Origin of the sequence: Kitasatospora cheerisanensis KCTC 2395 (assembly GCF_000696185.1) — a bacterium.
In the GTDB taxonomy this organism is placed as follows: domain Bacteria; phylum Actinomycetota; class Actinomycetes; order Streptomycetales; family Streptomycetaceae; genus Kitasatospora; species Kitasatospora cheerisanensis.
Map to the genome: position 1 here is coordinate 2,499,926 of NZ_KK853997.1, position 114,554 is coordinate 2,614,479.

Genomic DNA, 114,554 nt, shown 5'->3' on the forward strand with positions numbered 1-114,554 from the left:
CAAGGCGCTTCGCCAGACCAAGCAGGCAGGCCTGTACGACGTGCGGCGACACATCAAGGCCCTCGTCGACGCCCAGGTCCTCAGCGACTTCAACGACCTGCTCGCGACCTACCGCGACACCCTCACGTCGGAGGACGACGAATGAGCATCACCGCACCTGGAACCTCTCTCGTCCCGCGACAGTCAGGTCCGGGTGACAGCACCCTCGGCGTCGGCCCGGGCTTCAGGCTGGCCCGCCTGGAGGTGCTGAACTGGGGTACGTTCCACCGCAGCATCTGGGCCTTCGACGTCGACGGCCGCAACGCGCTGCTGACCGGCGGTGTGGGGTCGGGTAAGTCCACGCTGGTCGACGCGATGACCACCCTGCTTCTCCCCGCCAACAAGATCGCTTACAACAAGGCCGCCGGTGCTGAGTCGAAGGAGCGGAACCTGCGCTCCTACGTACTCGGCCACTACAAGAGCGAGCGCGTCGAGGCGACGAACAGCACCCGTCCGGTCGCTCTCCGCAGTGCCTCCTCGCACAGCGTGATCCTGGGCGTGTTCACCAACTACACCCTCGGTGTCCACGTCACACTCGCCCAGGTGTTCTGGGTGCCCGACGTCAACACCGGCCAGCCGGACCGCTTCTACGTCACCGCCGACACCCCGATGTCCATCGGCGCGGACTTCATCGACTTCGGCACCGACATCAACGACCTGCGCCAGCGGCTGCGACGCGGCGGCGCCACGATCCACAACACCTACCCGCCGTACGGAAAGACCCTGCGGCGCGGCCTCGGCATTCCCAGCGATCAGGCGCTGGATCTGTTCCACCAGACGGTGTCGATGAAGGCCGTGGGGAGTCTCGACGAGTTCGTCCGCGAGCGGATGCTCGAGCCGTTCGACGCGCAGGCCGAGGTCGACAAGATCGTCGCGCACTTCAACGCGCTGACGGCCAGCCATGACGAGGTCGTCCGGGCGAAGTCGATGATCGAGGCTCTCGGGCCGATCGTGGAAGCGTGCGACACCTGCGACGGAATCCAGCGCGAGATCGAGACGCTGCAGCGGCGCCGTGAAGCCCTACCAGTCTTCTTCGCCCAGCACCGCCACCACGTCCTAAGCCGGCGCGGCAGGGAGCTGGGGGCACGGTTCCGGGAGCTCACCGAACTCCAGGAGGGCCGCGAGACGCGGCTGGAGCAGCTCCGCGAGACCGCTGACATCCTGCGGCGCCGTATCGACGGTGCCGGCGGGGAGAAACTGGTGCGTTTGGACGCCAGGATCGAGGATCTCCGCCGCGAGCGTGACCGGCGCCGCGAGCGGGCGGCCGGGTACACGGGCTGGCTCGGCAAGGCCGGCCTGGATCCCGTCAGCGACGCGGTGTCCTTCTATGAGCGTTCCGGTCAGATCTCCGAGGTCCGCGCGCAGGTCACGCAGCAGGAACAACGTGCTCGCGACGAACTCGACGCCCTCGCCGTGGACCGCCATAACAACACCAAGGAATCCGACGAACTTCGCCGGGAGATCACCAGCCTGCAGAGCCAGCGCTCCAGCATTCCCTCCCGTCTTCTGGAGCTGCGGCAGAACCTCGCGACCGCTGTGGATGTTTCCGTCGACGAACTGCCGTTCGCAGGAGAGCTCATCCAGGTTCGCGACGATGAAGCCGTGTGGGCAGGCGCCGCCGAACGCGTCCTGCGCAGCTTTGCGTTGTCCCTCCTCGTACCCGAAGCCCAGTACGAGCAGGCGTCGGCGTGGGTGAACGGCCGGCATCTTGGATTGCGCCTGGTGTACTTCAAGGTGCCCGCCCGCGCCGAGGCCGCCGAGCTGCCGCCGGACCGGGATCTACTTCTGGGCAAGCTCGAACTCAAGGACGACAGTTGGGCACGCGACTGGCTCGCAGCGCAGCTTCGGACCCGCGCCGACTACGTGTGCGCTACCGACCTTGACGCCTTCACTCGCTCCACCCGCCCGGCGGTGACCCGGCAAGGCCTGGTCAAGAGCGGGGGCGGCCGACATGAAAAGAACGACACGTCCCGTGTCGACGACCGGAGCTCCTGGGTGCTCGGCTGGTCCAACCAGGCCAAGCTGGATGCGCTTCTCGTAAAGGCGGCGCAGCTGACGAAGGAGAGCGCGTCCATCACGACGCGCACCCGGGCGCTCAAGCAGCAGCAGACGGACCGGGCCGGAATTGGCGAGGCTCTGACACTTCTCGCAAGCGTCGGCTCGTACAGCGAGCTCGACTGGCAGGAATCCTCCGGCGAGATTGAGAAGACCGATCTGCAGAAGAAGGCTCTTGCGGCCGAGGCTGGCCTGGACAAGCTCACCGCTGATCTGGACGCGACCGACGCCGAGATCAAGCGCAGCCGCGCAGCCGCTGACAACGGCCGGGAGGAGCTCGGCGGTGTCCGGCACGACAGCGAGAAGGTGGAGTTCCAGCTCGCGGAGACTTCGGCGTTCCTGGAGCAGTCCGAGCTTGCCGCGGTGGCGGAGCACGAGCAGGCGCTGACGGCCTTCCTGCCGGCTTCCGCCCTGGGCGTGCACCACCTAGACCTGCTGCAGTCGGCCGAGACCCAGGCGTTCGCGAAGCTCAGCCGCGGGGTCGAGAGCCAGGGCAGGGCCCTCCAGAGTGCCACTGGCCAGGCCACCGTGAAGATGGCCGCGTTCCGCACCGACTTCCCGCAGTACGCAAAGGACCTGGACCACACCCTTGGCTCCGGGAAGGGTTACCGCGCGCTCCACGGTCAGCTGGTCAGCGATGACCTGCCCCGGTTCGAGGAGCAGTTCCGGCAGTACCTGCGCACCAACGTCATCCGCGACATCGCCTCCTTCCAGGCCCGCCTGCGCGCCCAGGAGCAGGAGATCGGCGAGCGCATCGGTGTCATCAACGGCTCGCTGGCGGCCATCGACTACAACCCAGGCCGGTACGTTCGCCTCAACGCCATCCCCACCGCCAACGTCGAGATCCGTGACTTCCGGCGCGAACTGCTCGAATGCACCAGCGACGCTCTGGCCACCGAAACCGACGGTGCCTACACCGAGGAGAAGTTCCTGCAGGTGAAGCGTCTCCTCGACCGGTTCAAGGGCCGCTCCGGGCAGAGCGACAAGGACGCCGAGTGGACCGCCCGTGTCACCGACGTCCGCCGCTGGTTCACCTTCTCCGCCAGCGAGTACAGCCGCGCCGACGACACCGAGTACGAGGTCTACTCAGACTCCGGGGGCAAGTCCGGCGGTCAGAAGGAGAAGCTCGCCTACACCATCCTGGCCGCCTCACTCGCTTACCAGTTCCGGATCGACCCCGAGGCCAAGAAAGCCAAGACGTTCCGCTTCGTCGTCATCGACGAAGCCTTTGGGCGCGGCGACGACGAGGCCGCCCACTTCGGCCTGGACCTCTTCCACCGCCTCGGGCTCCAGCTCCTCGTGGTCACTCCGCTGCAGAAACTGCACGTCATCGAACCCCACGTCAGTAGCGTCGGGTACGTCTACAAGCCCGACAAGGTCCACTCCCACATGGCCACTCTCACCATCCAAGAGTTCCGCGAGCGCCAGGCAGCAGCTCGTCAGCCGCTCCCTCACACCGAGGGCCGGTCGTGACCCCATCCCAGTGGACCCGCCCCGATCAGGTCGTCGCGGCGCTGCGCCGCAAGTGGACCGCCGGCCAGTTCCTGACCGCGGCCGCGCAGCGCCTCCCCTTCGAGCCCATCAGCATCCCACTCAAGGGCCCAGCCGCGGCGGACGTCACACGGCACTACGGCCAGGCACTGGCGTGGTCAGAGTCCTGGGCAGCCGGCCGGCATCCCCACCTGCGGATCCAGACCAAGACCGTCGGAGGCCGTAACAACACCCCCGCGAACACCATCCCCGACCGCGCCTGGGTCGACACCCGCGAAGACCTCTGGGCGGTCCTCGACGTTAACGCACAGGTCGACCTCTTCCACGCCCTCCACAGCGGCACTCTCCAGCAGGACCCGGACCTCGCCCAGTGGATGACCACTAACCCCATGAAGGCGCTCCAGGCCCACGCCCAATGGCAGCAGCTCGTCGACACCGTGAGCTGGATCGGGAACCATGCCACTGGCCCGATCTACCTCCGGCAGGTCGACGTCCCCGGCGTCGACACCAAGTTCATCGAGACCAACAAGGGCATCCTCGGTGAACTCCTCGACCACACCCTGCCAGCCGACCGCATCCACACCGGCGTCGCGAGAGGCGACTTCGCCGCACGCTACGGCTTCCTCACCAAGCCGCCATACGTACGGCTGCGCTACCTCGGCAACCAGCCAGGCCCGTTCAGCGAAATCACCGTCCGCGCCAGCGAGCTCACCGCACCGCCCTCAGGCGTTCACACCGTCTTCGTCCTCGAAAACGAAGTCACCTACCTGTCACTGCCCGATGTCCCCGGCGCGATCGCCATCCTCGGCTCCGGCTACGCCGCCGTCCTCCTGCGGTACCTGCCGTGGCTCGCCAACGTCGACCTCCGGTACTGGGGAGACATCGACACCCACGGCTTCGCCATCCTGAGCCAGGTCCGGCGCCACTTCCCTCACACCCGTTCGTTCCTCATGGACCGCAGTACCCTGCTGGACCACAAGGCGCACTGGGGCGAAGAGAAAACTCAGACGCCCGAGCAACCGGCTCACCTCACCCTCGACGAGGCTGAGGTGGAGCGGGATCTACGCCTGGGCACCTACAAACCGCACCTACGCCTGGAGCAGGAACGCATCCCCATTCGGACAGTGTTGCGGGCTCTCGCTGGGTCGTGAACGTGATCCACTCTCGGCCTGGTGGACCCGCCTTGATGAGACCGACACGGCAGGCCACCGGGCCACAATTGGCTCCACCCGGACCGGCCTGCCCTCAATGTGAACTAGCTGTCCGAGACATTGCCGTTCCGCTGGCTGGTTGGGCTAGCCCTAACTATCGGGTAGCCATAGGTGAGCGCCCACATCGGCGAGACGGGCGCGGCGAGCCTCATAGTCGGGCATGGCTCGCTCGACGACAGACCAAAAAGCGGCCGAATGGTCATGGTGCTGGAGATGTGCAAGCTCATGAACGAGCACGTAGTCAACCAAGGCAATCGGCAATTGCATCGTTGCCCAGTGGATATTCACGACGCCACGAGGAGAACAGGATCCCCATCGGTAGCCGAGCCTACGGACCGTAAGCTCGGCTACCGGTACGCGGAGGCGCTGTGCCCACGGGGCAGCGCGTTCAGGCAACCAGGCTTGCCCATGGCTGCGATACCAGTCGATCAAATCGTCGGCAGCAAAGCTCCGCCGGTCACGCCGAACCTGAAACCGGCCATGCACCAACTGCACTGGCGCCGGCGCGGCTTCGACAAACCTGAGTCGGTAGCTCCGACCGAGGTACGTGAAACCCTCCCCAGTGGCGAATCTCTTCGCTGGCCGGTTGGCAACCGCGGCGGCCCGGTCCTCGAGCTTGGAGTAGATCCAACGACGGCGGCCCTTGACCAGCTCCGTCAGTTGGTCAGCGGCAAGGCCGGCTGGGACCGCCGCAGTGACGCGCGCGTCACGCTCGACGGTCAGTCGCACGCCCCGCCTCTCGGCGGAGACAACGACATTGATGTCAAGGCCGCCGATGTTCATCGGCCCTGACTCGAGCGGGGGTGTGTCACCCCTGCGGGCGGCAGCCCTACCGAGTGCGCTGGAGTTCATGTCGACGGTGGCTCACGATCTCGAACAATTTGTCCGCAAGGTGCGCGGCGTGATGAGACTCGCCAACCTCAGCAGTGACAAGGACACCGACAATGGCCTTCTGGAAATCGCTCCGCGCGACCTGGTTGTTCCAGAAGTTCTTCTTGCGGGTCCGGTCAAACGCGAGGCTCTCGATCTCCGTGACAACGCTGACGAAGTGGTCTCGGGTTGTATCCGGCACGATGCCATCAGTCAGGACCTCTTCCACAATGGCACCATACAGGGCCTGCTCCAGCTTGCTGAGCTTACCGAGAGTGGCGTCCTCACTGTTTGATCCATACTCGTGCACCTGGATGACCTCGTCCACGAGCGCCTGGAAGAGCAGAACTTGCTGCTCCCACTGTTCCGCATACTCCGCCAAGATCTGCTCCAGGCGTTCACGGAGCTTCCCGTACTCGGCGGGATCTTGGTTGAAGTAAACGTCGAGGTGATGGCGGATCGCGTGCTGCATCTCCGACGCCTGTGCCTTCGCCCCTGGCAGGGCCTGGACCTTCGGGGCGAAATCCTGTGCCGTGATCTCTGCCGGCGGTATCACCTGGGAGACGCCCAGCGCGATGACATGCCGGTCGATCAACTCGCGGACCTTCTCGCCGTACAGTGAGGGATCGAACTCCGCCATCTCCCGGTAGCGGGCCCTGGTCCACTTCGCTACCAGCGCGAAGAGTCGCACGTCCGCAAGGAACGGCTTGGCCTCGCTACGCGGCATCACCGTCTCCACTGCCATAAGGAACTTCCGGAGAGCGACCTCGAACTTGTCGCGCAGATCCTCATCAGCCAGGAGTTCCACGCATGCTTCGATCGAGAGCGGGTCGTCTGCGGGAGAGACTCCCCGGTCTGTGAAGAGCATCATGAGCCGGTTACGGCGCGGCTCCAACTTCGCGATCTCGACTGCGAAGTCGATGGGCTTACCCTCAGCGTCGTCGGCGCTGTACGCCTCCATCGCAGCCTGCAGATGCTTGGAGACCCCGGCATAGTCGACCACGAACCCACAGGCCTTGCGGTCGGCCACCCTGTTCACACGTGCCACCGCTTGGAGGAGCTCTGCCTCCTTGATCCGTCGGTCGAGGTACATCGCCTGCTCGATCGGAGCGTCGAATCCGGTCAGCAGCATCGTGCGCACGATAAGGAACGCGATCGGCTTGTCACTCTCAGAGGGACTCTCAGGGAAGGCCTTGCGGAATCGATCGATCGCAGCTTCCTGGCCTGCGCCATCCGTCCAAGTGGCGAGGTCCTCAGTGTCATTCTGACCCTCAGAGATCACAGGCACGAAGTCAATCGTCTTCAGCAGGTCCAGCTTGCGACGTGCCGCTACCTGCACGGCCTGGCGGCCCTTGAGCTCCTCCGGCGCCTTCTCAAGGAGTGCTTCCGAAAGCTTCTCCGCCTCAGCCACCAACTCCGCGCGAGCCGCGAGCAGGGCATCGCGATACCTGACTGCCACCCTCCGCGTGTGCGCAACCACTTGCGCCTTGAACCCGTTGGGCATCACTCCGGAGACATAGTGAGCCAGCATGTCTCGCGCCTTCTTGCGTACCAGGCTGTCTGCGGCCAGCACATCGCTGGTGGTCGCGTAGCGCTCCTGCAGCTGGTCGTACTCTTCGTCTGTGAGCTCCGGAAAGTACTGGGCGATCGCGTCTTCAAGATCTTCGGCCTCAGCGATAGCACCCTTGGCGATCCGGCCTTCGTAAACGATGGGGACGATCGCCCCGTCCTCCTCGGCTTCCTTCAGCCGGTACTTGTCGATGAACTGCCCGAAGATGTTGGTCGTGCGGTTCTTCTCCCGCATGATGATCGGCGTGCCAGTGAAACCGATCCGCGCCGCGTTCGGAAGTGACTCCATCAAGTTCTGGTGCAGCGCCGATCCCTGCGACCGGTGGGCCTCGTCCACCAGGATCAAGATCGACTCATCATCGTTGAGCAAGTCCCATCCAGGCGATCGATCATGCGCGAGAGTGTCCCCAGAAGCCTTCGCCTTGGCAGCGTCCACCTGCTTCTGGATCATCACGAAGACCATCCCAGGGCCCTTGCGGGAGAGCACCCCTGGTACGCCCTTGGAACGCTTGATCACATCGGGCTTCTCATCCGCCAGCTTCGCAGTCTCTGAGAGCTGCTTCTGCAGCTGCGTTCGATCAGTGATCAACACGACCTTGAAGTGACCAAGCCCAGGAGTGGACCGCATCTTACGCACCAGGAACACCATGGTCAGCGACTTCCCAGATCCCTGGGTGTGCCAGATGATCCCACCGCGCCTATCGCTATCGCCATCCTCGGCGAGAGTCTTGCCGCTGAGAAGACGCTCGACCGACTTGCACACGGCCCGGTACTGCTGGTAGCGGGGAGCGATCTTGACACGCCGGCTGCCACCGTTGTCCACGTCGACTTCCATGAACACCATGAAGTTCCGCGTGATGTCAAGCAATCGGTGGGGGTGCAGTACCCCGGCTGCGAGGACCTCCTGCTCCCTCAGCGCTGCCTCGCTCTTGCCCAGCATTGACGCAAGCTCTGACTTTGTGACCGGATAGGGGTCGCGCCAGACGGCATAGTGGCCAGGGCCAGAGGTGAACGTGCCCAGCAAAGCCTGATTCCCGCATGTCGCCACGGTGAGCTGCGCAGTGTGAAACAGTTTCTCATTGCCCTCGGGCATCACGGCGCCACGCTGATTAGAGTAGCGCCGCAACTGTTCGATCGCCTGGGCGGTCGACCCGCCATGGAACGTTGGCTTCTTGCACTCAATAACGACCAGCGGGATGCCGTTGACAAACAACACTATGTCCGGAACAACCGATTTCTTCCGGTTAGTGCCAGGCACGTAAAGCCGGAACTGTGAAATCGCAAGGAAGTCATTACGATTGGGGTCAGTGAAGTCAATAAACCTAACTCGTTGACCGCGGCCTCCTTCCCACCCCTCAATGCCGTCGACAACGGTTCCGTCCAACAGCACTTGAGTCGTCTCACTGTTCGCTTCAAGCAGTGAGGTCGCCCCAAGTCGGGTTAACGCGCCAATTGCCTGTCCGATGCGCTCATCGTCCAGCCACTCGTTGCCCGCAGGGTCAAGGTTCAGCTTTCTCAGCTGCTTGCGCAGGATACCAAGGAGCAGGGGCTCAGAGAACGAGGAACGAAGGGACGCATTCGGGTCCGTCGGCTCCATAGGCCCCGCCGGCCCTCCGCGCTGGTGCCGCCATCCCATCCCTTCAAGCTGCCCGATCAGCGGCGACTCGACCAGCACGAACTCGTATCCCGACTCCGACATAATTCCCCCTACTGGCAGGTCCCACCAGGCACGCGGACTCGCCCCACGAAAAGATCATCCATCAGGCCCTGCTTTATCCTACCGAGCTCCGCCAGGTGACGCTTCTCAACGTCAATCGAATCCTGCCATCCAATTAGCGATCGCTCCATCGCAATCTGCTCTTCTAGCGGCGGAGCGGAAAGCGGCAAGCTCCGCAATGTCTCAGATCGAATGGAGGACATAATTCCCCCTTGGACATCCTGACCGAGATGGTCCAGGACCCACGGCGCATAGTTGATCTGCATACACGCCAGCAGCGGCCGATAGCGCGCCGGATCGAGGCTAATCGTCCACGTGTGCTTCGACGACAGCGCTTGACCAATCCACTCTGGAACCACGCAGCAGCGCCCAACCGTTCCCATGATTGTGATCATTAGGTCATTGGGGCGAACCTGATAGCGCCGGAGCTCACGAAACTTTTCAGCCGTTACGAACCTTGTGAAATCGCCAACAAACCGTTCGACCTGAACGTTGTCAATCCCCAAGAGTGGAGTTCCAGACTCCACCAGATCCTCTTTGAGTAGGGAGCTGCCAAACGGACCGCTGCGCATAGCCGGGTCCACATCGGCCAAGAGTTCGTTGATGCGCCGCACAGGCCAGCGTTCAGGGGAAAGAAGTTCAAGCATTGTGCTGATGCGCAGCTGCTCAAGTTTGGCAACTAGTTTGCGAGTCCCGGCGATTTGCCGGTCGATCGAGTCGATGATGTCCGCAATCCGCTGCTGCTCGAAGATCGACGGAACGCCAATTCGATAGTCCGCCACAAGCTTCGTTTCAAGTCGACCGGTCCCATGGCTGGCCTCATCGACCAGCTTCAAGATGTCCGGCTCGGCTGCTTTCACAGCCCATCCGAGGTAGCGCGGATCAATCCCTTCATGTGGAATCAGCGCTTTGCAGTCTTGACCGAATGCGACAGTCCTGCCTGTAACTCCGACTCGAAGTTCTGACTTGAGACTCATTCCACGTACAACGAAAATGGTCGTTCCCGGCGGTACTAGTCGAGTACCGCTGCGAGCGCCAAGCTCGGTCAACCGCCGGGCTGAATCCTCGATATTGAAGTCCTTTAGGCTCGCTGCACTGATCCATGGGATACTTCCATCCCAGTAAGCTGGATCATCTGTTGAGGGGGTCCCTCCGGACATCCACTCGGCAACGTCGCCAAGCCGTCTTGTGGGCCATTCTTGCTCACGCATAGCCGAGCTCCTCAAGGTACTCAGAAAGCTGCGCTGCGGCAGCGGCTCGCTGAGCCTCAAGATCTGCCAAAGTTACCGCATACTTGTCGCCCCAAGTTCTGTAGGCGTCGATGAGAGATCGGCGGCCGGCAAGCAAGAACCGAGTCAAGCGAGTGTGCAGGTCCTCACTGAGGAACTGGAGAACATAATTACGGGTCTCGACATCAGAAAGCATGTCAGCGGCACACTTCAGCTCAGCAACAAAGGTCGCGCGAAGTTCCTTTACGTTTGCCTTGGCTTGTTTGAGTTCGGCTTTAAGTCGACGCAGCTCCGCCGGACTCAGCACCTCCTCGGCATCGTCGCTCTCTTCCTCACCGTCGTCCGCTGACTTCTTGGCAGTCGCAGCCTTGATGCGTACGTCCAGCTCTGCGGCTCGCAGCTCTGAGCTCTCCAGAGCCTCGACATAGGAGGGGATTAGGACAGGCACCAGGCGGTGATCTCGGGCACGCCGCTGATCGCTGCGAAGCCGGGTGAGGGTCTTTGCGTCAGCATCTTCAGGCTCATCGAAGGCCGACTCAATGTTAGCCACCCACCGGTCGACCACGGCACGGAACCCATTAGCAGACAGACTCTTCAAGTCATGCTGTGAGTCGTACCACCATGCAGCCACAGCACCAGCGAGTTGATGCCGATCTAGGACGCCGAGAGGTTCGAGCGCTGAGACAAAGGAATCCAAGAGCTCCTCTCGGGTATTCGTGAGCTTCTTGGTGAGCGGGAGTTCGACGAGTCGGTATTCGTGCTTTGCCCACCATGTTTCGTAGGCATCAGCAACCTCACGCTCGCGCTCGGCCACCAATTCTGGGATACGGGCAGCAGCAGCCTCGTAACCGTCAGCCGGGAACGCGTAGTAGTCACTACCCATCTCGACAAAGAGCGTCGATGGATCGAGACCGTATGCCGCGAACTGTTCGATCTTCGCAGCAACCTCCGACATCGGCACACCGCCATGCAGGTGCGCACGCACATCCTGCGGCTCGGAAGGCGGAGTATTGTCGACGTAGCGACGAATGTTGAGGTTGAAGTCATTCTTCTCCAGCTCTGCCAGTGACACCACTCGGGCGAATCCCGGGATATCACGACGCTCCTGGAAAGCAGCAACAATCTTCTCTGCGTGCTGCGGGTCAAGGTAGTTCTGCGCTCGACCGGGAGTGAACTCCCTGTCAGCATTGATGAATAGGACCCCGTTACGCTGACCCTCTGGAACCCCATTCGATCCGCGTACAACTAGGATGCATGCCGGGATGCCAGTTCCGTAGAAGAGGTTAGGGGGCAGGCCGATCACAGCATCAAGGCGGTTCTCCTCGATGAAGCCTCGGCGGATCTTCTTCTCCTCGCCGCCACGAAATAGCACTCCATGTGGCATAACCGAGGCGCCAATTCCGTCAGGTTCCAGGACGGCAAGAACGTGCTGGATGAACATCAGGTCGGCCTTTTTTCCTGACTCCGGACACCAGCCGTACTTCATCCGCTCCTGGTGCACCATCCCCTTACGCGCGTAGTTCAGCGAGAATGGCGGGTTGGTCAGCACCCGGTCAAACCGGATGAGTTCACCGTCCTGCTCATGTGCGGGAGCAGAGAGAGTGTCATCGTTACGCAGATCAGCGTCGGCGATCCCATGAAGGATCATGTTCATCTTCGCCATCGCCCAGACTCCGCCGTTGTACTCCTGCCCGGCGAGATCAAGCGTGGCGGCGTCATGTCCATGATCTTCGACGTACTCCTTGGCAAGGATCAGCATGCCGCCCGATCCACAGCAAGGGTCATAAACCGACATCTCTTCGTCCGGTTTGACCAGGCGTACCATCATGCGCACCACAGCCCGGGGGGTGTAGAACTCGCCGCCCTTCTTGCCGGCCGAGTCTGCAAACTCTCCGATCAAGTACTCGTATGCGTGCCCAAGCAGGTCCGGGAACTCGAAGTCTTCATTTCGCAGTCGGTAACGGCCGAAGTGGTCGACAAGCTGCTGGAGCTTGACGTTACTCAACGATGCTTGGCCGACCTTGCGGCTGAAGTCGATGTGCTCCAGGACGTCGTCCAGTGCCGGACTGTTCGCTTCCGAGAGCGCACCCATCGCCACGTTCAGGGTCTCGGCAACCTTCACATCCGAGTTGCGAGACCTGTCGACGATCGTGCGCCAGCGCGCTTCCTCAGGCACGTAGAACTGACCGCGCGCATAGTGGTGAGGCATCTCTGCGTTCTTCTCGGCGGCCTCCGGCGGCTTGCCCGCCTTCAGCTGGTCAGCGATGACCCGTTCACGCAGCTCGTCGAACTGATCCGAGGCACGCTTCAGGAACAGCATGCCAAAGATGTACTCCTTGAACTCGGAGGCATCCATCTTTCCTCGAAGGATGTCCGCCGCCGCGTACAGGTGCCGTTCCAACTGGGGCAGGGTCAGCCTTGCCACCCACGCCTCGCTTCCATCGTTCGTCGCAGTGATCTCACGGTCACAAGTCTGGCAGCCACGCTAGACGAGGGCACCGACATCCACGAAATGGTGCTTCATGACGCCCGCAACTGCGGCAAGCGCAACTGCGTGGGCCACGCCTCATCCAGGAGCCTGTGCCGACCCGGCGATCACCTAGCTTCGGAGAGGAGGCCAGAGTCACGGCCGTCCATCCACCACCTCAGCGGTTTCCACCGCACTGGCCCGACGTCGGTGAGGCCCCTCGGTCCCCTCGGACGACCAACGCATCAGCCACCGGGCCTCGGCGGAGGCCGTCAGCCCCTTCAGGCCACCTGCTCAAGCGGCCTCCATCGGGTACGCATCCCAGGGACTTTTCAGGGACTTTCAGCTCTGTCTGAGGGACTTTCGAGGGACGTTTTGCCGCCTACCACGGCAAGCCCCTGAAAGATCGGAAAGGGCCTCCGACACAGGTCAGAGGCCCTTCCGGGGGCAAAGCCCCTGGTACGGCGGATGGAGCCGGCCTGTACGCCGGGTTCTGTCACCCGGGTCGCTTGCGCGGCCCGGGGAGACGGCCATCCATCTAGGGCTGCCGTTGCCGACAGCCTCGTGCGGTCCACCCGCGAACTCGGGCGAGCAGCCCTCGAACATTCGCGCACGACACCCGAGGGTGTCGATCTTGACCTTGCTCCGAGTGGGGTTTACCTAGCCGGCCGAGTCACCTCGGTCGCTGGTGGTCTCTTACACCACCGTTTCACCCTTACCCTCCGCCGAAGCGGTGGGCGGTCTGCTTTCTGTGGCACTGTCCCGCGGGTCACCCCGGGTGGGCGTTACCCACCACCCTGCTCTGTGGAGCCCGGACGTTCCTCGGCGGGCCCCGAAGGGACCCGACGCGACCGCCCGGCCGGCTCGTCCGCCGTACTGGTCATGGTAGCCGCTCCGCGGACGCTCCCCGTACGCCGCCCTGCGCGTGGTCGAAACGGGCCGCCACCCGGGCCGCCGTACCGGCCGCCCACGGGGTGGTGGTGACCAGGCCGAGCAGGAACACGGTCAGGCCCAGGCCGGTGACGATCCACCAGCCGGCGTGCGTGGCGGGCGCGAAGCCGCCGGCCCGGGCGACCGCGCCGGTGACCACCGTGCCGATCACGGCGACGCCCAGCGACTGGCCGACCTGCCGGCTGGTGGAGGCGACCGCGGCGGCCACCCCGGCCTGGGCGAGCGGCATGCCGGAGACCGCCGAGTTGGTGATCGGCGCGTTCACCAGGCCGAAGCCCAGACCGAACAGCGCGTACGCGGGCAGCAGCAGGAGGGCCGGGGAGTCCGCCGTCAGCCGGGTCAGCAGCACCCCGCTGGCGGCGATCGCCGCACCGGCGGCCAGCAGCGGCAGGCGCGGGCCGCGGCTGCCGACGATCCGGCCGGACAGCGGCGCGGCCAGCAGCGTCAGCCCGGCCATCGGGAGCGTCCACAGGCCGGCCGCCACCGGGCTGTAGTGGCGCACGTTCTGCAGGTACAGGGTGTTCAGGAACAGGAAGCCGCCGAGCGCGGCGAACGCGCACACCGCCGTCACGGTGGCGCCGGTGAACGGGGCGCTGCGGAAGAACCGTGGATCGACCAGCGGCTCCGCCACCCGCCGCTCCCAGAACGGGAACGCCAGCAGTGCGGCCAGCGCGACCGCGGCCAGCGCCAGGATCAGCGGCGAGGTCCAGCCGTGGCCGGGGCCCTCGATGATCGCCGCGGTGCCGCAGCCCAGCAGCAGCACCATCAGCACCTGGCCGACCGGGTCGAGCCGGCGGGCCCGGGGCGCCCGCGACTCGGGGACGTGACGGACCGTCAGCAGGCAGGCCGCCAGCCCGACCGGGATGTTGATCAGGAAGATCGACGGCCAGCCCGCGGCGTCCACCAGGAAGCCGCCGATCAGCGGCCCGAGCGCCATGCTGATGCCGACCACGCCGCCCCACACGCCGATCGCCTGCGCCCGTTCCTTCCGGTCGGTGAAGGTGTTGGTGATGATCGACATCGCCACCGGGTTGAGCATCGACCCGCCGACCGCCTGCACCGCGCGGAACGCGATCAGCCAGCCCAGGCCCGGGGCCAGGCTGCACAGCAGCGAGCCGAGCACGAACAGCAGCAGCCCGGTCTGGAACACCCGCTTGCGGCCGATCCGGTCGGCGATCGAGCCGGACAGCATCAGCAGCGAGGCCAGCACCAGCGTGTAGGCGTCGATCACCCACTGCAGGCCGGAGGCGGGCGCGCCCAGGTCGTGCTGGATCGCGGGCAGCGCGATGTTCACCACGGTGTTGTCCAGGCCGACGATGAACAGGCTCAGGCAGCAGATGGCCAGGACGATCAGCCGGTGGCGGCGGTCGGGCACGGCGATCGATCGGCTCATCCTCCGATCATCGCACCGGCTCCCGCCCTCCCCCGAGGGCCCGCCCGCCCCCACGGCACCTCACGCGTCCGGCACCAGCGCGAACCGGACCGTCCGCGTCACCGGGTCCGCGAGGGTCAGCCGGACGGTGACCCGGCGGCCCAGCGGCAGCCGGTCCGCCGCGTCGCACTTCGCCACCACCGCGGGCTCGCGCAGCTGCACCGTGCCGACGGTGGGCCGGCGCTCGTCCACGTCGACCACCACCGCCGGGAACTCCTCGCCCTCCCGGCCGCGCAGCAGCTCGGTCTCCACCAGGTCGACGCAGGCGCGCTCCACCTCGTGCGCCCGGCGGTCGCCGCTCTCCATCAGGCCGGGCACCAGCGGCAGCGTGTCCCGCACCCAGGCCGGGACGTCGGCGCCGCCGGCCACCGCCAGGCAGATCTCCAGCGCGTACCGGTCGCCGAGCCGGCGCAGCGGCGCCGTGCAGTGGGTGTAGGGGGCGGCCAGCGCGGCGTGGCCCGGGTCGGCCGGCGGGGCGGTGCCGCGGGCGGTGTCGAAGGCGTGGTAGCCCGCGCCGCGCAGCAGGCCGGTGCACTCGTTCAGGAACGCGGCGTCGGCGGTCCGGGCCGGGTCGAGGGAGCGGATCAGCTGCGGGTAGGGCAGGCCGTCCGGCCAGGGCACGCCGAGTGCGGCGGCGACCCGGCGCAGCCGCGCGTAGGCCGGCTCCGGGCGGCGGGCAGGGTGCGCAGCAGGCCGATCCCGGCGTCCAGCATCAGTTCGGCGGCGGCCATGCCGGTCAGCAGCGAGATCTGCGCGTTCCAGCCGTCGGCGGGCCGGGGGGCGCGGTAGGCGAGCCGGTAGCCGCCGTTGGCCGCCACCACCTCCTGCTCGGGGATCGGCAGGCTGACGCCGCCGCGGGCCTGCTCCTGCGCCTCGCGGAGCCGGCCGATCTCGGCGAGCAGGGTGAGCTGCCCGTCCGCGGCGCCGGCGTCGATCCGGTCCTGGACGGTCGCGTAGTCCAGCCGGCGGCGCGAGCGCACCCGGGCCCGGCGCAGGTCGGCCAGCACCAGCCCGCCGTCGGCGTCCAGGTCGAGCTGCCAGAGCAGGGCGGGCCGCAGCTCGCCGGGCAGCAGGCTGGCCGCGCCCTCGGACAGCCGGGCGGGGTGCAGCGGCACGTTGCCGTCCGGGAAGTACAGCGTCTGGACGCGGCGGCCCGCCTCGGTGTCGATCGCGCCGCCCGGGGAGACGTACGCGGCGACGTCGGCGATCGCGTAGTGCACCCGGTAGCCGCCGGGGCGGCGGGAGAGGTGCATGGCCTGGTCGAGGTCGCGGGAGTCCGGCGGGTCGAGCGTGAACAGGTCGAGGTCGGTCGCGTCGGACTCCGGCAGCCGGGGCAGCGAGGCGGCCCGGTCGGCCTCCGCGAGCACCTCCGGCGGCCAGTCGGTGCGGATCTCCAAGCGGCTTCTGAGGTCGGCGAGTTCGGTGTTGATCCTGGCGGTCTGGGCGGCCCGGACGCTGAGGTGTCGGCGCGGCATGGACGCAGCGTAAGACGCAGTAGCGTGGTTGGCGCGTCGGACCGGCCGGTGAAGCCGGTTGTGGCGCACGGGGATTGACGTGGGAAGGGGCGCGCCGTGACCGAGCGGGCGGACATCCGGCAGGGCGCGGCGCCGCGGTGCCGGTGCTGCGGGGACGGGCGGCCGCGGGCGCGGACGCCGCCCCGGACGAGGTCGGGCGCGGGGTGCGGGTCACGGCGGCGGCCGTGGCCGGGACGCTGGCCGCAGTGGGCGCGCTGCACCTGGTGTGGGCCCGTTCTCCCTGGCCGTGCCGGGACCGCGAGCGCTTCGCCGAGCTGGTGGTCGGCGTCGGCCCGGAGCAACTGCCGTCCGCGGGGGCCTGCCTGGGGGTGGCCGGGCTGCTCGGCGCCGCCGCCGGCCTGGTCGGGTCGCGCGGCGGGGTGCTGCCCCCGGTCGGCCCGCGCCGGCTCCGCACCGCCGGCGCCGCAGCCGTGGCCGGCGTCCTGCTGGCCCGCGGCCTGGCCGGTCCGGTGGCCTTCGCCCGGCGCTCCCCCGCCTTCGTCCGCCTGGACCGCCGCCTGTACGCCCCCCTCTGCCTGGCCCTGGGCACGGGCGCGGCGGCGGTCGCCGCGAAGGGGCGGTAGCGGGCCGGATTCCGGTTGCGCCCGCGCAGGTCGTTAGGGTTGACGGGGTCTGCTGTGGGTCGTCGAGAGGTGTCGTCGTGCTGGTTCTGCTGCCGCCGTCGGAGGGGAAGGCCGCGCCGGAGGCCGGGGTTCCGGTGGAGGTGGCGGGGCTGTCGCTGGCGGGGCTGACCGGGGCGCGGGAGAAGGCGCTGCGGGCGCTGGTGGAGCTGTGCTCGGGGGACGAGGAGCGGGCCGCCGAGGTGCTGGGGCTGAGCAAGGGCCTGCGCGGGGAGGTGGCCAAGAACGCGGGGCTGCTGACGGCGGGGGCACGGCCGGCCGGCGAGGTGTACACCGGGGTGCTGTTCGACAGCCTGGGCCTGGCGAAGCTGGACGCCGCGGCGTACGCCCGTGCCGAGCGGTCGCTGCTGGTGTTCTCCGGCCTGTGGGGCGCGGTGCGGATCGGCGACCGGATCCCGCCGTACCGCTGCGCGATGGGCGTGAAGCTGCCGCCGCTGGGCGCGCTCGGCCCGTACTGGCGGGCGGAGATGGACGGGGTGCTCCCGGAGGTGGCGGACAGCCTGGTGCTGGACCTGCGCAGCTCGGCGTACGCGGCGGCGTGGAAGCCGGCCGGGGAGCTCGCGGGCCGGACGGTGACGGTGCGGGTGCTGCAGGAGCGCGAGGTGGACGGGGTGCTGAAGCGTTCCGTGGTCAGCCACTTCAACAAGGCGACCAAGGGCCGCCTGGTGCGCGACCTGCTGGTCGGCGGCCTGGAGCCGGCCGGCCCGGGCGAGCTGGTGGACGCGCTCCGGCAGCTGGGCTACCGGGTGGAGGTCTCCGCGCGGGGCGCGGCCCGCAAGCCGTGGCAGCTGGACGTCGTGGTGACGGACGTGCACTGACGGTCCGTCACCACGACGGCGGGCTCAGCGCAGGTGCGCGGTGTCGTTCAGCAGGCGCAGCGACGCGTTGCCGTCGCCGTAGTACTGGACGGCGCACAGCGAGGCCGCGGACAGTTCCATCCGGTGCACGGCGTCCGGCGGGGCGCCGAGGGCGAGTCGCACCAGCGTCTTGATCGGGCTGACGTGCGAGACCACCAGGACGGTCTTGCCGGGGTAGCGGGCGAGGATCTTGTCGCGGGCCTGCCCGGACCGGTGGGCGAGGGTGGTGAGCGACTCGGCGCTGCCGGTGGGCTTGGCCTTGGCGGAGCCCAGGAAGGCGTTCAGGTCGTCGGGGTGACGCTCCATCACCTCGGCGAAGGTGAGGCCCTCCCAGGCGCCGAAGTCCAGCTCCCGCAGGCCCTCCTCGATCCGCACCTCCAGGCCGAGCCGGCGGGCGACGGCCTCCGCGGTCTGCCGGCAGCGCAGCATCGGCGAGGAGACCACGGCCTGCACGGTGCCGCGCGCGGCGAGCGCCTCGGCGGCCCGCTCGGCCTGCCAGACGCCCTTCTCGGACAGGCCCGGGTCGCTGCCGGTGCTGCCGGAGAACCGTTTGTGCGGGGTGAGCGGGGTCTCGCCGTGCCGCAGCATCACCAGCGTGGTGGGGGTGCCGAGGTCGGCGGGCCCGGCCCAGCCGGCCCGGGGGCGGGGGCGGCGGGCAGCGGCTCGTCCACCGCGGGGCGGCGGCCGGGGCGGCGGCGCGGGGCCTGGGCTCCCACTGGCGGCCCTGCTTGCCGGCGTCCATCGCCTCGTTGGCGAGCCGGTCCGCCTCCTTGTTCTTCTCCCGCGGGATCCACTTGTACTCGACGCTGCCGCGCGGGGCGATGCCGCGGGCCTCGGCGGCGAGCGGCTGCATGTCCGGGTGCTTGATCTTCCAGCGCCCGGACATCTGCTCGACGACCAGCTTGGAGTCCATCTCGACCAGGATCCGGGCGTCCGGGTCCAGGTCGCGGGCCGCCCGGAGTCCGGCGATCAGGCCCTTGTACTCGGCGACGTTGTTGGTGGCGCGGCCGATGTACTCGGCGGCCTCGGCCAGGATCTCGCCGGTGCGGGCGTCGAGGACGACCGCACCGTAGCCGGCCGGCCCCGGGTTGCCCCGGGAGCCGCCGTCGGCCTGGACGATGAACTGGGCTCCGGCCACCGGGTCAGACGCCCGACTCGCCGGTGCGGACCAGGATCCGGCCGCAGTTCTCGCAGCGCAGCACCTTGTCCGCGGGCTCGGCCTTGATCGCGTTGAACTCGGTGATCGAGAACTCGGTGCGGCAGCCCTCGCAGCGGCGCTGGTACAGGCGGGCCGCGCCGACGCCGCCCTGCTGCTCGCGCAGGCGCAGGTAGGCCTTCATCAGGTCGGCGGGGATCACGTTGGCGACGGCCTCGCGGTCGCGGCGGACCTTCTCCGCCTCGGCGTCGATCTCGGCGAACTTGGCGTCGCGGCGGCCCTCGGCCTCGGCGACCACCACGGCGGAGTGCTCCAGGCGGGCGGTCAGCTCGGTGACCCGGGTCTGCGCGGACTCCAGGCGCTCCATCACCTCCAGGACGACGTCCTCCAGGTCGCCCTGGCGCTTGGCCAGCGAGGCGTTCTCGTGCTGGAGGTTCTCCAGGTCCTTCGGCGAGGTGACCGCGCCGGAGTCCATCCGCTGCTGGTTGCGGGCGGCCCGGCTGCGGACCTGCTCGACGTCCGCCTCGGCCTTGGCCTGCTCGCGGGTGGTGTCGCCGAGCTGGGCCTGGGCGGCGACCACCAGGTCCTTGAGGGCGGTGTGGTCGGCGGTGGCCTTGTCGATCTCGGCGTGCTCGGGCAGGCTGCGGCGCCGGTGGGCCAGCTGGTCGAGGCGGGAGTCGATGGCCTGCAGGTCGAGCAGGCGGATCTGGTCGGCGGGCGCGGCGTTCACGCGGGATGGCTCCTGTGTTGGTTCGACGGGGTGTCAGGGGGTGTACGGCATCGGCGCGTGCGCCGTCCACGGGTCGGTGACCCGGGTGGAGACGCGGGTCTCCAGCTGCCGATCGCGGTCGGCCGTGCGGCTGGTGAGCTCGCGGGCGGCGAGGGTGAGCCAGGGCCACTCGGTGGCCCAGTGCGCCGCGTCGACCAGGGCGACCGGCGCCGCCTCGGTGGCCTCGGACGCGGGGTGGTGGCGCAGGTCCGCGGTGAGGTAGGCGTCCACGCCGGCCCTGCGGGCCTCGGCGAGGAAGGAGTCGCCGGAGCCGCCGCAGACCGCGACCCGGCGCACCGGCCGCTCCGGGTCTCCGGCGGCGCGCACGCCCGCGGCGGTGGCGGGCAGTCCGGCGGCGACCCGGGCGGCGAACGCGCTCAGCGTCATCGGCTCCGGGAGTTCGCCGATCCGGCCGCTGCCGCGGCGGCCCGCCGGGTCGGTCGGGTCGGCCACCAGCGGGCCGGTGACCTTCAGTCCGACGGCCTCGGCGAGGGCGTCGGAGACGCCCGGGTCGGCGTGGTCGGCGTTGGTGTGCGCGACGTGCAGCGCGATGTCGTGCTTGATCAGGGTGTGCACCACCCGGCCCTTGAAGCCGGTCGCGGCGACCGTGGTGGTGCCGCGCAGGTAGAGCGGGTGGTGGGTGACCAGCAGGTCGGCGCCCCACTCGACGGCCTCGTCCACGACGGCCTGCACGGGGTCGACGGCGAACAGCACCCGGCCCACCTCGGCCTCGGGGTCGCCGCAGACCAGGCCCACCGCGTCCCAGGACTCCGCCCACTGCGGGGGGTAGATCTCTTCGAGCACGGCGATGACGTCGGACAGTTTCGGCACCTGTCGAGACTACCGCGTGCCACGGCCCCGCCCGGCCGGGCCCGTCCCGGGCGGTCCGGCGCCCGTCCCGCGGGCGGCCCGCACAGGTGCGCGTCAACCCGTTGCGGTGCGGCGGGTCGGCGCGCCGGCGGACGTCCGCGCGGCCCGGCGGTGCGGGGAGGGCCGGTGGGGGCCGGGAACGCCCTGCCCACACACCCCCGGGCGAACGCATTAGAAAACGAAACTCGATCACCCTTAAGAGTGAAGTGACCCGGTCGGTGTTGAGTCACCCCCTCCCCGAAAGTAACTTCAGTCCTGCGAACGAGAGTTGCCTCGGCCAGGGGGGTCGAAAGGGCGACCGACCGGAATTCCCGCGGAATTCCGGCGGCGCGGGCGAGCCTCTCGTGACTTCCGCAGACCGGAGCCGGTCGAGTCCACCGTGAAGGGGTGTGAAGCAGATGGGGGCGGACACACCGCTGCACAGGACCGGGGGGCCGGTGCCGGTCGACGACGTGCCGACCGCGGACGGCACGTTGGTGGAGGTGGCGCGGGCGGCCGTGGCCGGCAGCAGGGCCCGGGGAGGCGACGGCGACTGGACGGTCGCGGTCGAGGGCTTCTGGTGCACGGTCCGGCCGCCCGGCCGCGAACTGCCCGAGCAGGGCTGGAAGCTGCACGTCGCCGCAGCCTCCACGGTGGCCTGCGAGGTGCTGGCCGCGGTCGCCGCGGTGCTCGCCGCGGATCCGTGCGCGTTCAAGTTCGCCGCCGACCGGGAACGCCTGCACGAAATCAATTCCCGCAACAGCGAACGGGGTTCGGCCGGGAAATTCATCACCGTCTATCCGGACGGCGACGAACAATTCCTCCGGCTCGCCGAGGAACTCCACCGCGCCACCGCCGGAATGCCCGGGCCGGCGATTCTCTCCGACCGCCCGTACCGTCCCGGCAGCCTGGTGCACTACCGGTACGGCGCGTTCGCCGGCCGCGCGCTGCTGGGGCACGACGGCGCGTACCGCTCGATGCTGCGCGGCCCGGACGGCGAACTGGTCGAGGACGTCCGCGCGGCCACCTACCGCCGCCCGCCGTGGGCGGTCGACCCCGTCGAGGGGACGGGATCGGCCGCCGGCACCGGGCAGGTACCGGCGCAGCCCGGGCCGGAGGCCCGGCGGCCGGCCGGGGTGCTGCTGGACGGCCGCTGGGCGCTCACCGCCGCACTGCGGCACAGCGCCAAGGGCGGCGTGTTCCTGGGCACCGAGCCGGCCACCGGCGCCGAGGTGGTGGTCAAGCAGGCCCGGGCGCACATCGAGGTCGACCGGGCCGGCACCGACGCCCGCGACGCGCTCCGGCACGAGGCCGAGCTGCTCGGCCGACTGGCCGACAGCGGCTTGACACCGCGGGTGCACGCCCTGGTCGAGCAGCAGGACTCGCTCTTCCTGGTGCAGGAGCGCGTCCCCGGGCAGTCGCTGGGCAGTTGGGTGGCCGCCCGGCTGCGCCGGGACGGCACCCCGGACGTGCCGTGGGCCGAGGCCGGCCCGATGGCGCTGGCGCTGCTCGACCTGGTGGCGGGCGTCCACCGGCGCGGCCTGGTGCTGCGCGACCTCTCCCCCGGCAACGTGCTGGTCGGCCCGGACGGCGCCGTGCGCCTGGTCGACCTCGAACTCGCCGTCCCCGCCGGGACGGTGGCCGGGAACGCCGGCACCCCCGGGTACCGCGCCCCCGAGCACTCCGGCCCGCACCGCACCGGCGTCGCCGACCCCGGCGCCGACCTGTACGCGCTCGGCGGCCTGCTCTTCCTGCTCGCCACCGGCCACGACCCGCTGCTCCCGGACGACCTGCCGTCGGCCCGCCCGGTCGCCGACCGCCTCGGCCGCTGGCTGTCGCTGGCCGCCCGCGACGGCCTGACCGCCCGCCGGCTGGCCGCGCCGGTGCTCGGACTGCGCGCCGAGCGGGCCGGGCACCGGTGGAGCCTGGACCGCGTCCGGGCGGAGCTCACCGGCACCCCCGGGCCGGCCCCGCAGCCCGCCGGCCCGCCGCCGCTGGACCGGCTGCTGCACGACGGACTGCTCCACCTCGCGGCCACCGCCGCCCCGGAGCGGCGCGACCGGCTGTGGCCGACCGTCCCGGCCGGGCAGCTCACCGACCCGTGCAACGTGCAGCACGGCGCGGCCGGCGTGCTGGCCCTGCTCGCCCGGGCGAGCCTCGCCCCGCTGCCCGAGGCCGCCCGCAGCCGGGCCCGGGCCACCGCCGCGACGGCCGCCGACTGGATCGAACGGCGCTGCGCCGCCGAGCCCGTGGTGCTGCCCGGCCTGCACTTCGGCCGCTCCGGCACCGCCTGGGCGCTGTTCGACGCGGCCGAGGCGCTCGACGACCCCGGCCTCGCCGAACGGGCCGCCGGGCTGGCCGCGAAGGTCCCGCTCGGCTGGCCCAACCCGGACGTCTGCCACGGCGCCGCCGGCGCCGGCCTCCTCCAGTTGCGTGCCCACCGCGCCACCGGGGCGCGCCTGTTCCTCGACCGCGCCGCGCACTGCGCCCGCACCCTGCTGGCCGCCGCCCGCACCGAGCCGTACGGGACGGTGTGGCCGGTGCCCGCGGACTTCGACTCGGCGCTCGCCGGGGCGGTGCACCTCGGCCACGCGCACGGCGTGGCCGGAGTGGGCGCCTTCCTGCTGGCCTGCGCCGACCGCATGACCGACACCGGCGACGCCGAACTCTTCGGCCCGGCGCGGGAGTTGCTGGCCGGTGCGGAGCGCGCCGCGCAGACCCTGGCCGCGACCGCGCGGTGGGACGGCGAGGCGGCGTGGTGGCCGCAGAGCCACGGCGACCCGGCGCACGTCCGGCTGGCGCACTGGTGCAGCGGCTCGTCCGGCGTCGGCGCCTTCCTGGTGCGGTTCTGGCAGGCCACCGGCGACGAGAAGGCCCGCCGGCTGGCGCGGGCCGCCGGGCAGGCCGTGCTGAACGGCCGCTGGCACAGCGGGGTCTCCGCCTGCCACGGGCTGGCCGGCAACGGCGAGTACCTGCTCGACCTGGCCCGGGCCACCGGCGAGAGCCGCTTCGAGGACGGCGCGCACGAACTCGCCGCGCTGATCGCCGCCCGCGCCGCCCTGCGGGACGGGCTGCTGGTCCTCCCCGACGAGACCGGCACCGCCGGCACTCCCGCGTACGGCACCGGCACCGCCGGGCCGCTCGCCTTCCTGCTCCGCCTGCGGCACGGCGGCCCCCGGCTCTGGTCCGACCCCGAGCCGTACCGCGCCACGCCGCCCTCCCGGAGCGGCCCTCAACTGCCTTCCTCTGCCAGCCCGTTGCCCGCCCGACCCGCAGGAGGCCCCCGATGAGCACGGCGACCGTGCGTACCTCGCCGCAGGCGTTGCGGCGGCTGAGTTTCACCTTCTCCGGGGACGGCTCGCACGCCGCCTGCCTGGCCGCGGGGGCCGACGGCGGCTGGTACGTGGAGAGTTGGCGGCTGCCCGAGCACGGCGCGGCGGAGCCGGTGGCGCTGCCGCTTCCGGACGGGCGGGCGGAGAGCCTGCGTTCGCAACTGGTGGCACTGCCGGACGGGCGGGTGCTGGTGTGCCGGCACGACGGCGACCGGCACGCGGTGGTGCTGCTGACCGCCGGGGAGCCCGGCCGGCCCGCGGCCGAACTCCCGTTGACGGCGGTGCGGTTGCCGGGCCTGCGGATGCTGCCGATGCCCGGCCCGGCGGGCGCGGCGGACGCCCCGGTGGCGGTGTTGCTGGGCACCGACACCCGCCCGGTGACCACGGTGCGGCTGCTGGCGGCGGACGGCTCCGAGCCGCGCGAGGTGGCCGAACTGCCGGGGCTGTACGGCGGCGGGGTCTGGCTGGAGCGGACCGGGCGGCTGCTGGCGCTGGACCGGGTGGCCGGCGGGACGGTGAAGACCGTCGTGCTGGACCTCCGACTCGGCACCACCACCCCGCTGTTGGAGCTCGGCGAGGCCAGCAACGACCGGCTGGTGCTGTTCGACCCGGCGACCGGCTTCGGGATGCTGCGCAGCGACGCGCCGGGCGCCGACCGGCTGGGCTGGGCGCTGATCGGCGGCAGCGAGCCGGTGCGCTTCCCGGACTGCCTGCACCAGCCGGGCCGGCTGCTGCGGCCGATCGCGCTGGCCCCGCAGGAGCCGGGCGCGGAGCCGCGGGTGGTGCTCCAGGTGGACCACGGCGCGGCGTCCTCGCTGGTGCTGTGGCACCCGGGCAGCGGGCGGCTCGACCCGCTGCCGGTGCCGCCGGGCCGGCTGGGCGCGATCGGGCACTGGTCGCCCGCGGGCCTGCGGATGCCGTACTCGGCGCCGGACCGTCCGGCCGCGCTCGCCACCGTGGACATCGACGCGCTGCTGACGGCACGTCCGGCTCCGGCGGCCGCCCCCGTGCCGCTCCCGCTGTCGCTGGCTCCGCTCAACGGCCTTCCGCCGCAGCAGGGTTCGGCACCGGCCGGCTGGCGGCTGGACGGTTCGACCCCGCCCGGGGACGGCGGCCGGTGGCGGCCCGCGCAGTGCCTGGAGCTGGCCGGGCCGACCGGTCCGGTCGAGGCGGTGGTGTACGGCGGCGAGCAGTGGCTGTCCGCCCCGCACCTGGTGCTGGCGCTGCACGGCGGCCCGGCGGACGCCTGGCGGCTGGAGTTCGACCCGGCGCTGCAGCGGATGGCCTCGGAGGGCCTGGCGGTGCTGGCCCCGAACCAGCGCGGTTCGACGGGCTACGGCACGGAGTTCGCGATGGCGATCCGCGGCGCGTGGGGCGGGCCCGACCTGGATGACGTCCTGGCGCTGCTGACGGGTGTGGCCGGGCAGCGGGCCGCCCTGGGGCTGGAGCCGCCGGCCCTGTTCGGCGTCAGCTACGGCGCGTTCCTGGCGCTGCTGGCGGCGGCGCACGCCCCGGTCGGGGCGGTGTCGCGGTGCGCGGTGGTGGCGCCGTTCCTGTCCGGCGGCCGGCTGCTGGCGGAGGCCTCGGCCCCGGTGCGGGCGCTGACCGGCCGGCTCGGCGGCGACCGTCCGATCGAGGACGACCGCGGCCCGCGGGACGTCCTGCAGCTCGCCGACCGGCTGCGCACCCCGCTGCTGATCCTGCACGGGGACCGCGACGAGGTGGTGCCGGTCGGTCAGTCCCGGTCGCTGCGGCACGAGTTGCTGCGGCTGGGCCGCAGCGAGGGGACGGACTTCCGCTACGTGGAGGCCGCGGGGGCGGGCCACGAGGTGCTCGCCGAGGAGGGCGCGGCGGTGCTGCACGAGCTGCTCGCGGGCTTCCTGCGCACCGGCAGACCGGCCTGACGGCAGCTGCCCCACCGGCCGGCGGCCCGACTCCGCCCCCGGCCGCTGCGTGACGCGCGCCCGCGCCGACGGGCCGTCATGCCGGATCGACACGCCTTCACAAGACTTCCCGCCGCGCGCGGGAGCCCGCCGGCCTGCCCGGCTGCGGCCCGGAGCGCGCGCGGCGGGGCCCGACCTGCGACGGGAAAACGCTTTCCGTCGCAGCCGTCGGACACGTCCGTGCCCGACGGAAACCGATAGGGGAGGAAACACCATGGAGAACATGACCGCGTTCGAGACCGACCTCGCGGCCCTGCAGGAGCTGCCGGAGCTGGAGTCGGTCGAGCTGGGCGGCCACGGCAGCGGGTGCCAGTTCACCTGTCTGCTGCTGACCTGCCTGATCTTCACCCTCAGCTGACGCCGGGGCACTCGCCCGGGCCGTGGCCGCTCCCGTTCGCGGGGGCGGGCACGGCCCGCGCCCCGGCCTCGGCCCGTCCGGATCTCTTCCCTTCATCTGCCTGGAGTTGTCTCGTGCGAGGCTGGTCGGTCGCGCTGACGGTGTCGGTACCACTGGAAGCCGCGGCGACACTGGCCCTGCCCGGGGCATCGGGGGCGGTCCTGGACGCGGTACTGGCGGGGCGTCCGTCAGGGTGGGCGATCGCCGGACTGGCGGCCCTGCTGGTGCTCGGTGCGGCCGCGGCGGCACTGGCTTCGGCGGCCGGTCCGGCCTGCTCGGCGGCGGACACGGTCGACCTGCGGGTCGGCCTGCTGCGCCGGGTGCTGTGGCTGCGGCCGTTCCCTTCGGCGGCGGAGCGGCCGGCCGGCGAGCGGCCCGGGGCGGGCGATCTGACGGCCCGTCTGGTCGGCGCGGCGGCGGACGCGGGCGCGGCGCGAGCGGCCCGGCTGGGGGCGGCGACCGCGCTGGTGACCTCGGCGGGCGCGGTGCTGGGCCTGGGGCTGCTGTCGCCGTGGCTGGCGGCGGCGTTCTTCGCCGGGGTGCTGCCCGGGGTGGTGCTGGTGCGCCTGTTCATGCGCACCGCGGAGGACGTCTTCGAGCGCTACCAGGCGGCGCAGGGCCGGCTCGCCGACCGGCTGTCGGACGCGCTGGCCGGCATCCGGACGGTGCACGCGGCGGGCGCGCAACGGCAGGAGGCGGCCCGGGTCCTGGCCGTGCTGCCCGAACTCGGCGACGCCGGACGGTCGTTGTGGCAGGCGCAGCGCCGGACGGTCGGCCGGGCGACGCTGCTGATCGCGGCCGTGGAGCTGACGGTGCTGGGCACGGCGGGCCAGCTGGTGGCGGCCGGGGAGCTGCCCGCCGGGGCGTTCGCCGCGGCGGCGGGGTGGGCGGCGCTGGGGCTCGGCTTCTTCGAGCAGGTGGAGGCCCTGGTCGGGGTGGCCCACGCACGGGCCGGGCTGTCCCGGGTCCGGCAGTTGGAGCTGTGGCCGACCGCGACTGCGGGCGGCCGTGAACTTCCGGACGGGCCGGGTGAGTTGGCCTTCCGTTCGGTACTGGTACGGGACGCCGAGGGGGCGGTGGTGTTCGGCCCGCTGGACCTGACCGTCCCGGCCGGCGCAACCCTCGCCGTGGTGGGACGGTCCGGCGCGGGCAAGTCCCTGCTGGCCGCGCTGGCGGGCGGGCTCCGGCTGCCGGACAGCGGAGCGGTCCTGGTCGACGGCGTGCCCGTGGCCGCACTCTCGGTCGCGGAGCGGAGACGGGCGGTCGGCTACGCGTTCGAACGGCCGTGGCTGGTCGGCCCGACGCTGGACGAGGCGCTGGAGGGCGCCGGGCCCGCCGCGATGTCCGCCGCGCGGGCCGACGGCTTCCTGGCCCGGCTCCCCCTGGCGGGACGCACTCCAGTGAGCGAACTCCGGTTGTCTGGGGGCGAGTTGCAGCGCCTCGGCCTGGCCCGACTGCTGGCCGCCGACTCCCGGGTGGTGATCACCGACGACGCGACCTCCCACCTCGACCTGGCCACCGAACACCAGGTCACCCAGGCCCTGGACACCGCCACCCGGGGCCGCACCCGCGTCGTCGTCACCCACCGTGCCGCCGTCGCCGCCCGCGCCGACCTCGTCGCCTGGCTCGACGCCGGCCGCCTCCGCGCCACCGGCCCCCACACCACCCTCCTCGCCGACCCGGCCTACCGCGCCGTCCTGACCGGCACGACGGCGGGGCAGGACGCGAGGAGCTGAGGCCGCCCGGGGTGGGGCCAATCACGGCCCCCGGAGGGTCAGTTGGCGCGGCGGGCTGCCCGTACCCCAGAGAATGGGCGCTGCCGTCGAGTCGGCCGCCGCGGGCCGCTGACGGAGCGTCGGTGACGGTGCGCCGGTGGGCGGCTGTCGGCAGGAGCACCGGACACACCGCGTGCCGGCACCGCTCCGCCGTCCTCACGGCACGCGCCATGGACAAGCAGCATCGACTATCGGAGGGGAGCGTTGCCGTGGGGCGGCATCGGAGGGCGGTGGCCGGGCAGGCCGTGCGGGGGCTGGTGGAGGTGGCACCGCGGGCGGCGCTGTGGCGGCTGGCGGGGTGGTCCGCGGTGGAGGCGGTGCCGGCGTTGTGTTCGGGGCTGCTGGTGGCAGCGGCGGCGGACCGCGGGTTTCTGGCGGGGCGGCCGTGGGTCGGGTTCGGGTGGCTGGCGGGGCTGGGGGCGGTGACGGCGCTGCGGGCGGTCGCGGCGCGGGCGGTGTTCCCGCATCTCGCGGAGGTGGTCGAGCCGCTGCGGGACGCGCTGGTGGCGCGGGTGGTGCGGGGTGCGCTCGCCCGGCCGGATCCGGACGGTCCGGCGGAGATCGCCCGGATCACCGAACAGGTCGAGTCTGCCCGGCAGTTGACGGCGACGCTGCTGCGCAGTGCGCGGGGTGTCGGGGTGGGCCTGCTGGCCGCGCTGGTCGGGTTGGGGCTGCTCGCGCCGGTGGTCCTGCCGCTGGTGCTGCTGCCGCTGCTGGTCTCGGGGGTGCTGTTCGCGCGCCTGCTGGGGCCGCTGGTGGCGCGCCGCCGGGCGGTGGTGCTGGCGGACGAGCGGATCGCCGCGGAGGCGGGCCGGGCGTTCGCGGGACTGCGGGACGTGGCGGCGTGCGGGCGCAGCAGCGGGTGGCGGAGCGGCTGGAGGCGCTGGTCACGGCCCAGGGCGAGGCGTTGCGGGCGGTGGGCCGGGCGGCGGCGGCCCGTTCGTCGACGGTGGCGGTGGGCGGGCGGCTGCCGCTGCTGGTGGTGGTGTGCGCGGCGCCGTGGCTGGTCGCCGACGGGTGGCTGTCGGCCGGTGAGGTGCTGGGCGTGGCGACCTACCTGTTGCAGCAACTGGAGCCGGCGGTGCGGACCTTGGCGGGCATGCTGGGCAGTTGGCTGCTCGATCTGGCCGTGGTGCTGGAGCGCCTCTCGTCCTCCACTCCACCGCACCCTCTCGCGGCGCCGGACACGTCGGTCCCACTCCCGTTGGCGGACGGCTCGTTGACCGTCCGTTCGCTGCGGTACGCGCACGCGCCGGGCGCCGATCCCGTCCTGGACGGGCTGGAGTTCACGGTGCCTCCGGGCGGGCGGCTGGCGGTGGTGGGGCCGAGCGGGACGGGGAAGTCGACGCTGGCGGCGCTGCTGGCCGGGATGCTGGCGCCGGACCGCGGTCACGTGCTGGTGGGCGGCGTGGAGTTGGCGAGGGTTCCGGGCGCCGGGCGGGCGTCCCGGCTGGCGCTGGTGCCGCAGGAGGCGTACGTGTTCGCCGGGTCGGTCCGGGAGAACCTGCGCTGGCCGTCCGGCGAGCAGTCGGACCGGGAACTCGCCGACGCGGCGGAGAAGTTGGGAGCCGCCGGGCTGCTGGCCCGGCTGGGCGGGCCGGACGGCCGGATCGCCTCGCCGGCCGCGCTGTCCGCCGGTGAGCGTCAACTGCTGGCGCTGGTACGGACGTTCGTCTCGCCCGCGCCGGTCGTCGTGCTGGACGAGGCGACCTGCCATCTGGACGCGGCGGCGGAGCGGCGTGCGGAGGAGGCGTTCGCGGAGCGGCCGGGGACGCTGGTGGTGGTGGCGCACCGGCTCGGGTCCGCGGTGCGGGCCGATCGGGTGCTGCTGCTGGACGGCGGCCGGGGCGTTCTCGCGGGGCACGGCGATCTGCAGGTGATCTCGCCGCTGTACCGGGAACTGGTCGGCCACTGGCGGGCGTCGATCGGGGTGGGCGGGCCGGCCGCCATGTCGGGGCCGGGGAGCGGGCGGCGTGAGAGCGGCGGGCGTGTGGCGGGCCGGGTTTCCGGGGCGCGACGCGCAGCGGTTTGAGTAGGCTCCGATCCGATCCGGCCGTTATCGTGGCCCCTTCGCGGGCCGTCCACGAGGACGGCCGGCTTCCTGCTGTCCGGGTCCCGGGCACACCGGTACGCCGAGGCGTACCCGGCGCACCTTTCCGCAGAGACCATCCATTCGCACGGAGAAGACTGACCTGATGTCCGAGTCCATCGACGACACCACCGAGCACGACCACCGCGCGCCCGGCGCCGACGAGACCGCCGACGGCGTGGCTCACGGCCGGCACCGGGGCACCACCGCCAGCGACGACAGCGCGGACGCGGACCCGCACGGCCGCCACCGCCGCTGACGTCCTGGTCGCCGCGGGCCGGACGGCCCGCCGCCCGACCACCTCGCACCGCCGACGCCCCGGGCCCGTCACCGTCCTGACGGGCCCGGGGGCGTCGGCCGTCGAGCCGCCGGGCAGCGGCCGGTGAGTGGCCGTCAGTCGAGGGTGAGCACGGTGCGCAGCGCCTCGCCGCTGCGCATCTGCCGGATCGCCTCGTTGACCTCGGCCAGCGGCAGCCGGTGGGTGATCATGCCGGCCAGGTCGAGCCGGCCGGCCCGCCACAGGTCGACGGCCCGGCCGGCGGTGCGGCGGACGTCGCCGCCGCCGTACATGGACGGCAGCAGGCGCTTCTCGTTGAAGAACAGTTCACCGAGGCTGAACGCCACCTTGTCGTCGGCCGCTCCGGCGCCGATCACCACCACCGCGCCGCCGCGCCGGGCGGCGTCGTAGCCGGCCCGGACGGTGGCGGAGCGGCCGACGGCCTCGAAGACGTAGTCGAAGCCGCCGCCGGGGACGCCGCGGGCCGCGGACTTGAGGTCCTCGGGGGCGATCGCCTCGGTCGCGCCGAAGCCGAGGGCGCGTTCGCGCCGGGACTCGACCGGGTCGACGACGGTGATCCGGGCCGCGCCGCAGATCCTGGCGCCCTGGACGGCGGCGATGCCGACGCCGCCCGCGCCGATCACGGCGACCGCCGAACCCGGCTCCACCCGGGCGGTGTTGACGGCGGCTCCGAGTCCGGTGGTGACGCCGCAGCCGATCAGCGCGGCCAGCTCGTAGGGCAGGTCGGCGGGCACCGGCAGCAGGGCGTCGGCGGCGACGACCAGCTCCTCGGCGAAGGTGCCGGTGCTGTAGAAGCCGTACGCGTCGGTGTCGCCGCCGACCCGGAAGGTCGGGGTGGACAGCCTGCGGAGCGAGGACACGCACAGGTGGGTCCGGCCGTGCAGGCAGGCGTGGCAGCTGCCGCAGGGCGGCATCCAGCAGAGCACCACCCGGTCGCCGGGGGCGAGGCCGGTGACGCCCTCGCCGACCTCGACCACCTCGCCGGCGCCCTCGTGGCCGGGCACGAACGGGGCGGGCTGCGGGAGCACGCCGGCCATCGCGGACAGGTCGGAGTGGCAGAGGCTGGCGGCGTGCAGCCGGACCCGGACCCTGCCCGGTCCGAAGCCGATCGCTTCGACGTCGTCGCGGACGTCCAGGGTGTCCTGTCCGGTCTTCTGCAGGATCGCTGCGCGCACGGGCTGCTCCCGGGGTGAGGGTCCACCGCCGGCGGGCGGCGGGCCCGGCTGCGGTGGGGCGGTTGGGGGCTACGGAGGGCGGGGCCGCGGCGGTGGAACACGTTCTACTCCGGGGCCGCCCTCTGGTATAGCGCATCGGTGCGGCCGGGCGGCAGCCCGCACCCACTCGTCCCGGCCCGCGCCCACTCGTCCCGGCTCGCGCGGACCGTCGGCACGCACCGACCGGAAACCGCTTTCCCGCTGTCCTCCGGCATGGCATGATCCGCCGCCATGTCCACCACCGAAGCCCCGGGCGACAGAGCCCCCGACGCCGACGGCCCTGCCGCCGCGGGCGCCTCTCCCACCGAGCGCTGCCCCGAGTGCCGCTCCGCACTCGTCGTGAACGAACGCTTCCCCACCTGGTGCCCGAACTGCGAGTGGAACCTGATTCCGCCCGGGCCCGCCGCCGACCCCCTCACTCCGCGTCAGCAGCGCCGCGCGGACCGGGCCGAACGCCGCGACGAGGCCGTCCGGCGCGACCTCCGGAACCGCAGCGAGCAGGTGTTCACGCTGGTGTCCGAGGGCGGCTCGGACCTCCGGGACCGCGCGACGACGGCCGCGTACGCGCTGGCCGGCGTGGTCCACCTGGTGTCGCTGACGGTGCTGCTGCTCGGTCTCGGTCTGGTCACCGGGCTGCTGCTGCCGGGCTGGCCGGGCCGGATCCTCGGGGTGATCGCGCTGGCCGTCGCCTTCCAACTGCGCCCCCGCCTGGGCCGCCCGGCCCGTGACGGCCTGCTGCCCCGGGCCGCCGCGCCGACCCTGTACGAGCTGGTCGACCGGGTCTGCGAGGCGGCGGGCGCGCCGAAGGTCGACACGATCGTGGTCGACGGGGACTGGAACGCCTCCTTCGCCGTGCTCGGCCTGCGCCGCCGCCGGCAGCTGACCATCGGCCTGCCGCTGTGGACGGTGCTGTCCCCGCAGCAGCGGGTCGCGGTGCTCGCGCACGAGATCGGACACTGCGTCAACGGCGACAACCGGCGCGGACTGTGGACCGGTTCGGCGCTCAACGCCCTGGTCGCGTGGTACCGGCTGACCCTGCCCGACTGGACCCGGAGCCGGAGCGGCTCGCTCGGGCTGATCGTGATGATCGCCGACGCGCTGGCCAACCGGGTCCTGTGGGTGCTGAACCGGACGGTGCGTGCGCTGGTGCTGCTGATGAACCGGCTGTGGCTGCGCTCCGGGCAGGCCGCCGAGTACCGGGCCGACCTGCTGGCGGTCCGGCTGACCTCGGTCGCCGACACCCGCGGCACGCTGACCGCGCTGCTGCACCGGCCGACCTTCGAGACGGTGCTGCACCGTCAGCGCGCCGTCCCCCGGCGGCGGCCGCGGCCGGCGGGCCCGCCGCGCCCGACCTGTGGCAGGCGCTGGCCGAGGCCGTCCGCACCGTCCCGCCGCTGGAGACCGAACGCCGGCTGCGGGCGGCCGCCCGGGAGGACAGCGCCGTGGACAGCTCGCACCCGCCGACCCACCTGCGGCTGCGGATGCTCACCGCCACCCCGGCCGAGCAGCACCGGCACCCGGTGGTGCTGGACGCCGGCCGGAGCGCGCTGATCGAGGCCGAACTGGCCGGCCGCCGCGAACGGATTGCCGTCGACCTGCGCTGACCCGGCCCGTCCCGGTCGGCCACCCGCCCCACCACGGGCGGCCACCTCACGGCAGCAGGCGGGCGGAGCGGCCGGCGACCGGTCCGCGAAGGGCGTTCCTACCATCCAGTAGGGTCCTGGTCAGTCCCCCAGCCCGGCAGGAGCGCCCGATGACCGACCTCACCCCCGCCGCCCCGGCCACGCCCGACCCGCAGGTGCTCGACGCGTTCCGGGCCGCCACCGGCTTCATGCCGGAGGACGAGGGCCTGGCGCTGTACGCGGCGGCCCTGGAGGCGGCGGGGCGCACCGGCCTGCCGCTGCTGGAGATCGGCACCTACTGCGGGCGTTCGGCGATCCTGCTGGCCGACGCCGCCCGCCGGGCCGGCACGGTCGCGCTGACCGTCGACCACCACCGCGGCTCCGAGGAGCAGCAGCCGGGCTGGGAGTACCACGACCCGACGCTGGTCGACCCGGAGGTCGGCCTGATGGACACCCTGCCGCGGTTCCGCCGCACCCTGCACGCGGCCGGCCTGGAGCCGCACGTGGTGGCGCTGGTCGGCCGCTCGCCGCAGATCGCGGCGGTGTGGCAGGGCCGGCTGTCGCTGGTGTTCATCGACGGCGGGCACACCGACGAGCACGCCACCGGCGACTACCTGGGCTGGGCCCCGCACCTGGCCGAGGACGGCCTGCTGGTGGTGCACGACGTGTTCCCCGACCCGGCGGACGGCGGCCAGGCCCCGTACCGGGTGTACCTGCGGGCACTGGACGAGGGCTTCGAGGAGGTCTCGGTGACGGGCTCGCTGCGGGTGCTGCGCCGCGCCGCTTCCTGACCTTCCGTCACCCTCCGGGCCGGGCCGCGGTCGGCGAACTTTCCGGCCGCGACCGGGAACGATCACCGCCGCTGCGGCGTCGTCCCCACCGCGACGCGTTGCGGGACCGCCGTGACCCGCCCCGCCGACGGCCGGTACGGTGTCGGGGCGGCAGACGGCGAACGACCCGTGCGGGCGCGGTCGGTGCGACGGACAGGCATCCACGGGTCAGCAGGCGGGGGCGAGGGGCAACGCATGACGGAACAGGGCAGGGCCGCACGGGCGGTGTGGGATCCGACCGCGAACAACGGCGCGGGCGGGTGGGTCCGCAAGCCGGCGGCGGCCGACCCGGCTGCCGCGGGTCCGCCCACCACGGCGATCCCGCTGCCGAAGTTCGACGACGGCCCGGTCGCGCCCGCCGCCCCGGTCCCACCGGTCTCTCCCGTCTCGCCCGTCCCGCCGGTCACCCCCGTTCCGCCGGTCTCCCCGCTCTCTCCGATCCCCCGGCCTCCCCGGTCCCGCCGGTCCCGCCGCAGGCCGAGGCGCCGCAGCCGCAGCAGCCCGCAGCCCCGCAGCCCTCGTACGGCGGGCAGCAGACCTTCGGCGGGCAGCAGTCCCCGCAGCCGCAGGGCCAGACGTTCGGCGGCCAGCAGGGCTTCGCCGCGCCGCCTGGCTTCCCCGAGCAGCCGGCCCAGGGTCCGCAGCCCACCTTCGGCGGCCAGCCCCCGCAGAGCGGTCCGCCCCCGCAGCCCGGCCAGCCCTCGTTCGGCGGCCAGCAGGCCTTCGGCGGCCAGCCTCAGTTCGACCAACAGCCGTACGGGCAGCAGCAGTTCGGCGGCCCGCAGGGCACCTTCGGCGGGCAGCCGGGCTTCGGCGGCCAGCAGACCTTCGGGGGCCAGCCGCAGTTCGGGAACGGCCCGGGCGGGTACGGCGGCCAGGAGCCCGAGTTCGACTACGAGGAGGACCCGCGGCGGCGGCGCACCCCGGTGCTGATCGGCGCGGCGGTGGCGCTGCTGCTGGTGATCGGCGTCGGCGTGGTGTGGGCGGTGAAGAACAGCGACACCAGCGGCTCGAACCAGGCGCAGGGCGGCAGCACCGCCCCGGCGCCGGTCCCGTCGCAGGGCGGCGGCGCCGGCGGGCAGGGCGCGTCGCCGGCGGCCTCCGCCTCGGGTGCCGCCGATCCGTCGCCGTCCGCCTCGGGCGCGTCCTCGGCCGGGCCGGACGCCGCCTCGCAGGCGAAGGCGCTGGACGCGCTGCTGACGAAGGGTGAGAACGCGAAGGCGCCGATCGGCAACGCGGTGGCGAAGGTCCGCAGCTGCCCGCCGAAGGCGGAGATCGACAACGCCGCGAAGGTGTTCGACACCGGCGCCCAGCAGCGCGACCAACTGCTCGCCGATCTGGCCCAGTTGAAGACCGACAGCCTGCCCGGCGGGGCGGATGCGGTGGCGGAGCTGAAGGACGCCTGGCAGCAGTCCGGGGACATCGACCGGGCGTACGCGGCCTGGGCGCGCACCGTCTCCGCGCAGGGCTGTGCGAACAACACCGTTCCCAGCACCGCCGACCTGGGCCGCGCCAATGACCTCAACCCGCAGGCCACCCAGTCCAAGAAGGACTTCGTGGCGAAGTGGAAACCGATCGCCGACACGTACGGACTGACGGTGCGTACCTGGGACAGGATCTGAGGAACTCGTGACCGGCCGCACCACCCCGCCCCCCGTCGAGCCTGACCCGTACCCCGGCCCGGAGCAGCGCGCCGCGCTGTGGCGGCCGGCCGCGAAAGTGGCGGGGGTGGTGCTGCCGGTCTGCCTGATCGGCTGGCTGGGCTGGCAGGCCGTCGCGAACAGTTCGCGGGACGTGGCCCCGCACGCCGCCGTCGCCCCGCAGTACGCGGAGGGCGACCGGCTGGACGCGGACGAGGCGTCGGGCTCCCCGGCTCCGGCGGGCAGTCCGGAGGCCGGCGCCGCGGCCCCGTCGCCGGCCGCGCCGTCGCCGAGCGCGGCGGGGCGGCCGCTGTCCGGGCGGACGGTGCTGCTCGACCCGGGCCACAACGCGGGCAACGCGAAGCACACCGCCGACATCAACCGGAAGGTGGACATCGGCAACGGCCGCAAGGAGTGCGACACCACCGGCACGTCCACCAACGCGGGCTACCCGGAGGCCGAGTTCACCCTCGACGTGGTGCACCGGGCCCGGCAGATCCTCCAGGACCGGGGCGCGACCGTGGTGCTCACCCAGGACGGTGACCGCGCCTGGGGTCCGTGCATCGACGAGCGGGCCCGGATCGGCAACGAGGCCAAGGCGGACGCGGCGGTCTCCGTCCACGCGGACGGCGCGTCGGCCTCCGGCAGCGGCTTCCACGTGATCATGCCCGGCAGGGTGGTGACCGGCCCGGCCGACACCGCCGCGATCGTGGACCCGTCGCACCGGCTGGGCGTGCTGCTGCGCGACGCGTTCAAGGCCGGCACCGGCGAGCCGACCTCGACGTACATCGGCCAGCAGGGCCTGGACACCCGGACCGACCTGGGCGGGCTCAACCTGTCGAAGGTCCCGAAGGTGTTCATCGAGTGCGGCAACATGCGCAACGCCGGCGACGCCGGACGGATGTCCGACCCGGCGTGGCGCCAGCGCGCCGCGCAGGCCGTCGCCGACGCCCTGACCAGCTATCTCACGGGGTGAGCCGCTGCACCGACCCGCCATCTGACCGCTCGTCCCGTCCCCGTGCCGGACGCCCGCCGACCCGTCCGGTTCGTACCGGATCCGGAGGGCGCTGTGCACACGGCGTCGCCTTGGCCCTAGGCTTTTGCCCCGTCGTACCGCTCCGGTACCACGGGGGCTCGGTCACCGCCCGCCGACCACGACTACACCAATGAGGGGAACGTCAGTGAATCTGCGCGCTCTCACCAGGGGAGACGCCGCCGTCGCCGGTGCGGCAGTACTGCTCCTGATTTCGTCCTTCCTTCCTTTCCGGGCGTACGACTGCTCCGGCAAGTACTGCCCCGCCAGCACGTCCCGCAACGGCTGGTCCTCGGACCTGTTCCCGGTGCTGCCCTCGGTCGTCCTGACCGGCCTGATCGGCGCGGCGCTGATCCTGCTGTTCCGGCTCCAGAAGGAGAACTGGGGCGGCAAGCAGGTCGCCGGTCTGCGGCTGGACCAGTGGGGCACGGCGCTGGCCGTGGTCTCGTTCTGGGGCTGCCTGTGGACCCTGATCGGCTGCCCGGACGGTCTCAGCAACGGCGCGGGCGCCTGGCTGTCACTGGTCGCCACGCTGGCCCTGGCGGGTGCGGTGATCGCCGCTCCGCTGGTCCCGGCGCTGGCCGGCCCGCTGCTCTCCGGCGCCCCGTCGGCGCCGACCACCCCGCAGCCGTTCCCGCCCTACGCCGGTCAGCCCGGCACCCCCGGCCAGCCCGGTCAGGTCGGCCAGCCCGGTCAGCCCGGCGCGTACGGCTACCCGGGTGCGCAGCAGCAGCCGTTCCCCGGCCAGTCGCAGCCGCAGCCGCAGGCCGAGCAGCCCGCTCCGGCGCAGCAGTTCGGCGGCCAGCCGGCCGGCGGCTACGGCTACCCGGCGCCCGCGCAGGCGGCCGCTCCGGCTCCGCAGCCGATGGCGCAGCAGCCCACCGCGGTCCAGCCGGCCGTGCAGGACCACGTTCCGCCGCAGGCCGCCGCCGCCCCGTTCGCCCCGTTCTGGTTCGCCGTCCCGGCGGTCCGTCCGCTGGCCAACAAGGACAACCCGGCGGCCCCGCCGGTCGGCGAGCTGGTCCCCGGCACCTGGTACCTGGCGGTGGACCAGCGCGGTGCGGCCCTGGTCGCCCAGCTGCCCGACGGCACCCACGGCGTGCTGACCGACACGGCGGGCATCCAGCGCGGCTGACGCCCCGTCGGGGGCGCGCGCGCCCGCGCGGGCGGCCCCGCTCACCACGAAAGGTCCGCCCGAGGAGGGAACTCCCCTCCTCGGGCGGACCTTTCGGCGTCCCTGACGGTTCAGCAGCAGTCGTCGACGACCAGTCCGGCCGGCAGCTCCTCGCCGCCGAACACGCTGACCGTCGCGTGGTCGCCGCCGAGCGCGGCGACGGCGAGCAGCAGCGCGCCGGCGGTCCAGGTGGTGCGTTCCTCGGGCCAGATCGCGTCGTCCTCGAAGACGTAGCCGGTCCAGTAGGAGCCGTCCTGGTGGCGCAGGTGCTGGATCCAGCGGAGGATCTCGACGGCCCGGTCGGACTGGCCGGCGGCCCACAGCGCGAGGGCGAGTTCGGCGCTCTCGCCGCCGGTGACCCAGGGGCGGTCGCTGACGCAGCGGACGCCGAGGCCGGGGACGACGAAGCGGTCCCAGTCGGCGGCGAGCCGGGCGGTCGCGTCCTCGCCGCGCAGCGCGGTGCCGAGGACGGGGTAGTACCAGTCCATGGAGTAGCGGCCCTTGTCGAGGAACCGCTCGGGGTGGTGGGCGATGGCGTGCTGGAGCCGGCCGGCGGCCAGTTCCCAGTCGGGCTGGGGCCGGTCGAGGTGGTCGGCGACGGCGAGTCCGCAGCGCAGGGCGTGCAGGATCGAGCAGGAGCCGGTGAGCAGGGCGTCCTGGGCGGTGTCGCCGTTCTCGTCCTGCCGCCAGGCGATCGCCCCGCCGGGGAGGCTGAGCCGGACGGTGTGGTCGAGGGCGCGGCTGACGGTGGGCCAGATCCGTTCCAGGAAGCCGTCGTCGCCGGTGGAGAGGTGGTGGTGCCAGGCGCCGACGGCGAGGTACGCGCAGAAGTTGGTCTCGCGGGCGCGGTCGGTGGCGGTGCCGTCGGCGATGCCGTCCTGGCCGTAGGCGTAGGCGGCGTACCAGGACCCGTCGGGGTTCTGCCGGTCGGCGAGCCACTGGTAGGCGGCCTCGGCGGCGGCGTGCTCGCCGGCGGTGTCGAGGGCCATCGCGGCCTCGGTGTGGTCCCAGGGGTCGAGGTGGCCGCCGTGGAACCAGGGGATGGCGCCGTCGGGCTGCTGCTGGGCGAGGATCGAGCGGACCGTGTCGGCGGCCCGGTCGGCGTCGAGGACGCCGTCCAGCAGCAGGGCCGCGGGGACGGCGGCCGTCACTCGCCGGTCCGGGGCTTGCTGGCGTACACCACGAAGGACTTGCCGATCACCGGGTTGAGGGCCTTCTCGGCGGCCTTGGTGAGGGTGGAGACGACGGGGGTGCCGACGATGTCCCAGACCAGCAGCTGGTGGAAGGCGCGCACCGGCAGGGACTTGTCGTTGTTGACGCCGACGGCGCACTTGATCCACCAGTACGGGGAGTGCAGGGCGTGGGCGTGGTGGCTGCCGTAGGGCTGCAGGCCGGCCTCGCGGACCTTCTGGACGAGTTCGTCGCCCTTGTAGATGCGGATGTGGCCGCCCTCGACCTCGTGGTACTCGTCGGACAGCGCCCAGCAGATCTTCTCGGGCAGGTAGCGGGGCACGGTGACGGCGAGCAGGCCGCCGGGCTTGAGGACGCGGACCATCTCGGCGAGCACGCCCTTGTCGTCGGGGATGTGCTCCATCACCTCGGAGATGATGATCTTGTCGAAGGTGTCGTCCTCGAACGGCAGGTTCAGCGCGTCGCCCTCCATGGCGGTGGCGCTGGCCCCGGCGGGCGCCTCGCCGGCCTGCTCCATGGCGGCGAACCACTTGCGGACCTCGGCGATCTCCTCGCCGTTCTGGTCCAGGGCGATCACGTTGGCGCCGCGCCGGTAGCACTCGAACGCGTGCCGGCCGCCGCCGCAGCCCAGGTCGAGCACCCGGTCGCCTGGGGCGAGCGGGAAGCGGGAGAAGTCGACGGTCAGCACTGCGGGGCTCCCATTCACGAAGGGGTGTTGCGAGAGTTGACGGGCCGTCGGTCGGCCGCGGCGTCAGCCGACGTAGCGCCAGCCGGGTCCGGAGCGGGCCGCGGCGCCCGCACCGGTGGCGATGGCGGCCCGGTAGCGGTCGGCGGTGAGTTCGGCGGCCCGGGCCCAGGTGAACCGGTCCAGCACCCGGGCGCGGCCGGCCTCGCCGAGGCGGGTGCGCAGCCCGGGGTCGTCGAGCAGCCGGCCGAGGGCGGCGGCCAGCGCCCCGGCGTCGCCGGGCGGGACGGCCAGGCAGGTCTCGCCGTCGGGCCCGGCGACCTCGGGGATGGCGCCGCCGGTGGTGGCGACCAGCGGGGTGGCGGTGGCCATCGCCTCGGCGGCGGGCAGCGAGAAGCCCTCGTACAGGGACGGGACGCAGGCGGCCTCGGCGGAGCGGTACAGGTCGACGAGTTCGGCGTCGGTCAGGCCGGTGCGGAACTCGATGTGCTGCTCCAGGCCGAAGCGGCGGACCGCCTCGGCGACCGGGCCGTCGTCCTTCTGCGGCTTGCCGACGACCACCAGGTGGGCGTCGCGTTCGGTGCGGACCTTGGCGAGCGCCTCGACCAGGTGCACCAGGCCCTTGAGCGGGACGTCGGCGCTGGAGGTGGCGACGATCCGGCCGGGCACCCGGGCGATGTCCGCGGACGGCGACCAGAGGCGGGTGTCGGCGCCGATCGGGACGACCGAGATGGCGTGCGGGGCGGCGCCGAGGTGTTCGGCGATCTCGGCGCGGGAGCTCTCCGAGACGGTGATGACGTGCTCCAGCCGCCGGGCCACCCGCTGCTGCATCCGGGTGAAGGAGTACCAGCGGCGCTTGCCGAGCCGCTCCAGCCGGGTGGCGGCCGCGTCGATCTCCAACTGCCGGTCCACGGTGACCGGGTGATGGACCGTCGTGACCAGCGGGAACCCGTGCCGGGCCAGGCCGAGCAGGCCGTAGCCGAGGGTCTGGTTGTCGTGCACCACGTCGTAGCGGCCCTTGTGCCGGGCCAGGTACTGGCGGGCGCGCAGCGAGAAGGTCAGCGGCTCGGGGAAGCCGCCGGTGCGCATCACCGCGAACTCCAGCAGGTCCACCGGGCCGCGGAACTCGCCGGCGGCGGGGGTGCGGAACGGGTCGTCGGAGCGGTACAGGTCGAGGCTGGGCAGCTCCACCAGGCGCACCGAGCCGGGTCCTTCGACCTCGTCGAGCACGGGGTAGGGCTGGGCGCCGATCACGTCGACGTGGTGGCCGAGCCGGGCGAGCTCCCGGGACAGGTGGCGCACGTACACGCCCTGGCCGCCGCAGAACGGGTCGCCGCGGTACGACAGCAGGGCGATCCGCAGCGACGGCGGCGGCAACGCGGTCATCCGGGGCCCCTCTTCCCTACTCACCGGGACCGGCGACGGACACGGCCGCCGACCGGTAAAGTAGATCACGTTTCACAGTGGTGCAGGCTCGCCGTCGGGGAAAGTGAACAACGGGAGACCTCGAAGATTACCGGGCCGTAGCTGGCCGTCAGGAGCCCTGGCAGGTGATTCACGCCACGCTGCGCGGCCGCCCGTCCCCGGCGTTTCCGGCCCGCTCCAGCCGCCCGCCCTTGGATCCCCCGCCCCGGGAGTGAACGTGACCGCGAACGCCGCCGACGACGGGGCGCTGACGCCGCGCCAGGCCGAACGCCGCCGGGGCATCCTGCGGGCCGCCACCGCGCTGGCCGCCCGGGGCGGCTTCGAGGCGGTGCAGATGCGCGAGGTCGCGGAGAGCGCGCAGGTCGCCCTGGGCACCCTGTACCGCTACTTCCCGTCCAAGGTGCACCTGCTGGTGGCGGTGATGCGGGAGCAGCTGGAGCGGCTGCACGAGCAGGTGAGGCGGCGTCCGCCGACCGGAGCGGACCCGGCGGCGCGGGTCGCCGAGGCGCTCACCCACGCCTTCCACGCGCTGCAGCGCGAGCCGCGGCTGGCGGAGGCGATGGTGCGGGCGCTGTCGTTCGCGGACCGCTCGGTGGGCAGCGAGGTGGACGAGGTCGCACAGGTCACCTCGGCGATCGTGCTGGAGGCCGCGCGGCTGCCCGATCCGCCGACGGCCGGCCAGCAGGCGGCGCTCCGGGTGGTCGCCCACACCTGGCACGCGACGCTGCTGGCGTGGCTGTCGGGGCGGGCGTCGCTGGCCGAGGTGCGGGCGGACCTGCACACCGCCGCCCGGCTGCTGACGCTCGCCGGTTCCGAGGCCGAACTGCAACCCGTTCCACCACCTGTCCGGGGTGCCGCGCCGGTCGGCGGCTAGAGTCTTGGGGCGCGGACCGGCCCCCACCGGACCGCCGACAACTTCATCCGCCTCCGAGGCCGGGGGAAGCCGGTGCGATTCCGGCACTGACCCGCAACCGTGAGCTGCGCCGTTCCGCGGCGGAGCGCAGTCGGACTGCCCGGCCGGAGACGAGCGGCCCTCCTCCGTCGTGGCTCGAGGGCCTCTCCGCCCGGCCCTGTCGCGCACCCGGCAGGACCGGACGGACGGCCCCACGGGCGGCCCGTGCGCACGGGTCCGCTGCGACCGCTCCCGAAAGGCTTCTCCCCATGCTGACCGCTGCCCGTCTGGGCGCCGCCGCGCTGGCCGGCGCGCTGCTCGCCGGCGTCGCCGCCGCGCCCGCGCTCGCCGACCCGTTGCCCGACGCGTCCGTCTCCGGTTCCCCGTCCGGTTCGGCCTCCGGCTCCGCGTCGGGTTCGCCGTCGACGTCCTCCGGCGTGCCGGCCGGGCTGTACGGCAAGGGCGACCCGCAGTACGACGGCGTGTGGCGGCAGTCGCTGGCGCTGATCGCGCTGCACCAGGAGAAGGTCGAACCGGCCGACGCCGCGGTGAAGTGGCTGCTCGACCAGCAGTGCGAGGACGGCGGCTGGCCGTCGTACCGGGCCGAGGGCGCCGCCTGCGTGGCCGCCGCCGAGGACTCCAACGCCACCGCGATGGCCGTGCAGGCGCTGTCCGCGCTCGGCGGCCACCAGCAGCCGGTCACCCGGGGCGTCGACTGGCTGCGCGCCCAGCAGACCGTGGACGGCACCTGGGCGTACAACCCGGGCACGCCCGGCGACGCCAACTCGACCGCGCTGGTGGTGAACGCGCTGCTGGCCGCCGGCCTGGACCCGGGCGCCACCGCCGCGAACGGCGGGCAGTCCGCCTACCAGGGGCTGGCCTCCTTCCAGCTGGGCTGCTGGAGCGCCGCCGAGCAGCGCGGCGGGTTCGTGTACCAGCCGGTGGCGGGCGGCCCGTCCGCGCCGAACACGCTGGCCTCCGCGCAGGCCCTGCTGGCGTCCGCGGGCGGGCACCTGCCGGTGACCACCGCCGACCGCAAGGCCGCCGCGCCGAAGGCGCTGGCCTGCCCGGCCGGAGTCATGGGCGACGGCCCGGTGGCGCACGCCGACTCCGCCGAGGCGGACGCCGCCTGGCTGACCGGCAGGCTCGCCGCCGGCGGGCAGCGCCTGCTGCTGGACACCCCGGGCGCGGCCGCCACCGCCGACTTCAACTCGACCGCCTGGGCGGTGCTCGGCCTGGTCGCCGCCGGCCACGCCGCGGAGGCCGCCAGCGCCGCCGACTGGCTGGCCGGCAACGGCTACGCCTGGGCCGCGCAGGGCAAGAGCGGCACCGACCCGGCGGCCACCGCCACCCTGGTGCTGACCGCCCGCGCCGCCAAGCTCGACCCGTACAACTTCGGCGGCGCCAACCTGGTGCAACTGCTGGCCGACTCCGGCCCGAAGCCGAAGGCCGGGCCGGTCGGCGGCGACCCGCAGGCCACCCGCGCGCCCGGCTCGGCGATCACCGAACCGGACGAGAACAGCGGCTTCTCGGCGGGCTGGCTGATCGGCGTCGGCCTGCTGGTCGGCATCGGCGCGGGCATCCTGCTGAGCCTGAACCGCCGCCGCCAGAACCAGCCCGCGGCCGCCGCCGCGCCGACCGCCGACGCCGCCTCGGACGAGGGTCCGGAGCAGGACCGGTGACCGGCCCGCTGCGCCGGACTCCCGCCCCCGCGGCGGCCGTTGCCCTGCTGTTCGGGCTGCTGGCGGCGCTGCTCGGCCCGGCCGCCGGGTCGGCGCACGCCGCGGACTACCGGTACTGGTCGTTCTGGAAGGGCGGCGCGGACGGCTGGGCGTACCAGCAGGTCGGGCCGACCGGGAACGTGCCCGCGGACGGCGCGGTGGACGGCTGGCGATTCGTGCTCAGCCCGGACGGCGGCCAGGACGCGCCCGGCCGTCGCAGGCCGCCGACTTCGGCGCGATCTGTGCGGCCACCCCGGCCGCCGGCGGCCGCAAGCGGGTCGCCGTGGTGCTCGACTTCGGCACCGCGAAGGACGCCCCGAACGGTGAACAGCCCGCCGCGGCACGCTCCTTGTGCGCCTCGGTGCCGACCGCCGCGAACTCGGCGGAGGTGCTGGCCGCGGTCGCGACGCCGCTGCGCTACGACTCCGGCGGGCTGCTCTGCGCCATCGCGGGCTACCCGAGGGCGGGCTGCGGCGACGCCGCCGGCGGCGGGTCCGGCTCCTCGTCCGCGGCGGGCGGTTCGGCCGGCCGGGGCGAGGGCGGGCCGGACCTCGGCCTGATCGCCGGCGCCGGCGCGGTGGTCCTGCTGGGCGCCGGCGCGGTCTGGCAGGCCCGTCGCCGCCGCACCCGCTGACCATGTCCGTCGACCGTCTGCGCCGCACCGCCGCCGAGCCCGCGAACTCGGGGGCGGTGCACAGCCGTTCGCTGTCCCGTCAGGTGCACCCCGGCGCCTGGTGGCTGTGGTCGCTGGGCCTCGCGGCGGCGGCCAGCCGGACCGGCAACCCGCTGCTCCTGCTGCTGATCCTGGCGGTGGCGGGCTTCGTGGTGGCCGCCCGGCGCGGCGACGCCCCGTGGGCCCGCTCGTACGCCGCGTTCCTGCGCCTCGGCCTGCTGGTGCTGGCCGCCCGGGTGGTGTTCGCGGTCGTGCTGGGCTCCCCCGTCGGCGGCACCCACGTCCTCTTCACCCTCCCCCAACTCCCGCTGCCCGCCTGGGCGCAGGGCGTCCGGCTGGGCGGCTCGGTGACCCTGGAGGGCGTGCTGTTCGCGCTGTACGAGGGCCTGCGGCTGGCCGTGCTGCTGGCCTGCGTGGGCGCGGCGAACGCGCTGGCCTCCCCGTCGCGGCTGCTCCGCTCGCTGCCGGGCGCGCTGTACGAGGCGGGCGTGGCGGCCGTGGTGGCGATGACCTTCGCCCCGAACCTGGTCGCCGACGTCCGCCGGCTGCGCGCGGCCCGGCGGCTGCGCGGCCGCACCGACCGGGGAGTGCGGGCCGTGCTGTCGGTCGGACTGCCGGTGCTGGAGGGCGCGTTGGAGCGTTCGGTGGCCCTGGCCGCGGCGATGGACACCCGCGGCTTCGGCCGCACCGCCGAGGTGCCGCGCCGACTGGTGCGCACCGGCGGGGCGTTGACCCTCGCCGGGCTGCTCGGCGTGTGCGCCGCCACCTACGGGCTGCTCACCGCCGGCACCCACCCGTGGGCGCTGCCGGTGCTGGCCGCGGGCGCGGCCGCACTGGGCGCGGGACTCGCGCTCGGCAGCCGACGGACCGTCAGAACCCGTTACCGGCCCGACCCGTGGGCGCTCCCGGAGTGGCTGACGGCCCTCTCGGGCGTGCTGGTCGGGGCCGCCCTGATCTGGTACGCGGGCCGCTGGCCGGAGGCCCTGACGCCGCCGGTGGTGCCGCCGGCCGCGCCCCGGCTGCCGCTGCTGCCCGCCCTGGCCGTGCTGATCGGCCTGCTGCCCGCCTTCGCCACCCCCGAGCCGCCCCGGAGCACCCGGTGATCACTTTCGAGCAGGTCGGCGTGCGGTACGCCGACGCCTCCGAACCCGCCCTGCGCGGCGTCGACCTGACCGTCCCCGAGGGCGAACTCTGCCTGCTGGTCGGCCCGTCCGGCGCCGGCAAGTCCACCCTGCTCGGCACCGTCTCCGGGCTGGTGCCGCACTTCACCGGCGGCGTCCTGGAGGGCCGGGTCACCGTCGCCGGCCGTGACACCCGCACCCACCGGCCGCGCGAACTCGCCGACGTGGTCGGCACGGTGGGCCAGGACCCGGCGGGGCACTTCGTCACCGACACGGTCGAGGAGGAACTCGCCTACGGCATGGAGTCGCTGGGCCTGCCGCCCGCCGTGATGCGCCGCCGGGTCGAGGAGACCCTCGACCTGCTCGGCCTGGCCGAGCTGCGCGGCCGCGCGCTGTCCGCGCTCTCCGGCGGCCAGCGCCAGCGGGTCGCGATCGGCTCGGTGCTGACCGTCCACCCGAAGGTGCTGGTGCTCGACGAGCCCACCTCGGCCCTCGACCCCGGCGCCGCCGAGGAGGTCCTGGCCGTCCTGCAACGCCTGGTGCACGACCTCGGCACCACCGTGCTGCTCTCCGAACACCGGCTGGAGCGCGTCGTCCAGTACGCCGACCAGGTCCTGCTGCTGCCCGGCCCCGGCGAGCCCCCCGTCCTCGGCGACCCCGCCGAGCTGATGGCCCGCTCGCCCGTCCGCCCGCCCGTGGTCGACCTCGGACGGCTGGCCGGCTGGGATCCGCTGCCGCTCACCGTCCGCGACGCCCGGCGCCGCGCGGCGGCGCTGCGCGAGCGGCTGCCCGCGCCGCCCGATCCGCCCGCGCCCGCCGCCGCACCGCCCGCCGCCACCGCGATCGCCACCGCCTCCCGGCTGGTGGTCGCGCGCGGCCCCGTCCCGGCCCTGCGCGGCGTCGAACTCGCCCTGTTCCCGGGGGAGATCACCGCACTGATGGGACGCAACGGCGCCGGCAAGTCCACCCTGCTGGGCAGCCTGGTCGGCCTGCACGCCCCCGCTTCCGGCACCGTCCGGGTGAACGGCCTCGTCCCGCACAAGTCCCGTCCCAAGGACCTGATCCGCTCCGTCGGCCTCGTCCCGCAGGACCCGCGCGACCTGCTGTACGCCGAGACCGTCGCCGAGGAGTGCGCCGCCGCCGACCGCGACGCCGACGCCGAACCCGGCACCTGCCGGGGCCTGTTGGCCACCCTGCTGGCCGGCATCGACGACGAACGCCACCCCCGCGACCTCTCCGAGGGCCAGCGCCTCACCCTCGCCCTCGCCGTCGTCCTCGCCGCCCGCCCGCCACTGCTGCTCCTCGACGAACCCACCCGCGGCCTCGACTACGCCGCGAAGGCCCGCCTGGTCGACATCCTGCGCACCCTCGCCGCCGACGGCCACACCGTCCTGCTCGCCACCCACGACGTCGAACTCGCCGCCGAACTCGCCCACCGCACCGCGGTCCTCGCCGAGGGCGAGATCGTCGCCGACGGCCCCACCCCCGACGTCGTCCTCGCCTCCCCCACCTTCGCCCCTCAGACCGCGAAGATCCTCCCCCCGTACCTCACCGTCGCCGACGTCGCCAAGGCCCTCACCCCCCAGGACCAGCCATGACGCCCCGTGAACCCGCGACACCGAAGACCCCCGAACTCGCCCGGCCCGTACCGCCGACCGCCCCGCGCAGCGGAAACCCCGAAGCCGCCCGAGCCCAACTCCGCTCACCCGACGCCGCCATGACCATCCGCCACCTCCCTGTCTTCCTCCTCACCTCCCCCTCCCTCCCGGAGGGTCCCCGATGACCCGGCAGCCGCCCCCGAACTCGCCCGCCCCGTGCCGCTCGGGCGGCGGTCGGTGGTGGCGCTGGGGCTGGTCTCGGCGGTGGGGGTGGCCGCGTTCGGGTGGCCGCTGCTGGCCTCGCGGGACTCGGACCTGGTCGGTCACTCCGCCGATGCGCCGTGGCTGTTCGCCCTGCTGCTGCCGCTGCTGCTCGCGGTGCTGGTCGCGCAGCTCTCCGAAGGCCGGAACGCGGCCGGCGCGCCCGGCCTGGACGCCAAGGCCGTCGCGATGCTCGGGGTCCTCGCGGCCGCGGGCGCGGCGCTGCGTCCGCTGGGTGCGGGCACGGCCGGGCTGGAGCCGATGTTCTTCCTGATGGTGCTGTCCGGGCGGGCCCTCGGCCCGGGCTTCGGTTTCGTCCTCGGCGCGCTGTCGATGTTCGCGTCGGGTCTGCTCACCGGCGGCGTCGGCCCGTGGCTGCCGTTCCAGATGCTCGCGATGGGCTGGGTCTGTCTCGGCGCGGGGCTGCTCCCGGGCGCCGCCCGCCTGCGCGGCCGGGCCGAGTTGCTGCTGCTGGCCGGGTACGGCGTCGTCTCGGCGGTGGGCTACGGCGTGGTGATGAACCTTCAGGGCTGGCCGTACATCGGCGGCCTGAGCACCTCGATCTCGTTCGTCCCGGGCGATCCGCTGCCCGCCAACCTGGCGCGTTTCGCGCTGTACTGCCTGACCACGTCGCTCGGCTGGGACCTCCCCCGCGCCGCGCTCACCGCCGTCCTCTGCCTCACCGTCGGCGGCCCCTTGCTGCGCACCCTGCGCCGGGCCACCCGCCGGGCCGCCTTCCAATGAGAGTGCGGGGCCGGTCCCTTCCGGGCCCGGCCCCGCACGGGGGGTGTCCTACTGCTTCGACGCCGCCTGCTGGACGACCTCGAAGGACCACAGCTCCGACCCGGTCGCGGCGGGCTTGGGCCGCTCGCCGGCGCCCTGGTGGGCGTGCGCGTCCTTCCGCGGGCCTTCCAGCCATGCCAGGTACGACTCCTCGTCGCGCCAGCGGGTGTAGACGAGGTACTGGTCGGTCCCGTCGACGGGGCGCAGCAGCTCGAACCACTCGAAGCCGTCCGAGTTCTCGACCACGCCGGCCCGCGCGGCGAACCGCTGCTCCAGCACCTCCCGCTGCTCGGCGGGAACGGTCAGCACATTGATCTTCACGACGCTCATGGGCCCATCCTCCCCCACCTCACACCCGGGCCCGGGGCGACGTGGCTGGCCGGGCCGGGGCGGGTCAGGCCCGGTGGGGGGCGGTCTGCTTGATGCCGTCGACGATGGTGCGGGCGGTGACGGCGGAGGTGTGGATGACCGTGCCGGGCTTGATCAGGTCCGGTTCGGCCGAGGCGCCGACCTGGACCTGGCGCTCGCCGAGGAAGGCGAAGGTCGTCCGGTCGAAGATCCACTCGCTGCGGACGCCGGACGTCTCGTCGAGCCGGGCGACCGCGATCCCGTGGCGGCCGAGGGCGTCGGCCGCGTCGTTCACCTGGGCCACACCGGGGATCTTGCCGGCGGCCTTGTAGAGCGCGGCCGACAGCGCGGCGGGCGGGTAGCTCTCGGCGAGCAGGTCGCCGATGGTGGTGAACGCCTCCGCGTCCGGTCCGGGGCCGTGGCCCGCGGTGTCCGCGTAGATCTTCTTCAGCAGCGCGTCGGGGTCGGTGGGGAGCCCGGCCAGGTAGTCGTAGGACGGCCCGTTCAGGTACGGCTGCTCCTCGGTGTCCAGCGCGATGCCGTTCTTGTGGTGCTCGTCGACCAGCCAGCCCCGGTGGCCGTCCGCCGACTTCCAGGCCTGACGGGTGGTCAGGCCGGAGCCGACCGCCGAGCGCTTCCCGTTGACGACCCGCAGGTCGGTGCCGGCCACCTTCGACTCGATGTAGACGTACTGGTTCGCGCCGACCGCCGGGACGGCCGCCCCGGCGGCGGCCAGCGAGATCCGGTCGAGCAGTTGGACCACGCCGTGCGTATCGGCGGCGCCGACGGTGGTGGTCAGGGCGGGGCCGGCGGCCGGGTCGGCGGCCTCCTCCGGGGCGCGCGTGGTCAGGCCGACTCCGGCGACGGCGGCGCCCGCCAGGACGCAGGCGGCGACGGGGAACAGGACGACGCGGCGCAGGAACGGGTTGCGCCGCACGGCGGGGACGGGTCGCTCGGCGGCGGAGAGGTCTTCGTGGATCCGGGCCATCAGGCGCTCCTTGTGGAACTGGTGGCGGCCCGCCGGCAGGTCCCGCTCCGGGGTCGGCCGGAGCCCGGCGGGCTCCGGCCGCTCAGCCGGGCGCGGCTGGGAGGGGCTGGCGTTCATCGGCTTCCTTCCGGTACGGGCCGGACCGCTGTCGCGCGGTCCCCATTCATCTGTCGGGCGCGGCGGGCGGGTTCCCGTTTCGCTGCCTCGAGTTCCGCGACTGCGAGTTTTCGCAGTCTGGTTCGGGCGCGGGACAAGCGGGAGCGGACGGTTCCGACGGGAATGCCGAGCGCCTCGGCGGCCTCGGCGTACTCCAGGCCCTCCCACAGGCAGAGGACCAGGACCTCGCGCTCGGGGCGGCGGAGCGAACCCATCGCGGTGACCGTGGCGGCGATCCGGCGCCGGTCGTCCACCTGGCCGGCCACGTCCTCGGCGTGGTCGGGCAGTTCCACCACCGAGGGCCCGGTCGCGGCGAGCGCTGCGGCCGCGGCGCGGTAACGCCGGTTGCCGCGGCAGTGGTTGCGGGCGAGGTTGGTGGCGACGCCCAGCAGCCACGGGCGCAGCGATCCGCCTTCGGCGGTCACCTTGCCGCGCAACCGCCAGGCCTCCATGAACGTCGCCGACATGACGTCCTCGGCGGCCGACCAGTCCGCGGTGAGCCGGAAGGCGTGGTTGTAGACGGTTCGGGCGTACAGGTCGAACAGTTCCCCGAAAACGTTCGGGTCCCCCGCCCGTACCCGGGTTCGCATCTCTATGGTCACCCCAATGAACTGTCCGGCACCGACAGGCGAGTTCCCGTGACGCGCGTCACGCCCGAACTCGCGGCCGTCCGAACAGTACGCAGAATGATCAACCATCACCCCGCCGTTCGCTCCCGCCGGGCGAATATCCGCGAATCAGCGCCCTGCCCCGCCCGATGCCCGGGCATTCTGAGGCCGATCGCCAACAGGAGGGGAAGAGGGACATGACGACCCGTCGACTGCGCTACATCGGGAGCAATTCGGGGAACAACGGATGCCCGACGCTGTACGAGGACGAGGAGACCGGGCAGGTGATCGTGCAGGGCGACCTCGTCACCGACCCTGGCGAGGTGGCTCAACTCCGAAACATCAAGCCCGGCGAGGGGTTCGTGACGGTGCCCCGCGTCCTGCTCGCGGACTTCGCGCCACGTGCCGCCGAGCGCGAGCCGGTGATGATCAGCTGGGACGAGTTCGAGTCCATGTTCGAGACCCTGAAGCACACGGCCTTCCGGCTGGAGACCCGACGTCAGTACCGCTCCGACGAGCAGACCGAGACCTACCGCCGGTTCGTGGCCGGCGAGGACCCCGGCTGGGACATGGACGACGCCTGGTCCCGCAATCGGCGTGAACAGGCAGCGCAGGGCAAGCGGTTCGAACGGGTGCGGATCATGGACAATCCGCCGACTCTCGGGCAGCGCTACCTGCTCGAGAACGCCGAACAGATCGGCACGGTGGGTGAGGACGTCCGCTACCTGTGGCGGGAGGACGCGGACCGGCTGGGCCTTCCCCTGGAGGACGCCTGGGTGTTCGACTCCCGGGTGATCGCTCTGCTGCACTTCGACGCCGACGACCTGCTGACCGGCGTCGAGCTGATCACCGATCCGGTCCGGGTCAACCGCGCCTGCCAGGAGCGGGACGCCGCTTGGCACTTCGCCGTGCCGCACCGTGAGTTCCGGGCTGGGGTACCGTCCGGCGGGTGAGCACCGACTTCCAACAGGCCCGATTCGCCCTCGGTCTGCGGCTGCGCGAGCTGCGGACCGAGGGCGGTCTCACAGGCCGTCAACTGGCGGAGCGCCTCGGATGGACGCAGTCCAAGGTCAGCAAGCTGGAGACCGGCCGCCAGACTGCCGCCCATGACGACCTGCGGGCCTGGGCGGAGGGCGTGGGGCAACCCGAGGCGGCGGCCGAGCTGTCGGCCCGGCTTCGCGCCTTCGAGACACAATCCCGGTCCTGGCGCCGGCAGTTGGCCGCCGGTCACCGGCCGGTCCAGGACCCGACTGACGGTCGAGTACGAGCAGTCGGCCGTCATGCGGGCCTGGGAGTCGTCCTTGGTCGTGGGAATGCTTCAGACCGCCGACTATGCGCGCCATGTGTTCGAGGCTTATGCCGATCTGCACCGATCGCCGCGAGACATCGAGGAAGCCGTCAGCGTTCGCGTTCGACGTCAGGAACTGCTGTACCGAGGCGGCAAGCGCTTTCATGTCGTCCTGTGGGAAGCGGCCTTGCGCGCGAGGCTGTGCCCGCCGACGGTGATGGCCGCCCAACTCGACCGTCTCAGCGGCGTAATTGGCCTGGACACGGTGATCCTCGGGATCGTTCCCTTCGAGGCAGCGCTCAACTTGCCGCCCGCCAACGGATTCTGGCTCTACGACGAGCGCCTGGTCATCGCCGAGGACTGGCACGCCGAAATCTGGCTCGACGACCCCGCCAGCGTGGCGCTCTACCGACGCGTGTGGGAGTCGCTGAACCGAGCTGCCGTCCACGGGCCCGCCGCGCAGCGGGTCATCGCCCGGTGCCGCCAAGCGCTGGACACCTGAACCTGGGACAGGCCGCGAATTCCCGCCGCCACCAGGGGAATTACGGAGAATCAGACGCCCGCCGTCCAATCCCGGCACCTACCGTGAACAACGGACGGAAGCCCGTCCCACCTGGGAGAACAAGGAGGCACCATGCCCACGTTCGACGGCAAGCACGGCGGCGGTACCGGCGACGGTTCCGGTGGCGGTCAGCAGGACGACAGCAACAGCGGCAACAAGCACGGTGGCGGCGGCAGCGACGAGGGCGGCAACTCGTCCGACGGCCAGGGCCCGGCGACGGGGCGCTGAGGTGGTGACGGCGCGTCAGCACGCGGAGGCCGGTCGCGACCGGCTGGCCTCCGCGCTCATCGCCAACGGTTCGCTGCAACCCGATTGGTTCGCGGCGTACCACGCCGTTCCCCGGCACCTGTTCGTGCCGGACACGGTGTGGCCGGGACAGGCGGACGGGGTCCGGCAGGGCAGGGCGGTGAGCCGACTGGAGGACCCTGCGGGGTGGTGGCGGGCGGTGTACGCGGACGTGCCGCTGACCACGCAGTGGGACGACGGGGTGCTACCGGTGCACAACGGCCGGGGCAGCAGCCCGAGTTCGTCCAGTTCGATGCCCACGATGGTGTTCTCGATGCTCGGGGCGCTGGATGTTGCGGACGGCCACCGCGTGCTGGAGATCGGCACCGGCACGGGCTGGAACGCCGCGCTGCTGTCGCACCGTCTCGGGTCGGCGAACGTCACCACTGTCGAGGTGGACCGGAACACGGCCGCCGACGCCCGGCACCGGCTCGCCCGGGCCGGATACGCACCGACCGCCGTGGTCGGCGACGGCGCGGCAGGGCACCCGCCGGGAGCACCCTTCGACCGGGTGATCGCCACCTGCTCGGTGCGACAGCTGCCGCCGGCCTGGATCGAGCAGTGCCGCCCGGGCGCCGTGATCCTCGCGCCCTGGGGGCCGGAGTACGGCGGCGAGGCGATTGCGCGGCTGACGGTCGGTCAGGAGGGCGGCGCCCGCGGCAGGTTCGTCCACTCCTCCGCGTTCATGCGGATGCGCGCCCAGCGCACCACCCGCCCGAACAGCCTCGCCTACCTGTCCGCGCCGTGGCCGGCCGACGGCGTCCGCTCGACCACCGCCCTCTCGCCGGACCGGCTCGGCGACTGGGCGGCCATGTTCGCGATCGGCGTCCGCACACCGGGCGTGTTTCCGCTGACGGAGCGCTACCGGGACGGGTCGTACACGCTGTGGCTGCACGACACGGCCGTCACCTCGTGGGCGACGGCCGACTGGGAGCCGGGGCGGGCGGAGTTCGAGGTGGTGCAGTCCGGCCCGCGCCGGCTGTGGGACGAAGTGGAGTCCGCGTGGCGATGGTGGGACGCGCTGGGCCGCCCGGGGTTCGAGCGCTTCGTGCTGACCGTCTCCCCGGACGGCACGCAGACCGTCGAGCCGGACCGACCGGGCGTCAGGCCTGGCGGCCCGACAGGGCGAGGGCCCAGGTGAGGCAGCCGAAGGCGGCGGTGGCGGCGACGGCCCGGACCAGGTTCCAGCGGACCCAGACGTCCTCGAACGCGGCGCGGACGGCGGCCGGGTCGGTGAGGCCGTCGGGCGCTCCGGCGGCGGCCAGCCGGTCGTTGAGCGGGACGTTCACGGCGCCGGTCACGACGAGCATCACCAGGTAGAGGACGGCGGCGGCGCCGATCCACAGCAGCACGGTGCGGTCGCCGCCGCGCCACTGCAGGACGCCCGCGGCGGCGATCAGCAGCAGCGCACCCAGGAAGCTGATCATGAACCAGCCGTTCAGGATGGCCGTGTTGATGCGCTGCATGGCGTCGACGAACGCCCGGTCGTCGACCTTGGCCAGGCCCGGCATCACCGAGCAGGCGTAGGAGTAGAAGAGTCCGGCGCTCAGGCCTGCGGTGAGGGTCGCGCCGATCAGCGTCAGCGTGCGGAGAACTGCCATGCCGTGGGACCCCGTTCGTTCGGTCATGACGAGCAGTCAACCCGGCGCGGCGGTCAAGATCCATGGCCGGGAAGCTCGTTGGCATGCGCGAGCGTCCACCCGCCCGGCGACGGCCGTCTACGCTGGCGGCCATGGACGCGCTCGCCGCACTGCTGACCGGCCCCCGGGCCCGAGGGGCGTTCCTGCTGCGGTCGGTGTTCGACCCGCCGTGGTCGCTCCGGATCGAGGACCGGGCGCCGCTGACGGTGCTGACCACGGTGCGCGGCGACGGCTGGATCGTCCCGGACGACGGCGCGCCGGTGCCGCTGCGCACCGGCGACCTGGCGATCGTCCGCGGCCCGGAGCCGTACACCGTCGCCGACCGGCCGGAGACCGCGCCGCAGGTGGTGATCCACCCCGGCCAGGTGTCGACCACCGTCGGCGGCGAGCGGCTGTGCGAGACGCTCGACCAGGGCGTCCGCACCTGGGGCACCGCCAGGGACGCGGCGACCGTCCTGCTCAGCGGCAGCTACGCCCTGCACGGCGAGGTCGGCGGGCGGCTGCTGCGCGCCCTGCCGCAGGTCCTGCGGCTGCCCGCCGAGGAGTGGAGCTCCCCGCTGCCGGCCCTGCTGGAGGCCGAGATCGGACGGGACGAACCGGGCCAGGAGGTGGTGCTGGACCGGCTGCTCGACCTGCTGCTGATCTCCGCGCTGCGCTGCTGGTTCTCCCGCGACGCCCGGCACGCCCCCGCCTGGCACCGGGCGCACTCCGACGCGGTGGTGGGCCGCGCGCTGGGCCTGCTGCACGGCGACCCGGCGCGCGCCTGGACTGTGCACGACCTGGCCGCCGAGACCGGCGTCTCCCGGGCCGCGCTGGCCCGCCGCTTCACCGACCTGGTCGGCGAGCCGCCGATGGCGTACCTCACCGAGTGGCGGCTCGCCCAGGCCGCCGACCTGCTGGCCGAACCGGACGCCACCCTCGCGGCGGTGGCCCGCCGGGTCGGCTACGGCAGCGGCTTCGCGCTCAGCGCCGCGTTCAAGCGGGTCCGGGGCCTGAGCCCGCAGCAGTTCCGCGACCGGGCCGCCGCCGCAGCGGGCTGACGGGGCGTGGGACGGACAACCCGCGCCCACGCATCTCCCCGCGAATCGGACAGCGGGCACCCCGCCCCGGGCGTCCCTGTCGTCCCGTGGGATGGTCCTGCATAATCACCCCGTTCGATTTCCGACCCGAGGAGGACCGGCCCATGTCGGCAGACCGCTGCCCCCGCTGCGGCACCGCACGGACCGCCGGCGGCTGCGCGTGCCACGCCGTCTCCCCGGTCGAACAGACCGCGGTCCTGCCGCCGTTGGACGGCCCGCACCTGGTGCGGCCGTACGTCGCCGGCACGCCGGTGGTGGAGGCGGGCGACCCGTCCGTCGACCCCTTCGCCACCCGGGTCGGCCCGGCCCCGGTCCAGCCGATCACGGGCCCGCAGCCCGGGCCGCCGCCGTTCGCCCCGCCGCAGCCGCCCGCCCGGCCGCCGCACGTGCCGCAGGCCGCCAGCCCGTTCGGGCCGCCGCAACCCGCCGCCCCCGCCCAGCCGTTCGCGCCGCAGCCGGACGCGCCGCAGCCGGACGCACCGCAGCCGGACGCCGCCGCCACGCAACTGCTGCCGCCCGTCCCGCCGCAGGGGTCGCCCGCGCCGGGGCGGTTCGCGCCGGACGGCGGCCCGGAGCAGGGCGTCCCGTTCACGCTGGGCCGGGTGGTTCCACCGCCGCAGGCCGAGCAGCCGACCGCGCTGCTCCCCCCGGTCCCGGCCGGGGCTGCCGGAGCGGCCGGGCCGGTCGACGCGGACCTGCCGGACCAGGAGCAGCCCGGCCGCCCCGCCGCCGACCTCGGGATGTTCTCCTTCCACGGCGACGACGAGGCCGCGCCGGTCAGCCGCGCGGAGCGCCGTTCGCAGCGCCGGCAGAGCGCCGACCGCAAGCGGCTGGTGATCGCGGGCGGCGCGGTGGGCGTGACCGCGCTCGGCGCGAGCCTGGCGATGCTGCTGTCCTCCTCGCCGACGAAGGTCGACAAGGCGCTGCCGGCGCCGACCGCCCCGGCGGTGGTGTCGTCCGCCTCGGCCACCCCGAGCGCGCCGCCGAGCGCCGACGCCTCCCCGGACGCGTCCGCGACGACGGCGGGCCCGTCGCCGGTCCGCACCACCGCCCGGCCGACCCAGACCGTCACCACCCACCCGGCGGCCGCCCGACCACCGTCGCGCCGCCCGCGCCGACCTCCGCGCCCCCGACCCAGCCGTCCTCGCCGCCCGCGTTCCGGACGCTGCGGATGAACGACACGGGGCCGGAGGTGACGCAGCTCCAGCGGCTGCTGATGGCCTACAACTGCAACCTGATCGGCCAGCTCGACACCGACCGGACCGGCGACATCCCCAGCCGGCCCGGATTCGGCTACTGGACGCAGAGCGTGCTGAGCAGCTTCCAGCGCGAGAACCGCAAGCGCCTGCCGGGCACCACCCAGGGCGTCTACGACCAGCAGACCCAGGCCCTGCTCCAGGCGGAGGCGCAGAACCCGGACTGCTGACCGGACGGGTGTGCTGACGGCGCGTCAGCCGGTGATCGCCTTGAACAGGCTGAACCCGGCCAGCGCGATCATCGCCAGCGCGGCGACCCGCACGATGACCTTCATCGGCACGTGCCGCAGCAGCTTCTGCCCGCCGACGATGGCGACGCCGCCGACCGCGCAGAGCGCCAGCCAGGAGCCCAGGCCGACGGCCAGCGGGTCGGCGTACTTGGCGGCCAGGTTGGCGGTCATGATCTGGGTCAGGTCGCCGAACTCGGCGACCGCGACGATCACGAAGCTGGTGCCGGCGACCCGCCAGAACGAGCTGTTCCTGGGCTCCTTGCCCTCGGCCTCGTCGTCCTCGTCCTCCTTGTGCCACAGCAGCATGCCCGCGCCGACCAGGAACAGGACGCCGGTGACGCCCTCCACCCAGCGGTGCGGGAGCAGTGCCAGCAGGCTGCCCGCGACGAGCGCGAGCGCGACCTGGACGGCAAACGCGGCGGCGATGCCCGCGAACACGTAGCTCGCCCGGTACTTGGTGCCGAGGACCAGGCTGGCCAGGGCGGTCTTGTCCGGCAGTTCGGAGAGGAAGATGATGCCGAACGTCAGCGCGGCGATGGACAGGCTGTTCATCGGATAAGAGCAGTCTCTCGGTCTCGGGCCGCCGACCCCGGGCACCCGTCGAAGGGGACGCCTCGGCCCGGCAGCACTGGTTCATGGTCACAGCACTGCGGCCGAAGGTCTCGCCGACACCCCGCGAGGTGCCCCGGGCGCCGGGCTCGTCCGCGAGGGACTGGCCAGTATGTCGACGGTCCGGTGGAGGGCTACTCCCCTTCAACAACGGACCGAGCTTACCGGACGCCGACCAGTCCCCGGCCCACCAGTTCCAGCACCGCCGCGACCGCCACCGCCTCCACCGCCAGCAGCGCGACCAGGACGAACAGCTGCACCGCCCGGCCTGCACGGGCGTCGCCCCGCCGAGCAGCATCCCGACGAACGCGCCGGGCAGGGTGACCAGCCCGACCGTGCGGGTCTGGTCCAGCGCCGGGACCAGTGAGGTCGCGGCGGCGGTCCGGCAGATCTCCAGCCGGGCGTCCCGGCCCTCGAAGCCCAGCGCCAGCGCCGCCTCCACCTCGCCGTGCCGCAGCCGCAGTTCGTCCAGCGCCCGCCGTCCGGCCAGCGAGGTCGCGGTGAGCGCCCCGCCGATCAGGATGCCCGCGACCGGGATCACGCTCAGGCCCTTCGGCGGCAGCAGGCCGGTCACCGTCAGCAGGAGCAGCACCGGCAGCACCCCCGCGGCGATCGGCACCGCCGCCCACGCCCACTCCCAGCGGCCGCCCGGGCCCGCCCGGCCCTCGCCGATCCGCCGGCCCGCGGTGCGCACAGCGACGGCGAACATCAGCACCACGAACAGCGCCGACGCCCACAGCGAGCGCACCACCCAGGCGATCACCAGCGCGACGGCCGCCAACTGCACGGCCGCCCGCACCCCGGCCCGCAGCACCGCCCGCCCGTGCCCCAGCCCGCCCCTCCCGGCGACCAGCGCGGCCACCGCGAGCAGCACCGCGCACGCCACCCCGAGCGGCCAGGTGACCGGCAGCAACTGCGAACCCGCGCCTGCGGAAAGCGCTTTCACGGGGCGTCAGATCCAACTGGTGAACCACATCCGGTCGCGCCACTCGGACATCGGGATCACCTCCGCCGTGTACAGCGGGTGAAAATACGCGAAGCAGCCGACGATCGCCAGCACGATCAGCCCCGCCCCGGCCGCGCCCCAGCGCCGCCGGCGCGGCGGGCAGCCCGCCGGGCCGAGCATCGCCCCCAGCATCTGCGTCACCGCCAGACACAGGAACGGCACCAGCAGCACCATGTAGAAGGAGAACGTGGTCCGGTGCTGGTACTGGAACCACGGCAGGTAGATCCCGGCGACCCCGGCCAGGATCGCGCCGGACCGCCAGTCCCGCCGGAAGAACCACCGGTACAGCACGTACGCCAGCGCGAAGCACGCCGTCCACCACAGGAACGGCGTCCCCAGCGCCAGGATCTGGCTCGCGCAGCCGTCCGCGGACGCGCAGCCGCGCTGCCCGTCCGGCACCTGCTCCCAGTACATGGAGACCGGCCGGCCCTGCACCAGCCAGCTCCACGGATTGGACTGGTAGGTGTGCGGGGACGACAGGCCGGTATTGAAGTCGTACATCTGCGCGTGGTAGTGCCACAGGCTGCGCAGCGGCGCCGGCACCCAGCTCATCGACACCTGCGGCAGCGGCACGTCCACCAGCGGCGTCCGCTCCGGCGAGAGCCCGGCCCGGCCGTCCGCCCAGTGCCGGCCGTAACCGCCGTCGGACGCGAACCAGCCGCTCCACGAGAGCACGTACACCACCAGCGCGCTGCCCACCATGGACAGCGCCGCCGGCCACAGGTCGCGCCGCAGCATCGACCGCCACGGCCGCCACGCACCCGCCGCCCGCCGGCCCGCCCGGTCCCACAGCAGGGTCAGCACCGTGAACACCGCCAGCACCTGCAGGCCGTTCCACTTCACCGCGCACGCCGCCCCCAGCAGCACCCCGGCGGCGACCCGCCACGGCCGGCCGCCGAGCCGCAGCTCGTCCCCGGCCCGGCCGCCCTCCGCCCGCGCGGCCCGCAACAGCTCCCGGGTGCGGTCGCGGTCGACCAGCAGGCAGCCGAACGCCGCCAGCACGAAGAACGCCGACACCCCGTCCAGCAGCCCGACCCGGCTCATCACGAACTGCAGCCCGTCCACGCTCAGCAGCAGCGCCGCGACACACCCCAGCAGCGTCGACCGGAACAGCCGCCGACCGATCCTCGCCAGTATCAGCACGCTCAACGCGCCCAGCACCGCGACCACGATCCGCCAGCCGAACGGATGCAGCCCCCAGAACCGCTCCCCCACCGCGATCGCCCACTTCCCCAGCGGCGGGTGCGCGACGAACGCCCCCTCCTGGCTCAGCGGGATCACCTGCGGCACCCCGAGGATCAACTCGTTCGCGTTGTCCGGCCAGACCGCCTCGTAGCCCTGCTGCAGCAGCGACCACGCGTCCTTCGGGTAGTACGTCTCGTCGAACACGAACGCGTTCGGGTACGGCAGGTCCCACAGCCGAAGCACCCCCGCGAACACCGCCACCCCGACCGGCCCCCACCACCTGAACCGGTCCCGCGCTGCGCCCGCGGCAACCGTCTCCCGCCGCTCCTCGACCGCCAGCGCCATATTCGCCCCGTCCGCCCGCAAGTTGACGACATGTCCGCAATGTCGCAAATCCTAGCGGTTCCCTCCACGCCCTCCCGTTCCGGACCCCGCCGCGCCTCCCGGCTACCGTTTGACCCTCAACCTGGTCGAGGGCTCAGGGTCTACCGCGTGGAGAGCACATTGCGCAGCATCGGCGAGATGGCCCGCGCCAGCGGCCTGAGCGTCAGCGCCCTGCGGTTCTACGACGGCGCCGGCGTCTTCGCCCCGGCCGTCGTCGACCCGCACACGGGCTACCGCTGGTACGCGGACGAGCAACTGCCGGACGCCCGCCTGCTGACGCGCCTGCGTCGTGTCGGCGTGCCGCTGGCCGGGATCGTCCGCATCCTGACCGGCACCCCGGCCGAGGGCCGGGCCGAGCTGGACGCGCACCTGCGCCGGCTGGAGGACGGCCTGTCCGATGCCCGCCGTGAACTCTCCGCTGTCCGTGCCCTGCTCGACTCGAGGGAGTTCCCCATGCCGCAGACCCGACTGACCGTTCCCGCCGCCCGCCTCGCGGCCGCCCTGGACGCGGTGCGTTTCGCCGCCCCGGCCGACGCCGCCCTCCCCGCCGTCGCGGGGATCTTCCTGGACGCGGAGGACGGCGTGCTGCACCTGGTCGCCACCGACCGCTACCGCCTGGCGGTCGCCGACTGCCCGGCCGCGCTGGACGGCCCGGCCGTCTCCGCGCTGCTGCCGACGGCCCTCGCGGACGCCGCCCGGGCCCTGCTCGACGACTCCGAGGAGGCCGAACTCGTCCTGGACGGCGGCACGTTCACCGTCCGTGCCGGAGGCCGCGAGCTCTCCGGCGCGCCCGTCGACCACGACTTCCCGGACTACCGCCGCCTGCTGCACCTGGAGCCCACCCACCGGCTGACCCTGACGGCGGACCAGCTGCACGGCATGCTCACCGCCGTCGAGCCGACCGTCGAGACCCGCTCCCAGGACGGCGTCGACTTCCCGGTCAGCGCCCTGACCGCGACCGCCGACGACGCCCTCCCGGGCGCCTCCCCGGCCGACCTGCTGGTCCACGTCAACCGCGACTTCCTGCTGGAGGCCGTCGCCGGCGCCGACCAGCTGGTCCTCGAACTCGGCGGCCCCATCGCCCCGTTGGCCATCCGCTTCCCGGCCCGCGAGGACACCTTCTCGCTCCTCATGCCCACCCGCCGCTGACGCCAGCCCACCGGGCCGCGCGCCGGCCTCACGGCGCAGACCCCCGGCCTCCGGCCGGGGGTCTGCTGCTCGTCGCCGCGCGCGGCCGCGGGACCGCCGCGGGTCTGGCGGTCACCGGGCCGCACCGCGGCACGATGCGCCGGTGACCGGTCAGGCCACCGCCTCCAGTTCGCGCAGCTCGCGCTGCGGGACGTTCAGCACCCGGACGTTGTCCTGCGCGGGCGTCAGGAAGCCGCGCAGCCGGAACGCCATGGCGACGATCAGCAGGGTGCAGGCGGCCATCGAGATCAGGTAGAGCGGCCACGTCCCGGAGCCGACCAGCATGACGCCGACGGCGGGGCCGACCGCGACGGCGATCTGCTTCACCAGCGCGTAGCCGGAGTTGTAGGTGCCGAGCAGCCGCGCGGGCGCGAGGTCCGCGACGATCGGGCTCATGGTGGGCGCGAGCAGGGACTCGCCGACGCCGAACAGGGCGTAGATCGCGACGATGGCGACCGTCGCGGCCAGCTGGTCCTCGCGGATCAGGCCGGCCACCAGGGCCATGCCCCAGGCGGCGAGCCAGACCACGCCGGCGGCGGCCATCGCGGTGGTGCGGCGGCGGCGCTCGGTGAGCCGGACGACGAACATCTGCAGCACCACGATGGTCAGCGCGTTCGCGCCGATGGCCAGGCCGAGGGTGGACTCCGGGGTGCCGACGGTGTGGGTGGCGAACGCGGCGACGCCGGACTCGAACTGGCCGTAGCAGGTGAAGAAGATCAGGCCGGCGAGCAGGCAGAGCCGCAGCATGGCCTTGTCGGCCACCAGCGCCCGCAGCCCGCCGCGGCCGGCGGCCGCCTCGACGCCCGCGCCGACGTCCGCCGGCTCGACCTCGGCGGCGGGGATCCGCGCGGTGCCGGTGACGGCGGCCAGGCCGAGGAAGGTCACCGCCTCGATGGTGAACAGCCGGGTCAGGCTGGCCGGGTCCGAGGTGTCGACGATCAGGCCGCCGACCAGCGCGCCGATGCCCATGCCCAGGTTGACCAGGGTGAACTGGAGCGCGAAGGCCCGGGACCGCTCGGCCTTGCGGGTGCAGCGGACGATCATCGTGGCGAGTGCGGGCTGGCAGGTGGTGAAGCCGGCGCCGAACAGGAAGGAGGAGACCAGCAGCGTCGGGGCGCTCCCGGCCTGGCCGAAGGCGAACGCGCCGACGGCGGCCATCGCCGTACCGGCCAGCAGCACCGGACGCGGGCCGTACTTGTCGATGCCGCGGCCGATGAACGGCAGCACGGCCAGCGCGGCGAGCGCGAACACGGTGAACACCGCGCCGGCCGCCGCGGAGCCGAGACCCCGCACCTCGTTCACGTACACGAACATGTACGGCAGCGTGAAGCCGCTTCCGAATGCGCTGAGCGCGTTGCCGATCTGGACGCGACGCAGTCGGCCGCCCCACTCCTTCACGTGACACCCCTCAAGACACCGAAGCCGGGCCCTCCAGGCCTCGGCTTTACTCCGTAAGATTTCAGACCTAAAGTCTATGCATGGAAACCTTAACGAGTCAAAGGCTTAACGGCTGCACCATGCGTGGAACAATGACCGTATGAGCGCACGCAGAGCGGAGCCCGCCTCCGCCACCGAACTCGGCATCGCCGAGCAGGTGGCCCTCTACCAGCGGGAGTTCCCGACCGTGGACCCGCAGGTGGAGACCATCGTCTCCACCCTCTCCCGGCTCTCCCGCCGGATGAACGTGGCCTACAGCCGCCAGCTGGCCACGCTCGGCATCACCAACGCCGAGTGGGAGGTGCTCAAGGCACTGGTGTTCGCCGGCAGCCCGTACCGGCTCGGCCCGGGCGAGCTCGCCAAGCGGCTCGGCCTGACCCCGGCCGCGATGACCCACCGGATCGACCGGATGGTCACCGAGGGCCTGGTCACCCGGGACCGCGACGAGGCCAACCGAGTCCGGGTGATCATCGAGCTCACCCCGCTCGGCCGCGACAAGTGGCTCGAACTGATGCGGATGGCCGCCGTCTTCGAGGCCGACCTGCTCCAGGACGTCACCGGCGAGGCCCGCCCCGAGCTGGCCGCCACGCTCACCCGGATGCTCCGCCGCATCGAGGAGTCCCAGCCGGACGCCCTGGGCCGCACCGACGACCTGACCTGCTGAGGCCGCACTCCGGCGGCGACGCAGAGACGAGCGAGGGGCGCAGGGAGAGATCTCCCTGCGCCCCTCGCTCTCAAGGGCCGTTACTGATCAGTCGTCAGCAGGCGCCGTTGTCGGTCCACACGCCCCACGCGCCGCTCAGGCTCGGGTCCTCGTTCGTGGTCCACCACTTGTTGGTGTAGTAGTGGCCCTTCCACGAGACCTTGGTGGAGGTGGCGTACACGGTGGCCGCGTTCCAGCTCGGCGCACCGGAGCAGGTGCCGGCCGTGGCGGACTGCGACGGGGAGGCCGAGGCGGAGGCCGACGCGGAGGCGGAAGCCGAGGCCGAGGCGGAGGCCGACGCGGAGGCGGAAGCCGAGGCCGAGGCGGACGGGCTGGCCGACTGCGAGGCGGAGGCCGAGGCCGAGGCGGTGGCCGACTGGGTCGGGGCGGCCGGGCAGTTCGCGGCGGAGCCGTTGGTGGCGGTCACCATCTTGTCGAACAGCGCGGTCTGGGTGCCCAGGTCGTACATCGAGAAGGCGAAGGAGCCGCCGAGGCCGTTGCAGTGCGCGTAGTCGAGCTTGGCCTGGATGGACTGCGCGTTCTCGCCGGACCAGAAGGTGGTGCCGTCGTAGAAGTACGCGGCCTTCGCGGCGTCGTCCCAGTAGGTGTAGGACGGGTTGTCCACGAAGCCGTTGAGCTCCTTGAACATCCGGATGCCGTTGACGTTGCCGGAGTAGCTGCCGCCGGCCGCCGGGCCGGTCGCCTTCTGGAACAGGCCGTGGTTGGCGCCGGCGGTGACGCCGGTCCAGCCGCGGTAGTAGAACGGGATGCCGACGTTGATCTTCTTCGCCGGGAAGCCGCCGGGGATGCCGTACTGCGGGTCACCCACGGTGTACGCCTTGATGGCGTTGTCCAGCGAGTACTTCCCGTTGCCGCCCGGGACGGGGTTCATCGGGTCGTTCGGGTTGGTGTAGATCGGGGCCTGGTGGTTGGTCGGGCCCTGGGCCTCCCAACCGCCGTGCATGTCGTACGTCATGATGTCGAGGAAGGTCAGGTACTGACCGATCTTGTCGGTCTCGACGTACTTGATCTTGTCCTGACCGGCGCCGACCGCGGCCGCGAGGCTGTAGGTCTTGCCGTCCGTCTTGCCCTGGGCGTCCAGCTGGCTGCGGAACTCGGCGAGCAGCGAGGTGAAGTTCTGCTTGTCGTTCGGCGAGGAGTGGTTGCCGGTGTGGCCGTTGCCGCCCGGGTACTCCCAGTCGATGTCGATGCCGTCGAAGATGCCGGCGCCGGTGCCCGCGCCGCCGTAGCCGCCCTGCACGGGCAGGTTGCCCTTGATGTACAGGTCGACGCAGGAGGACACGAACTTCTTGCGGGACGCGTCGGTGGCCGCGGCGTCGGAGAAGTACTTCGAGTAGGTCCAGCCGCCGATCGACAGCAGCACCTTGAGGTTGGGGTTCTTCGCCTTCAGCTTCTTCAGCTGGTTGAAGTTGCCCACGATCGGCTGGTTCCAGGTGTCGCCCACGCCGTCGACCGAGATGTCGGCGCCGAAGCTCTTCTGGTAGTCGGCGAAGGAGTCGCCCGCGCCGTCGCCCGCGTTCGGGTCGTCCTCGTTCTGCGACGCGGCCTTGTTGGCCTCGAAACAGGTGAGGTTGGTCGGGTCGATGTTGCCGAAGTCGTAGATCAGGTAGTCGAGCTTCCCGGCGGCGCCGGTGTCGTTCATGGTCTTCAGGTAGTAGGCGTTGGTGTAGATCGACCACTGGTCGAAGTACGCCACCTTGATGCCGCCGCTGGTGGCGGGCGCGCCGGTCGAGTTGGTGGGCGCCGCGCTGGCGGTGCCGCCGGACAGCGCCAGGGTGCCGCCGAGCAGCAGCGAGGCCGCGGTGCCGGCCGCGAGCGCGGCCCAGCCCTTGGGCCGCCGCGTGGGCGACTGGGGGGAAACGGAACGAAGCATGGCTGCGAGACTCCTGGTTGTGGGGGTCCTGACAAACCCGGGTGCGAACCGTGCGAGGTGGGGCCGCACAGCCAGGGGGCATGACAGGGGAATCGAGCTTTGGCCTGCACAAACGCGAGGTACGGGATAAGCCGAACCGGCGCCGGTGGTCTGAACCACCGGCGCCGGCCCAGGGGCTCCCTGCACCTGCCAAGTAAAATGGACTAGACCAACTCGGGCGTCAAGAGCGGGATCTGACGCTTACGCCACGCTTAAGGTTCGGTGTCCGGTCAGTACCGCAGCGCATTCGCCACCACAGGCGTCACAGGACCGTTCAGTGAACGGTTGCTCCGCGCCGTGGCCTGCGCAGTCGCCCCCACGGCCACCTCCGGCACGCTCACCACGGTGGCGTCCAGCAGGTTCCCCGACGCGTCGTTGAAGTTGACCTGAATCGTGTACTTGCCGGCCTGGGTCCCGTGGTTGGTGACCGTCAGCGGCACCGCCAGCTTCCCGTCCGACTCGGTGGCCACCGCCCCCAGCGCCACGTCGCCCGTCGCGTTCAGCCCGCCCTTGATGCCCGCCAGCGCCGAGGACGCCGCGGCCGCCGCCGAGGCGCCCGCCGAGGCCGCCGCCGAGCCGATCTTGGCGGTGGCCGAGGCCGCGGCCGAGGCCAGCGCCGACTTGGCGCCCTGCAGGGCCGAGGACACCTCCGCGGTCGGCTTGCCGTCCGAGGTGCAGCCCGCCAGCGCCGCCGAAGCCAGCATGACCGCCGCCGTCCACCCCGCGGCAGCCCGGATCCGTCGCTCCATCGGTGAGTCTCCCTCTCTCGTCGCGGCGCTCAGGAGAGCCCGGTGCCGTTCTCGCCGGCCGCCTCGTCCGCGGCCCGCGCCTCCCGCCTGCGGACCACGTCCTGACGGCGCGACACCACCGCGACCGCACCCAGCGCGCTCGCCGCGAACGCCAGCACCCCCATCCAGGGGCGGCCCAGCGCGTGCCCGGACGCGGCGTCCACCGAGTAGCAGCCCGGGCCGGACACCGCCAGCGCCAGGCCGCAGGCGCCCAGCAGCGCCGGGTACTCGTAGCCGCCGCCGTGCGCGAAGAACCCGGCCGGGTAGTGCACGGCGATCGCGCCGGCCATCGTCCCGGCGACCACCGAGCCGGCCACCGGCGTGGCCAGGCCCGCCGCCAGCAGCGCGCCGCCGCCGGCCTCGCCGAGGCCGGCGGCCAGCGCGTTGCGATCGCCCGGCTCGAAGCCCATCTGCTCCATGGCCTGCGCGGTGCCCTCCAGGCCGCCGCCGCCGAACCAGCCGAACAGTTTCTGCGCGCCGTGCGCGAACAGGACACCGCCCACGGCCGTGCGCAGTGCCAACAGACCGAGATCCTTGCGGTGCAGACTGGTCATGGTGTTGCCCCTGGTGTGGAAGAGAAGACGTAGGGCCCATCCCAGCGTGCGCACCTGCCCCGTTCGACCCGGCGAACCCATCCGGGCGATCCGATCCACCCCGCAGGGAGACTCCCGATGCCCACCGCACCGCAGCCGCCCGAGTACGTCCTGCACGGCGACCGGGTCACCGACGAGCCGGCTTCTGGGCCGAACTCGGCCGCGCCGTGCACGCCCCGGACGGCTACTACGGCCGCAACCTGGACGCCCTCGCCGACGTGCTGCGCGGCGGCTTCGCCCCCGAGCCCCGTTCGTGCTGGTCTGGCGGGCCGCGATGGTCTCCGCCCAGGCCCTCACCCGCCGGGTCACCGGCCCCGACGAGGAGGAGCGCTCCTACTTCGACGCGATCCTCGACGTGCTCCGCCAGGGTGGCGTCGTCGTCCGGCTGCGCTGACGGCCCATCATGGGCCCATGTCGGCGATCACCCTGAGCACCGTCTTCGTCACCTTCTTCGCCGTGGTCGGCCCGCCCAAGGTGCTGCTGGCCTTCGCCCAGCTCAGCCAGACCCGCACGCTCGCCGAACTGCGCCGGCTCACCCTGGTCTCCTCGCTGGTCGCGGCGCTGGTCGGGCTGGCGCTGGCGTACACCGCGGACTTCGCGGCGGCGCTGTTCCACATCTCCGACCAGTCGCTGCAGATCTCCGGCGGGGTGATCTTCTTCATCTACGCCGTCGCCCTGGTGCTCGGCGTCCACCTCGGCGGCGGCCGCAGCGAGGGCCACCTCGCCAACCCCCTGGCGGACGGCATCCGCGAACTGCTGCTGCCGTACGTGGCCAGCCCGCTGGCGATCACCGCGCTGCTGGTCGAGTCGCTCACCCGGGACAGCCTCGAATGGCACTCCACGGTCGCCGCCATGTACGTCGCGGTGATCGCCGTCGACTGCGCGTCCGTGCTGCTGCTCGCCCCGCTGCTGCGGGCCAGCCGGCGCACCTCGCTGGAGGTGGTGTCCCGGCTGCTCGGGCTGCTGCTGGCAGCCGTCGGCGTGGAGATGTTCCTGTACGGCCTGGAGAGCCTCGGCGTGCACCTCGCCCCGTCCAAGAACGGCTACTGACCGCCCGTCAGGAGGCCTGGATCGCCCGCCACGGCACCGGGCTGGACAGGATCATCGAGCTGGTGGGCTGGCCGTAGCCGCCCAGCCGGTCGGTCAGCCGCTCGAAGGCCGGCATGTCGGGGACGCCGACCAGCAGCACGCAGCACGCGCCGCCGGTCACCCGGTGCAGCTGGAAGACCTCCGGCCAGTGCGCCACCTCCGGGTCGCGCAGCACGCAGCGCGGGCCGTAGCACTGCACCGTCACCAGGGCCATCACCGCCGCACCGGCCTTCGCCGGGTCCAAGTGCGCGTGGTAGCCGGTGATCACGCCCTCCGACTCCAGCCGGCGCACCCGCTCGGCGACGGCCGGCGGCGACAGGTTCACCCGGCGCGACAGCTCGTTGTACGACAGCCGCGCATCGGCCTGCAGTTCGGCCAGCAGCAGGCGGTCCACCGCGTCCATCGTCGGCTCCTTTGCGTTCGTCAGGCGATCGGCGCGCAGCACCTTTCGAACGGCAGGCCTTTTCCGCCGATCGGGCTACGATGCCCATTCAAGTGCAGGCCGCCGCGCCGCACAATGGTGGCGCCCGCCGCACCCCGGAGCGGGCGGAACCAGGAGGTACCGGCCATGACCGGGCAGACCCACCGGCCCAACCTGCGGTTCGGCGACGAGCAGGCGCCCGACGCGACCACCCCGTACGCCCGGTACGTGCGCCTGTCGGAACTGCACTCGCTCCAGCAGCCCCGCAGCGCGGAGCCCTCGGAGTACGCGTTCATCGTCACCACCCAGGTGATGGAGCTGCTGTTCGACCTGCTGCACCGCGACTGGGCCGCCGCCCGCGCCGCGCTCCGCGAGGACGACCTGCGGACCGCCGGCGACGCGCTGCGCCGCGGGCAGCACACCCAGGACGTGCTGGTCTCGTCCTGGGACCTGCTGGCCGCCATGACGCCCGCCGAGTTCAACTCCTTCCGGCCGGTGCTCGGCGAGGCCTCCGGCTTCCAGTCCTCGGCGTTCCTGCGGCTGGAGTTCCTGCTCGGCAACAAGAGCGAGAACCTGCTGACCATGTACCAGGACTCCCCCGCCGAGTACGACGAGCTGTTCGCCGAGCTGCGCACCCCCAGCCTGTACGACGAGGCGCTGGCCGTGCTGGCCCGGCGCGGCCTGGCGATACCGGCCGCCCCGCCGCCGCCCGCCGCCAGCCCGACGACGCCGTCGAGGCCGCCTGGCGCACCGTCTACACCGACCCGGAGTTCGCCGACCTGGCGCGCCTCGGCGAGGCGCTGCTCGACACCGCCGAGCGGGTCACCCGCTGGCGCCAGCGCCACTACTCCGCCGTCAAGCGCACCATGGGCGGCAAGCCCGGCACCGGCGGCTCCAGCGGCCTGAGCTGGCTGAAGCACTCCGCCGACCAGGACGTCTTCCCCGAGCTGTGGTCCGTCAGGAACGAACTGTGACGACGAACATGACGGCTCCCACCCGCGAGCAGTGCGCGGCCCTCGACGCCGCCGATCCGCTGCACCCGCTGCGCGAGCGCTTCACGCTGCCCGCGGACGTGCTCTACCTGGACGGCAACTCGCTCGGCGCGCTGCCCCGCGACACGCCCGGCCACCTGGCGAAGGTGGTCGCCGACGAGTGGGGCACCGGGCTGATCCGGTCCTGGAACGACGCCGGCTGGTTCCACCAGCCCGGCCGGCTCGGCGACCGCCTCGGCGCGCACCTGCTGGGCGCGGCGAACGGGCAGGTGGTGGTCTGCGACTCGACCTCCGTCAACCTGTTCAAGGTGCTCGGCGCGGCCCTGCGGCTGCGGCCCGGGCGCGGCGCGCTGGTGGCCGAGCGGCACGCCTTCCCCACCGACCTGTACATCGCGGACGGCCTGACCGGGCTGTACCCGGGCACCCGGCCCGTGCTGCTGGACTCGGCGGCGCAGCTGGACGCGGTGCTCGACGGGGACACCGCCGTGGTGCTGCTGTCGCACGTCGACTACCGCACCGGCGAGCTGCTGGACATGGCGGCCGTCACCGAGCGGATCCACCGGGCCGGGGCGCTCGCCGTCTGGGACCTGTGCCACACCGCCGGGGCGCTGCCGATCGAACTCGACGCCGCCGGCGTGGACTTCGCGGTCGGCTGCGGCTACAAGTACCTGAACGGCGGCCCGGGCGCGCCCGCCTTCCTGTACGCGGCCGAGCGCCACCACGCGGCCGGCCGGCAGCCGTTGACCGGCTGGTTCGGCCACGCCCGGCAGTTCGACTTCGAGCCCGGCTACCGCCCCGCCGAGGGCGTCACCCGCTTCCTCACCGGCACGCCGCCGGTGCTCGGCCTGGCCGCGCTGGAGGCCTCGCTCGACGTGTGGGAGCTGGCCGACCCGGCCGCGGTGCGGGCCAAGAGCCTGGAACTCACCGACCTGTTCATGGATCTGACGGCCGATCTGGACGTCGAGGCGGTGACGCCCCGCGACCCCGCCCGGCGCGGCAGCCAGGTCGCGCTGCGGCACCCGGAGGGCTACCGGATCGTGCAGGCGCTGATCGCCCGGGGCGTCATCGGCGACTTCCGGGCGCCCGACCTGATGCGGTTCGGCTTCACCCCGCTCTACCTGTCCCGGACGGACGTGCACGACGCGGCGACGGCGCTGCGCGAGGTGCTGGCCTCCGGGGAGTGGCGCGAGGAGCGCTTCGCCCGGCGCGGCGAGGTCACCTGACGGCCCGTCGGACACGCCGGAGCGGCCGGAGCCCCGTGGGGTTCCGGCCGCTCACGCGTTCTTCAGTTGTCGGTCGTGCGGGTGCGGGGCGGGTCAGTGCCGGCGGCCGCGGCCGCGGCGCGCGAAGGCGAAGACCGCACCGCCCAGGCCCAGCAGCACCGCGGCGGCGCCGGCCACCGGGGCGACCAGGTCACTGCCGGTGTTCGGCAGGTGCCCGCCGGGGTGGGAGGCCTCCCCGCTCGGCGAGGGCTTGTTGTGCTCGTGGGTGTGCGAGGGCGTCGGGTGCTCGCTGTGCTCGTGCGTGTGCGACGGCGTCGGGTGCGGGCTGTGGGTGTGGCTGTGCGACGGCGTCGGGTGCGGGCTGTGCGTGTGCGAGTGCGACGGCGACGGGTGCGGGCTGTGCGTGTGGCTGTGCGACGGCGACGGGCTCGGCGGGCAGTCCGTCTCCGAGGGCGACGGGTGCGGGCTGTGGGTGTGCGAGTGCGACGGCGTCGGAGTGGGCGGGCAGTCGGTCTCCGTCGGCGTCGGACGCGGGCTGTGCGTGTGGCTGTGCGACGGCGTCGGGCTCGGCGGGCAGTCCGTCTCCGACGGGGACGGGTGCGGGCTGTGGGTGTGCGAGTGCGACGGCGTCGGGGTGGGGCTCGGCGTCGGCGTGGGGGACGGCGTCGGCGTGGGGCTCGGCGTCGGGGTCGGACTGGGGCTGGGCGTGGGGCTCGGGCTCTCGGTGGGGCTCGGGCTGGGGCTCTCGGTCGGGCTGGGGCTCGGGCTGGTCGGCGAGGGCGACGGGCTCTCCGCGCAGGTCGGCAGGTCGCCGTTGAACGGGTAGGCGTGGATCTCGGTGCCCGCGGAGCCTTCCTGCACCAGGCTGCCGGCGAGGTACACCCGGCCGTTGGTGCCCGGGGTGGAGATGGTGAGGGTGCCGGCCGGGTTGCCCGCCATGATCGAGCCCTGGAACTGGGCGCCACCGGCGATCGTCGCGTCCGTGGCGTCCGGGAAGTTCCACATCAGCAGCGGCTGCATGTCCGTCAGCTGGTCGCCGGGGAAGCCGGTGCCGGTGTTGGTGCGGATCAGCACCGGGTCCGGGCCGACCATGTTGACGATCACCGTGGCGCCTTCCGGCACGCCGGTGAAGACGATGTCGGCGGCGGCCGTGTCGCTGCCGATGTTCCGGTCGACGTTGAAGACCTGCCGCATGCTCCGGCCGTCGCCGACGAAGGTGTACAGGTTGCCCTCGACGAGCAGTTCGCCGGTGGCGGTCTGCTCGCCCATGCAGGTCGAGTGGCCCTCGATGACCGGGGTGAGGCCCAGGAACGGCTCGATCGCCGCCGGGTCCTGGCGCAGCTCGCCGGGGGGCGCGAATTCGACGGTGCCGGCCTGGTCGGTGCCATAGGCCAGGTTGCCCCAGCGGGTCTCCTGCGAGTCGACGCCGCCGATCGCCACCCGGTTGCCGGGCAGGATGTCGACCGCGCCGCCGACCGTGACGTGGTCGGTGCCGACCGGCGGGGCGACCCGGGAGCCGACGCCGACCACGCCCATGTTGAACAGGCCGCCGCCGTCCTTGTTGACGATCAGGTCGTGGACGGTGACGATCTTGCCCTCCACTTCGGCGGACCGGCCCTGCACGGTGTAGTCGCCGCCGACGAACACGTTGATGGTGCTGTCGGAGCCGGCGAAGTCCCCGTTGTTCAGCGGCGGGAACGGGTCGGGACAGGTGCCGACGCACGGCCCGAGCGGCGGGGCCAGCGGGTCCGCCTGTCCGATCGAGGCCAGAGTGATCACTGGAGCGGCGGTGAGCACTGTCACCGCGGCAAGCCGGGCCATCCGGTTCTTGGTTCGGATGCCGTGTCGCACGGACACCCCTCTCGTTGACGGTGGGTCAGTCCGCGGGCAGCAGACACCGTCAGCAAAGAGGTCACGTGTGCACGAACCGGACGATCGGCCGTTGACACGCCGAAAGCTCATTCGAACGGGCTAGGTTGGCAGCAGAACTGGTATTGGCGCCCGCACGGAGAAGGAGTCCTGTGTCCCACCACCCGCTCGCCCTGCTCGCCACCACGGCCGAGGTCCTGGCCCGGCCGGACGCCGACGAACGCCTGCTCAGCGACGTCGAGCGCGAACGCGCCGACCGGTTCCGCCGCCCCTCCGACCGCGACGACTACCTGGCGGCCCACCTGCTGGTCCGCTACTGTGCGGCCGCGCACCTCGGCATCGACCCCGCCGAGGTCGCGTTCGGCCAGCAGTGCCCCGGCTGCGGCCGGACCGGGCACGGCCGGCCGCTGCTGACCGACCGCCCCGGCACCCACCTGAGCCTCTCCCACACCGGCGGGATCATCGCCGCCGCGGCCGGCCCCGTCCCGGTCGGCGTGGACGTCGAACACCTGGGCGCGCGCGCCAACGACCCGGCCGCGCTCGGCCACGTGCTCACCCCCGCCGAGACCGAGCTGATCCGCAGTCACCCGGACCCGACCCGGGCGTTCCTGCGGCAGTGGGTGCGCAAGGAGGCGATGATCAAGCTCGGCCGGGCCACCCTGGACACCCTGCCGCAGCTCGACCTGTCCGCGCTGCCGCTCGACCCGCCCGTCCGGCACCGGCACGGCGACCTGCACTACCTGGAACTCACCACCCCGGACGCGGTGTTCACCGCCGCGGCCACCCTGCCGCCGGAGCTGGGCGAGCTGTGACCCGGTAGGCCTCCGGGTCCGGCGACGGCGGCGGCACGGCCGTTCCGCCTCACACCCGCCGCAGCACGTCCAGCAGTTCGGCGTGCACGCCGGGCGCGGCGGCGACGAAGGACGGCGCGTCCGGCGTCCACGGCCGGCCCTCGGCGTCGGTGACGACGGCCCCGGCCTCGGCGGCCAGCAGCGCGCCCGGCAGCAGGTTGGCCGGATCGGCGCCGAACTGCCAGAACAGCGCCAGGTGCCCGGACGCGACCTGGGCGGTCTGCAGCGCCGTCGGGCCGAGGTTGCGCACCGCGAGGACGTGCGGCAGGACGGCGCTCAGCGAGGCGCCGGCGGCGTGCAGCGCCCGCGGGTCGCGGCCGACCAGCGGCGGCTGCGAGGTGGCGGCGACCGAGCAGGCCAGGGTGCGCGGCCGCGGCGCGCAGGGGCGGCCGTTCAGCCGGGCGCCGCCGCCGGCCGTCGCCGTGTGGGTGCTCCCGGCGAGCGGCGCGTGCACCACGGCGAGCACGGGCGCGCCGTCGCGCAGCAGGGTCGCGGTGACCGCCCACTGCGGCAGCGCGCTCAGGTACTGCACGGCGCCGTCGGTGGCGTCGCACAGCCACCACTCGCCGTCGCGCGGCACGTCCTGCTCCCATTCGCCGTCCAGCCAGCCGGCCCCCGGGCGGAGCGCGGTGAGCCGTTCGCGGAGCAGGGCGGCGGCGGGCCGGTCGATCGCGTCGAACGCGGCGCGCGCCTGCTGCGGGGTGGCGGCGTCGACGGGCTCGGCGGGCTGACGGTCCCTCAGGTGGTCGCCGACCTCGCGCAGGGCCTGCTCGGTGCCGGCCAGGACGTCCATCACGGTGGTGCTCCTTCGGTGCGGTGAGGCTCCAGGAGTACCGTCGGGGCGACGCTTCGGGACGTCACCGGCAGGGATTTCGACGGGGATCGGACAGCATGGACACGGACACGGCGGATCCCGCCACGGTGCTGGACGCGCTCGACCGGCAGCTGGTGCACGCGCTGCAGGTGGACGGGCGGGCGGAGGTCGGCCGGATCGCGGGGGTGCTGGGGGTGTCGGCGCGCACCGTGACCAGGCGGCTGGGCCGGCTGCAGGGCACCGGCGCCGTCCGGGTGGTGCGGATGCCGGACACCCGGGCGGCGGCGCTCGGCGCGCTGCTGCTGCGGGTGCGGGTGCTGCGCGGCCGGGTCGACGCGATCGCGCTGGCGCTGGCCGCCCGCGAGGACGTCCCGTTCGTGGACGTGATGCTGGGCGGGCAGGAGGTGTCGGCGGTGGTGCTCGGCGGCGCGGCCGGACGCGACCGGCTGCTGTACGGGCAGCTCCCGGCCACCGACGCGGTGGTGGAGTCCACCGCGCACGCCGTGCTGCACCTGTTCGCGGACGCCTCGGCGTGGCGCTGCGGCGCGCTGACGGCCGATCAGGAGGCGCTGCTGGCCCCGCCGCCGCCCGCCGGGCCGCCGCCGGAGCCGGACCCGCTCGACCACCGGCTGCTGGACCTGCTGGCGGTGGACGCCCGCCGCTCGCACGCCGCGCTGGCCGCGGCCGCCGGCACGCCCGAGTCGACGGTCCGGCGGCGGCTGCACCGGCTGGCCGCGGGCGGGCTGCTGCGTACCCACGTGAGCGTGGATCCGCGGCTGCTGGGCGTCGGGGTGGACGCCAACCTGTGGCTGGAGGTGCCGCCCGGGCGGCTCGCCGCGGCGGGCGAGGCGCTGGCCCGGCACCCGCAGGTGCACGGGGTGCTGGCCACCGGCGGGCCGACCAACCTGATGGCCGCCGTGTTCTGCCCGGACCACGCGGCGCTGTACCGCTTCCACACCGAGGTGCTCGGCCCGCTCGGGGTGCGGCGCGCCGAGACGGCGGTCGTGGCGCGCGCCGTCAAGCGGGCCGGGGTGCGGATCCGGCAATTCCCCGGCTGAGTGTCGGCGGGGCGGAGCAGACTGGAGGCATGTGCCGAAGCATCAAGACGCTCCGCCCGCCGATGACGCCCGACGCCACTCCCGAGGACGTGCACGCGGCGGCGCTCCAGTACGTCCGGAAGATCTCCGGTTTCCGGGCGCCCGCCGCCCACAACCGGGAGGCGTTCGACGCGGCGGTGGCCGCCGTCGCGGCCGCCACCGCCGACCTACTGGCCGGGTTGGAGGTGCGCGGCGTCACGCACCGTTCGTCGACCCCGGCCGGATGACCATCAGCACCAGGACGACCGCCCACAGCAGGTTGAACAGGCCCGTGGTCATCGGCAGCATCTTCAGCATGCCGGTGGCCCGGGCCGTCTCCGCCTCCTGGTTCTCGGTCGCGTCCAGCGCGTCCACGGTGGCCTGCTGACCGGGCAGCACGAACAGCAGCAGCACGCCCGCCGCGACCGCCGTCAGCACCATCGAGGCGATCAGCCAGGCGTTGCCCAGCACGTGCATCGCCTGCGCGGTGCCGACGCCGAGCAGCGGCACCGCGATCCCGATCAGCGCGTACACGTTGGTGATCCGGTGCAGCGTCCGCACCGAGGCCTGCGCACCCGCCTGCTCCGGCCCCGCCGCCAGCGCGAGCTTCGCCTTCCGCGGGAACATGCTGACCGTCACCGCGACGGGACCGACGCACAGCACGGCGACCAGCAGATGCAGACTCAGCAGGAACTTGGCCATCGCCGGCGCAACCCTTCCAACCACACGGGGGAATCGAACTCGCCCGCCACGCTAGCAGCGCTTATCCGTCGCCCCGGGCGCCGGTCGGCAGGGACGGGAGGCGGCCCAGGACCGCCTCCGTGTCGACGCCGGCGGGCAGGGTGCCGTAGGCGAGGCCGGCGTCCCCGGCCAGCCGGGTGGCGGTGAACGCCTCGGCCACGGCGGGGTGGCCGTGCCGCAGCAGGACGGACGCCTGGAGGGTCAGCGCGAGCCGCTCGACCAGGCGCCGGGTGCGGTACTCCAGGTGCTCCGGGTCGGCGAGGTCCTTGCGCAGCCCGGCGACGGCGGTGTCGAAGTGCCGGTCGAGCCCGCTCGCCGCGTCGAGCTCGGCGAACACGGCGGCCACCGACTCGGGCTGCCGGGCCATCGCGCGCAGCGCGTCCAGTGCGGCGACGTTGCCCGAGCCCTCCCAGATCGACACCAGCGGGGCCTCCCGGTAGAGCCGCGGCATGCCGGACTCCTCGACGTAGCCGTTGCCGCCCAGGCACTCCAGGGCCTCGGCGGCGTGGCCCGGGCCGCGCTTGCACACCCAGTACTTGGCGACGGCCAGGCCCAGGCGGCGGAACCGGGCCTCCTGCTCGTCGCCCGCGAGGGCCCGGTCGGTGGCCTCCGCGAGCCGCATCGCGATCGCGGTGGCGGCCTCCGACTCGACGACCAGGTCCGCGAGGACGTTGCGCATCAGCGGCTGCTCGACCAGCGCCTTGCCGAACGCCCGCCGGTGGGTGGCGTGGTGGACGGCCCGCAGCGCGCCGTACCGCAGCGCGGAGGCGCCGCCGACGGTGCAGTCCAGCCGGGTCATGTTGACCATCTCGATGATGGTGCGCACGCCGCGGCCCTCCTCGCCGACCAGCCAGCCCACCGCGTCCTCGTACTCGATCTCGGCGGAGGCGTTGGACTTGTTGCCGAGCTTGTCCTTCAACCGCTGCAGCCGCAGCGCGTTGCGGCTGCCGTCGGGCAGCACCCGCGGCAGCACGAAGCAGGACAGGCCGCCCGGGGCCTGAGCCAGCGTCAGGAACAGGTCGGACATCGGGGCCGAGGTGAACCACTTGTGCCCGACCAGCCGGTACGTGCCGTCCCCGACCGGAACGGCACGCGTGGTGTTGGTGCGGACGTCCGAGCCGCCCTGCTTCTCCGTCATCGACATGCCGGCGATCAGCCCGCGCTTGCCGTGCGGCTCGCGCAGCCCGAAGTCGTACTCCCGCGCCGCGAGCAACGGCTCGTAGGCGGCGGCCAGTTCGGGGCTGGTCCGGAGGGCCGGCACGGCGGCGTACGTCATCGAGATCGGGCAGGTGTGGCCCGCCTCGACCTGGCCCCAGACGTAGAACTTCGCGGCCCGGGCGGTGTGCGCGCCCGGCCGGTCGTCCCGCCACGGCGCGGCGTGCAGGCCGTGCTCGACCGCGGTCCGCATCAACTCGTGCCAGTGCGGGTGGAACTCGACCTCGTCGACGCGGTGCCCGTAGCGGTCGTGGGTGCGCAGCACCGGCGGGTTCTCGTTGGCGAGCCGGGCCCACTCGGCCGCCCGCTCCGTGCCGGCCAGCCGCCCCAGGGCGTGCAGTTCGCCGGCCGCCCACCCCGCGCCGGCCCGCTCCAGGGCGCCCAGCAGCGTGGGGTCCTCGGCGACGTCGTGCCCGTACGGGTCGGGAACCTGGTTGGTGACCTCGTGGGTGCTTGCCATCAGTGCCCTCCCAGGGCGCGCAGGGTGAAGGTGACGAGCGCGGGCAGCACCGTCTCCGGCGGCTGCCCGTCGGTCAGCGGCCCGACCAGTGCCTCCCCGACCGCGCCGACGATCGCGGCGGCGGTCAGTTCGGCGTCCTGGGGCGGCACCTGGCCGGAGGCGACGGCCCGGTCGATCCGCCCGGCGATCAGATCCCGGAACGCCCGCCGGAACACCAGCCGCTCGGCCTCGACGACCTGGTCGGCGGGCTCGGCGAGCAGGGCGAACGCCAGCCGCGGCGACTTCATCGCCCGCGCGGCGAAGGTCGCCACCACCGCGGCGACACCGTCCAGCGGGTCCGCCGCCCGCTCGGCCGCCTCCGTCACGGCGCCGATCTCCCGACCGCAGACCGTCCGGAACAGCGTCACGGCGAGATCGGCCTTGCCGTCGAAGTGCTGGTACATGCTGCCGGTGGCGATCCCGGCCCGCTCCGCGACGGCCGCCATCGAACACCCCGCGTACCCGCGCTCGGCGAGCAGCGAGACGGCGGCCCGCACCACGGCCTCCCGCTGGCCGTCGAGCCGGGCCTGGACGGCGGCGGTGCGTCGATAGGCCATACCAAGGATTGAAGCACCGATTCACTGCTTCAGAAAGGGGGGACGCCGAGACGCCCGTCAGGGGCTCGTGGGGGCGCCTCCCGGCCCGCCGATCGCCCCCACTGCCCGGAGCGCGAACGGCAGGAAGCGGTCCGCCGTGGCCCGCGCCGTCGCCGCGTCGACCCGGTCCGGGCGGGGGGTGAGCAGGAAACGGCTCATGAGCGGCCCGACGACCACCGCGCCGAGCAGTTCCGCGTCCGGCACGGCCTCGATCTCGCCGCGCTCGGCGGCACGCCGCACCGCCTCGCCGACGCGCCGGTGGACGGGTTCGAGGAAGGCGGTGGTGAGGGCGTCGGCCAGGGCCGTGTTCCGGGCGGCCTCGCCGACCAGGGCCTGCATCAGGCGGCCGGCCTCGCCGGTGAGCGCGGCGGCCTTGTCGCGGAGCAGGACCCGCAGGTCGCCTTCGAGGGTGCCGGTGTCGGGCTGGGCGTGGACCGCCTCGACGTGGGTCGCGGCGGCGGCGACCACCAGTTCGTCCTTGGAGGACCAGCGCCGGTACAGGGTGGCGGTGGAGACGCCCGCGCGGGCGGCGACCGCGGCGGTGGTCAGCGCGCGGTAGCCGCTCTCGGCGAGGACGGCCAGGGTGGCGTCCAGGATGGCCCGGTCGCGGGCGGCGTCGCGGGGGCGGCCCCGGCGCGGGGTGCTCTGCGGGGTCGCTGGAGGTGCGGTGCGGGTCATGGGGACCAGCCTACGGCGGCGGACCACAACGAAACGAAACCTCTTCGTTTCGTTTATGCTCGGCGGCATGAACGCTCCCACCGGCGTTTCCACGCCCTCCGCGCCCCTGCCCGCGAACACCACCCCGACCGGCCCGGCCGCCGCGACCGACCCCGCCGCCGTCGTCGGCCGCCTGCAGGCGGCCTTCGCCACCGGCCGGACCCGGCCGATCGCCTGGCGCAAGGCCCAACTCCGCGCCCTGCGGAGGATGTTGGTCGATCAGGAGGAGGTGTTCGCCGCCGCCCTGAAGGCCGATCTCGGCAAGAGCCCGACCGAGGCGTACGTCACCGAGGTCGGGTTCACGGTCAAGGAGATCGACCACACCCTGCGCCACCTGGCCCGCTGGCTGCGCCCGCGCCGGGTCGCGGTGCCGCCGGCCCTCGCGCCGGCCCGGGCCCGCACGGTGCGCGAGCCGCTCGGCACGGTGCTGGTGATCAGCCCGTGGAACTACCCGCTGCAACTGGCGCTGACCCCGCTGGTCGGCGCGCTCGCCGCCGGCAACTGCGCGGTGGTGAAGCCCAGCGAGCTCGCCCCGGCGACCTCGGCGGCACTCGCGCACTGGCTGCCGCGGGTCCTGGACCCGCAGGCCGTGGCCGTGGTCGAGGGCGGCGTACCGGAGACCACGGCCCTGCTGGAGCAGCGCTTCGACCACGTCTTCTACACCGGCAACGGCGCCGTCGGCCGGATCGTGATGACCGCCGCGGCCCGTCATCTCACGCCCGTGACACTGGAGTTGGGCGGAAAGAGCCCGGCCGTGGTCGACCCGGGCGCGGACTTGGCGGCGGCCGCCCGCCGGATCGTCTGGGGCAAGTTCATGAACGCGGGCCAGACCTGCGTCGCCCCCGACTACGTCCTGGCGATCGGCGACACCGCGCCCGCGCTGGAAGCCGAACTGACCGCCGCGATCCGGGAGATGTACGGCGAGGACCCCGCCCGCAGCGCGGACTACGGGCGGATCGTCAACGAGCGCCACTTCGACCGGCTGACGGCGCTGCTGGCGGACGGCCGGCTGGTGACCGGCGGCGATCACGACCGGGCCGGGCGCTACCTGGCGCCGACGGTGCTGGCGGACGTCGACCCGGAGGCGCCGGTGATGCGCGAGGAGATCTTCGGCCCGGTGCTGCCGATCGTCCGCGTCCCGGACCTGGACGCCGCGATCGCGTTCGTCACGGCCCGCGACAAGCCGCTGGCGCTGTACGCCTTCACCGCGTCCGCGCGGACCAGGCGGCGGCTGATCGCCGAGACCTCCTCCGGGGCGCTGTCCTTCGGCATCCCGAACGCCCATCTGACCGTCCCCGGGCTGCCGTTCGGCGGCGTCGGCGAGAGCGGGCAGGGCGCCTACCACGGCCGGTACTCGGTGGAGACGTTCAGCCACACCAAGGCGGTGCTGGCGAAGCCGCTGGCGCTGGACACCCTGCGGCTGGCGTACCCGCCGTTCACGCCCGGCAAGTCCCGGCTGCTGCGCCGCTTCCTGTGAGGTGAACGCGCGCAGCCACCCGCGGAGGGGATACGCGGGTGGCTGCGCGCGGGTGGGCTCGGCTACGGGCGGGGCAGCACGCAGCCTGCCCGGGTCAGGTCGAGCACGTTGCCGGCGGCGAAGCAGTTCGGGATGGTGTAGGTCTCCTGCGCGTAGCCGATGTTGGGGTGGATGGTCACCGCGCCGTTCTGGTCGACCTCGCACGGGTTGTTCAACGTACAGGTCTGGCCGTCCTCGTTCATGGTGTTGTTCACCGCGACGACCTGGCCGCTGTTGACGTCGACCACCGGGGAGCCGGAGGTGCCGCCGATGATGTTGCAGCCGGAGGTGTAGCGGACCGAGTCCTTGAAGGTCCAGCCGCCCTCCTTCAACTGGTAGGCGAAGCCGTCCACGTTGCAGGAGTAGATGGTCTTCCAGTACCCGGACGGCACCTTGATCGCGCTGCCGGCCACCGGGTGGGTGGTGGACATGGTCAGCGGGGATATCCCGTAGCGGCTCTTGATGCTCGCGTACGTGGTGCTCAGCCGGTAGAGGGTGACGTCGGTGTCGGTCATCGTCGAGTAGAGGACCCGGTTGGCACGCACCGTGCCGAGGCTGCCGCCGGTCGAGCTGAGCAGGGTGAAGCTGCGGGTCGACGCCTTGTCGGTGATCACCTGGCCGGCGGCCGGCATGCCCGTCTCCAGGCAGTGGCCGTTGGTGAGGATCAGCCCGGGGTCGGTGTCCACCGAGTTGGGCATCCGGATCAGCGAGCCGGAGCAGTTGCTGAGCGCGACCGTCCCGGCCAGGTTCACGGTGACGGCGGACGCGGGGGTGGCGGTGACCAGGGCGGTCCCGGCGAGCAGGACGGTGCCGAGCGCGCCGATGAGCGGCTTCTTCATGAGGGTGCCTCTCGGGATGCGGGGTCCCTGTGGGGGTGCCGTGGGGTTCCCCTAAATTGGCGCGCCCATGACATCCTGTCAAGAGCCGCGACACCCTCGACTTCCGGTCAACGGTCCGTCAACTCGCCTTCCAGTGGCGGCTTCCCAGGTTGATCAGCCGCAACTGGGTGCGCACCGTGTCCGCGATCGCGGCCCGCTCGGCCGGGTCGGCCTCGACCAGCGCCAGCGCGGTGGTGACCATCCGGTCCACGTACAGCTCGGCCAGCATCCGGCGGTCGCCCGCCGACCAGCCGGCCAGCTCCGGGCGCAGCGCCAGCAGCTCGGCCAACTCCTCGGCGAAGTGCCGCAGTTCGGCGCCGACCGCGTCGCGCACCGGCTTCACCCCGCCGTGCCGCTCGCGGGCCAGGAAGCGGATGTAGGCGGCGTGCTCGGCGACGTGCGCGTCGATCACCTCGACCGAGCGGTCGATCAGCTGCTCGGGGTCGCCGCTGCCGGCGAACACCGCGCGGACCATCTCGTGCAGGTTGGCCAGCGACTCCTGGACCAGCACCACGCCCAGTTCGGCCAGGTCGGCGAAGTGCCGGTAGAAGCCGGCCGGGGAGAGGCCGGCGGCCCTGGTCACCTCGCGCACGCCGAGGCCGCTCAGGTTCTGCCGCTCCAGCAGGGCAAGGGCGGCGTCCAGCAGGGCGCGGCGGCTGGCCTGCTTCTGGGCCTGGCGGCTCCTGGGGGCCGGGGCGGGGGTCTCGGTCACGGCGTTCAGTAAACAACTGTTTGCCGAAAATGGCCAGCCCCGCTAGAGTGCTGACCAGCTTTCAGCGAACAGTTGTTAGCCGAAATTCGGAGGTGCCACCGTGCTGCTCTTCGCCCTGCTCGCCCTCGGCCTGCTCGCCGGGGCCGCCGCCCACCTGCCCGGCCCGGTGTTCCTGGTCGCCGCCACCGCCGTCGCCGGCTGGCTGCTGCTGTTCGCGGCCCGCGAGCGGCTCACCCGCACCCACCGCCACTGACCCAGGAGGTCCGCCGTGTCCACCCCGCGCACCACCGCCTCGGAGGCCGACCAGCTCGCGGTCGCCTCCTTCGTCCTCGGCCTGCTCGGCCTGCTGCTGTTCAACCTGGTCCTCGGCCCGCTGGCCGTGGCCCTCGCCGTGCTCGCCCTGCACCGGGGCACCGCCCGCCCGCTCCGGGCCCGCCTCGGCCTGCTGCTCGGCCTCGCCGACCTGGCCGTCCTCGCCGCCGCCGTGGCGGCCGGCCACGGCTCGCTCTTCCACCTGGGCTGACCGACGGCTGTCGGTTTTTCACCATGGCCTGTCGGCTCGGCACCTCGCCCACCGGCCACGGGCCGCCGTACCGTCGAACAGCAGACGGAAAACGGCAAAGGAGACCCTCCACCATGAGCACCATCACCCTGTACGGCGCCACCGGCACCATCGGCTCCCGGGTGCTGGCCGAGGCGCTGCGCCGCGGCCACACCGTCACCGCGGTGGTCCGCCACCCCGCGAAGCTGACGGTCGAACACCCCGCGCTGACCGTCGCGGTCGGCGACGTGCTGGACCCGGCGTCGGTGGCCGAGCACGCCAAGGGCGCGGACGTGGTGGTCAGCGCGGTCGGCGGCGGCGACGGGCCGGGCCACCTGGCGCTGATCGAGCCGTCCTTCGAGTCGCTGGTCGCGGGCCTGCGCACGCTGGGCGCGGACGCGCCGCGGCTGATCACGGTGGGCGGCGCGGGCTCGCTGCGCACCCCCGACGGCAAGCAGGTGTGGGACGCCGAGGGCCTGCCGGAGTTCCTGCTGCAGATCATGCACGCCCACGGCGACGCGCTCGACTACCTGCGCACCGTCACCGACCTGCGGTGGACCAACCTCTCGCCGGCCGGCACCATCGCCCCCGGCGAGCGCACCGGCGCCTACCGCACCGGCCTGGAGGACCTGCTGATCGGCGCGGACGGCGAGAGCCGGATCTCCACCGAGGACTACGCGGTGGCCCTGGTGGACGAGATCGAGCAGCCGAAGCACCTCGGCGAGCGCTTCACCGTCGCGTACTGACGGCACGCCCGCAGCGGCCCGACCCCCGACAGGCAGTCCCCGGCACCGGCTCCGGGGGCTGCCTGTCAGGCTTCCGGCTCTCGGCGCGCGGTGGCCCCCTGCCGTGGAGCCGCTGGCAGGTGCGGCCCGGTCACCACCGCGACCGGCCTCGCGGGTGCCCCGCCCCGGACGGGCGTGGCGACAGCCGGCGGCGCTGCCGGCAGGAGGCCGCCAAAGGCCGGCCGGCTCAGTCGGGGATGATCAGCGCGGGGGTGTCGCGGGTGAGCACCTCGCCGCGGAAGAACGCGGGGCTGCGGCGGACCATCACGGCCATCACGACCAGGCCGAGCGCCAGCAGGCCGGCGCCGACCACGAAGACGCTGCCGATGCCGAACACCGAGCTGCCGCTGCCGTAGGACGGGTCGATCATGTCGATCATCGACTTGCCGAAGATCGCGGCCAGGGTGAGCCCGCCGATCACCGGGAAGACCACCTTGAGCACCGCGTCGCGCAGCGACTTGCGGAAGTCGCCGCGGAAGTACCAGGCGCAGGCGAACGCGGTCAGCGAGTAGTAGAAGCAGATCATCAGCGTCAGCGCGGCGATGGTGTCGGCCAGCACGTGCGAGCTGACCAGCGTCATCACGGTGTAGAACACGCCGGTGCCGACACCGGCCGTGACGATCGCCCGGCCCGGGGTCTTGTAGCGCTCGTTGACCCTGGTGAAGGAGGCGGGCAGCGCCTCGTACACGCTCATCGCCAGCACGGTGCGGCTGACCGGGATGAAGGTGGTCTGCAGGCTGGCGGAGGCGGAGGCCAGCACCGCAACGAACAGCAGCACCCCGAGGACCGGGCCCATCACCGGGCCGGCCAGCACGGCCAGCACGTTGGAGGAGGTCTCCGGGTTGCCGAGGCCGGTGCCGGTGGTGCCGACGCCCGCGTACATCTGCACCGCGACGGCGGTGAACAGGTAGGAGCCGACCAGCACCACCATGGCGAGCATCGCGGCCCGGCCGGGGGTCTTCTCGCTGCCGCCGGTCTCCTCGTTGGCGCTCAGACAGGCGTCCCAGCCCCAGTACATGAACAGCGACAGCGACAGGCCGGCCACGAACGCGGTGAAGGAGCTGGCCGCGAACGGGTTGAGCCAGCTCCAGGAGAAGTGCAGCGACCCGGCGGCGCCGTGGCCGGTGGCCTTGGTGATCGCCATGACGCCGAACAGGCCGAGGACGGCCAGTTGCAGGCCGACCAGGGCGTATTGGACGCCCTTGGTGGCGGTCATGCCGCGGTAGCTGATCATCGTCGCGACCGCGATCAGCCCCAGGCAGGTGACCACGTGCACCAGCTTGTTGTCGTTGAGCGCGGCGACCGAGTCGCTGCGGGTGATCTCGCCGAGCAGCAGGTACAGGTACTCGGTGGCGACGCCCGCGAGGTTGGACAGCACGATGATGGTGGCGATCACCAGGCCCCAGCCGCACATCCAGCCGACCTTCGGGCCGAACGCCTTCACCGTCCAGGTGAAGGAGGTGCCGCTGTCGGGGATCGCCTTGTTCAGCTCCCGGTAGGCGAAGGCCACCAGCATCATCGGCAGGAAGCCGGCCAGGAAGAGCGCGGGCATCTGCAGGCCGACGGCGGCCACGGTGGTACCCAGCGTCGTGGTCAGGCAGTACACCGGGGCGACCGTGGACACGCCGATCACGGCGTTGCCGAGCAGGCCCACCGAGTTGCTGTTGAGGCCCTTGGAGCGGACGCCGCCGGGGGCGTCCGACCCGGCGGCGACGTCGGCGCCGGTCCGCGGGCGATTGTCGAGCTGAACCATGCGGGAACCGTAACTCCCACTGTTTCCGCAGCTTGTCACGGCGAGAGTCCACGGTTTACCTGGGTTTCGGGCACTGCTAGGCTCTGTTTCCGTTGATTACATGATCTTTTCGCGGGTATTGCCTTCGTTTCCGCCCTGGAAACCCGCTCTCGACCCGGGACGAAAACCGCACCTCGCCCCGTTCCGGCCCTTTCGGACATCGGTATGAGAAACGACACATACCCGTCCGAACCGGGAACCGGCCGCCCGGACGGCGCGTCAACGACCGTTCGGACACCTCTGGTTTCCGCCGCCCGCGGGCCCCTATGGTTCCCCCGTCACTCCAGGGAGGGGACCGGCATGACCGGCACGCTGACGTCCGACACCGAAATCCGCACCGTCCGGGCCGGCCGCCCCGGGCCCGGTCCCGTCCGCTGCTCCGTCGGCGACCTGCTGCTCGCCGACCTCCCGGTGTCCGTGGTCCTCTTCCACGACCGCCCGCTCGACGCCGACGCCCTCGCCGACGGCCTCGCCCGCGCCCTCGACCGGCTGCCCGAGTTCGCCGGCCGCCTGCGCACCGGCCCCGACGGCGACCTCCACATCGACACCGACGACTCCGGCGTCCCCTTCACCGTCGCCGACGCCCCCTGGACCCTCACCGAGGCCTTCGACCGGATGGCACTGCCCGCCAACGGCCTGGTCGACCACGTCCGCGCCGCCGACGCCCGCCGCGAGCGCCTGCCGCTGCTCACCGTCCGGCTCAACCGCCTCGCCGACGGCACCGGCGCCCTCGGCATCTCCTGGCACCACGCCGTCGGCGACATGCACACCTTCGCCCTGCTGCTGCGCACCTGGTCCGCCTGCACCGAGGGCGCCGAACCGCCCGCCCTCTCCCCCACCGCCGACCGCGACCGCCAACTCGACGCCCACCTGCCCGCCGAGGACGGCGGCACCCCCTCGCTGCGCCTGCCCTCCCCCGAGGAGGCCGCCGAACTGCGGCGCACCGTCGCCGCCGCCGGCCTCGCCAACCGCACCGTGCAGATCTGGTTCTCCCCCGCCGAGGCCGAACGCCTGCGCACCGCCCTCGCCGCCGAGGCCGGCCGCCGGCTCTCCGTCAACGACGCGTTCTGCGCGCACCTGCTGCACGTGCTGCGCGAACTCGACGGCCGGGCGGACCAGGAACAGACCCTCACCGTGCCGGTCAACCTGCGCCGCATCCTCGGCCTGCCCGACGGCGCGCTCGGCAACCTGCTCGGCGAGATCCGGCTGCCGCTCCGCCCCGGCGCCACCGCCGCCCGGTACGCCGCCGAACTGCGCACCGCCGTCGAGGAGTTCACCGAACGCCACCTCTCCGCCCGGAGCAACCTGCGGTTCCTGCAGAGCATCGGGCCCGACCGGATCACCGACTGCGTGCCCGCCGGCTTCGACCCCGCCCGGCGCACCCTCACCCTCTCCAGCTGGTGCCGCCTCGGCCTGCACGACCTCCCGCTGGCCGGCCACCGCCCGATCGCCTTCAGCCCCGCCGCCACCCTCCAACTCCCGTGGAGCTCCTGGCTGGTCGAGGGACCCGGCGGCGAGGGCCTGCTCTGCACGCTGGTCCTGCCGGCCCGCCTCGCCGCGAAACTGCGCGGCGCGCCGGACCTGCTGCACCGCTACCGGGAGGCGTCCGACCCGCTGCCCGCCGTCGGGCCGCGCAAGCTGCTCTGAGCGTCAGCCCGCGGCCCTCGCCCGGGCGACGGCGTCCGTGTACAGCTCGGTGGTGAGGTCCGCGTCCGCGACGCCGAGGCGGCGCAGCGCGCGGCGGACGGCCGCCAGCGCCGCCGGCAGGTCCGCGGCGTCCCGGGCCGGGGTCTCCACCTCCAGGAACACCCCGGCCAGCTCCGGCACCGCCACCACGGTCGCCAGCAGCGGGCGGCCGTCCTGGGTCAGCTCCCAGTTCCGGCAGCGCTTCTCGAAGGCGAGCGTCTCCACCAGCCCGCTCCCGCGCAGGACCGCCCGGGCCGCCGCCGCGTCGCCCACCGCCGTCTCGGTCTCCGGCTTCGACCCCGACGCCTCGTCCACGGCCGCCCCTTTGTACGTCAGCAGCGCCCGCGTCCCCGCCGCCCCGGTCACCGTCCGCACCCGCACCTCGGCTCCCGCCGCTCCCAACTCCCCACCGGGCCAGTCGAAGTAGACGTCCCGGTACACCTCCTCCCGCCCCGGGCCGCCGGCCCACGCCGCCAGCCGCCCGACCAGCCCGGCCGGGTCCGCCACCCGGGCCTTCAGCTCCGCCTCGATCGTCATACCGTCCCTTCCCTCCGTCCGGCATCCTGCCGGCCCTGTCGGCGCTACCGGTCCTGCCCGCCGAGTACCCGCTCCACCGCGCGCAGCGCCGCGTCCCACGGGTACGGGAGGGCGTCGCCGGTGCCGGGCTCGTTCGGGACGAAGCCGTCCTCGCCGAGCAGGACGTGGACGCCGGCCTCGCGCAGGGTGGCCGCGCTGCGGGCGAACTGCGGGTGGGCGGCGAGCGCCGTGTTGACGCACGGCATGACGAGCACCGGGACGCCCTTGCCGAGCGCCTCGGCCGCGTAGCCGACCACCCAGGAGGTGGTGAGGCCGAGGGCCAGGCTGTTGAAGGAGTTGAAGGTGGCCGGGGCGAACAGCACCGCGTCCGGCGGCGGCAGCACGTCCGGCCGGCCCGGCCACCGGTACGCCGACTTCACCGGGTACCCGGTCAGCTCCTCCAGCTCCGGCAGCTGCGCCTCCAGCCACCCCCGCGCCGCCGGCGTCAGCCCGACCGCCACCTCCCACCCCCGCCCCCGTGCGTCCCGGACCGCCCCCGGCAGCCCGAACACCGCCCCCGCGCCCGACCCGAACAGGTACACCACCGGCCGCCCGGCCCCACCGCTCTCCATCCCGCCATGCAACCGGCCCACCGCCCGTCCCCGCAATCCCGCCGGCCCGGAAACGCCGGAAGCCCCGAACCGATCCCGGCCCGGGGCTCCTGCACTGGTCACGCACTGTGGGCGCAGACGGTTTCGAACCGCCGACATCCGCCTTGTAAGGGCGGCGCTCTACCGCTGAGCTATGCGCCCCCGCCGAGGTGGACCGGCGGGGCCGGTCGCACGACGAGTGGACAGACTACCTGGTCCCGGGTGTGGTTCGCCGCCCCCTGCGGAAGGGGGTGTCCCGGGGGGTGCCGGGCGGGGCGGGTGATCGGCAAGAATGGCGAGTGGCGTGGCTGGACGGAACGGAGCAGGGAGCGCGTGGTGAGGGTGGCCGGCGGCGGTGGCGGGGGTCGGGCGGCTGGTGGGCGGCGGCCGCCGGGACGGCGCGCGCGCGGACGCCAGGGCGGCCCGGGAGGCGGCCCAGGAGTCGTTCTACGAGCTGGACTCGGCGCAGCGGGACGCCCTGCTCGCCGTGGAGACGGTGAAGTCGGCGGGCGAGCCGGCCACCGCCCGCCGGGTGGAGCAGGAGTACGCGGACCTGGTGGCCCGGATCGACCAGGTGACGGTGGCCTACCTGGGCGCGCTGGACGCGGTCGACCTGGAGGCGGCCGAGCTGGACCCGTCGGCGGCGTCCCGCGCGAAGCAGCAGTTGGAGCAGGCGAAGCGCGAGCTGGACGCCAAGCGCACCGAGCTGGGCACCTTCGTGGGGCGGCTGCAGCCGCTGGTGGAGCACGCCGAGGCACAGCTGATCCGGGTGACGCCGGCCGTGGAGCGGGCCAAGCAGGCGCTGCTGGCTGCGCACACCGCGCTGGAGCAGGCCCGCGGCGCGGGGCTGCGGGCGGACGACCTGGCGGCCCGGCTGGCGGAGCTGTCGCCGGAGCTGACCAGGCTGAACCAGGGGGTGTCGCAGCACGGCGTGCCGGCCACCCTCCAGCGTGCGGAGGACGTGGTGCGGCGGGCCGAGGCGGTCCGGGCGGAGGCGGCGGGCCTGCCGGAGCGGGCCGGTGAGATCGACCGCCGGGTGGGCACGCTGCGGACCCGGATCGACGCGCTGGAGAACCGGGCGGGCACGGTGGAGCCCGCGCTGAGCGAGCTGCGGCGGCGGTTCTCGGCGGCCTGCTGGCAGGACCTTCAGCACGTGTCCGCGCAGACCGCGGACGCGGTGCGGACCGCCCGGTCGCGGCTGACGGACGCGGTGCAGGCCCGGGGCGACCAGCGCTGGGCGGACGCCACGGCGGCGATCGGCACGGTGCGGGCGCTGCTGGACACCGCGGAGGGCTCGGTGACGGCGGTCAACGAGCGGTTGCGGCAGTTGAACGAGGTGCAGCACGACCCGCAGCGGGAGATCGAGCGGGCCCGGTTCGCGCTGCGCGACGCGCAGCGGCTGGCGATGGCGGGCCGGCAGGCGCCGGATCCGCGGCACGCCGGTCCGCTGGACGCGGCGGTGGGCCGCCTGGACCGGGCGGTCGCCTCGCTGGAGCAGGCCGGTCGGCACCCCGACTACTGGCAGTTCCTGACCGAGTTGGCGGCGGTGCGGGAGACCGCGGCCGAGGTGGTCACGATGATCCGGGGCCACTGAGCGGACGACGGCCGGAAGCGGGGACGGCGGCCGGCGGCCGGGACGCCGAGGGAGCTGCCGGTTCGCGGCGCGCCCTCGGTACCCTGCTGACCATGCCTCGCTACGACTTCCGCTGCCGCTCCTGCGGCGCCACGTTCGAACTGAGCCGCCCGATGGCCCGGGCCAACGATCCTGCCGTCTGCCCGCAGGGCCACCCCGACACGGTGAAGCTGCTGTCGACCGTCGCCGTCACCGGCGCGGCGGGCGCGGCCGCCCCCGCGCCGAGCGGCGGCGGGGGCGGCTGCTGCGGGGCGGCTGCTGCGGCTGACCGGCCGCGGGGTGACGGCACGTCCGAAGCAACGGTGCACCGGAAAGTGACGGCGCGCCGGAAGTGACGGTGCGTCAGCCGACGGCGGCCGTCACCGCGCCGGCCCGGACCCGGGCGAGCATCTGCCGGACGATCTCCTCGCCGGCCGCGACGCCGATCTCGGTGAGCGCGGTGACGCCGTCGGCGGCCCACCCGGTCTCGGCGAGTTCGCCGTGGCCGGGGCGCCAGCCGTGGTCGGCGGTGAGCAGGAGTTCCGCGTCGAGCAGGGAGTCGCCGGCGGCGAGGACCGTCTGCGCGCCGGTGCGGCGGCGGACCTCGGCGAGCGCGGCGCTCTTGGACAGCGGCGCGGGCACCGCGTAGACCTTGCGGCCCTGGAGGGAGACCGTCCAGCCGCGGTCGGCGCACCAGGCGGTGAGGTCGTCGATCCAGCCGGCGGGGAGCTCGGCGCGTTCGACCACCAGGTAGGCGAACAGGTCGTCGGCGACCCGCCGCTTGTGCGTCCACTCCGGGTCGGCGGCGATGGCGAGGTGTTCGACCACCTCCGGCAGGGGGGCGCTGGCGGCGTCCAGCCGGGTGCGGACCTCGCGCTGCCAGTCGGTGTCGGGCACGCCGTCGACCAGCAGGTGGCCGCCGTTGGAGCAGACCGCGTACGGGGGGAGCCAGCCGGGGGTGGGGCCGGGCAGGTTGATCCGCTCGTACTGGGTGCGGGTGCGGGTGGTGATCGGGACCACCGGGACCTGCTCGGCGAGTTCGGCGAGCAGTTCGGCGGCCTTCTCGGTCATGAAGGAGAGCGCCTTGCCGTCGTGCACCTCCACCGAGAGCAGTCGCGGGGCGAGCCGGTCGGGCACGTCCAGGGCGAGCGCGCGGTTGGAGTAGACGAGGGTGCGGTCGAGGTCGCTGGCGACCAGGAACTGCGGCACGGGCGGGGTCTCCTTCGGTCGGGGGCAGGGTCAGGTGTGGACGGCGGTGCCGTCCGCACCGGTGGCGCCACGGGTGTAGCGCGGGTGGATCAGGCCGACGCAGCTGTAGGGCAGTTCGTCGACCTCTTCGACGGGGACGCCGCGCTGGGCGGCGAGCAGCCGGACGTGGTCGAGGTCGGCGCCGGTGCCGCGGCGGGCGAGGATCCGCCAGGGGACGCGGCGCAGCAGGACCCGGGTGGTCTCGCCGACGCCGGGCTTGACCAGGTTGACGCTGTCGATGCCGTACTCGGCGCTGATGCGTTCGACGGCCGCCCAGCCCTCCCAGGTGGGGGTGCGGTCGGCGGTGGCGAGGCGGGCGCTCTCGGCGGCGACGGCGTCGGCGACGGCGGGGAACGCGGCGGCGACGGTGTCGACGAACTGGGCGGAGACGTCGGCGCCGGCCAGCTGCCGGTAGTACTTGGCGCCGTGGAACTCGCCGGGCCCGGTCAGGTCGGCGCGCAGCACGGTGCGGGAGATCAGGCCGGAGACGGTGGAGTTGAGGCAGGCGGACGGGATCAGGAAGTCGTCGCGGGTGCCGTAGGTGCGCACGCAGCTGCCGGGGTCGGCGAGGACGGCGAGGCCGGGGTCGAAGCCGGTGCCGGCGAGTGCCTGGTCGAGTTCGCGGGTGATGGCGCCCTTGCCCGTCCAGCCGTCGACGAAGACGACGTCGGCGGGGCGGTGGTGGGCGGCGAGGTGCTGCAGGGCGACCCGGTCGATGCCGCGGCCGCGGACGATGGAGACGGTGTAGTGCGGCACGTCGAGGCCGTGGGCGTGGGCCAGCCAGCGGCGGATCAGCACGCCGACGGGCGTGCCGGCCCGGGCCAGCGAGGCGAGCACCAGGTGCGGTCCGCGTTCGCGCAGCAGCGTCTCGGCGACGGCGCCGACGGCGGTGGCGAGGCGGGTCGCGGAGGCGTCCAGCGCGGTGTGGAACAGCTGCTGGTACTCGGCGCTGGGCTGGTACTCGACGGGCAGCGATTCGGCGTAGTGGGCGCCGCCGGACTGCACGGCCTCCTCGCGTTCCTCGGTGGGCGCTTCGAGGTGGACGTCGGAGAGGTCCTTGAGCAGCCAGGTGACGTCCGCGGCCGGGTAGCTGGAGAAGGCCGGCCCGTGCAGCGGGCGGGCGGTGGGCGGGGACGGGCGGTGTGTGGGGTCATGCCGGGCCTTCGGTGGGGTGCGCAGGGGTGATGCTCGGTCAGCGGGTGGTCGGCGGGGCGTCAGGCGGGTGGCGCGGGGCGGTACGACGGGAGAACGGCGAGCACCACGTGGTCGGTGGTGGTGCGCAGGCGGGGCAGCAGGGCGTCGGGGCCGTGGTGCAGGGCGGGGGTGTCGGCGGGGTCGTCGACGACCAGGACGACGGTGTCGAAGCGGCGGGCCGGGTCGCTGCCGGGGGCGACGTTGTAGGCGTAGCGCTCGGTGGAGTCGTCGCCGGCCGGGTCGTCGTGGGCGGTGAAGGCGAGCCGGGTGCGGATCGCGTAGCCGGGGTGGTCGTGGGCGAACACCGGGGAGCGGGTGGTGGTGGAGAACCGCACCTCGGCATCCGGCAGTCGGCGTTGCAGCGCCTCGGCGAGCCGCAGCGGGGCGTACATCAGCTCCTCGCAGCCGAGCACCAGGACGCGGCGGGGTTCGGGGCCGACGGCGGCGGCGAGGGCGGCGCCGAGGGCCGGGAGCGCCTCGTCGAGGCGGCGGCGGTGGGCGGGCGTGAAGCCGTGCCGGCCGCCGTCGGGCAGGCCCTCGGGCCAGGGCAGCCGCAGCCGCGTCAGTTCGCCCTGCGGGCCGGCGGGTCGGGGCTGGTCGGGGGCGGCGTCGATGAGGGCGCGGGCGCGGTCCAGCACGTCCTCCGGGAGGTGGACGCCGCCGCCGGCGGTGGCCACCAGGTCGACGCGGGCGCCGAGTTCGGCCGCGGCCTCGTGCAGGCGGGCGCGGTCGGCGGGGGTGCGCAGGTCGACCAGGGCGACCACCACGTACCGCTCGCGGGGGTGGGCGGCGTGCAGGGCGCGGACGGTGTTGAGGACGGTGGTGCCGGTGGAGAACTCGTCGTCGACCAGCACCAGGGGGCCGTCGCCGGCGAGCAGGGCCGGGTCCTCGGGGAGCAGCAGGTGGCTGGTGGCGTGCGAGTGCTCCTCCTCGAAGCCGCCGAGCGGGGCGAGGCCGGGCACGGGGCGGCGGGTGGAGTGCAGGTAGGGCGCGTCGAGGCCGTCGGCGACGCTGTGGCCGAGGGCGGTGGCGGTCTCCGCGTAGCCGAGGACCACGGCGCGCGCGGTGTCGGCGGGGCCGAGCAGTTCGGCGACCCGGCGGCCGAGTTCGAGGCCGGCGCCGTGCACCACCTCGGGCCGCTGCGGGACGTGCTTGCCCAGCACCTGGGAGACCAGCAGGTGGGCGCGCTTGGGGTTGACGCGCAGCGCGAGGCCGATCAGCGCGGTGAGCTCGGGCCCGCCGCTCAGGCGCAGGCCGAGGCGGTCGGTGACCCACTGGCCGGTCCAGGGCTCGGCCCCGACCGGCCCGGGGGCGGTGGTGTCGGCGGTCATCGGGGCTCCTCTCATCACGACGACGGGCGGCGCGGGTGGTGTGCGTGGTGCGGATGGTGCTGGTGGTGCCTGGTAGGACGCACGGGTGCGCGTCCGGGTTCGAGCGTACGGGGCGGGCCGGGGCCCGCGGATCGGCCGTCCGGCGAGGTCTCCCGCACCGTTCGGCGAGGTTCCGCGCGCCGTTCGGTGCGGGTCGGCCCGCCGCCCGGTGGAGGCGAGGGTCGTCCGATCGGCCGACGGGGGCTGACGCCCCGTCAGGCGACGCAGGCGGAGAGCAGTTCGGCGAAGGACACCTCGGCGCGGGCGACGCCGAACACCTCGGCGCGCAGCAGCACCCGCTCGGCCCAGGCCCGGTGCGGCTTGGCCTCGTTCATCTTGTTGGTGTACGCGGAGCGGCTGACCCCGCCGCCGCCGCGGTGCTGCTGGAGGATGTCGCGGGCGTCGCACAGCTCCTCGTGGGTGACCACGGACAGCGCGTGCACGGCGGCGACGTGGCTGGGGTGGATGCAGGTCTTGCCGAGCAGGCCGTTGGCGCGGTCGAGTTCGATCTCGCGGATCAGCCCGTCCAGGTCGTGCTCGATCAGCCGCTGCCGGACCCGGTCGGCGGGCGGGGTGGCCTCGGCGAACGGGGTGCGGCGCAGCTGCGGCTTGAACATCCGCTCCTGGAGCGGGAAGTACTCCCAGACCGGCCCGGTGACGGTGAACCCGGTGCCGTCGGCGCGGCCCAGCACGTTGACCACGTCGCCGATCACCTGCGCGACCAGCGCCACGTCGTACGCGGTCAGGTCGGGCGAGCGGCGCAGCCCGTACGCGGAGCACAGGTCGGTGACGCCGAGCCGGACGGCGAGGACCCGTGCGCGGTGCTTGTCGAGCAGGCGGGCGATGCCGAAGAGCTGCTCGCGGCGGCTCTCCAGGTGGGCGAGTTCGGGCGATTCCAGCACCGGCATGACGAACAGCCGCTGCCCGCCCGCCTCTTCGGCCTCGGCCAGCGCCTCCAGGAAGGGCTGGCCGCTGTCCTCGGTGAACTTGGGCACCACGAAGCCGCTGAGCAGCCGCAGCGCGGGGCCGAGCCGCCGGGCCAGGTCGGTGATCTGCTCGGCGGCCCGGACCCGGACGAACAGCAGCGGCAGGTCCGGGCCGTCGGCGGAGTCCGCGGCGAGTCCGGCGAGTTGGGCGACCAGGTTGTGCTCGGCGTCGGTGACCTCGTGGTCGGCGATCGCGTCCTCCAGGCACAGCACCATGGAGACGACGCCGCGGGCGGCCTGCTTGCGGATGTCGCCGGCCAGGGTGGGGCGGGTCGCGGGGCTGTAGAGCGTGGCGCCGAGCGCGGTGGCCAGGACGTCCGCCGGGCTGTCCCGGTCGAAGGCGGCGGGCTGCTCGTGAAAGAGCCGGCTGCGGACGTCGTCCGCGAGATGCCCGAAGTGGCGCAAAGTGCTCTCCCGCTGTGGTCTGTCGGGGCCCCGTTCGGGGGCCTGGAACGGCTGACGCCTCGACACATGGACGGTTGGCGCGGCCGGATAGTTCGCCGGTGCGCGGTCGCCGCGGTGGGGTGCGGGGGCAGCGGGCCGCCGGCCGCCCATCGTACGACCGGACGAGGCCGGCAGGGCCGTTCGAAACATCGAATTCTCGCAAGCTTGTCGGCGCCGTCATCCGCTGCCGCCGCCGGCACCCTCCCGCGGCGCCGCGGGCGGCCTCCCGTCCCGCCGCGGGGCTCGCCGATGCCGCGCCCCGCGTTGTCCCGGGCCCCCGGCAGGCGGCAGGATGGTGCGTTATGACGCACGTGATGGCGAAGGGCGCCAATATCCCGCTGACGGCCAACGCCGTCCGTGCCGTCCTGCGTTGGACGGACACCCCGGGCATCCCGGACGTGGACGCCTCGGCCCTGCTGCTGGCCGGCGACGGCAGGGTGCGCGACGACTCGGACTTCGTGTTCTACAACCAGCCCCGGCACCCGTCCGGCCTGGTCCGCCACCTGCCCAAGCAGGCCGCGGACGGCTGGATCTGGGACGCGGTGGAGATCGACCTGGCGAAGCTGTCGGTCGGGGTGGACCGGGTGGTGCTGGCCGGCTCCGCCGAGGGCGGCGCGTTCCCGGCGGTGCCCGGCCTGCGGGTGCTGCTGTTCGACGCCGGCGCGCCCGAAGGGACGCCGGCACTGGCCGAGTTCGCCGTGGACGAGCACGAGCAGGTGACGGCGCTGGTCGCGGCCGAGCTGTACCGGCGCGCGGGCGGCTGGAAGTTCCGCGCCGTCGGCCAGGGGTACGTGGACGGGCTGATCGCGCTGGCCACCGACTTCGGCATCACCGTGGAGGACTCCGCCGGCGACGGCGGCGCCCCGCTGGCCGCCGATCCGCGGCTGCCCGGTCCGGCGCCCGCCGCCGCGCCGGCCGCCGCCCGCCCGCGCCGCTCCCGGCGGACGAGGACGACTGGACGCTCGCCCCGGCCCGGCCCGCCGCGGCCCCCGCGCCCGTCGCCGCCGCGCCCGCGGAGCCGGCCGCCGCGCCGCCCGCGCCGATCGCTCCCCGCCGCCGCCCGCGCTGCCGCCGACCGTGCACCACACCGCGCAGGCGGCCCCGCCGGCCGCCGGGTACGGCTACCCGCCGCCGCAGCCCCAGCCGCAGGGTTACGGCTACCCGCCGCCCCAGCCGGCCCCGGGCGGGTACGGCTACCCGCAGCCGCAGGCCGCGGGCTACGGGTATCCGCAGCAACCCCCGGCCCAGCCGCAGCCGTTGCCGCAGCAGCCGGCGCCGCCGCAGCCCCAGCAGCCGGGCGTGCCGTTCGCGCTGCCGCCGCAGGGCCCGCAGTTCCAGCCGCGCTGAGCCGGGCCGGCCGTCACTGGCCGGCCGGCTCCGAGGGCGTCTTGTAGCCGCGCTCCCACTGCATGCCGAAGCCGTAGAGCCGGTCCAGGTCGGACTGGAAGCCGTGCACGTACCGCACTTCGCGGCGGATGGTCAGCTTGCCCTCGCCGTCGTTCTCGATCAGCACCACGGCGCACGAGCGGGCCGCGGCGGCCCGCTCGTCCAGCTTGATCTCGATCCGCGGGCCGCTCTGCGGGACGATGGTGACCACCGCCTGGGTGCGGTCGAACGCCGGGGTGTCGTCGTAGATGTAGACGAACACCAGCAGCCGCTTGAACTGGTCCTTCTTCTCCAGGTTGATGTGCATCGTCTCGCCGGAGGGCGCGCCTGACACGTCGTCACCGGAGAGCTTGATGTACGGCGGCTTGTTCAGGTCCCCGAACAGCCGGCCCAGCGGCTGCACCACGCCCCGGGTGCCGTCGGCGAGTTCGTACAGGCAGGCCAGGTCGAGGTCGACGCCGACCGGGGCGTCGCCGGCGGTGGCGGGCGCCAGCGGCCGCAGGATCCGCGGGTCGAAGAACCGGCGCAGCGCCCCGGCCGCGGTGGGCCGTTCGGCGCCCCGGGTCGACCAGTGCAGGTTGATGTACAGGTAGCCGGTGGTCGCGGCGGAGCCCGTGATGGCGTGCTGCGGCTGGGACTTGGTCAGCGTGATCTTGAACTGCCCGCCGGTGTCGAAGCTGTTGCTGCGGTCCCCTTTCAGGAACTCCCACACCGAAACCATCGTGTCCTCCCCCAGCACCGGTACTGTTCTCGACCTCTCCATACCCATCCGCGGGCCCCTGAGTCAACGTCAACCCGCCGGTGTGGCCCGCTGGCAGAGGGTTCGTCACTCCCGTACGATGCCTGCCCCCCGGACGCGATATCGTCTCTCCGCACAGGTGTCCCGTGCGTTGTCCCGTGCGTCACGTCACCTCCAACTTCCCCCTGCCCTGCGGAAAGCCGAGGCCCTCCCCGCGATGAACCTCTCCTCCATACAGTTGGTCTGGGCCGTGGTCGGCGGTGCAGCCCTGCTGTTCACCGCCATCCTGGTGGCCTTCCTGCGCTTCAAGAACAACAAGCCCGAAGAGTCCGGCGACTCCTGGGAGCGCAGCGAGGAGCGCCGCCGCCGCAAGGAGGCCGTCTACGGCGGTGCCTCGTACGTCCTGCTGTTCTGCTGCGCCGGTGTCGCCGCCGCGCTGTCGTTCCACGGCCTGGTCGGCTTCGGCCAGCAGAACCTGAACCTGTCCGGCGGCTGGGAGTACCTGGTCCCGTTCGGCCTGGACGGCGCGGCCATGTTCTGCTCGGTGCTCGCCGTCCGCGAGGCCAGCCACGGTGACGCGGCGCTCGGCTCCCGCATGCTGGTGTGGCTGTTCGCCATCGCCTCGGCCTGGTTCAACTGGGTGCACGCGCCGCGCGGCGGTGCGCACGACGGCGCCCCGCAGTTCTTCGCCGGCATGTCGATCTCGGCGGCCGTGCTGTTCGACCGCGCGCTGAAGCAGACCCGCCGCGCCGCGCTGCGCGAGCAGGGCCTGGTGCCGCGCCCGCTGCCGCAGATCCGCGTGGTCCGCTGGCTGCGCGCCCCCCGCGAGACCTACGCCGCCTGGTCGCTGATGCTGCTGGAGAACGTCCGCAGCCTGGACGAGGCCGTCGAGGAGGTCCGCGAGGAGCGCCAGGCGAAGCTGGACGCCAAGGTCCGCGCCCGCAGCGCCGACCGCCGCGAGCGGGCCGAGCTGAAGGCGATCTCCCGGCAGAACGGCGTGCTGGCCCGGGCCCGGCACGCCCGCCAGGTGCCGGCGCTGGCCGCCGCGGGCGACTCCCCGTCGTCCGCTACGGAGCCTGCCCTAGCCGCCGAGGAACCCGCCCTCGACCCGAGCGGCCCGTCCGCCCTGGAGCCCGCCGCCCTGAACGCCGGCCGCCGCCCCCGCGCCGCCGTCGAGTCGACCCCCAGCAGCACGAGCAGCAGCAGCTCGTACTCGTCCAGCATCGACCTGACGATGGACGAGGACACCCTGTCGATGCCGAAGCTGGACTCGCTGGAGCGCAAGCTCCGCGCGATCGAGCAGCAGCTCGGCTGACGCCCGCCACGACGAGAGCCGCCCACCGGGGACTTCCCGGTGGGCGGCTCTCGTCGTGCGGGGCGCGGGAGCCGGCTAGCTCTCGGTCGCCGCACCCTCCAGCGCCTGTTCGCGCTTGTTGCGGACCATCGAGGAGGCCAGCGCGGCGCCGATGAAGGCGACGCCGATCAGGCCGGTGACGATCTCCGGGATGTGGAACTTGATCGAGGCGAGCAGGATCAGCGCCAGCGCGCCGATCGCGTAGTGCGCGCCGTGCTCCAGGTACACGTAGTCGTCCAGGGTGCCCTTGCGGACCAGGAAGACGGTCAGCGACCGGATGTACATCGCGCCGATGCCGAGGCCCAGGGTGATCTGGAAGATGTCCTGCGAGATGGCGAACGCGCCGACCACGCCGTCGAAGGAGAACGACGCGTCCAGGACCTCCAGGTAGAGGAACAGGAAGAACGCCGCCTTGCCGCCGACCTGGACGATCGACTTGCCCTTGCGCTCGGCCTCGTGCTCGGCCTCCTCCTGCTCCTCCAGGCCGGACTCGAACACCCCGGACAGGCCGTTGACGGCGAGGTAGGTGGCGAGGCCGCAGACACCGGCGAGCAGGACCGTTTCGGCGCGGTCACCCGCGAAGAACCGGGACGACAGGGCCAGCACCACCAGCGCGATGACCGAGGAGAGGGCGTCCAGCCGGCCGATCTTCTCCAGCGGCTTCTCCAGCCAGCGCAGCCAGTTGAACTCCTTCTCCTCCAGGATGAAGTCGAGGAAGATCATCAGCAGGAAGATGCCACCGAACGCGGCGATCGCCGGGTTGGCCGCCTCCAGGTACTGCGCGTAGGTGTGGCCGTCGTGGGTCTTGCTGGAGTCCAGCGCCAGCTGGACCACGGTCGACGGGTTGAGGTGCGCCGTCAGCGCCACCACCAGCAGCGGGAAGACCAGCCGCATGCCGAAGACCGCGATCAGCACGCCGACCGTCAGGAAGATCTTCTGCCAGAACGGGTTCATCCGCTTGAGGACGGTGGCGTTGACGACGGCGTTGTCGAAGGACAGGGAGATCTCGAGGATCGAGAGGATCAGGACGACGCCGAATCCTTCGGCCCCCCAGATCAGGCCGGCGGCGATCAGGCCGGCGATCGTGATGGCGAAGGACCATCCGAACGTACGGAGGAACACGGGGTCAGTTACCTTTCTGACTACCGGAATTGACCGATTCCGGGGTGCTTACTGAACGTTGACGCCGAAGTCGAGCGCGATGCCGCGCAGGCCGGAGGCGTAGCCCTGGCCGACGGCGCGGAACTTCCACTCGCCCTGGTAGCGGTACAGCTCGCCGAAGATCATCGCGGTCTCGCCGGACGCGTCCTCGGTGAGGTCGTAGCGCGCGATCTCGCTGCCGTCGGCCACGTTGACCACGCGGATGTAGGCGTTGGAGACCTGCCCGAAGCTCTGCAGCCGGGCGTCGGCGTCGTAGATGGAGACGGCGAAGACGACCTTGTCGATCTGCACCGGCACGAGCTCGAGGTTGACCTCGACCACCTCGTCGTCGCCGTCGCCGTCACCGGTGAGGTTGTCGCCCTGGTGCTCGACCGAGCCCTCGGGGCTGCGCAGGTTGTTGTAGAACACGAAGTACTCGTCGCCGAGGACCCGGCCGGCCGCGCACAGCAGCGCGCTGGCATCGAGGTCGAACGGCGCGCCGGTGGTGGACCGCGCGTCCCAGCCGAGACCGATCCGAACCTGCGTCAGGTCCGGCGCGGCCTTGGTCAGCGAGACGTTTCCGCCCTTGGCGAGGGTGACGGTCATGGTCTTTCCTCCCAGCTCCCGTCTCCGGGGCTCCCGGGGTGTGCAGCGGTGGTCCGCCGTCGGACCGCCCGGGAGGGCCGGTCCGGCGGGGCACGTCCGAAGGACGCACCCCAAGAGATCTACGCCCCCCGGCGGCCGTCCAGTGCTGCACACCCGACTGAACTTCCTGAACTCCGTTTGCTCCGCCCGGTCCGCAGGCCCCGCCGCGCGGGCCCGAATCGCCCGCGCACGCGCCCCCGGCCGGTGGACGGATCGCGGCCGAATCTATCAAGCGCCCCCGTCCCCCCTCCGGCGGCGACCGGCCGGAATCCGCCCGTCGCGCCGCCGGACCGCCGGAGCGCGCGCGAACGCCGCGGGCCGGGCCCGCGGGAAGGCCCGGCCCGGAAAACGCCGAGGGCCGGGCCCGCGAACGGACCCGGCCCGCACCGTGCGTGACGGCGGCTCGGACGTGGCGCGACGTCGGCCGCCGGCGGCCGACGGCTCAGACGTTGACGCCGAAGTCCTGCGCGATGCCGCGCAGGCCGGAGGCGTAGCCCTGGCCGATGGCGCGGAACTTCCACTCGGCGCCGTTGCGGTACAGCTCGCCGAAGACCATCGCGGTCTCGGTGGAGGCGTCCTCGGAGAGGTCGTAGCGGGCGATCTCGGCGCCGCCGGCCTGGTTCAGCACCCGGATGAAGGCGTTGCGGACCTGGCCGAAGCTCTGCTGCCGGTTCTCCGCGTCGTAGATCGACACCGGGAAGACGATCTTGGCCACGTCGGCCGGGACGGAGGCCAGGTCGACCTTGATCTGCTCGTCGTCGCCCTCGCCCTCGCCGGTGAGGTTGTCGCCGGTGTGCTCGACCGAACCGTCGGCGCTCTTCAGGTTGTTGAAGAAGATGAAGTCGGCGTCGGAACGGACCCGGCCCTGCTCGGTGCAGAGCAGCGCGCTCGCGTCCAGGTCGAAGTCCGTGCCGGTGGTGGTGCGTACGTCCCACCCGAGGCCGACGACCACGGCGGTCAGGCCGGGCGCCTCCTTGGTGAGCGAGACATTGCCGCCCTTGCTCAGGCTGACACCCACGTGGTCCTCCAAGAAGTCGGGTTCCCGATCCGTCAACGGCCCGATCGTAGTGCGGGGTTCCCGGCCGGTGGCGGCGACTCGGCCCGGCGCGCAGCGGAAATCCGCTGCGCGCCGGGCCGGGGCCGTCAGAGCGCGCCGAGGGCGGCCAGGTACTCCTGGGTGTCGCGGGCGTCCGGGAGGCCGTTGACGACGCTCCAGCGGACCACGCCGTCCTTGTCGATCACGAAGGTGCCGCGGACCGCGCAGCCCTTGTCCTCGTTGAAGACGCCGTAGGCGCGGGAGACCTCGCCGTGCGGCCAGAAGTCGGACAGCAGCGGGTACTCCAGGCCCTGCTGGTCGCCGAAGACCCGCAGCGAGAACGGCGAGTCGGCGGACACCGCGAGCACCTGGACCGCGTCGTTCTGCAGGCGCGGCAGCTCCTTCTGGATCTCGCAGACCTCGCCGGTGCAGACGCCGGTGAAGGCGAACGGGTAGAAGACCAGGACGACGTTCTTCTCGCCGCGGAAGTCGGACAGCTTCACCGACTCGCCGTGCTGGTTCTTCAGCTCGAAGTCGGGGGCCTGGGCGCCGATCTCGATGGCCATGAGGGGACCTTCCTGCCGGAACGGGTGGTGCGGGCAGGGAAATCCTCCCATCCGTCCGCCCCCGTTCAGCCGTTCGGGTGAGGCCCGGGGCCGTTCGAGGCCACGTTCAGCTCTCAGAGAACAGGGTGGCGGCGGCACGCGCGCGGGCCCCGGCGGAGTGTTCTCCGCCGGGGCCCGCGGGTGCTCGCGGTCCGAAGCTCAGCGCTTGCCGGTCTTCGAGGCCTTCGGGGTGGCCAGGCGGGTGCCCGCCCAGTCCTTGGCGATCGCCACCGAGCTGGTCTGCGACAGACCGGCGGTCTTCGCGGCGTCGGCGATCTCGTGCGCCTCGACGTGCCCGTCACGGCCGGTCTTCGGGGTGAGCAGCCAGATCAGGCCGCCCTCCGCCAGGTACTCCAGGGCGTCGACCAGGGCGTCGGTGAGATCCCCGTCCTCGTCGCGGTGCCACAGCAGGACGCCGTCGGCGACGTCGTCGTAGTCCTCGTCGACGAGTTCGGTGCCAGTGATCTCCTCGACGCCCTCGCGGAGCTCGTCGTCACTGTCTTCGTCGTACCCGAGCTCCTGAATGATCTGGCCCTCTTCGAAGCCCAGACGAAGCGCCGGGTTGGACTTGTCCGCGGGGTCCGCGGTCGCGCTCACGGGAATAACCTCCAGTATTCGGCTCGGCATCCATGCCGAGGCTGTGGCCGTAGTCCACACGGGAGCGGCGGTTCGCGCAAGTACCCGACCCCCGATCCCACCCAAAGGTTGACGTGTCGAGGGCCGACACGCCGCACCGGGCGTGGCCAATCGCACCGAAATGTCCGTTTCGGCATCGGACGAGGACGCTCCGCCGGCCGCCCGCGGACGGGCCGCACGCCTGCCCGAGATGCGAACGGCATTCGGGCCTGCCCTGCATGCGGGCGTAAAGTCTCCTGTTGGCCCTCATCCCGGCCGGCCGCCATTGTCCGGCCGGGGTCCCAGGTCGGACCACCTCCTGACCGTACCGCCCAACCGGCGGAACGGTTACCGATCGGTAGAGATGACGGATCTCCGAACGCGGTAGCACGATGGAGGCGGCGCGACAACTCAGTTTCGACCGACAGTGAAGGAACAGCGTGGCTTCCGGATCCGATCGCAACCCGATCATCATTGGCGGCCTCCCGAGCCAGGTCCCGGACTTCGATCCCGAGGAGACCGCGGAATGGCTGGAGTCGCTTGACGCTGCCATCGACGAGCGCGGGCGCGAGCGTGCCCGCTACCTGATGCTGCGGCTGATCGAGCGCGCCCGTGAAAAGCGTGTCGCCGTGCCCGAGATGCGCAGCACGGACTACGTCAACACCATCGCCACCAAGGACGAGCCGTTCTTCCCCGGCAACGAGGAGATCGAGCGCAAGATCCTCAACGCGACGCGGTGGAACGCGGCCGTCATGGTCTCCCGCGCGCAGCGGCCGGGCATCGGCGTCGGCGGCCACATCGCCACCTTCGCCTCCTCGGCCTCGCTGTACGACGTGGGCTTCAACTACTTCTTCCGCGGCAAGGACGCCGACGGCGAGTCCGGCGACCAGGTCTTCTTCCAGGGCCACGCCTCGCCGGGCATCTACGCCCGCGCCTTCCTGCTGGACCGACTGACCGAGCAGCAGCTCGACGCGTTCCGGCAGGAGAAGTCCAAGGCGCCGTTCGGCCTGTCCAGCTACCCGCACCCGCGGCTGATGCCGGACTTCTGGGAGTTCCCGACCGTCTCGATGGGCCTCGGCCCGCTCGGCGCGATCTACCAGGCCCGGATGAACCGCTACCTGGAGCACCGCGGCATCAAGGACACCTCCGACTCGCACGTGTACGCCTTCCTCGGCGACGGCGAGATGGACGAGCCCGAGTCGCTCGGCCAGCTGTCCCTGGCCGCCCGCGAGGGCCTGGACAACCTGACCTTCGTGGTCAACTGCAACCTGCAGCGCCTCGACGGCCCGGTCCGCGGCAACGGCAAGATCATCCAGGAGCTGGAGTCGCAGTTCCGCGGCGCCGGCTGGAACGTCATCAAGCTGATCTGGGACCGCACCTGGGACCCGCTGCTGGCCCAGGACCGCGACGGCGTCCTGGTCAACAAGCTGAACACCACCCCGGACGGCCAGTTCCAGACCTACGCCACCGAGACCGGCTCGTACATCCGCGAGCACTTCTTCGGCGGCGACCTGCGCCTGCGCGCCATGGTCGAGAACATGACCGACCAGCAGATCCAGCACCTGGGCCGCGGCGGCCACGACCACCGCAAGGTCTACGCCGCGTTCAAGGCCGCCCGCGAGCACCAGGGCCAGCCGACCGTCATCCTGGCGCAGACCGTCAAGGGCTGGACGCTGGGCCCCAACTTCGAGGGCCGCAACGCCACCCACCAGATGAAGAAGCTGACGGTCGAGGACCTGAAGCGCTTCCGCGACCGGCTGCACCTGCCGATCACCGACAAGCAGCTCGACGAGGGCTACCCGCCCTACTACCACCCGGGCCGCAACTCGGAAGAGATCCAGTACATGCACGACCGCCGCGAGGAGCTCGGCGGCTACGTGCCCACCCGCAAGGTCCGCCCGCGCAAGCTCGAACTCCCGGGCGACGACGCGTACAAGGCGGTCAAGAAGGGTTCCGGCAACCAGACCATCGCCACCACCATGGCGTTCGTCCGGGTGCTCAAGGACCTGATGCGGGACAAGGGCATCGGCAACCGCTTCGTGCCGATCGCGCCGGACGAGTACCGCACCTTCGGCATGGACTCGCTGTTCCCGTCCGCCAAGATCTACAACCCGCTCGGCCAGACCTACGAGTCGGTCGACCGCGAGCTGCTGCTGGCGTACAAGGAGTCCCCGAGCGGCCAGATGCTGCACGACGGCATCTCCGAGGCCGGCTGCACCGCCTCGCTGATCGCCGCGGGCTCGTCCTACGCGACGCACGGCGAGCCGCTGATCCCGGTGTACGTCTTCTACTCGATGTTCGGGTTCCAGCGCACCGGCGACCAGTTCTGGCAGATGTCCGACCAGCTGGCCCGCGGCTTCGTCATCGGCGCCACCGCCGGCCGCACCACCCTCACCGGTGAGGGCCTGCAGCACGCCGACGGCCACTCCCAGCTGCTGGCCTCCACCAACCCCGGTGTGGTCGCCTACGACCCGGCCTACGGGTACGAGATCGCCCACATCGTCCAGGACGGCCTGCGCCGCATGTACGGCTCCTCCGCCGAGCACCCGCACGGCGAGGACGTCTTCTACTACATGACCGTCTACAACGAGCCCATCAAGATGCCGGCCGAGCCGGAGGGCGTCGACGTCGACGGCATCCTCAAGGGCATCTACAAGCTCAGGGACGGCGACGCCGGCCAGATCCCCGCGCAGCTCCTCGCCTCCGGCGTGGCGGTGCCGTGGGCCCTGGAGGCGCAGCGCATCCTCGCCGAGGAGTGGAACGTCAAGGCGGACGTCTGGTCGGCCACCTCCTGGAACGAGCTGCGCCGCGACGCCGTCGAGGCGGAGGAGTTCAACCTCCTCCACCCGGAGGAGCCGCAGCGCGTCCCGTACGTGACCACCAAGCTCTCCGGGGCCGAGGGTCCGTTCGTGGCCGTCTCCGACTGGATGCGCGCCGTCCCGGACCAGATCGCCCGCTGGATCCCCGGCCAGTACCAGTCCCTGGGCGCCGACGGCTTCGGCTTCGCCGACACCCGCGGCGCGGCCCGGCGCTTCTTCCACATCGACGCCCAGTCGATCGTCCTGGCCACCCTCACCGAACTGGCCAAGCAGGGCAAGATCGACCGCTCGCTGCTGAAGTCCGCGATCGACCGCTACCAGCTGCTCGACGTGGCGGCGGCCGACCCGGGCGCGGCCGGCGGCGACGCCTGACGCTCCGACACAGAGATCCGCCCGAGGACGGGAGTCCCGTTCTCGGGCGGATCTCTGCGTTCTGCGCTTCCGCTCCGCGCAGGTCCCCGCGCCCCTGCGGGGCGCGGGGTGACCGCGCGTCAGATGTGCACGGCCGGACCGGCCTCGTTCGCTCCGCGCTTGGTGAGCAGGCCGAGGCCCGCCGCGACCAGGGCGACGACGGAGGCGACGGTGAAGGCCACGCCCATGCCGCTGACGAAGGAGGAGTGGACGGCGTCGGCGACCGCGGTGGTGAGCTGTTCCGGGGTGCCCTGCGGCATCGGCGGGGCCATGCCCAGCTGCGCGGCCTGCTTGAGCTGTTCGCCCTGCTCGCCGGCCGGGAAGGGGACGCCGGTCGCGGCCCACTTCCCGGGCAGCACGCTGGTGACCTTGGAGGCCATCACCGCGCCGAGGACGGCGGTGCCGAGGCTGCCGCCGACCTGCATCGCGGCCTGCTGGAGGCCGCCGGCGACGCCGGACAGCTCCAGCGGGGCGTTGCCGACGATCACCTCGGTGGCGCCGACCATGACGGGGCTGAGGCCGAGGCCCATCAGCAGGAACCAGAGCGACATGACGCCGTTGCCGCTGTGGATGTCCAGGGTGGACATGCCGAGCATCGCGCCGGTGGTCAGCACCATGCCGCCGACGATCGGTATGCGCGGGCCGACCTTGCCGATCAGGAAGCCGGCCAGCGGGGCGCCGACGATCATCATGCCGGTCATCGGGAGCAGGTGGACGCCGGCGTCGACCGGCGCCATGCCGTGCACGTTCTGCAGGTAGAAGGTGACGAAGAAGATGCCGCCGAAGAACGCGAACGCCATCAGCACCATCAGCAGGGTGCCGGCCGACAGCGGGACGGAGCGGAACAGCGCGAGCGGGATGAGCGGTTCCTTGGCGTAGTTCTGCCAGACCGCGAAGACCACCAGGGCGAGCACCGCGCCGCCGAGGAAGAGCAGCGTGGCCGGGTCGCCCCAGCCCCAGGTGGGCGCCTTGATGATGCCCCAGACCAGCATGAACATCGCTCCGGAGAGCAGCACGATGCCGGGGATGTCGAAGGACTTGGCGGCCTTCTCGGCGCGCACGTCCTTGAGGATCAGCAGGCCCAGCACCAGCGCGACGACGCCGACCGGGATGTTGATGAAGAACACCGACTCCCAGTTGACGTGCTCGACCAGCAGGCCGCCGACGATCGGGCCGGCCGCGGTGGAGGCGCCGATGACGCCGCCCCAGATGCCGATCGCCATGTTCAGCTTGTCGGCCGGGAAGGCCCCGCGCAGCAGGCCGAGCGCGGCGGGCTGGAGCAGCGCGCCGAACAGGCCCTGGAGCACCCGGAAGAAGATCACCTGCTGGACCGAGCCGGCGAAGCCGATCGCGGCGGAGGTGGCGGCGAAGCCGACCGCGCCGACCAGGAAGGTGGATTTGTGGCCGAACCGGTCGCCGATCTTGCCGGCGGTGACCAGGAAGACCGCGAGGGCCAGCAGGTAGCCGCTGGTGACCCACTGGATGTCGGCGGGGCTGGCGTGCAGGTCGAGCTGGATGGCGGGGTTGGCGATGGCGACGACGGTGCCGTCGAGGGCGACCATCATGACGCCGACGGCGACGGTCAGCAGGGTCAGCCAGGGGTGCCCCCGCAGCTTCCCTCCGGCGGCCGGGGCCGCCTCCTTGTCGAGTACGACGGACTGGCTCATGGCTCGGGACTTCCCCGTTCGTTCGGTGTGACGAGAGAGCGGCCCGCCCATTATGTCAGTAGCTGACAATCGACAATCGGTGACTTGTGCCACTTGATGACAAGTGGCAGAGCGCTATCGTTGAGGCATGGCCACCCCCACCACCGCCGTCGACCCGCAGCCCACTGGCCTGCGCGAACGGAAGAAGCAGCGCACCCGGGGCGCCCTGGTCGACGCCGCCAACCGGCTGTTCCTGGAGCAGGGGTACGGGAAGACCACGGTCGACGAGATCGCGGCCGCGGTGGAGGTCTCCCAGCGCACCTTCTTCCGGTACTTCGCCAACAAGGAGGAGGTCGCCCTGGCGGTGCTGGCCGACGCCGAGGAGACCTTCCTGGAGCTGCTGCGGGCGCGGCCGGCCGACGAGTACCCGCTGGAGGCGATGCGCCGGGCGGCCCGGCAGGTGTGGCAGCTGCTCGACCAGGGCCGGGTCGCCGAGCGCGGCACCGTCGCCGGGGCGCTGGAACTGTTCGAGCTGATCGAGTCCACGCCCACCCTGCTCGCCGCCCACCTGCGGCACACCCTGCAGCAGGAGGTCGAGGTGACCCGGGTGCTCGCCGAGCGCGAGGGCCTCGACCCGGCGGTCGACCTCCGCCCGCGGCTGCTGGCCGCCGTGTTCGGCACCGTGATACGGCTCTCGCACCTGACCTTCGCCACCGAGCGCGAGCCGCACCGGCAGGGCGTGGACGGCATGCTGGAACTGATGGAGCGCCACTTCGACCAGCTGGGACCGGCGTTGGCCGGCTCCTGGCGCTGACGCCCGGCCCGGGTAGTACCGCGGTATCAGACCGTCGCCCGACCCGGGTATGAGGACACCGGCCGCCGCCCGATCTACCCTCGGCCCGGTGACCACCTGGAACAGCTTCCTCCGCGCCCTCGTCGAACCCGTCCCCGACCACCGGGTGCCGCTGGCCGGCGCCCGCAGACCGTGGGTGCGGGCGCTGCCCTTCGTCGCGGTGCTGGCCATGCTCGGAGCGCTGATCCCCACCGGCGTGGTCGCGCTGACCCAGTTCTACGGGGTGAACGGGGGCCTCGCCGCCGCGCTCGCCGTCGTCCAGGCCGGGGCGCTGCCGCTGGCGCTGGTCCGGCCGCTCACCGCCTGGCAGCTGGTGGCGCCCTCGGTGCTGGTCGGCGCGATCGCCACCCACGGCGCGGCCGACACCCAGCCGTGGCCGTGGCCGGTCACCACACTGCTCTGCTACCTGTTCCTGATGGTGTTCCTGGCGATCCGGGAGCGCGGCCGGACCCTGCTGGCCGTCTGGCTGGTCACCTTCCTCGGCTGCAGCCTGAGCTGGACGGTCTTCACCGAGTACTTCGACGGCAGCTCGGTGGTGGTCACCGCCCTGTCCGGGGTGATCCTGCTGCTCGGCTGGAGCCTGCGCGGCCGCGGCGAGGCGCAGCGGCTGCTCGCCGCCCAGGAGCAGATCTCCGAGACCGAGCGGGCCCGGCGCACCTTGCTGGAGGAACGCACCCGGATCGCCCGGGAGTTGCACGACGTGGTCGCCCACCACATGTCGGTGATCGCCGTCCAGGCCGACAGCGCCCCGTACCGGATCGAGGGCCTGCCCGAGCCCGCCGTCGCCGAGTTCGGGCAGATCGCCACCGCCGCGCGCGGATCGCTCGCCGAGATGCGCCGCCTGCTCGGGGTGCTGCGGGCCGCCGACAGCGAGGCCGACAAGGCCCCGCAGCCGGGCCTGAACGACCTGCCGGGCCTGCTCACCACCGTCGCGCAGGCCGGGGTGCGGGCCGAACTCGACGTCGCCGCCGCCGTCCGGGAGCTCGGCCCGGTGCCGGAGGCGGTCGGCCTGTCCGCGTACCGGATCGTCCAGGAGGCGCTGGCCAACGTGGTCCGGCACGCGCCCGGCGCGAGCGCCCGGGTCCGGGTCGCGGTGGCCGACGGCGCGCTCACCGTGGACGTCGACAACGACCCGGCGCCCGGCAAGGCCCGCGCCGTCGAGACCGGCGGCTCCACCGGGCACGGACTGACCGGAATGCGCGAGCGCGTCCGGCTGCTGGCTGGCACCCTGGACACCGGCCCGACCGCCGACGGCGGCTACCGGGTCGCCGCCGTCCTGCCGATCGACCGCCCCGCGGGGGCGGCTGACGCCGCCTCAGGGGAGAACACCGCATGACCATCCGCGTCCTCATCGTCGACGACCAGGCGATGGTCCGCGCCGGCTTCGCCGCCCTGCTCAACGCGCAGAGCGACATCGACGTGGTCGGCGACGCGCCCGACGGCCGCCAGGCGATCGAGGTCAGCGGGCGCACCCACCCCGACGTGGTGCTGATGGACGTCCGCATGCCCGAGATGGACGGCCTCGAAGCCGCCCGCCGCCTCCTCGACCCGCCGCCCGGCGTGGTCCACCGGCCGCGCGTCCTGATGCTCACCACCTTCGACGTGGACGACTACGTGTACGAGGCCCTGCGGGCCGGCGCGTCCGGCTTCCTGCTCAAGGACGCCCCGCCCGCCGACCTGATCTCCGCCGTCCGCGTGGTCGCCGCCGGCGACGCGCTGCTCGCCCCGTCGGTGACCCGGCGCCTGATCGCCGACTTCGCCAAGAACCGGCCCGCGCCGCGCCGCGACCCGCGCCTGCGGCTCAACGGGCTCACCCCCCGCGAGACCGAGGTCCTCGAACTCATCGCCCGCGGCCTCTCCAACCAGGAGATCGCCGCCCACCTGGTCCTCGCCGAACAGACCGTCAAGACCCACATCGGCCGCATCCTCGCCAAGCTCAACCTGCGCGACCGCGCGCAGGCGGTCGTGCTGGCCTACGAGAGCGGCCTGGTGCAGCCGGGGCAGTAGCAGGAGGGGTCCTCCGCCGAGGTCGCGCCCACCGGCAGGTCACTGCCGGGGCGCGACCTTTCGTGTTGCCCTCCGCCTCGCGCGGTCCTCGCGCCGCCGGGCGTCCTCCCCCTGGGTGTTCTCCCCCCTCGGTATGACCCCCGGCTTGGCTCCGCAGGGTGACGTCCCCTCAGGCACCGTCTTCCTACCTTCCTCCCGTTGGCGAACCGGAGGAGGAATCGATGCTGTCGCGTCTGCGTCGGGGCACGGCCGTTGCGGGGTTGGTGCTGGCGGCGGTGCTGGGGGTGGGGTCGTGGGCGTCGGCCGATGCGCAGACGCCGCTGACGGGGCCGCCGCCCGGGCCGCGGAGTGGGTGGCGGACACCGGGATGGGGATGCGGCTGCCCGATCCGGCGAAGGCGTCGCCGGCCGAAGTGGCCGCGTTCTTCGCGGGGTTGACGCCGGAGGTGCAGCGGCAGCTCGCGCTCCGCCACCCGCAGGTGGTGGGCAACCTGGACGGCGCCCCCGTCCCTCTCCGGTACCTGGCGAACTCCCTCGCCGTCGCCCAGGAGCACCGGCGCGAGCTGGCCCGGGCCGCCGACGCCGCGCTTCCCGGGGGCGACCGCGAGCTCGCGGCCGGGAACGCCGCCCGTTACGCCGAGCTGAGCGGTCGTCAGCTACTCGCGTTCGATCCGCGCGGCCGCGGCCAGCTCGCCGAGGTGTTCGGCGAGCTGGGGCACGACGCCCGGACGGCCGTCCTGGTGCCGGGGTCGGACGTCGATCTGGCCTCCTCCGACCGGCTCGCCGGGATGGCCCGGGCGTTGCGCGCCGCGAGCGGTGAGCGGGTCGCCGTGGTGGCGTGGGTCGGCTACACCACGCCGGTCGGGGTGGGGGTCGACGCGGCCCGGGAGGAACTCGCCCGGGCCGGCGCGCCGCGGCTGGAGCGCCTGGTGGCCGGTCTCGCGCCGGTGACCGGCCCGGTGACGCTGTTCTGCCACAGCTACGGCTCGGTGGTGTGCGGGCAGTCCGCGCCGGATCCGGCGCGGGTCGCCGGGGTGGTGGTGCTGGCCTCGCCCGGGATGGGCCTGGAGCGGGCCGACCAGCTGCGGGTGCCGGTGTGGGCGGTGGCCCGCAATCCGGAGGACTGGATCTCCGACGTGCCGAACGTGTCGCTGTTCGGCTTCGGGCACGGCGCCGACCCGACCTCGCCGGACTTCCGCGCGCAGCTGCTGCCGTCGACCGGTTCGCACGGCCACAGCGACTACTTCGCCCCCGGTTCGGCCTCGCTCGCGGCCTTCGCCGCGCTCGCCGCGACCGGCTCCCCCGCCATCTCTGCCTGACGACCCGTCGAGGAGACGTCCGATGCTGCCTGTTTCCGTTCGCCGCGCCGCGGCGACCGTCGATGCCAAGACCCCCGCCTCCCGGGACCGCGCCCTGGACGGGCTGCGGGCCGTCGCGCTGCTGTCGGTGCCGCTGGGGCACTGGCTGCTCGGCGGGTTCACCCTGTCCGACGGGGTGCTGCACAACGCGAGCCCGCTGGCGGCGCTGCCGTTCATGGCGCCGCTGAGCTGGGTGCTGCAGATGCTGGGGGTGTTCTTCCTGGTGGGCGGCCGGGCGTCGGCGCTGTCGCTGCGCCGGTCGGCCGAGCGCGGGGTGAGCGCCTCGGCGTGGCTGCGCGGCCGGGTGCTGCGGCTGGCGCGGCCGGTGCTGGGGGTGGCCGCGGTGTGGGCGGCGCTGATCCCGGTGCTGCGGGCGCTGGGGGTGCCGGCCGACACGGTGCGCACGGGGGCGGTGCTGATGGTGCAGCCGCTCTGGTACATCGCCATGTACCTGGTGCTGACGGCGCTCACCCCGCTGTGCGTCAGGTTCGGTGCGGCGGCGAAGGGGTGGGCCTCCGCGGGGCTGCTGGCGGCGGTCGCGGCGGTGGACCTGCTGCGGTACGGCCCGTGGGGCGGGTCGATGCCGGGGTGGCTGAGCCTGCTGAACCTGCTGCCGGGCTGGCTGTTCGCCTACCAGCTGGGCGTGGACTGGGCGCACGGCCGGATCTCCCGGGCCGGGGCGTGGCTGACGGCGGCCGGCGGGGCGGTGCTGTTCGCGGTGCTGCTGCTGGTGTTCCACTACCCGGCGAGCATGGTCGGCGTGCCGGGCGCGGCCCGGACCAACTCGCACCCGCCGTCCCTGCTGGTGCTGGCGCTGGCCTCGGTGCAGGGCGGTGCGGCGATGCTGCTGAAGGACCGGCTGGGCCGGGCGCTGCGCCGGCCGCTGCTGTGGCTGCCGGTGGTGGTGGTCAACCTGGGCGCGATGACGATCTTCTGCTGGCACCAGACGGCGATGTTCCTCACCGCGCTGGCCGGTTCGCGGCTGGGAACCGTCCCGGGTCTGACCGCCGTCCCCGACTCGGGGCTGTGGGCGCTGGCCCGGCTGGCCTGGCTGCCGGTGTTCGCGGTGGTGCTGGCGCTGATCGGCCGGTGGGCGCGGCGCTTCGACGCCCCGTGGCCGTCGCGCCTGTGGCGGGCACTGGCGGCGGCGGGCGCGGCGCTGTTCGCGGTGTACGCGCTCGGCGCGGTCTGACGTCAACCGCCTGACGCGTCGTCACCCGCCCGCTGTCGGCGGCGGGTCGTACCCTGGCCGCCATGGCGACCTTCGACGAGCTGACCGCGCTGGCGCTGCGACTTCCGCAGGCGCACCGCGAGACCACCTGGGAGCAGACCACCTTCCGGGTGGGGCGGAAGATCTTTGCGATGGGCCATCCGGAGTCGGGGCAGGTGTCGGTGAAGGCCACCGTGTCCGAGCAGGCCGAACTGATCGCCGCCGCGCCCGAGGTCTACTCGGTGGCCCCGTACACCGGCCGGTTCGGCTGGGTGCGGGTCCAACTGGCCCTGGTGGAGGCCGACGAACTGCGCGAACTGCTCACCGAGGCCTGGCGTTCGATCGCGCCGAAACGCGTCCGGGAGGGGTACGTGGGGTAACGTCCGAGGGAATGTGACGCGGAACACTGTTTGCTCCCTGCCCGGCGGGTCGGCCGCCCTCTAGTCTGGCTGACTAGTAGTTGGCAGTCGTAGCACCGTCGGGCGCGTCCCGCCGCGATGTACCGGCCCGAGGGAGTGGACGCATGCACCGCAGGCGGGTCAAGCGGATCCTGATCGGCGTGTTCGCGGGCTGCGCGGCCCTGGTGGACGCCGGTGCGGCCGTCGCCCAGGCCACCGCGTCCAGCGAGCAGTTGGCCATCACCACCCCGCCGGCCGGCAGCGCCGCCTGGGTCGCCGACGGCTCCTTCGGCCGCGCCCTGCCGGACCCGGCCACCGCCGACCCGGCCGCCGTCGCCGCCTTCTTCGCCTCCCTGACGAACGCCGAGATCGACCGGCTGGTCCTCGAATACCCGCTGGTGGTCGGCAACTTGGACGGCGCCCCGCTGGCCGTCCGGTACCGGGCGAACCGGGAGGCGATCGCCGCCGAGCGCGACCGGGCCCGGCAGCGCGCCGAGGACCGCACCCTGGACCCGACCGCCCGCGCGCTGGCCGCCTCCCGCGCCAACGACTCCGAGGCGCTGCTCGCGAACGGCCGGCAGATCCTCGCCTTCGACCCGCGCGGCCGCGGCCTGGTCAGCGAGGTGTACGGCGACCTCGCGGCCGCCCAGCGGGTCGCCGTGCTGGTGCCCGGCTCGGACGCCGACCTCGGCCACTTCGACCAGGCCGTCGACCCGCTGCGCTCCCCCGCCGGCATGGGCCGCGCGCTGTTCGCCGAGGAGCGCACCCAGTCGCCCGGCACCCGCGCCGCGGTGATCGCCTGGACCGGCTACGTCACCCCGCAGGGCCTCGGCCCGGACGCCGCCACCTCCCGGCTCGCCGAGGCCGCCGCGCCGCGCCTGGAGCGGCTGCTCGCCGGCCTGAAGCAGACCAGCCACCCGGAGGCGCCGCCCGCGCTGCTGTGCCACTCGTACGGCTCGGTGGTGTGCGGCACCGCCGCGCCGACCGTGCACGGGACGGAGCCGACCGACCTGGTCGCGTTCGGCAGCCCCGGGATGGGCGTCGAGTCGGCCGCCGAACTCGGCACCGGCGTCCAGGTGTGGGCGGCCCGCAACCCCGCCGACTGGATCGGCAACGTCCCCTACCTGGAGGTCGGCGGGCTCGGCCACGGCGCCGACCCGACCACTCAGGCGTTCGGCGCCATGACCGTCTCCTCCGCGGGCGCCAGCGGCCACAACGGCTACCTGGCCCCGGGCACCGCCAGCCGGCACAACTTCGCCGCGATCGCCCTCGGCCACTACGGCGACGTCAGCCACCCGGCGAACACCGGCAACTGACGGCCCGTCACACCTCGCGGGCGTCCGAGGTGTTGCTCATGTCCGCGTAGCGGTCGCCGCGCACCCGGCCGGCGATCGGCTCCAGCTCGGCCAGCTCCGCCGCCGACAGCTTCAGCGCGGTGGCCGCCGCGTTCTCCTCCAGCCGGGTCCGCTTGCGGGTGCCCGGGATGGGCACCACCGTCAGGCCGTGCACCTCGGCCCGCT

General features: G+C 73.2%; 94 protein-coding genes, 1 tRNA gene, 1 other RNA gene, 9 pseudogenes and 1 riboswitch (1 of these 106 cut by a window edge). Of the genes and pseudogenes, 56 read left to right on the top strand and 49 right to left on the bottom strand.

Annotation, left to right across the window (positions count from 1 at the left end; all coding sequences use genetic code 11):
* The first annotated feature begins 141 nt into the window (after positions 1-141).
* Positions 142-3,567 (top strand): ATP-binding protein, encoded by a 3,426-nt coding sequence (locus KCH_RS42445; protein WP_051652963.1) that lies wholly within the window; start codon positions 142-144, stop codon positions 3,565-3,567.
* A complete protein-coding gene (locus KCH_RS11210) occupies positions 3,564-4,736 on the top strand; it encodes a Wadjet anti-phage system protein JetD domain-containing protein (RefSeq protein ID WP_035862118.1) in 1,173 nt (390 codons plus the stop codon). Before KCH_RS42445 ends, KCH_RS11210 begins: the two co-directional genes overlap by 4 nt.
* Before the next feature lie 150 nt (positions 4,737-4,886).
* On the opposite strand, the gene KCH_RS47165 is transcribed toward KCH_RS11210, so the two are convergent.
* The 7 genes and pseudogenes from KCH_RS47165 to KCH_RS11235 form a co-directional block, all read right to left on the bottom strand.
* Positions 4,887-5,648, bottom strand: coding sequence for a M48 family metallopeptidase (locus tag KCH_RS47165; protein WP_425268760.1), 762 nt, complete (start codon positions 5,646-5,648; stop codon positions 4,887-4,889).
* Complete coding sequence (locus tag KCH_RS11215; protein WP_051652964.1) at positions 5,626-8,934, bottom strand: type I restriction endonuclease subunit R; 3,309 nt, start codon at positions 8,932-8,934, stop codon at positions 5,626-5,628. Before KCH_RS11215 ends, KCH_RS47165 begins: the two co-directional genes overlap by 23 nt.
* Before the next feature lie 8 nt (positions 8,935-8,942).
* Entirely contained in the window at positions 8,943-10,163 is a 1,221-nt protein-coding gene (locus KCH_RS11220) for a restriction endonuclease subunit S (protein WP_084223469.1), read from the bottom strand.
* Positions 10,156-12,606, bottom strand: a complete 2,451-nt coding sequence (locus tag KCH_RS11225) for a type I restriction-modification system subunit M (protein WP_035862124.1) — start codon at positions 12,604-12,606, stop codon at positions 10,156-10,158. The genes KCH_RS11220 and KCH_RS11225 overlap by 8 nt, the downstream gene beginning before the upstream one ends.
* Before the next feature lie 508 nt (positions 12,607-13,114).
* An RNA gene (gene rnpB / locus KCH_RS38420) (RNase P RNA component class A) lies at positions 13,115-13,515 on the bottom strand.
* A 13-nt stretch (positions 13,516-13,528) separates the two neighbouring features.
* A complete protein-coding gene (locus tag KCH_RS11230) occupies positions 13,529-14,992 on the bottom strand; it encodes an MFS transporter (RefSeq protein ID WP_035862127.1) in 1,464 nt (487 codons plus the stop codon).
* 60 nt (positions 14,993-15,052) lie between these two features.
* Positions 15,053-16,506, bottom strand: a pseudogene (locus KCH_RS11235) (RNB domain-containing ribonuclease).
* Between the two features lie 137 nt (positions 16,507-16,643).
* On the opposite strand from KCH_RS11235, the gene KCH_RS11240 reads away from it, so the two are divergent.
* Positions 16,644-17,129, top strand: a complete 486-nt coding sequence (locus KCH_RS11240) for a DUF3995 domain-containing protein (RefSeq protein ID WP_051652966.1) — start codon at positions 16,644-16,646, stop codon at positions 17,127-17,129.
* Between the two features lie 77 nt (positions 17,130-17,206).
* Positions 17,207-18,004, top strand: coding sequence for a peroxide stress protein YaaA (yaaA, locus tag KCH_RS11245; protein WP_035862129.1), 798 nt, complete (start codon positions 17,207-17,209; stop codon positions 18,002-18,004).
* A 24-nt stretch (positions 18,005-18,028) separates the two neighbouring features.
* Here the strand turns inward: yaaA and KCH_RS11250 are convergent.
* From KCH_RS11250 to KCH_RS11260, 3 genes and pseudogenes are all read right to left on the bottom strand, one after another.
* A pseudogene (locus KCH_RS11250) lies at positions 18,029-19,181 on the bottom strand (bifunctional RNase H/acid phosphatase).
* 4 nt (positions 19,182-19,185) lie between these two features.
* Positions 19,186-19,929, bottom strand: a complete 744-nt coding sequence (locus KCH_RS11255) for a zinc ribbon domain-containing protein (RefSeq protein WP_035862140.1) — start codon at positions 19,927-19,929, stop codon at positions 19,186-19,188.
* Positions 19,930-19,962: 33 nt separating this feature from the next.
* Complete coding sequence (locus KCH_RS11260; protein ID WP_035862142.1) at positions 19,963-20,799, bottom strand: Nif3-like dinuclear metal center hexameric protein; 837 nt, start codon at positions 20,797-20,799, stop codon at positions 19,963-19,965.
* Positions 20,800-21,275: 476 nt separating this feature from the next.
* Here KCH_RS11260 and lanL point away from each other — a divergent pair, with 476 nt between their 5' ends.
* The 6 genes from lanL to KCH_RS42450 all read left to right on the top strand — a co-directional run bounded on the left by lanL (position 21,276) and on the right by KCH_RS42450 (position 30,612).
* The gene (gene lanL, locus KCH_RS11265; RefSeq protein ID WP_051652967.1) at positions 21,276-24,107 is read left to right on the top strand and encodes a class IV lanthionine synthetase LanL; all 2,832 of its coding nucleotides are present in this window, start codon (positions 21,276-21,278) and stop codon (positions 24,105-24,107) included.
* A complete protein-coding gene (locus KCH_RS37140) occupies positions 24,104-26,053 on the top strand; it encodes an alpha/beta fold hydrolase (RefSeq protein WP_051652968.1) in 1,950 nt (649 codons plus the stop codon). Before lanL ends, KCH_RS37140 begins: the two co-directional genes overlap by 4 nt.
* Before the next feature lie 253 nt (positions 26,054-26,306).
* A complete protein-coding gene (locus tag KCH_RS41210; protein WP_157031998.1) occupies positions 26,307-26,450 on the top strand; it encodes a VenA family class IV lanthipeptide in 144 nt (47 codons plus the stop codon).
* A gap of 113 nt (positions 26,451-26,563) precedes the next feature.
* On the top strand, positions 26,564-28,225 hold the full coding sequence (locus tag KCH_RS11275) for an ATP-binding cassette domain-containing protein (protein WP_051652969.1): 1,662 nt from the start codon (positions 26,564-26,566) through the stop codon (positions 28,223-28,225).
* A gap of 883 nt (positions 28,226-29,108) precedes the next feature.
* On the top strand, positions 29,109-30,296 hold the full coding sequence (locus tag KCH_RS43290) for an ATP-binding cassette domain-containing protein (protein WP_051652970.1): 1,188 nt from the start codon (positions 29,109-29,111) through the stop codon (positions 30,294-30,296).
* A 163-nt stretch (positions 30,297-30,459) separates the two neighbouring features.
* On the top strand, positions 30,460-30,612 hold the full coding sequence (locus KCH_RS42450; RefSeq protein ID WP_167574034.1) for a hypothetical protein: 153 nt from the start codon (positions 30,460-30,462) through the stop codon (positions 30,610-30,612).
* Between the two features lie 134 nt (positions 30,613-30,746).
* Here the strand turns inward: KCH_RS42450 and KCH_RS11285 are convergent, their stop codons facing one another.
* Positions 30,747-31,826, bottom strand: a complete 1,080-nt coding sequence (locus KCH_RS11285; protein WP_035862145.1) for an alcohol dehydrogenase catalytic domain-containing protein — start codon at positions 31,824-31,826, stop codon at positions 30,747-30,749.
* 270 nt (positions 31,827-32,096) lie between these two features.
* On the opposite strand from KCH_RS11285, the gene KCH_RS11290 reads away from it, so the two are divergent.
* From KCH_RS11290 to KCH_RS11310, 5 genes are all read left to right on the top strand, one after another.
* Complete coding sequence (locus tag KCH_RS11290; RefSeq protein ID WP_051652971.1) at positions 32,097-33,416, top strand: M48 family metallopeptidase; 1,320 nt, start codon at positions 32,097-32,099, stop codon at positions 33,414-33,416.
* A gap of 202 nt (positions 33,417-33,618) precedes the next feature.
* A complete protein-coding gene (locus KCH_RS11295; protein ID WP_035862147.1) occupies positions 33,619-34,278 on the top strand; it encodes a class I SAM-dependent methyltransferase in 660 nt (219 codons plus the stop codon).
* Positions 34,279-34,577: 299 nt separating this feature from the next.
* The gene (locus KCH_RS41215; protein ID WP_157031999.1) at positions 34,578-35,939 is read left to right on the top strand and encodes a hypothetical protein; all 1,362 of its coding nucleotides are present in this window, start codon (positions 34,578-34,580) and stop codon (positions 35,937-35,939) included.
* Positions 35,940-35,946: 7 nt separating this feature from the next.
* Positions 35,947-36,933 carry an N-acetylmuramoyl-L-alanine amidase gene (locus KCH_RS11305; RefSeq protein WP_035862153.1) on the top strand — a complete coding sequence of 329 codons (987 nt, stop codon included), beginning with the start codon at positions 35,947-35,949 and terminating at the stop codon, positions 36,931-36,933.
* A gap of 205 nt (positions 36,934-37,138) precedes the next feature.
* Positions 37,139-38,125, top strand: a complete 987-nt coding sequence (locus KCH_RS11310; protein ID WP_035862156.1) for a DUF5336 domain-containing protein — start codon at positions 37,139-37,141, stop codon at positions 38,123-38,125.
* A 110-nt stretch (positions 38,126-38,235) separates the two neighbouring features.
* Here KCH_RS11310 and KCH_RS11315 read toward each other — a convergent pair whose 3' ends face one another.
* The 3 genes from KCH_RS11315 to KCH_RS11325 form a co-directional block, all read right to left on the bottom strand.
* Positions 38,236-39,315 carry a prenyltransferase/squalene oxidase repeat-containing protein gene (locus KCH_RS11315; RefSeq protein WP_035862159.1) on the bottom strand — a complete coding sequence of 360 codons (1,080 nt, stop codon included), beginning with the start codon at positions 39,313-39,315 and terminating at the stop codon, positions 38,236-38,238.
* The gene (locus tag KCH_RS11320) at positions 39,312-40,043 is read right to left on the bottom strand and encodes a class I SAM-dependent methyltransferase (RefSeq protein ID WP_035862162.1); all 732 of its coding nucleotides are present in this window, start codon (positions 40,041-40,043) and stop codon (positions 39,312-39,314) included. The genes KCH_RS11315 and KCH_RS11320 overlap by 4 nt, the downstream gene beginning before the upstream one ends.
* 63 nt (positions 40,044-40,106) lie before the next feature.
* Entirely contained in the window at positions 40,107-41,426 is a 1,320-nt protein-coding gene (locus KCH_RS11325) for a glycosyltransferase family 4 protein (protein ID WP_035862164.1), read from the bottom strand.
* 256 nt (positions 41,427-41,682) lie between these two features.
* On the opposite strand from KCH_RS11325, the gene KCH_RS11330 reads away from it, so the two are divergent.
* The 6 genes from KCH_RS11330 to KCH_RS11355 all read left to right on the top strand — a co-directional run bounded on the left by KCH_RS11330 (position 41,683) and on the right by KCH_RS11355 (position 48,475).
* Complete coding sequence (locus tag KCH_RS11330) at positions 41,683-42,339, top strand: TetR family transcriptional regulator (RefSeq protein WP_035871574.1); 657 nt, start codon at positions 41,683-41,685, stop codon at positions 42,337-42,339.
* 64 nt (positions 42,340-42,403) lie between these two features.
* Positions 42,404-42,490: riboswitch (cobalamin riboswitch) on the top strand.
* A gap of 136 nt (positions 42,491-42,626) precedes the next feature.
* On the top strand, positions 42,627-44,039 hold the full coding sequence (locus KCH_RS11335; protein ID WP_051652972.1) for an SCO2321 family membrane protein: 1,413 nt from the start codon (positions 42,627-42,629) through the stop codon (positions 44,037-44,039).
* Positions 44,040-44,316: 277 nt separating this feature from the next.
* Entirely contained in the window at positions 44,317-44,712 is a 396-nt protein-coding gene (locus tag KCH_RS46585) for an SCO2322 family protein (RefSeq protein ID WP_341865478.1), read from the top strand.
* Positions 44,713-44,714: 2 nt separating this feature from the next.
* Positions 44,715-45,854, top strand: coding sequence for an energy-coupling factor transporter transmembrane component T (locus tag KCH_RS11345; RefSeq protein WP_035862167.1), 1,140 nt, complete (start codon positions 44,715-44,717; stop codon positions 45,852-45,854).
* Positions 45,851-47,470, top strand: coding sequence for an ABC transporter ATP-binding protein (locus KCH_RS11350; protein ID WP_035862170.1), 1,620 nt, complete (start codon positions 45,851-45,853; stop codon positions 47,468-47,470). Before KCH_RS11345 ends, KCH_RS11350 begins: the two co-directional genes overlap by 4 nt.
* A gap of 216 nt (positions 47,471-47,686) precedes the next feature.
* Complete coding sequence (locus tag KCH_RS11355; protein ID WP_035862173.1) at positions 47,687-48,475, top strand: ECF transporter S component; 789 nt, start codon at positions 47,687-47,689, stop codon at positions 48,473-48,475.
* Between the two features lie 48 nt (positions 48,476-48,523).
* Here the strand turns inward: KCH_RS11355 and KCH_RS11360 are convergent, their stop codons facing one another.
* The 3 genes from KCH_RS11360 to KCH_RS11370 all read right to left on the bottom strand — a co-directional run bounded on the left by KCH_RS11360 (position 48,524) and on the right by KCH_RS11370 (position 50,596).
* Positions 48,524-48,844 carry an antibiotic biosynthesis monooxygenase family protein gene (locus tag KCH_RS11360; protein WP_035862176.1) on the bottom strand — a complete coding sequence of 107 codons (321 nt, stop codon included), beginning with the start codon at positions 48,842-48,844 and terminating at the stop codon, positions 48,524-48,526.
* Positions 48,845-48,908: 64 nt separating this feature from the next.
* Positions 48,909-49,967, bottom strand: coding sequence for a CU044_5270 family protein (locus tag KCH_RS11365; protein WP_035862178.1), 1,059 nt, complete (start codon positions 49,965-49,967; stop codon positions 48,909-48,911).
* Positions 49,964-50,596 carry an RNA polymerase sigma factor gene (locus KCH_RS11370; protein ID WP_208866051.1) on the bottom strand — a complete coding sequence of 211 codons (633 nt, stop codon included), beginning with the start codon at positions 50,594-50,596 and terminating at the stop codon, positions 49,964-49,966. The genes KCH_RS11365 and KCH_RS11370 overlap by 4 nt, the downstream gene beginning before the upstream one ends.
* A 215-nt stretch (positions 50,597-50,811) precedes the next feature.
* Here KCH_RS11370 and KCH_RS11375 point away from each other — a divergent pair, with 215 nt between their 5' ends.
* The 4 genes and pseudogenes from KCH_RS11375 to KCH_RS11385 all read left to right on the top strand — a co-directional run bounded on the left by KCH_RS11375 (position 50,812) and on the right by KCH_RS11385 (position 53,890).
* Complete coding sequence (locus KCH_RS11375) at positions 50,812-51,567, top strand: DUF6879 family protein (RefSeq protein ID WP_035862185.1); 756 nt, start codon at positions 50,812-50,814, stop codon at positions 51,565-51,567.
* A pseudogene (locus KCH_RS11380) lies at positions 51,564-52,404 on the top strand (helix-turn-helix domain-containing protein). Before KCH_RS11375 ends, KCH_RS11380 begins: the two are co-directional and overlap by 4 nt.
* Positions 52,405-52,536: 132 nt before the next feature.
* Positions 52,537-52,692, top strand: a complete 156-nt coding sequence (locus tag KCH_RS42455; protein WP_167574036.1) for a hypothetical protein — start codon at positions 52,537-52,539, stop codon at positions 52,690-52,692.
* 4 nt (positions 52,693-52,696) lie between these two features.
* Complete coding sequence (locus tag KCH_RS11385) at positions 52,697-53,890, top strand: methyltransferase domain-containing protein (RefSeq protein ID WP_157032000.1); 1,194 nt, start codon at positions 52,697-52,699, stop codon at positions 53,888-53,890.
* Here KCH_RS11385 and KCH_RS11390 read toward each other — a convergent pair.
* Positions 53,853-54,350, bottom strand: a complete 498-nt coding sequence (locus tag KCH_RS11390) for an anthrone oxygenase family protein (protein WP_035862188.1) — start codon at positions 54,348-54,350, stop codon at positions 53,853-53,855. The genes KCH_RS11385 and KCH_RS11390 overlap by 38 nt on opposite strands.
* A gap of 131 nt (positions 54,351-54,481) precedes the next feature.
* On the opposite strand from KCH_RS11390, the gene KCH_RS11395 reads away from it, so the two are divergent.
* From KCH_RS11395 to KCH_RS11405, 3 genes are all read left to right on the top strand, one after another.
* Positions 54,482-55,429: an AraC family transcriptional regulator gene (locus KCH_RS11395; protein ID WP_035862191.1), complete on the top strand. Its 948-nt coding sequence runs from the start codon at positions 54,482-54,484 to the stop codon at positions 55,427-55,429.
* Positions 55,430-55,572: 143 nt separating this feature from the next.
* The gene (locus KCH_RS11400; protein ID WP_035862194.1) at positions 55,573-56,643 is read left to right on the top strand and encodes a hypothetical protein; all 1,071 of its coding nucleotides are present in this window, start codon (positions 55,573-55,575) and stop codon (positions 56,641-56,643) included.
* The gene (locus KCH_RS11405) at positions 56,640-56,894 is read left to right on the top strand and encodes a hypothetical protein (RefSeq protein WP_035862196.1); all 255 of its coding nucleotides are present in this window, start codon (positions 56,640-56,642) and stop codon (positions 56,892-56,894) included. The genes KCH_RS11400 and KCH_RS11405 overlap by 4 nt, the downstream gene beginning before the upstream one ends.
* A gap of 24 nt (positions 56,895-56,918) precedes the next feature.
* On the opposite strand, the gene KCH_RS11410 is transcribed toward KCH_RS11405, so the two are convergent.
* From KCH_RS11410 to KCH_RS11420, 3 genes and pseudogenes are all read right to left on the bottom strand, one after another.
* Positions 56,919-57,506, bottom strand: a complete 588-nt coding sequence (locus KCH_RS11410) for a TMEM165/GDT1 family protein (protein ID WP_035862198.1) — start codon at positions 57,504-57,506, stop codon at positions 56,919-56,921.
* 218 nt (positions 57,507-57,724) lie between these two features.
* Positions 57,725-58,476 (bottom strand): annotated as a pseudogene (locus tag KCH_RS11415) (ABC transporter permease).
* Positions 58,477-58,515: 39 nt separating this feature from the next.
* A complete protein-coding gene (locus KCH_RS11420; RefSeq protein ID WP_035862201.1) occupies positions 58,516-60,099 on the bottom strand; it encodes a dolichyl-phosphate-mannose--protein mannosyltransferase in 1,584 nt (527 codons plus the stop codon).
* Between the two features lie 147 nt (positions 60,100-60,246).
* On the opposite strand from KCH_RS11420, the gene KCH_RS11425 reads away from it, so the two are divergent.
* Positions 60,247-61,287: a DNA polymerase III subunit beta family protein gene (locus KCH_RS11425; RefSeq protein ID WP_035862203.1), complete on the top strand. Its 1,041-nt coding sequence runs from the start codon at positions 60,247-60,249 to the stop codon at positions 61,285-61,287.
* Positions 61,288-61,437: 150 nt separating this feature from the next.
* On the opposite strand, the gene KCH_RS11430 is transcribed toward KCH_RS11425, so the two are convergent.
* The gene (locus KCH_RS11430) at positions 61,438-62,724 is read right to left on the bottom strand and encodes an MFS transporter (protein WP_035862205.1); all 1,287 of its coding nucleotides are present in this window, start codon (positions 62,722-62,724) and stop codon (positions 61,438-61,440) included.
* Between the two features lie 139 nt (positions 62,725-62,863).
* Between KCH_RS11430 and KCH_RS11435 the strand changes: the two genes are divergently transcribed.
* Positions 62,864-63,427 carry a MarR family winged helix-turn-helix transcriptional regulator gene (locus KCH_RS11435; RefSeq protein ID WP_035862208.1) on the top strand — a complete coding sequence of 188 codons (564 nt, stop codon included), beginning with the start codon at positions 62,864-62,866 and terminating at the stop codon, positions 63,425-63,427.
* Positions 63,428-63,521: 94 nt separating this feature from the next.
* Here KCH_RS11435 and KCH_RS11440 read toward each other — a convergent pair whose 3' ends face one another.
* The 3 genes from KCH_RS11440 to KCH_RS11450 form a co-directional block, all read right to left on the bottom strand.
* Positions 63,522-65,360: a glycosyl hydrolase family 18 protein gene (locus tag KCH_RS11440; protein WP_035862223.1), complete on the bottom strand. Its 1,839-nt coding sequence runs from the start codon at positions 65,358-65,360 to the stop codon at positions 63,522-63,524.
* Positions 65,361-65,629: 269 nt separating this feature from the next.
* On the bottom strand, positions 65,630-66,148 hold the full coding sequence (locus tag KCH_RS11445; protein WP_035862225.1) for a hypothetical protein: 519 nt from the start codon (positions 66,146-66,148) through the stop codon (positions 65,630-65,632).
* Between the two features lie 29 nt (positions 66,149-66,177).
* On the bottom strand, positions 66,178-66,741 hold the full coding sequence (locus KCH_RS11450) for a DoxX family protein (protein WP_035862227.1): 564 nt from the start codon (positions 66,739-66,741) through the stop codon (positions 66,178-66,180).
* Here KCH_RS11450 and KCH_RS47170 point away from each other — a divergent pair.
* The 3 genes and pseudogenes from KCH_RS47170 to KCH_RS11455 form a co-directional block, all read left to right on the top strand.
* Positions 66,702-67,010 (top strand): annotated as a pseudogene (locus tag KCH_RS47170) (barstar family protein); the annotation flags it as partial. The gene KCH_RS11450 and the pseudogene KCH_RS47170 overlap by 40 nt on opposite strands.
* A 23-nt stretch (positions 67,011-67,033) precedes the next feature.
* Positions 67,034-67,174, top strand: coding sequence for a hypothetical protein (locus KCH_RS41220; protein ID WP_157032001.1), 141 nt, complete (start codon positions 67,034-67,036; stop codon positions 67,172-67,174).
* Positions 67,175-67,191: 17 nt separating this feature from the next.
* Positions 67,192-67,830 (top strand): MarC family protein, encoded by a 639-nt coding sequence (locus KCH_RS11455; RefSeq protein ID WP_035862229.1) that lies wholly within the window; start codon positions 67,192-67,194, stop codon positions 67,828-67,830.
* Positions 67,831-67,837: 7 nt separating this feature from the next.
* Here KCH_RS11455 and KCH_RS11460 read toward each other — a convergent pair whose 3' ends face one another.
* Entirely contained in the window at positions 67,838-68,272 is a 435-nt protein-coding gene (locus tag KCH_RS11460) for an Lrp/AsnC family transcriptional regulator (RefSeq protein ID WP_035862231.1), read from the bottom strand.
* A gap of 165 nt (positions 68,273-68,437) precedes the next feature.
* Between KCH_RS11460 and KCH_RS44335 the strand changes: the two are divergent.
* The 3 genes and pseudogenes from KCH_RS44335 to kynU form a co-directional block, all read left to right on the top strand.
* Positions 68,438-68,818 (top strand): annotated as a pseudogene (locus KCH_RS44335) (tryptophan 2,3-dioxygenase family protein); the annotation flags it as partial.
* 272 nt (positions 68,819-69,090) lie between these two features.
* The gene (locus KCH_RS44340) at positions 69,091-69,264 is read left to right on the top strand and encodes a tryptophan 2,3-dioxygenase family protein (RefSeq protein ID WP_244305634.1); all 174 of its coding nucleotides are present in this window, start codon (positions 69,091-69,093) and stop codon (positions 69,262-69,264) included.
* 8 nt (positions 69,265-69,272) lie between these two features.
* Positions 69,273-70,505, top strand: coding sequence for a kynureninase (gene kynU / locus KCH_RS11470; RefSeq protein WP_035871583.1), 1,233 nt, complete (start codon positions 69,273-69,275; stop codon positions 70,503-70,505).
* 93 nt (positions 70,506-70,598) lie between these two features.
* Here kynU and KCH_RS45990 read toward each other — a convergent pair whose 3' ends face one another.
* On the bottom strand, positions 70,599-72,284 hold the full coding sequence (locus tag KCH_RS45990; protein WP_279635858.1) for a choice-of-anchor A family protein: 1,686 nt from the start codon (positions 72,282-72,284) through the stop codon (positions 70,599-70,601).
* A 242-nt stretch (positions 72,285-72,526) separates the two neighbouring features.
* Here KCH_RS45990 and KCH_RS11480 point away from each other — a divergent pair, with 242 nt between their 5' ends.
* A complete protein-coding gene (locus KCH_RS11480) occupies positions 72,527-73,186 on the top strand; it encodes a 4'-phosphopantetheinyl transferase family protein (RefSeq protein ID WP_035862234.1) in 660 nt (219 codons plus the stop codon).
* 49 nt (positions 73,187-73,235) lie between these two features.
* Here the strand turns inward: KCH_RS11480 and KCH_RS11485 are convergent, their stop codons facing one another.
* Positions 73,236-74,018: an inositol monophosphatase family protein gene (locus tag KCH_RS11485; RefSeq protein WP_035862243.1), complete on the bottom strand. Its 783-nt coding sequence runs from the start codon at positions 74,016-74,018 to the stop codon at positions 73,236-73,238.
* 98 nt (positions 74,019-74,116) lie between these two features.
* Between KCH_RS11485 and KCH_RS11490 the strand changes: the two genes are divergently transcribed.
* Together KCH_RS11490 and KCH_RS11495 are read left to right on the top strand one after the other, a co-directional pair.
* Positions 74,117-75,097, top strand: a complete 981-nt coding sequence (locus tag KCH_RS11490) for an Lrp/AsnC family transcriptional regulator (RefSeq protein ID WP_035862248.1) — start codon at positions 74,117-74,119, stop codon at positions 75,095-75,097.
* A 29-nt stretch (positions 75,098-75,126) separates the two neighbouring features.
* Positions 75,127-75,363, top strand: a complete 237-nt coding sequence (locus KCH_RS11495) for a DUF2277 family protein (RefSeq protein WP_035862251.1) — start codon at positions 75,127-75,129, stop codon at positions 75,361-75,363.
* On the opposite strand, the gene KCH_RS11500 is transcribed toward KCH_RS11495, so the two are convergent.
* The 4 genes from KCH_RS11500 to KCH_RS11515 form a co-directional block, all read right to left on the bottom strand.
* Positions 75,332-75,817: a membrane protein gene (locus KCH_RS11500; protein ID WP_035862254.1), complete on the bottom strand. Its 486-nt coding sequence runs from the start codon at positions 75,815-75,817 to the stop codon at positions 75,332-75,334. The genes KCH_RS11495 and KCH_RS11500 overlap by 32 nt on opposite strands.
* A 61-nt stretch (positions 75,818-75,878) precedes the next feature.
* Entirely contained in the window at positions 75,879-77,531 is a 1,653-nt protein-coding gene (locus KCH_RS11505) for an isovaleryl-CoA dehydrogenase (RefSeq protein WP_035862256.1), read from the bottom strand.
* Positions 77,531-78,127 carry a TetR/AcrR family transcriptional regulator gene (locus KCH_RS11510; protein ID WP_035862259.1) on the bottom strand — a complete coding sequence of 199 codons (597 nt, stop codon included), beginning with the start codon at positions 78,125-78,127 and terminating at the stop codon, positions 77,531-77,533. The genes KCH_RS11505 and KCH_RS11510 overlap by 1 nt, the downstream gene beginning before the upstream one ends.
* 57 nt (positions 78,128-78,184) lie before the next feature.
* Complete coding sequence (locus KCH_RS11515; RefSeq protein WP_035862262.1) at positions 78,185-78,844, bottom strand: TetR/AcrR family transcriptional regulator; 660 nt, start codon at positions 78,842-78,844, stop codon at positions 78,185-78,187.
* Between the two features lie 67 nt (positions 78,845-78,911).
* On the opposite strand from KCH_RS11515, the gene KCH_RS11520 reads away from it, so the two are divergent.
* On the top strand, positions 78,912-80,360 hold the full coding sequence (locus tag KCH_RS11520) for an aldehyde dehydrogenase family protein (protein WP_244305290.1): 1,449 nt from the start codon (positions 78,912-78,914) through the stop codon (positions 80,358-80,360).
* Between the two features lie 62 nt (positions 80,361-80,422).
* Here the strand turns inward: KCH_RS11520 and KCH_RS11525 are convergent, their stop codons facing one another.
* Positions 80,423-81,238: a S1 family peptidase gene (locus tag KCH_RS11525; RefSeq protein WP_035862274.1), complete on the bottom strand. Its 816-nt coding sequence runs from the start codon at positions 81,236-81,238 to the stop codon at positions 80,423-80,425.
* Between the two features lie 118 nt (positions 81,239-81,356).
* Entirely contained in the window at positions 81,357-81,989 is a 633-nt protein-coding gene (locus KCH_RS11530; protein ID WP_035862276.1) for a TetR family transcriptional regulator, read from the bottom strand.
* Between the two features lie 100 nt (positions 81,990-82,089).
* Between KCH_RS11530 and KCH_RS42460 the strand changes: the two genes are divergently transcribed.
* The 3 genes from KCH_RS42460 to KCH_RS11540 all read left to right on the top strand — a co-directional run bounded on the left by KCH_RS42460 (position 82,090) and on the right by KCH_RS11540 (position 83,276).
* Complete coding sequence (locus KCH_RS42460) at positions 82,090-82,242, top strand: hypothetical protein (protein ID WP_167574038.1); 153 nt, start codon at positions 82,090-82,092, stop codon at positions 82,240-82,242.
* A gap of 15 nt (positions 82,243-82,257) precedes the next feature.
* Positions 82,258-82,512 carry a hypothetical protein gene (locus KCH_RS11535; RefSeq protein ID WP_035862279.1) on the top strand — a complete coding sequence of 85 codons (255 nt, stop codon included), beginning with the start codon at positions 82,258-82,260 and terminating at the stop codon, positions 82,510-82,512.
* Positions 82,513-82,625: 113 nt separating this feature from the next.
* Positions 82,626-83,276, top strand: coding sequence for an NAD(P)-dependent oxidoreductase (locus tag KCH_RS11540; protein ID WP_035862281.1), 651 nt, complete (start codon positions 82,626-82,628; stop codon positions 83,274-83,276).
* Between the two features lie 226 nt (positions 83,277-83,502).
* Here the strand turns inward: KCH_RS11540 and KCH_RS11545 are convergent, their stop codons facing one another.
* Positions 83,503-85,068: an APC family permease gene (locus KCH_RS11545; protein ID WP_035862285.1), complete on the bottom strand. Its 1,566-nt coding sequence runs from the start codon at positions 85,066-85,068 to the stop codon at positions 83,503-83,505.
* Between the two features lie 339 nt (positions 85,069-85,407).
* Here KCH_RS11545 and KCH_RS11550 point away from each other — a divergent pair, with 339 nt between their 5' ends.
* Positions 85,408-86,754 carry an acyltransferase gene (locus tag KCH_RS11550; RefSeq protein ID WP_035862288.1) on the top strand — a complete coding sequence of 449 codons (1,347 nt, stop codon included), beginning with the start codon at positions 85,408-85,410 and terminating at the stop codon, positions 86,752-86,754.
* 3 nt (positions 86,755-86,757) lie between these two features.
* Here KCH_RS11550 and KCH_RS11555 read toward each other — a convergent pair whose 3' ends face one another.
* The 3 genes from KCH_RS11555 to KCH_RS11565 all read right to left on the bottom strand — a co-directional run bounded on the left by KCH_RS11555 (position 86,758) and on the right by KCH_RS11565 (position 88,121).
* A complete protein-coding gene (locus KCH_RS11555; protein ID WP_035862292.1) occupies positions 86,758-87,330 on the bottom strand; it encodes a class IV adenylate cyclase in 573 nt (190 codons plus the stop codon).
* Between the two features lie 44 nt (positions 87,331-87,374).
* Positions 87,375-87,941 carry a flavoprotein gene (locus tag KCH_RS11560; protein WP_035862295.1) on the bottom strand — a complete coding sequence of 189 codons (567 nt, stop codon included), beginning with the start codon at positions 87,939-87,941 and terminating at the stop codon, positions 87,375-87,377.
* Between the two features lie 108 nt (positions 87,942-88,049).
* Positions 88,050-88,121 (bottom strand) — tRNA-Val (locus KCH_RS11565).
* 193 nt (positions 88,122-88,314) lie between these two features.
* On the opposite strand from KCH_RS11565, the gene KCH_RS11570 reads away from it, so the two are divergent.
* Positions 88,315-89,553 (top strand): coiled-coil domain-containing protein, encoded by a 1,239-nt coding sequence (locus KCH_RS11570; RefSeq protein ID WP_035862298.1) that lies wholly within the window; start codon positions 88,315-88,317, stop codon positions 89,551-89,553.
* A 92-nt stretch (positions 89,554-89,645) separates the two neighbouring features.
* Positions 89,646-89,860, top strand: a pseudogene (locus KCH_RS39460) (FmdB family zinc ribbon protein).
* Between the two features lie 74 nt (positions 89,861-89,934).
* Here KCH_RS39460 and KCH_RS11575 read toward each other — a convergent pair.
* The 3 genes and pseudogenes from KCH_RS11575 to KCH_RS11585 all read right to left on the bottom strand — a co-directional run bounded on the left by KCH_RS11575 (position 89,935) and on the right by KCH_RS11585 (position 94,774).
* Positions 89,935-90,780, bottom strand: a complete 846-nt coding sequence (locus KCH_RS11575) for a haloacid dehalogenase (RefSeq protein WP_035862302.1) — start codon at positions 90,778-90,780, stop codon at positions 89,935-89,937.
* 30 nt (positions 90,781-90,810) lie between these two features.
* Positions 90,811-93,359, bottom strand: a pseudogene (locus KCH_RS43295) (phosphoribosyltransferase).
* 239 nt (positions 93,360-93,598) lie between these two features.
* Complete coding sequence (locus KCH_RS11585; RefSeq protein ID WP_035862305.1) at positions 93,599-94,774, bottom strand: HpcH/HpaI aldolase/citrate lyase family protein; 1,176 nt, start codon at positions 94,772-94,774, stop codon at positions 93,599-93,601.
* 341 nt (positions 94,775-95,115) lie between these two features.
* Here KCH_RS11585 and KCH_RS37155 point away from each other — a divergent pair, with 341 nt between their 5' ends.
* Positions 95,116-96,207: a TerD family protein gene (locus tag KCH_RS37155; protein ID WP_051652978.1), complete on the top strand. Its 1,092-nt coding sequence runs from the start codon at positions 95,116-95,118 to the stop codon at positions 96,205-96,207.
* Here KCH_RS37155 and KCH_RS11595 read toward each other — a convergent pair.
* Positions 96,174-96,920, bottom strand: a complete 747-nt coding sequence (locus KCH_RS11595) for a TerD family protein (protein WP_035871595.1) — start codon at positions 96,918-96,920, stop codon at positions 96,174-96,176. The two genes, KCH_RS37155 and KCH_RS11595, sit on opposite strands and share 34 nt — an antisense overlap.
* A 235-nt stretch (positions 96,921-97,155) precedes the next feature.
* Between KCH_RS11595 and KCH_RS11600 the strand changes: the two genes are divergently transcribed.
* Entirely contained in the window at positions 97,156-98,253 is a 1,098-nt protein-coding gene (locus tag KCH_RS11600; RefSeq protein ID WP_035862308.1) for a DUF2637 domain-containing protein, read from the top strand.
* A gap of 75 nt (positions 98,254-98,328) precedes the next feature.
* Here KCH_RS11600 and KCH_RS11605 read toward each other — a convergent pair whose 3' ends face one another.
* From KCH_RS11605 to KCH_RS11625, 5 genes are all read right to left on the bottom strand, one after another.
* Positions 98,329-99,414: a DUF475 domain-containing protein gene (locus tag KCH_RS11605; RefSeq protein ID WP_035862311.1), complete on the bottom strand. Its 1,086-nt coding sequence runs from the start codon at positions 99,412-99,414 to the stop codon at positions 98,329-98,331.
* Between the two features lie 48 nt (positions 99,415-99,462).
* Entirely contained in the window at positions 99,463-100,038 is a 576-nt protein-coding gene (locus KCH_RS11610) for a TerD family protein (protein WP_035862313.1), read from the bottom strand.
* A gap of 481 nt (positions 100,039-100,519) precedes the next feature.
* The gene (locus tag KCH_RS11615) at positions 100,520-101,095 is read right to left on the bottom strand and encodes a TerD family protein (protein ID WP_035871597.1); all 576 of its coding nucleotides are present in this window, start codon (positions 101,093-101,095) and stop codon (positions 100,520-100,522) included.
* A 125-nt stretch (positions 101,096-101,220) separates the two neighbouring features.
* The gene (locus KCH_RS11620; protein ID WP_035862326.1) at positions 101,221-101,679 is read right to left on the bottom strand and encodes a peroxiredoxin; all 459 of its coding nucleotides are present in this window, start codon (positions 101,677-101,679) and stop codon (positions 101,221-101,223) included.
* A gap of 198 nt (positions 101,680-101,877) precedes the next feature.
* The gene (locus KCH_RS11625) at positions 101,878-102,315 is read right to left on the bottom strand and encodes a DUF3052 domain-containing protein (protein ID WP_035862329.1); all 438 of its coding nucleotides are present in this window, start codon (positions 102,313-102,315) and stop codon (positions 101,878-101,880) included.
* A 458-nt stretch (positions 102,316-102,773) separates the two neighbouring features.
* Between KCH_RS11625 and aceE the strand changes: the two genes are divergently transcribed.
* Complete coding sequence (gene aceE / locus KCH_RS11630; protein ID WP_035862331.1) at positions 102,774-105,524, top strand: pyruvate dehydrogenase (acetyl-transferring), homodimeric type; 2,751 nt, start codon at positions 102,774-102,776, stop codon at positions 105,522-105,524.
* 119 nt (positions 105,525-105,643) lie between these two features.
* Here aceE and KCH_RS11635 read toward each other — a convergent pair whose 3' ends face one another.
* Positions 105,644-107,230, bottom strand: a complete 1,587-nt coding sequence (locus KCH_RS11635) for an MFS transporter (RefSeq protein WP_035862333.1) — start codon at positions 107,228-107,230, stop codon at positions 105,644-105,646.
* Between the two features lie 127 nt (positions 107,231-107,357).
* Here KCH_RS11635 and KCH_RS11640 point away from each other — a divergent pair, with 127 nt between their 5' ends.
* From KCH_RS11640 to KCH_RS11670, 7 genes and pseudogenes are all read left to right on the top strand, one after another.
* Complete coding sequence (locus KCH_RS11640) at positions 107,358-108,023, top strand: TetR/AcrR family transcriptional regulator (RefSeq protein ID WP_035862336.1); 666 nt, start codon at positions 107,358-107,360, stop codon at positions 108,021-108,023.
* Between the two features lie 88 nt (positions 108,024-108,111).
* Positions 108,112-109,398 (top strand): sensor histidine kinase, encoded by a 1,287-nt coding sequence (locus KCH_RS11645; RefSeq protein WP_244305292.1) that lies wholly within the window; start codon positions 108,112-108,114, stop codon positions 109,396-109,398.
* On the top strand, positions 109,395-110,069 hold the full coding sequence (locus KCH_RS11650; protein WP_035862338.1) for a response regulator: 675 nt from the start codon (positions 109,395-109,397) through the stop codon (positions 110,067-110,069). The genes KCH_RS11645 and KCH_RS11650 overlap by 4 nt, the downstream gene beginning before the upstream one ends.
* 221 nt (positions 110,070-110,290) lie before the next feature.
* Positions 110,291-111,387 (top strand): annotated as a pseudogene (locus tag KCH_RS11655) (alpha/beta hydrolase).
* A gap of 22 nt (positions 111,388-111,409) precedes the next feature.
* Positions 111,410-112,618 (top strand): acyltransferase family protein, encoded by a 1,209-nt coding sequence (locus KCH_RS11660; RefSeq protein ID WP_035862340.1) that lies wholly within the window; start codon positions 111,410-111,412, stop codon positions 112,616-112,618.
* Between the two features lie 62 nt (positions 112,619-112,680).
* Entirely contained in the window at positions 112,681-113,016 is a 336-nt protein-coding gene (locus KCH_RS11665) for an MmcQ/YjbR family DNA-binding protein (RefSeq protein ID WP_035862344.1), read from the top strand.
* Between the two features lie 143 nt (positions 113,017-113,159).
* Positions 113,160-114,350 (top strand): alpha/beta hydrolase, encoded by a 1,191-nt coding sequence (locus KCH_RS11670; protein ID WP_035862350.1) that lies wholly within the window; start codon positions 113,160-113,162, stop codon positions 114,348-114,350.
* Between the two features lie 7 nt (positions 114,351-114,357).
* Here the strand turns inward: KCH_RS11670 and KCH_RS11675 are convergent, their stop codons facing one another.
* Positions 114,358-114,554 carry the 3' end of an aldo/keto reductase gene (locus KCH_RS11675; protein WP_035862352.1) on the bottom strand. 814 nt of this gene lie beyond the right edge of the window, so only the last 197 of its 1,011 coding nucleotides appear in the window; its start codon lies off the right edge, out of view; its stop codon occupies positions 114,358-114,360.

Bases quoted from the DNA above. Each gene is read 5' to 3' on its own strand.
- KCH_RS42445 (WP_051652963.1), top strand. From the start codon at position 142: ATGAGCATCACCGCACCTGGAACCTCTCTCGTCCCGCGACAGTCAGGT.
- KCH_RS47165 (WP_425268760.1), bottom strand. From the start codon at position 5,648: ATGAACTCCAGCGCACTCGGTAGGGCTGCCGCCCGCAGGGGTGACACA.
- KCH_RS11215 (WP_051652964.1), bottom strand. From the start codon at position 8,934: ATGTCGGAGTCGGGATACGAGTTCGTGCTGGTCGAGTCGCCGCTGATC.
- KCH_RS11220 (WP_084223469.1), bottom strand. From the start codon at position 10,163: ATGCGTGAGCAAGAATGGCCCACAAGACGGCTTGGCGACGTTGCCGAG.
- KCH_RS11230 (WP_035862127.1), bottom strand. From the start codon at position 14,992: ATGAGCCGATCGATCGCCGTGCCCGACCGCCGCCACCGGCTGATCGTC.
- KCH_RS37140 (WP_051652968.1), top strand. From the start codon at position 24,104: ATGAGCACGGCGACCGTGCGTACCTCGCCGCAGGCGTTGCGGCGGCTG.
- KCH_RS41210 (WP_157031998.1), top strand. From the start codon at position 26,307: ATGGAGAACATGACCGCGTTCGAGACCGACCTCGCGGCCCTGCAGGAG.
- KCH_RS42450 (WP_167574034.1), top strand. From the start codon at position 30,460: ATGTCCGAGTCCATCGACGACACCACCGAGCACGACCACCGCGCGCCC.
- KCH_RS11290 (WP_051652971.1), top strand. From the start codon at position 32,097: ATGTCCACCACCGAAGCCCCGGGCGACAGAGCCCCCGACGCCGACGGC.
- KCH_RS11295 (WP_035862147.1), top strand. From the start codon at position 33,619: ATGACCGACCTCACCCCCGCCGCCCCGGCCACGCCCGACCCGCAGGTG.
- KCH_RS11325 (WP_035862164.1), bottom strand. From the start codon at position 41,426: ATGACCGCGTTGCCGCCGCCGTCGCTGCGGATCGCCCTGCTGTCGTAC.
- KCH_RS11335 (WP_051652972.1), top strand. From the start codon at position 42,627: ATGCTGACCGCTGCCCGTCTGGGCGCCGCCGCGCTGGCCGGCGCGCTG.
- KCH_RS11345 (WP_035862167.1), top strand. From the start codon at position 44,715: ATGTCCGTCGACCGTCTGCGCCGCACCGCCGCCGAGCCCGCGAACTCG.
- KCH_RS11360 (WP_035862176.1), bottom strand. From the start codon at position 48,844: ATGAGCGTCGTGAAGATCAATGTGCTGACCGTTCCCGCCGAGCAGCGG.
- KCH_RS11365 (WP_035862178.1), bottom strand. From the start codon at position 49,967: ATGAACGCCAGCCCCTCCCAGCCGCGCCCGGCTGAGCGGCCGGAGCCC.
- KCH_RS11370 (WP_208866051.1), bottom strand. From the start codon at position 50,596: ATGCGAACCCGGGTACGGGCGGGGGACCCGAACGTTTTCGGGGAACTG.
- KCH_RS11375 (WP_035862185.1), top strand. From the start codon at position 50,812: ATGACGACCCGTCGACTGCGCTACATCGGGAGCAATTCGGGGAACAAC.
- KCH_RS42455 (WP_167574036.1), top strand. From the start codon at position 52,537: ATGCCCACGTTCGACGGCAAGCACGGCGGCGGTACCGGCGACGGTTCC.
- KCH_RS11390 (WP_035862188.1), bottom strand. From the start codon at position 54,350: ATGGCAGTTCTCCGCACGCTGACGCTGATCGGCGCGACCCTCACCGCA.
- KCH_RS11395 (WP_035862191.1), top strand. From the start codon at position 54,482: ATGGACGCGCTCGCCGCACTGCTGACCGGCCCCCGGGCCCGAGGGGCG.
- KCH_RS11400 (WP_035862194.1), top strand. From the start codon at position 55,573: ATGTCGGCAGACCGCTGCCCCCGCTGCGGCACCGCACGGACCGCCGGC.
- KCH_RS11405 (WP_035862196.1), top strand. From the start codon at position 56,640: ATGAACGACACGGGGCCGGAGGTGACGCAGCTCCAGCGGCTGCTGATG.
- KCH_RS11410 (WP_035862198.1), bottom strand. From the start codon at position 57,506: ATGAACAGCCTGTCCATCGCCGCGCTGACGTTCGGCATCATCTTCCTC.
- KCH_RS11420 (WP_035862201.1), bottom strand. From the start codon at position 60,099: ATGGCGCTGGCGGTCGAGGAGCGGCGGGAGACGGTTGCCGCGGGCGCA.
- KCH_RS11435 (WP_035862208.1), top strand. From the start codon at position 62,864: ATGAGCGCACGCAGAGCGGAGCCCGCCTCCGCCACCGAACTCGGCATC.
- KCH_RS11440 (WP_035862223.1), bottom strand. From the start codon at position 65,360: ATGCTTCGTTCCGTTTCCCCCCAGTCGCCCACGCGGCGGCCCAAGGGC.
- KCH_RS11445 (WP_035862225.1), bottom strand. From the start codon at position 66,148: ATGGAGCGACGGATCCGGGCTGCCGCGGGGTGGACGGCGGCGGTCATG.
- KCH_RS11450 (WP_035862227.1), bottom strand. From the start codon at position 66,741: ATGACCAGTCTGCACCGCAAGGATCTCGGTCTGTTGGCACTGCGCACG.
- KCH_RS11455 (WP_035862229.1), top strand. From the start codon at position 67,192: ATGTCGGCGATCACCCTGAGCACCGTCTTCGTCACCTTCTTCGCCGTG.
- KCH_RS11460 (WP_035862231.1), bottom strand. From the start codon at position 68,272: ATGGACGCGGTGGACCGCCTGCTGCTGGCCGAACTGCAGGCCGATGCG.
- kynU (WP_035871583.1), top strand. From the start codon at position 69,273: ATGACGGCTCCCACCCGCGAGCAGTGCGCGGCCCTCGACGCCGCCGAT.
- KCH_RS11485 (WP_035862243.1), bottom strand. From the start codon at position 74,018: ATGGACGTCCTGGCCGGCACCGAGCAGGCCCTGCGCGAGGTCGGCGAC.
- KCH_RS11490 (WP_035862248.1), top strand. From the start codon at position 74,117: ATGGACACGGACACGGCGGATCCCGCCACGGTGCTGGACGCGCTCGAC.
- KCH_RS11495 (WP_035862251.1), top strand. From the start codon at position 75,127: ATGTGCCGAAGCATCAAGACGCTCCGCCCGCCGATGACGCCCGACGCC.
- KCH_RS11500 (WP_035862254.1), bottom strand. From the start codon at position 75,817: ATGGCCAAGTTCCTGCTGAGTCTGCATCTGCTGGTCGCCGTGCTGTGC.
- KCH_RS11505 (WP_035862256.1), bottom strand. From the start codon at position 77,531: ATGGCAAGCACCCACGAGGTCACCAACCAGGTTCCCGACCCGTACGGG.
- KCH_RS11510 (WP_035862259.1), bottom strand. From the start codon at position 78,127: ATGGCCTATCGACGCACCGCCGCCGTCCAGGCCCGGCTCGACGGCCAG.
- KCH_RS11515 (WP_035862262.1), bottom strand. From the start codon at position 78,844: ATGACCCGCACCGCACCTCCAGCGACCCCGCAGAGCACCCCGCGCCGG.
- KCH_RS11520 (WP_244305290.1), top strand. From the start codon at position 78,912: ATGAACGCTCCCACCGGCGTTTCCACGCCCTCCGCGCCCCTGCCCGCG.
- KCH_RS11525 (WP_035862274.1), bottom strand. From the start codon at position 81,238: ATGAAGAAGCCGCTCATCGGCGCGCTCGGCACCGTCCTGCTCGCCGGG.
- KCH_RS11540 (WP_035862281.1), top strand. From the start codon at position 82,626: ATGAGCACCATCACCCTGTACGGCGCCACCGGCACCATCGGCTCCCGG.
- KCH_RS11545 (WP_035862285.1), bottom strand. From the start codon at position 85,068: ATGGTTCAGCTCGACAATCGCCCGCGGACCGGCGCCGACGTCGCCGCC.
- KCH_RS11550 (WP_035862288.1), top strand. From the start codon at position 85,408: ATGACCGGCACGCTGACGTCCGACACCGAAATCCGCACCGTCCGGGCC.
- KCH_RS11555 (WP_035862292.1), bottom strand. From the start codon at position 87,330: ATGACGATCGAGGCGGAGCTGAAGGCCCGGGTGGCGGACCCGGCCGGG.
- KCH_RS11560 (WP_035862295.1), bottom strand. From the start codon at position 87,941: ATGGAGAGCGGTGGGGCCGGGCGGCCGGTGGTGTACCTGTTCGGGTCG.
- KCH_RS37155 (WP_051652978.1), top strand. From the start codon at position 95,116: ATGACGCACGTGATGGCGAAGGGCGCCAATATCCCGCTGACGGCCAAC.
- KCH_RS11595 (WP_035871595.1), bottom strand. From the start codon at position 96,920: ATGGTTTCGGTGTGGGAGTTCCTGAAAGGGGACCGCAGCAACAGCTTC.
- KCH_RS11600 (WP_035862308.1), top strand. From the start codon at position 97,156: ATGAACCTCTCCTCCATACAGTTGGTCTGGGCCGTGGTCGGCGGTGCA.
- KCH_RS11610 (WP_035862313.1), bottom strand. From the start codon at position 100,038: ATGACCGTCACCCTCGCCAAGGGCGGAAACGTCTCGCTGACCAAGGCC.
- KCH_RS11620 (WP_035862326.1), bottom strand. From the start codon at position 101,679: ATGGCCATCGAGATCGGCGCCCAGGCCCCCGACTTCGAGCTGAAGAAC.
- KCH_RS11635 (WP_035862333.1), bottom strand. From the start codon at position 107,230: ATGAGCCAGTCCGTCGTACTCGACAAGGAGGCGGCCCCGGCCGCCGGA.
- KCH_RS11640 (WP_035862336.1), top strand. From the start codon at position 107,358: ATGGCCACCCCCACCACCGCCGTCGACCCGCAGCCCACTGGCCTGCGC.
- KCH_RS11650 (WP_035862338.1), top strand. From the start codon at position 109,395: ATGACCATCCGCGTCCTCATCGTCGACGACCAGGCGATGGTCCGCGCC.
- KCH_RS11660 (WP_035862340.1), top strand. From the start codon at position 111,410: ATGCTGCCTGTTTCCGTTCGCCGCGCCGCGGCGACCGTCGATGCCAAG.
- KCH_RS11665 (WP_035862344.1), top strand. From the start codon at position 112,681: ATGGCGACCTTCGACGAGCTGACCGCGCTGGCGCTGCGACTTCCGCAG.
- KCH_RS11670 (WP_035862350.1), top strand. From the start codon at position 113,160: ATGCACCGCAGGCGGGTCAAGCGGATCCTGATCGGCGTGTTCGCGGGC.